Annotated in this window: 99 protein-coding genes, 1 tRNA gene and 1 pseudogene; 30 read left to right on the top strand and 71 right to left on the bottom strand. The window is 62.2% G+C overall.

The annotated features are described in order from the left end of the window. Window positions 1-147: 147 nt before the first annotated feature. The 11 genes from NKJ57_RS24595 to NKJ57_RS24545 form a co-directional block, all read right to left on the bottom strand. Complete coding sequence (locus NKJ57_RS24595) at window positions 148-1,740, bottom strand: peptide ABC transporter substrate-binding protein (protein WP_023715691.1); 1,593 nt, start codon at window positions 1,738-1,740, stop codon at window positions 148-150. A 449-nt stretch (window positions 1,741-2,189) separates the two neighbouring features. Beyond that, on the bottom strand, window positions 2,190-3,839 hold the full coding sequence (bglA, locus tag NKJ57_RS24590; RefSeq protein WP_352512839.1) for a beta-galactosidase BglA: 1,650 nt from the start codon (window positions 3,837-3,839) through the stop codon (window positions 2,190-2,192). Then, on the bottom strand, window positions 3,839-5,839 hold the full coding sequence (glgX, locus tag NKJ57_RS24585; protein WP_352512840.1) for a glycogen debranching protein GlgX: 2,001 nt from the start codon (window positions 5,837-5,839) through the stop codon (window positions 3,839-3,841). The genes bglA and glgX overlap by 1 nt, the downstream gene beginning before the upstream one ends. Window positions 5,840-5,996: 157 nt before the next feature. After that, window positions 5,997-7,625, bottom strand: coding sequence for an alpha-D-glucose phosphate-specific phosphoglucomutase (locus NKJ57_RS24580; protein WP_352512842.1), 1,629 nt, complete (start codon window positions 7,623-7,625; stop codon window positions 5,997-5,999). Between the two features lie 3 nt (window positions 7,626-7,628). Further along, window positions 7,629-9,074 carry a glycogen synthase GlgA gene (glgA, locus tag NKJ57_RS24575; RefSeq protein WP_023670730.1) on the bottom strand — a complete coding sequence of 482 codons (1,446 nt, stop codon included), beginning with the start codon at window positions 9,072-9,074 and terminating at the stop codon, window positions 7,629-7,631. 19 nt (window positions 9,075-9,093) lie between these two features. After that, window positions 9,094-10,359, bottom strand: a complete 1,266-nt coding sequence (gene glgC / locus NKJ57_RS24570; protein WP_023670729.1) for a glucose-1-phosphate adenylyltransferase — start codon at window positions 10,357-10,359, stop codon at window positions 9,094-9,096. Window positions 10,360-10,442: 83 nt separating this feature from the next. Further along, on the bottom strand, window positions 10,443-12,656 hold the full coding sequence (gene glgB / locus NKJ57_RS24565; protein WP_352512844.1) for a 1,4-alpha-glucan branching protein GlgB: 2,214 nt from the start codon (window positions 12,654-12,656) through the stop codon (window positions 10,443-10,445). 70 nt (window positions 12,657-12,726) lie between these two features. Further along, the gene (locus NKJ57_RS24560; RefSeq protein WP_023670727.1) at window positions 12,727-15,189 is read right to left on the bottom strand and encodes a glycogen/starch/alpha-glucan phosphorylase; all 2,463 of its coding nucleotides are present in this window, start codon (window positions 15,187-15,189) and stop codon (window positions 12,727-12,729) included. A gap of 140 nt (window positions 15,190-15,329) precedes the next feature. Then, a complete protein-coding gene (locus NKJ57_RS24555; RefSeq protein ID WP_023670726.1) occupies window positions 15,330-16,112 on the bottom strand; it encodes an ATP-binding cassette domain-containing protein in 783 nt (260 codons plus the stop codon). After that, window positions 16,109-17,170 carry an ABC transporter permease gene (locus tag NKJ57_RS24550; RefSeq protein ID WP_023670725.1) on the bottom strand — a complete coding sequence of 354 codons (1,062 nt, stop codon included), beginning with the start codon at window positions 17,168-17,170 and terminating at the stop codon, window positions 16,109-16,111. Before NKJ57_RS24550 ends, NKJ57_RS24555 begins: the two co-directional genes overlap by 4 nt. 150 nt (window positions 17,171-17,320) lie before the next feature. Then, entirely contained in the window at window positions 17,321-18,298 is a 978-nt protein-coding gene (locus tag NKJ57_RS24545; protein ID WP_081725578.1) for a sugar ABC transporter substrate-binding protein, read from the bottom strand. 264 nt (window positions 18,299-18,562) lie between these two features. On the opposite strand from NKJ57_RS24545, the gene NKJ57_RS24540 reads away from it, so the two are divergent. From NKJ57_RS24540 to NKJ57_RS24525, 4 genes are all read left to right on the top strand, one after another. Then, window positions 18,563-19,789, top strand: a complete 1,227-nt coding sequence (locus NKJ57_RS24540; protein ID WP_023702241.1) for an ROK family transcriptional regulator — start codon at window positions 18,563-18,565, stop codon at window positions 19,787-19,789. Next, a complete protein-coding gene (locus tag NKJ57_RS24535) occupies window positions 19,790-20,236 on the top strand; it encodes an RbsD/FucU family protein (protein ID WP_023684581.1) in 447 nt (148 codons plus the stop codon). Continuing rightward, window positions 20,233-21,156, top strand: a complete 924-nt coding sequence (locus NKJ57_RS24530) for a carbohydrate kinase family protein (RefSeq protein WP_023684582.1) — start codon at window positions 20,233-20,235, stop codon at window positions 21,154-21,156. Before NKJ57_RS24535 ends, NKJ57_RS24530 begins: the two co-directional genes overlap by 4 nt. A 296-nt stretch (window positions 21,157-21,452) precedes the next feature. After that, window positions 21,453-22,595, top strand: coding sequence for a DegT/DnrJ/EryC1/StrS family aminotransferase (locus tag NKJ57_RS24525; protein WP_352512846.1), 1,143 nt, complete (start codon window positions 21,453-21,455; stop codon window positions 22,593-22,595). A 1-nt stretch (window position 22,596) separates the two neighbouring features. On the opposite strand, the gene cysQ is transcribed toward NKJ57_RS24525, so the two are convergent. From cysQ to cysD, 3 genes are read right to left on the bottom strand one after another with little or no spacing between them, the layout of a single operon-like run. Continuing rightward, window positions 22,597-23,385: a 3'(2'),5'-bisphosphate nucleotidase CysQ gene (gene cysQ / locus NKJ57_RS24520; RefSeq protein WP_352459697.1), complete on the bottom strand. Its 789-nt coding sequence runs from the start codon at window positions 23,383-23,385 to the stop codon at window positions 22,597-22,599. Window positions 23,386-23,395: 10 nt separating this feature from the next. Continuing rightward, entirely contained in the window at window positions 23,396-25,333 is a 1,938-nt protein-coding gene (cysN, locus tag NKJ57_RS24515) for a sulfate adenylyltransferase subunit CysN (RefSeq protein WP_023670718.1), read from the bottom strand. Between the two features lie 2 nt (window positions 25,334-25,335). Then, window positions 25,336-26,241, bottom strand: coding sequence for a sulfate adenylyltransferase subunit CysD (cysD, locus tag NKJ57_RS24510; RefSeq protein ID WP_352512848.1), 906 nt, complete (start codon window positions 26,239-26,241; stop codon window positions 25,336-25,338). Window positions 26,242-26,655: 414 nt separating this feature from the next. On the opposite strand from cysD, the gene NKJ57_RS24505 reads away from it, so the two are divergent. After that, the gene (locus NKJ57_RS24505; RefSeq protein ID WP_352512850.1) at window positions 26,656-27,942 is read left to right on the top strand and encodes an O-antigen ligase family protein; all 1,287 of its coding nucleotides are present in this window, start codon (window positions 26,656-26,658) and stop codon (window positions 27,940-27,942) included. After that, the gene (locus tag NKJ57_RS24500) at window positions 27,939-28,874 is read left to right on the top strand and encodes an NAD-dependent epimerase/dehydratase family protein (protein WP_352512852.1); all 936 of its coding nucleotides are present in this window, start codon (window positions 27,939-27,941) and stop codon (window positions 28,872-28,874) included. Before NKJ57_RS24505 ends, NKJ57_RS24500 begins: the two co-directional genes overlap by 4 nt. Here the strand turns inward: NKJ57_RS24500 and NKJ57_RS24495 are convergent. From NKJ57_RS24495 to NKJ57_RS24485, 3 genes are all read right to left on the bottom strand, one after another. Beyond that, window positions 28,862-29,401: a sugar transferase gene (locus NKJ57_RS24495; RefSeq protein ID WP_352498444.1), complete on the bottom strand. Its 540-nt coding sequence runs from the start codon at window positions 29,399-29,401 to the stop codon at window positions 28,862-28,864. The two genes, NKJ57_RS24500 and NKJ57_RS24495, sit on opposite strands and share 13 nt — an antisense overlap. Window positions 29,402-29,418: 17 nt before the next feature. Beyond that, complete coding sequence (locus tag NKJ57_RS24490; RefSeq protein ID WP_352512854.1) at window positions 29,419-30,351, bottom strand: glycosyltransferase family 2 protein; 933 nt, start codon at window positions 30,349-30,351, stop codon at window positions 29,419-29,421. A 139-nt stretch (window positions 30,352-30,490) separates the two neighbouring features. Further along, entirely contained in the window at window positions 30,491-32,479 is a 1,989-nt protein-coding gene (locus NKJ57_RS24485; protein ID WP_352512856.1) for an SDR family NAD(P)-dependent oxidoreductase, read from the bottom strand. Window positions 32,480-32,995: 516 nt separating this feature from the next. On the opposite strand from NKJ57_RS24485, the gene NKJ57_RS24480 reads away from it, so the two are divergent. After that, complete coding sequence (locus NKJ57_RS24480; protein WP_352512858.1) at window positions 32,996-33,619, top strand: class I SAM-dependent methyltransferase; 624 nt, start codon at window positions 32,996-32,998, stop codon at window positions 33,617-33,619. Window positions 33,620-33,739: 120 nt separating this feature from the next. Here NKJ57_RS24480 and NKJ57_RS24475 read toward each other — a convergent pair whose 3' ends face one another. From NKJ57_RS24475 to NKJ57_RS24425, 11 genes are all read right to left on the bottom strand, one after another. After that, window positions 33,740-37,456, bottom strand: coding sequence for a glycosyltransferase (locus NKJ57_RS24475; RefSeq protein ID WP_352512859.1), 3,717 nt, complete (start codon window positions 37,454-37,456; stop codon window positions 33,740-33,742). An 89-nt stretch (window positions 37,457-37,545) separates the two neighbouring features. Beyond that, a complete protein-coding gene (locus tag NKJ57_RS24470; protein WP_352512861.1) occupies window positions 37,546-38,328 on the bottom strand; it encodes an ABC transporter ATP-binding protein in 783 nt (260 codons plus the stop codon). Next, window positions 38,283-39,098 (bottom strand): ABC transporter permease, encoded by an 816-nt coding sequence (locus tag NKJ57_RS24465; protein ID WP_352512863.1) that lies wholly within the window; start codon window positions 39,096-39,098, stop codon window positions 38,283-38,285. The genes NKJ57_RS24470 and NKJ57_RS24465 overlap by 46 nt, the downstream gene beginning before the upstream one ends. 202 nt (window positions 39,099-39,300) lie before the next feature. Continuing rightward, on the bottom strand, window positions 39,301-40,461 hold the full coding sequence (locus tag NKJ57_RS24460; RefSeq protein ID WP_084569974.1) for a glycosyltransferase family protein: 1,161 nt from the start codon (window positions 40,459-40,461) through the stop codon (window positions 39,301-39,303). A gap of 54 nt (window positions 40,462-40,515) precedes the next feature. Beyond that, window positions 40,516-41,019, bottom strand: coding sequence for a GNAT family N-acetyltransferase (locus tag NKJ57_RS24455; RefSeq protein WP_023731357.1), 504 nt, complete (start codon window positions 41,017-41,019; stop codon window positions 40,516-40,518). Continuing rightward, complete coding sequence (locus NKJ57_RS24450) at window positions 41,016-42,143, bottom strand: DegT/DnrJ/EryC1/StrS family aminotransferase (RefSeq protein WP_352512866.1); 1,128 nt, start codon at window positions 42,141-42,143, stop codon at window positions 41,016-41,018. Before NKJ57_RS24450 ends, NKJ57_RS24455 begins: the two co-directional genes overlap by 4 nt. 28 nt (window positions 42,144-42,171) lie before the next feature. Then, entirely contained in the window at window positions 42,172-43,080 is a 909-nt protein-coding gene (rfbD, locus tag NKJ57_RS24445; protein WP_023731359.1) for a dTDP-4-dehydrorhamnose reductase, read from the bottom strand. Continuing rightward, window positions 43,077-44,171 carry a dTDP-glucose 4,6-dehydratase gene (gene rfbB, locus NKJ57_RS24440; protein ID WP_023670704.1) on the bottom strand — a complete coding sequence of 365 codons (1,095 nt, stop codon included), beginning with the start codon at window positions 44,169-44,171 and terminating at the stop codon, window positions 43,077-43,079. Before rfbB ends, rfbD begins: the two co-directional genes overlap by 4 nt. 25 nt (window positions 44,172-44,196) lie before the next feature. Beyond that, a complete protein-coding gene (rfbC, locus tag NKJ57_RS24435) occupies window positions 44,197-44,751 on the bottom strand; it encodes a dTDP-4-dehydrorhamnose 3,5-epimerase (protein ID WP_352512870.1) in 555 nt (184 codons plus the stop codon). A 1-nt stretch (window position 44,752) separates the two neighbouring features. Further along, a complete protein-coding gene (gene rfbA, locus NKJ57_RS24430; protein ID WP_023731361.1) occupies window positions 44,753-45,634 on the bottom strand; it encodes a glucose-1-phosphate thymidylyltransferase RfbA in 882 nt (293 codons plus the stop codon). Between the two features lie 271 nt (window positions 45,635-45,905). Beyond that, entirely contained in the window at window positions 45,906-46,499 is a 594-nt protein-coding gene (locus NKJ57_RS24425; RefSeq protein ID WP_352512872.1) for a biotin transporter BioY, read from the bottom strand. A gap of 117 nt (window positions 46,500-46,616) precedes the next feature. Between NKJ57_RS24425 and NKJ57_RS24420 the strand changes: the two genes are divergently transcribed. After that, window positions 46,617-47,525 carry an MBL fold metallo-hydrolase gene (locus NKJ57_RS24420; RefSeq protein WP_352512874.1) on the top strand — a complete coding sequence of 303 codons (909 nt, stop codon included), beginning with the start codon at window positions 46,617-46,619 and terminating at the stop codon, window positions 47,523-47,525. A gap of 4 nt (window positions 47,526-47,529) precedes the next feature. On the opposite strand, the gene NKJ57_RS24415 is transcribed toward NKJ57_RS24420, so the two are convergent. Both NKJ57_RS24415 and NKJ57_RS24410 read right to left on the bottom strand, forming a co-directional pair. Beyond that, window positions 47,530-48,312, bottom strand: coding sequence for a DUF1499 domain-containing protein (locus NKJ57_RS24415; RefSeq protein WP_023684603.1), 783 nt, complete (start codon window positions 48,310-48,312; stop codon window positions 47,530-47,532). A 122-nt stretch (window positions 48,313-48,434) separates the two neighbouring features. Further along, a complete protein-coding gene (locus NKJ57_RS24410; RefSeq protein ID WP_023684604.1) occupies window positions 48,435-50,063 on the bottom strand; it encodes a fatty-acid--CoA ligase in 1,629 nt (542 codons plus the stop codon). Between the two features lie 291 nt (window positions 50,064-50,354). Between NKJ57_RS24410 and NKJ57_RS24405 the strand changes: the two genes are divergently transcribed. Together NKJ57_RS24405 and NKJ57_RS24400 are read left to right on the top strand one after the other, a co-directional pair. Beyond that, window positions 50,355-50,720, top strand: a complete 366-nt coding sequence (locus tag NKJ57_RS24405; protein WP_352512928.1) for a hypothetical protein — start codon at window positions 50,355-50,357, stop codon at window positions 50,718-50,720. A 160-nt stretch (window positions 50,721-50,880) separates the two neighbouring features. Next, window positions 50,881-51,270, top strand: a complete 390-nt coding sequence (locus tag NKJ57_RS24400; protein WP_023698131.1) for a DUF427 domain-containing protein — start codon at window positions 50,881-50,883, stop codon at window positions 51,268-51,270. Window positions 51,271-51,435: 165 nt separating this feature from the next. On the opposite strand, the gene NKJ57_RS24395 is transcribed toward NKJ57_RS24400, so the two are convergent. The 3 genes from NKJ57_RS24395 to ppdK all read right to left on the bottom strand — a co-directional run bounded on the left by NKJ57_RS24395 (window position 51,436) and on the right by ppdK (window position 56,275). Then, the gene (locus tag NKJ57_RS24395; protein ID WP_050588449.1) at window positions 51,436-52,206 is read right to left on the bottom strand and encodes a polysaccharide deacetylase family protein; all 771 of its coding nucleotides are present in this window, start codon (window positions 52,204-52,206) and stop codon (window positions 51,436-51,438) included. Window positions 52,207-52,295: 89 nt separating this feature from the next. After that, window positions 52,296-53,396, bottom strand: coding sequence for a glycosyltransferase family 9 protein (locus NKJ57_RS24390; protein ID WP_352512877.1), 1,101 nt, complete (start codon window positions 53,394-53,396; stop codon window positions 52,296-52,298). A gap of 173 nt (window positions 53,397-53,569) precedes the next feature. After that, a complete protein-coding gene (gene ppdK, locus NKJ57_RS24385; RefSeq protein ID WP_352512878.1) occupies window positions 53,570-56,275 on the bottom strand; it encodes a pyruvate, phosphate dikinase in 2,706 nt (901 codons plus the stop codon). Window positions 56,276-56,490: 215 nt separating this feature from the next. Between ppdK and NKJ57_RS24380 the strand changes: the two genes are divergently transcribed. The 3 genes from NKJ57_RS24380 to NKJ57_RS24370 all read left to right on the top strand — a co-directional run bounded on the left by NKJ57_RS24380 (window position 56,491) and on the right by NKJ57_RS24370 (window position 57,461). Next, window positions 56,491-56,835 (top strand): VOC family protein, encoded by a 345-nt coding sequence (locus NKJ57_RS24380; RefSeq protein WP_023670692.1) that lies wholly within the window; start codon window positions 56,491-56,493, stop codon window positions 56,833-56,835. A 110-nt stretch (window positions 56,836-56,945) separates the two neighbouring features. Continuing rightward, a tRNA-Gln gene (locus NKJ57_RS24375) sits at window positions 56,946-57,020 on the top strand. Between the two features lie 177 nt (window positions 57,021-57,197). After that, window positions 57,198-57,461 (top strand): hypothetical protein, encoded by a 264-nt coding sequence (locus tag NKJ57_RS24370; protein ID WP_352512880.1) that lies wholly within the window; start codon window positions 57,198-57,200, stop codon window positions 57,459-57,461. A 185-nt stretch (window positions 57,462-57,646) separates the two neighbouring features. On the opposite strand, the gene NKJ57_RS24365 is transcribed toward NKJ57_RS24370, so the two are convergent. The 4 genes from NKJ57_RS24365 to NKJ57_RS24350 form a co-directional block, all read right to left on the bottom strand. Next, on the bottom strand, window positions 57,647-57,955 hold the full coding sequence (locus NKJ57_RS24365) for a hypothetical protein (RefSeq protein WP_081740696.1): 309 nt from the start codon (window positions 57,953-57,955) through the stop codon (window positions 57,647-57,649). Between the two features lie 1,230 nt (window positions 57,956-59,185). After that, window positions 59,186-62,644 (bottom strand): chromosome segregation protein SMC, encoded by a 3,459-nt coding sequence (gene smc / locus NKJ57_RS24360; RefSeq protein ID WP_352573773.1) that lies wholly within the window; start codon window positions 62,642-62,644, stop codon window positions 59,186-59,188. A gap of 69 nt (window positions 62,645-62,713) precedes the next feature. Then, window positions 62,714-63,445: a DsbA family protein gene (locus NKJ57_RS24355; protein WP_023687169.1), complete on the bottom strand. Its 732-nt coding sequence runs from the start codon at window positions 63,443-63,445 to the stop codon at window positions 62,714-62,716. 167 nt (window positions 63,446-63,612) lie between these two features. After that, on the bottom strand, window positions 63,613-64,119 hold the full coding sequence (locus NKJ57_RS24350; protein WP_023687168.1) for a DUF721 domain-containing protein: 507 nt from the start codon (window positions 64,117-64,119) through the stop codon (window positions 63,613-63,615). 50 nt (window positions 64,120-64,169) lie between these two features. On the opposite strand from NKJ57_RS24350, the gene mutY reads away from it, so the two are divergent. Further along, complete coding sequence (mutY, locus tag NKJ57_RS24345; RefSeq protein WP_023752617.1) at window positions 64,170-65,291, top strand: A/G-specific adenine glycosylase; 1,122 nt, start codon at window positions 64,170-64,172, stop codon at window positions 65,289-65,291. Between the two features lie 22 nt (window positions 65,292-65,313). After that, on the top strand, window positions 65,314-65,925 hold the full coding sequence (locus NKJ57_RS24340; protein WP_352512884.1) for an HAD family hydrolase: 612 nt from the start codon (window positions 65,314-65,316) through the stop codon (window positions 65,923-65,925). Window positions 65,926-66,144: 219 nt separating this feature from the next. On the opposite strand, the gene NKJ57_RS24335 is transcribed toward NKJ57_RS24340, so the two are convergent. Then, entirely contained in the window at window positions 66,145-67,278 is a 1,134-nt protein-coding gene (locus tag NKJ57_RS24335) for a site-specific DNA-methyltransferase (RefSeq protein WP_352512885.1), read from the bottom strand. 188 nt (window positions 67,279-67,466) lie between these two features. On the opposite strand from NKJ57_RS24335, the gene NKJ57_RS24330 reads away from it, so the two are divergent. Further along, window positions 67,467-68,153, top strand: coding sequence for an HAD family hydrolase (locus tag NKJ57_RS24330; protein ID WP_023732087.1), 687 nt, complete (start codon window positions 67,467-67,469; stop codon window positions 68,151-68,153). A gap of 5 nt (window positions 68,154-68,158) precedes the next feature. Here NKJ57_RS24330 and NKJ57_RS24325 read toward each other — a convergent pair whose 3' ends face one another. The 7 genes from NKJ57_RS24325 to NKJ57_RS24295 all read right to left on the bottom strand — a co-directional run bounded on the left by NKJ57_RS24325 (window position 68,159) and on the right by NKJ57_RS24295 (window position 71,458). Continuing rightward, on the bottom strand, window positions 68,159-68,590 hold the full coding sequence (locus NKJ57_RS24325; RefSeq protein ID WP_023830052.1) for a DUF1801 domain-containing protein: 432 nt from the start codon (window positions 68,588-68,590) through the stop codon (window positions 68,159-68,161). A gap of 13 nt (window positions 68,591-68,603) precedes the next feature. Next, window positions 68,604-69,062: a DUF1801 domain-containing protein gene (locus NKJ57_RS24320; protein WP_023830051.1), complete on the bottom strand. Its 459-nt coding sequence runs from the start codon at window positions 69,060-69,062 to the stop codon at window positions 68,604-68,606. Window positions 69,063-69,065: 3 nt separating this feature from the next. Continuing rightward, entirely contained in the window at window positions 69,066-69,287 is a 222-nt protein-coding gene (locus NKJ57_RS24315; protein WP_023668396.1) for a hypothetical protein, read from the bottom strand. 26 nt (window positions 69,288-69,313) lie between these two features. Further along, window positions 69,314-69,706, bottom strand: a complete 393-nt coding sequence (locus tag NKJ57_RS24310; RefSeq protein ID WP_023687162.1) for a VOC family protein — start codon at window positions 69,704-69,706, stop codon at window positions 69,314-69,316. A gap of 69 nt (window positions 69,707-69,775) precedes the next feature. Continuing rightward, window positions 69,776-70,201, bottom strand: coding sequence for an SRPBCC family protein (locus NKJ57_RS24305; RefSeq protein ID WP_352512886.1), 426 nt, complete (start codon window positions 70,199-70,201; stop codon window positions 69,776-69,778). Beyond that, window positions 70,198-70,521: an ArsR/SmtB family transcription factor gene (locus NKJ57_RS24300; RefSeq protein WP_352512887.1), complete on the bottom strand. Its 324-nt coding sequence runs from the start codon at window positions 70,519-70,521 to the stop codon at window positions 70,198-70,200. Before NKJ57_RS24300 ends, NKJ57_RS24305 begins: the two co-directional genes overlap by 4 nt. A gap of 205 nt (window positions 70,522-70,726) precedes the next feature. Beyond that, window positions 70,727-71,458 (bottom strand): hypothetical protein, encoded by a 732-nt coding sequence (locus NKJ57_RS24295; RefSeq protein ID WP_352512888.1) that lies wholly within the window; start codon window positions 71,456-71,458, stop codon window positions 70,727-70,729. A gap of 128 nt (window positions 71,459-71,586) precedes the next feature. Here NKJ57_RS24295 and thrC point away from each other — a divergent pair, with 128 nt between their 5' ends. Genes thrC through NKJ57_RS24275 form a run of 4 tightly spaced genes read left to right on the top strand, consistent with a single transcriptional unit; the run spans window position 71,587 to window position 77,794 of the window. After that, entirely contained in the window at window positions 71,587-72,984 is a 1,398-nt protein-coding gene (gene thrC / locus NKJ57_RS24290) for a threonine synthase (RefSeq protein ID WP_352512889.1), read from the top strand. Between the two features lie 14 nt (window positions 72,985-72,998). Beyond that, the gene (locus tag NKJ57_RS24285; protein ID WP_023668402.1) at window positions 72,999-74,291 is read left to right on the top strand and encodes a M16 family metallopeptidase; all 1,293 of its coding nucleotides are present in this window, start codon (window positions 72,999-73,001) and stop codon (window positions 74,289-74,291) included. Between the two features lie 14 nt (window positions 74,292-74,305). Beyond that, window positions 74,306-74,902, top strand: a complete 597-nt coding sequence (locus tag NKJ57_RS24280) for a GNAT family N-acetyltransferase (RefSeq protein WP_023668403.1) — start codon at window positions 74,306-74,308, stop codon at window positions 74,900-74,902. Between the two features lie 3 nt (window positions 74,903-74,905). Then, window positions 74,906-77,794: an EAL domain-containing protein gene (locus NKJ57_RS24275; RefSeq protein WP_023706671.1), complete on the top strand. Its 2,889-nt coding sequence runs from the start codon at window positions 74,906-74,908 to the stop codon at window positions 77,792-77,794. 186 nt (window positions 77,795-77,980) lie between these two features. Here NKJ57_RS24275 and NKJ57_RS24270 read toward each other — a convergent pair whose 3' ends face one another. Beyond that, a complete protein-coding gene (locus NKJ57_RS24270; protein ID WP_023668405.1) occupies window positions 77,981-78,589 on the bottom strand; it encodes a YqgE/AlgH family protein in 609 nt (202 codons plus the stop codon). Window positions 78,590-78,804: 215 nt separating this feature from the next. On the opposite strand from NKJ57_RS24270, the gene NKJ57_RS24265 reads away from it, so the two are divergent. From NKJ57_RS24265 to NKJ57_RS24255, 3 genes are all read left to right on the top strand, one after another. Beyond that, the gene (locus NKJ57_RS24265) at window positions 78,805-79,611 is read left to right on the top strand and encodes a protein-disulfide reductase DsbD domain-containing protein (protein ID WP_352512890.1); all 807 of its coding nucleotides are present in this window, start codon (window positions 78,805-78,807) and stop codon (window positions 79,609-79,611) included. A gap of 110 nt (window positions 79,612-79,721) precedes the next feature. Beyond that, a complete protein-coding gene (locus NKJ57_RS24260; protein WP_352512891.1) occupies window positions 79,722-80,204 on the top strand; it encodes a peroxiredoxin in 483 nt (160 codons plus the stop codon). A gap of 87 nt (window positions 80,205-80,291) precedes the next feature. Continuing rightward, entirely contained in the window at window positions 80,292-80,771 is a 480-nt protein-coding gene (locus NKJ57_RS24255; RefSeq protein WP_023692068.1) for a DUF2938 domain-containing protein, read from the top strand. A 72-nt stretch (window positions 80,772-80,843) separates the two neighbouring features. On the opposite strand, the gene NKJ57_RS24250 is transcribed toward NKJ57_RS24255, so the two are convergent. From NKJ57_RS24250 to coxB, 12 genes are all read right to left on the bottom strand, one after another. After that, entirely contained in the window at window positions 80,844-81,428 is a 585-nt protein-coding gene (locus NKJ57_RS24250) for a histidine phosphatase family protein (RefSeq protein WP_023692069.1), read from the bottom strand. A 29-nt stretch (window positions 81,429-81,457) separates the two neighbouring features. Beyond that, window positions 81,458-81,994: a ribonuclease HI gene (gene rnhA / locus NKJ57_RS24245; RefSeq protein WP_352512892.1), complete on the bottom strand. Its 537-nt coding sequence runs from the start codon at window positions 81,992-81,994 to the stop codon at window positions 81,458-81,460. Next, a complete protein-coding gene (locus tag NKJ57_RS24240; protein ID WP_352512893.1) occupies window positions 81,991-82,953 on the bottom strand; it encodes a homoserine kinase in 963 nt (320 codons plus the stop codon). The genes rnhA and NKJ57_RS24240 overlap by 4 nt, the downstream gene beginning before the upstream one ends. Before the next feature lie 7 nt (window positions 82,954-82,960). Next, window positions 82,961-83,971 (bottom strand): 4-hydroxy-3-methylbut-2-enyl diphosphate reductase, encoded by a 1,011-nt coding sequence (ispH, locus tag NKJ57_RS24235; RefSeq protein ID WP_352512894.1) that lies wholly within the window; start codon window positions 83,969-83,971, stop codon window positions 82,961-82,963. Window positions 83,972-84,133: 162 nt separating this feature from the next. Further along, complete coding sequence (locus NKJ57_RS24230) at window positions 84,134-84,889, bottom strand: SURF1 family protein (protein ID WP_352512895.1); 756 nt, start codon at window positions 84,887-84,889, stop codon at window positions 84,134-84,136. Beyond that, the gene (locus NKJ57_RS24225) at window positions 84,886-85,272 is read right to left on the bottom strand and encodes a DUF983 domain-containing protein (RefSeq protein WP_023668414.1); all 387 of its coding nucleotides are present in this window, start codon (window positions 85,270-85,272) and stop codon (window positions 84,886-84,888) included. Before NKJ57_RS24225 ends, NKJ57_RS24230 begins: the two co-directional genes overlap by 4 nt. 229 nt (window positions 85,273-85,501) lie before the next feature. Next, entirely contained in the window at window positions 85,502-86,383 is an 882-nt protein-coding gene (locus NKJ57_RS24220; RefSeq protein WP_023668416.1) for a cytochrome c oxidase subunit 3, read from the bottom strand. Between the two features lies 1 nt (window position 86,384). Beyond that, window positions 86,385-87,011, bottom strand: coding sequence for a cytochrome c oxidase assembly protein (locus NKJ57_RS24215; RefSeq protein ID WP_352512896.1), 627 nt, complete (start codon window positions 87,009-87,011; stop codon window positions 86,385-86,387). An 8-nt stretch (window positions 87,012-87,019) separates the two neighbouring features. Then, window positions 87,020-87,175 carry a cytochrome c oxidase system small membrane protein gene (locus tag NKJ57_RS24210; RefSeq protein WP_023668418.1) on the bottom strand — a complete coding sequence of 52 codons (156 nt, stop codon included), beginning with the start codon at window positions 87,173-87,175 and terminating at the stop codon, window positions 87,020-87,022. After that, a complete protein-coding gene (locus tag NKJ57_RS24205) occupies window positions 87,172-88,116 on the bottom strand; it encodes a heme o synthase (RefSeq protein ID WP_352512897.1) in 945 nt (314 codons plus the stop codon). Before NKJ57_RS24205 ends, NKJ57_RS24210 begins: the two co-directional genes overlap by 4 nt. A 70-nt stretch (window positions 88,117-88,186) precedes the next feature. After that, a complete protein-coding gene (gene ctaD / locus NKJ57_RS24200) occupies window positions 88,187-89,839 on the bottom strand; it encodes a cytochrome c oxidase subunit I (protein ID WP_023668420.1) in 1,653 nt (550 codons plus the stop codon). A gap of 38 nt (window positions 89,840-89,877) precedes the next feature. Next, window positions 89,878-90,762, bottom strand: coding sequence for a cytochrome c oxidase subunit II (gene coxB / locus NKJ57_RS24195; RefSeq protein WP_352512898.1), 885 nt, complete (start codon window positions 90,760-90,762; stop codon window positions 89,878-89,880). A gap of 374 nt (window positions 90,763-91,136) precedes the next feature. On the opposite strand from coxB, the gene NKJ57_RS24190 reads away from it, so the two are divergent. The 5 genes from NKJ57_RS24190 to NKJ57_RS24170 all read left to right on the top strand — a co-directional run bounded on the left by NKJ57_RS24190 (window position 91,137) and on the right by NKJ57_RS24170 (window position 94,270). Beyond that, window positions 91,137-91,721 carry an invasion associated locus B family protein gene (locus NKJ57_RS24190; RefSeq protein ID WP_023668422.1) on the top strand — a complete coding sequence of 195 codons (585 nt, stop codon included), beginning with the start codon at window positions 91,137-91,139 and terminating at the stop codon, window positions 91,719-91,721. After that, a complete protein-coding gene (locus tag NKJ57_RS24185; RefSeq protein WP_352512899.1) occupies window positions 91,705-91,920 on the top strand; it encodes a YbjN domain-containing protein in 216 nt (71 codons plus the stop codon). The genes NKJ57_RS24190 and NKJ57_RS24185 overlap by 17 nt, the downstream gene beginning before the upstream one ends. A 208-nt stretch (window positions 91,921-92,128) precedes the next feature. Beyond that, a complete protein-coding gene (gene tldD / locus NKJ57_RS24180) occupies window positions 92,129-93,541 on the top strand; it encodes a metalloprotease TldD (protein ID WP_352512900.1) in 1,413 nt (470 codons plus the stop codon). A gap of 77 nt (window positions 93,542-93,618) precedes the next feature. Continuing rightward, the gene (locus NKJ57_RS24175) at window positions 93,619-93,894 is read left to right on the top strand and encodes an AbrB/MazE/SpoVT family DNA-binding domain-containing protein (RefSeq protein ID WP_352512901.1); all 276 of its coding nucleotides are present in this window, start codon (window positions 93,619-93,621) and stop codon (window positions 93,892-93,894) included. Continuing rightward, the gene (locus NKJ57_RS24170) at window positions 93,881-94,270 is read left to right on the top strand and encodes a type II toxin-antitoxin system VapC family toxin (RefSeq protein WP_352512930.1); all 390 of its coding nucleotides are present in this window, start codon (window positions 93,881-93,883) and stop codon (window positions 94,268-94,270) included. Before NKJ57_RS24175 ends, NKJ57_RS24170 begins: the two co-directional genes overlap by 14 nt. 66 nt (window positions 94,271-94,336) lie before the next feature. Here NKJ57_RS24170 and NKJ57_RS24165 read toward each other — a convergent pair whose 3' ends face one another. Continuing rightward, a complete protein-coding gene (locus NKJ57_RS24165) occupies window positions 94,337-95,572 on the bottom strand; it encodes a class I SAM-dependent RNA methyltransferase (protein ID WP_352512903.1) in 1,236 nt (411 codons plus the stop codon). After that, window positions 95,569-96,363, bottom strand: coding sequence for a TlyA family RNA methyltransferase (locus NKJ57_RS24160; protein ID WP_352512905.1), 795 nt, complete (start codon window positions 96,361-96,363; stop codon window positions 95,569-95,571). The genes NKJ57_RS24165 and NKJ57_RS24160 overlap by 4 nt, the downstream gene beginning before the upstream one ends. A 146-nt stretch (window positions 96,364-96,509) precedes the next feature. Between NKJ57_RS24160 and NKJ57_RS24155 the strand changes: the two are divergent. After that, window positions 96,510-96,912 (top strand): annotated as a pseudogene (locus NKJ57_RS24155) (GFA family protein). On the opposite strand, the gene NKJ57_RS24150 reads toward NKJ57_RS24155, so the two are convergent. The 8 genes from NKJ57_RS24150 to NKJ57_RS24115 form a co-directional block, all read right to left on the bottom strand. Further along, the gene (locus NKJ57_RS24150; RefSeq protein ID WP_023668429.1) at window positions 96,909-97,193 is read right to left on the bottom strand and encodes a hypothetical protein; all 285 of its coding nucleotides are present in this window, start codon (window positions 97,191-97,193) and stop codon (window positions 96,909-96,911) included. The pseudogene NKJ57_RS24155 and the gene NKJ57_RS24150 sit on opposite strands and share 4 nt — an antisense overlap. A gap of 143 nt (window positions 97,194-97,336) precedes the next feature. Beyond that, window positions 97,337-99,250, bottom strand: coding sequence for a 1-deoxy-D-xylulose-5-phosphate synthase (dxs, locus tag NKJ57_RS24145; RefSeq protein ID WP_023685414.1), 1,914 nt, complete (start codon window positions 99,248-99,250; stop codon window positions 97,337-97,339). 101 nt (window positions 99,251-99,351) lie between these two features. Further along, window positions 99,352-100,272 (bottom strand): pirin family protein, encoded by a 921-nt coding sequence (locus NKJ57_RS24140; RefSeq protein WP_023685413.1) that lies wholly within the window; start codon window positions 100,270-100,272, stop codon window positions 99,352-99,354. A 10-nt stretch (window positions 100,273-100,282) separates the two neighbouring features. Continuing rightward, window positions 100,283-100,549, bottom strand: a complete 267-nt coding sequence (locus tag NKJ57_RS24135) for a DUF2277 domain-containing protein (protein WP_023668432.1) — start codon at window positions 100,547-100,549, stop codon at window positions 100,283-100,285. Between the two features lie 38 nt (window positions 100,550-100,587). Beyond that, window positions 100,588-100,839, bottom strand: a complete 252-nt coding sequence (locus tag NKJ57_RS24130) for an exodeoxyribonuclease VII small subunit (RefSeq protein WP_023668433.1) — start codon at window positions 100,837-100,839, stop codon at window positions 100,588-100,590. A gap of 3 nt (window positions 100,840-100,842) precedes the next feature. After that, on the bottom strand, window positions 100,843-101,769 hold the full coding sequence (locus tag NKJ57_RS24125; protein ID WP_352512907.1) for a histone deacetylase family protein: 927 nt from the start codon (window positions 101,767-101,769) through the stop codon (window positions 100,843-100,845). A gap of 71 nt (window positions 101,770-101,840) precedes the next feature. Then, on the bottom strand, window positions 101,841-102,824 hold the full coding sequence (locus NKJ57_RS24120; RefSeq protein WP_023685411.1) for a hypothetical protein: 984 nt from the start codon (window positions 102,822-102,824) through the stop codon (window positions 101,841-101,843). Window positions 102,825-102,917: 93 nt separating this feature from the next. Next, window positions 102,918-103,526: a TetR/AcrR family transcriptional regulator gene (locus NKJ57_RS24115; RefSeq protein ID WP_023685410.1), complete on the bottom strand. Its 609-nt coding sequence runs from the start codon at window positions 103,524-103,526 to the stop codon at window positions 102,918-102,920. Between the two features lie 118 nt (window positions 103,527-103,644). Here NKJ57_RS24115 and NKJ57_RS24110 point away from each other — a divergent pair, with 118 nt between their 5' ends. Next, window positions 103,645-104,868 (top strand): MFS transporter, encoded by a 1,224-nt coding sequence (locus NKJ57_RS24110; protein WP_023716104.1) that lies wholly within the window; start codon window positions 103,645-103,647, stop codon window positions 104,866-104,868. 62 nt (window positions 104,869-104,930) lie between these two features. Here the strand turns inward: NKJ57_RS24110 and NKJ57_RS24105 are convergent, their stop codons facing one another. The 3 genes from NKJ57_RS24105 to aroC all read right to left on the bottom strand — a co-directional run bounded on the left by NKJ57_RS24105 (window position 104,931) and on the right by aroC (window position 107,662). Then, the gene (locus NKJ57_RS24105) at window positions 104,931-105,353 is read right to left on the bottom strand and encodes a hypothetical protein (protein ID WP_023685408.1); all 423 of its coding nucleotides are present in this window, start codon (window positions 105,351-105,353) and stop codon (window positions 104,931-104,933) included. Window positions 105,354-105,371: 18 nt separating this feature from the next. Beyond that, on the bottom strand, window positions 105,372-106,472 hold the full coding sequence (ribB, locus tag NKJ57_RS24100; RefSeq protein WP_023685407.1) for a 3,4-dihydroxy-2-butanone-4-phosphate synthase: 1,101 nt from the start codon (window positions 106,470-106,472) through the stop codon (window positions 105,372-105,374). A gap of 74 nt (window positions 106,473-106,546) precedes the next feature. Further along, window positions 106,547-107,662, bottom strand: a complete 1,116-nt coding sequence (gene aroC, locus NKJ57_RS24095; RefSeq protein ID WP_352512908.1) for a chorismate synthase — start codon at window positions 107,660-107,662, stop codon at window positions 106,547-106,549. Window positions 107,663-107,765: the final 103 nt, after the last annotated feature.

Genomic DNA, 107,765 nt, shown 5'->3' with positions numbered 1-107,765 from the left:
ACCGGCCTTGCGTCCGCTTGCCCCCGCCCCGGCGCAAATCTTGCCCCCGGGCCTGGCCTAAACTCCCCCCCTACTTCGGCACGGGTGGTATCCCCCCCCAGCCCCCCGCCCCCGTTGGGGGGGGGGCGGTCCAGTCAAGGATGATTATCAGTCCTTGGAGACGAAGCGGGACGGATGGATGTCCATCACATTGTCATCGAAGCCATGCAGCTTCGAGGAAACGATATCGTGGAAGCTGTAGTAGAGAAGCGGAATGTTGCCAACGTCATCGACAAGGATGCGCTCGGCCTCGGTGAGGTCCTTCATGCGCTCTTCCGGCTTGCCGCCGGCAGCCGCGGCCTTGTCCATGGCCGCCTCATATGCCGGGCTGACGTAGCTCGAATAGTTGTTGCCGCTGGCCTTGCGGGTGATGCCGAGGAAGGTCTCGGGATCCTTGTAGTCGGCGATCCAGGCGGCACGCGCCACGTCGTAGTTGCCCTTTTGCTCGAGGAAGGAATAGTGGGTCTTGGTATCGGTGTTGAGCAGCGTGATCTCGACGCCAAGCGGCTTCAACTGTTCCTGGATGGCAACCGCGGTGTTCTTGTGGTTTTCCGAGGTGTTGTAGCGGATCTCCATCTTCAGCGGATGCTCGGGCGTATAGCCGAGTTTCTCAAGGATCTTCTTGGCGGCGTCCTCGCGGTCGATCTGCGGCATGTCGGCGTATTTGGCCATTGCCGGCGTGTAGCCGGCGATGCCCGGAGGCACCATCGAATAGCCGGGCAGCATGGAATTCTGCCAGACCTTTTCGGCCAGGAAGTCGCGGTCGATCGCCATCGAGATGGCGTTGCGCAGCTCGACATTGTCCCAGGGCGCCTTGTCGGTCTTGATCGCGTAATAATAGGTGCCGAGATACGGTCCGACGCGGACCTGATCGCCGAACTTGGTCTTGAGGTCAGCGAGCTGTTCGGTCGGCAGGTCGCCGTAGCTGTCGAGTTCGCCTGCCTCGAAGCGCTTCATCGCCGAAGAGCGGTCTTCGGTCGGGATGTAGTTGACGACGTCCATCTTGACGGTCGCGGCATCCCAGAATTTCGGATTCTTGACCAGCTTCATGTGGTCGTTGGGAATCCACTCGGCCAATGTATAGGCGCCGTTCGAAACGAGATTGCCCGCCTTGATCCAGTCGGCGCCGAGCTTGTCGATCGACGCCTTGTTGACCGGATAGGTAGCTTGGTGCGTCAGCATCTCCAGGAAGTATGGCGTCGGCGCCTTCAGCGTCACTTCCAGGGTGTTGGCGTCGATCGCCTTGACGCCCATGTCCTCGGGCTTGCCTTTCTTGGTGTTGACTTCCTCGGCGTTCTTCACGGGATAGAGCATGGAAGCGTATTCAGCGGCGGTCGCCGGATCCTCCAGCCTACGGAAGGAATAGACGAAGTCGTCCGCCGTCACCGGGCTGCCATCCGACCACAAGCCGTCCTTGCGCAGCTTGAAGGTGTAGACGGTGCCGTCATCCGATACCGTCCAGCTTTCGGCGGCGCCCGGGATGAGGTTCGTCTTCTGATCGTGCATGACCAGTCCCTGGAACAGGTCGCGTATGATATCGGCTTCGTAGACGGTCGAGGTCTTGTGCGGATCGACCGTCTCCGCTTCGGCGGCGCTGCCTCTGTTATAGACGGTCTCGGCAAGGGCCGGCGTCAGGAACGTGCCTGCGGCAAAGGTCATGGTCGCGGCGACAAGCGTCGCCTTCAGCATATTTTTCAGCATGAAGTCTCTCCCTGTGGCGCTGCCCATCGGCTGCGCCTTACGAGTGTTGACGCCCCGGAACCGATTTCTGGCCCCTTCGAGCGCGCCGCCGGTTCCCGTTCCGGCAGCTGGTGGCAGGAGACTAGACAGACGGAAATATTATTTCAACCGAGTCTTGCTTGACGCTAAGTGAGCATCCTCACCTTAAACCAGCCATAGCTAATCTATATTACAAGATCCAGTTGGGTGCAGCTTGTGGTTGTCCTGTAACTTTGGGTTTTGCCCTCAGCAGTTGTCATTAGCGCAACCATCTGGAAACATTCCAGGAATGCAGTTCGTGGCCAAGCTCAACGAAAGTACCTAAGAAGCCCGAAAATGGAAAACGTGGCGCCGGTGACGTTGCGCGGATCACTCGGCACGGTTGCATGCGGACACGATCTTTTTTGAAGCCGGACGGCGTCCCTGAAAGATCAGCCTACCTTGCCGACAAACCAGCCCAGGGCCGGCAGCAACAGCCCCTCCTCCTGCAGGACGGCACCGCCACCCAGAGCGATCGCCTCGACAAGCTGGAGATCCGGCGGCAGCCGCCAGTCGGCCGGCTTGTCGGCGAAATTGAAGACGCAGAGCAATATCTCGTCCTCGCCCTGCCGGATGAAGGCAAGGACATCGCCGTCGGTATCGAGAAAGCGGATCGGGCCCTTGACCAGCGCCAGATGCGCCTTGCGCAAGGCGAGCATCGTCCGGTAGCCGGCGAGCACGGACTTGTCGTCGGCGTTCTGGATATCGGCCGCCCGAGCGCGGTGGCTTTCCGGCACCGGCAGCCAGGGTTTTCCCGAGGAAAAACCGGCATTGTCGGCGCCCGCCTCCCAGACCATCGGTGTGCGGCAGCCGTCCCTGCCTTTGACCCCCGGCCAGAAACGGATGCCGACGGGATCGCGCAGATCCTCGAAGGTCAGTTCCGCCTCCTCCAGCCCAAGCTCTTCGCCTTGGTAGAGACAGATCGAGCCCCGCAGGCAGGAGAGCAAAGCGATAGCGAATGTCGCCACCGCATCTGGATCGCCGCCCGGCCGCGTCCAGCGGCTGACATGGCGCACGACATCGTGGTTGGAGAACGCCCAGCAGACCCAGCCGTCGGCGACAGCTGCCTCGAAGGCCTCGACGCAGCCGCGCACATGGGCGGCTGAGAATTGCGGGCCGAGCAGGTCGAAAGTGTAGCACATGTTGAGCTTGTCGCCGCCGGATGTGTAGGCGGCCAGCGTCTGCAGCGAGCGGCCTTCGTCGCCGACCTCGCCGACACTGGCGCGGCCGTCATATTCGTCGAGCAAAGCGCGGAAGCGCCTGAGGAAATCGAGGTTTTCCGGTTGCGTCTTGTCGAACAGGTGCTCCTGGAAGAGATAGGTGTTGGTTTCGCCGTTGGTGCCGGCGACGCTCGACGCCAGCGGCGGGTTGCTGCGCAGCCAGCGGTCATGGACATAGTAGTTGACCGTATCCAGGCGGAAGCCGTCGACGCCGCGCTCGAGCCAGAACCGCACCGTCTGCAACAACGCGTCTTTAACCTCAGGATTGTGGAAGTTGAGGTCCGGCTGCGAGGCGAGGAAATTGTGCATGTAGTATTGCCGGCGGGTCGCGTCCCACTCCCAGGCCGGGCCGCCGAAGACCGACAGCCAGTTGTTGGGCGCGTTGCCGTCCGGCCTGGTGTCGGCCCAGACATACCAGTCAGCCTTGGGATTATCCTTGCTGGCACGGCTCTCTACAAACCATTCGTGCTTGTCGGAGGAGTGCGACAACACCTGATCGATGATCACCTTCAGGCCGAGCCTGTGCGCCTCGGCAACCAGCGCGTCAAAGTCGTCGAGCGTGCCGAACATCGGATCGACCGCCTGATAGTCGGAGACGTCGTAGCCCATATCGGCCATTGGCGATTTGAAGAAGGGCGACAGCCAGACGGCGTCGACGCCGAGCGAGGCGACGTGCGCCAGCCGTGAGGTGATGCCTGAGAGGTCGCCGCTGCCGTCGCCGGTGGTGTCCTGGAAGGAGCGAGGATAGATCTGGTAGATGACGCAGCCGCGCCACCAGTCGGCGCTCTGTTCGGGTCCCGGCTGGGCATTGTCGTCGGCCATCACGGACCCTTCCTGGCGCGGGCCTTTGCGGTCCGGCGCTCGATCATGAAACTGACACTGCGGCCGGGCAGCGGCCACGCGAGGTCGACCGCTTGCGCTTCAACAGCCGGCTGCCATTCAAACCCTTGCCGCGCGGGCAGCGTGAAGACGCATTGGCGGCGATCGCCATTGACGATCACAGCCAGGCGGCCTTCCCCGCCATCGCCGAGCAGCATGACGAGGCGATGGCGCGAGCCATCGTTCCAGTCGGCTTCGCCGAGCGGCGCGCCGGTCTCGGTCAGCCAGGCGACGTCGGGCACATCAGAACCGTCCGGCGGCTCTCCGGTCAGGAAGCGCGTATCGGAAAGCGCCGGCACCGCGCCGCGCAGAGCTGCGAGCGCGGACACATGGGCTTCCAGCCCGACGTCGCGCCCGGCCCAGTCGAGCCAGGTGATGGCGTTGTCCTGCGCATAGGCGTTGTTGTTGCCCCCTTGCGTGCGGCCGAATTCATCGCCCGCCGTCAGCATGATGGTGCCGCGCGAGGCAAACAGAGTGGCGAGCAGCGCGAAGCGATCATGGGAACGGGCCTCGGCAATCGCCTTGTCCGAGGTTTCGCCCTCGACGCCGTTGTTCCAGGACAGGTTCTCATTGTGGCCGTCGCGGTTCTTCTCGCCATTGGCCTGGTTGTGTTTGGCTTCATAGGCGACGATATCGGCCAGCGTCATGCCATCGTGTGCGGCGATGAAGTTGACCGTGCGGCTGGCGGATTGGCCCTCCCTGCCGAACACATCGGAGGAGCCGGCGAGCCTTGTCGCCAGCGCACCGACCGCGCCGGCATCGCCGCGCCAGAAGCGCCTGACGTCGTCGCGGTAGCGGTCGTTCCATTCGAGGTAAGGCGGCCGGAAATTGCCGAGCTGATAGCCATTCGGGCCGATGTCCCACGGCTCGGCGATCAGCACCCTATCGGCAAGCAGAGGATCGCCAGCGATGGTCTCGAGCAACGGGGCCGCCGGATCGAATACGCCAGCGACGCGGCCGAGGACCGGCGTCAGGTCGAAGCGGAAACCGTCGACGCCGGCATGGCGGACGAAATGGCGCAGCGTGTCGAGTACCATGTCGCGAACGACCGGATGGTCGCAGGCAATGGTATTGCCGGTGCCGGTATCGTTGGCCAACCTGCCGTCCGGCTCGCTGCGGTAGTAAGCTTGATTGTCGAGGCCGCGCAGCGACAGCGTCGGCCCGAGCCGGTCGCTTTCGCCGGTATGATTGAAGACGAGATCGAGGATGGTGCCAATGCCAACCCTGCGCAGCACCCCCACAGTATCGCGCAACTCGGCGAGGCCGCCGGGCGCCAGGCGCGGGTCGAGCGCCATGAAGGTGACTGGGTTGTAGCCCCAGGCATTGCTGAGGCCCAGCGGCGGCAAATGGCGCTCATCGACCCATGCCGTCACGGGCATCAGCTCAACGGCGGAGACGCCGATCTTCTTGAGATGTTCGACGATAGCCGGATGGGCAAGGGCTGCAATGGTGCCGCGCTGCGCTTCGGGCACGTCCGGATGCAGCCTGGTGAAGGAGCGGACGTTCAGTTCGTAGATCAGGCCGCCTGGCTGGAACAAAGGCGGCTTGGCCGGCAGCGGCTTCGGTTGAGCCCGCGCGATGGTCTTCGGCATCAGTGGCGCGGTGTCGGCGCCTTCGTTGCGCCGGGCGGCAAGCCGCCAATGATGCTGGTAGGGCCGGTCTATCTCGACGGCGTAGGGATCAGTGAGCAGCTTGTCGGGATCGAACCACAGCCCGCGCTCCGGCGCATATTCGCCGTCGGCGCGAAAGCCGTAGCGCGTACCCGCGGCAAGGCCGGCGACGAACAGCGCATGGACGCCCTCGCTTTCCGGCTGAAGTTCGAGCCGGTCGATTTCACGGGCGCCGGTGTCGTCGAAGATCGACACCCACAGGCGCCGCGCGGATGACGACCAGGCGGCGAAGCGGATGCCTTCGGGAGTGACGGTTGCGCCGAGCTGGGTCATCGGCGCATCCTCCACTCTCCCCCTTGTGGGGAGGGTCGCGAACGAAGTGAGCGGGGTGGGGGTCGGCGCGGGGAAAGCGCTTTACGAGCACCCCCAACCCGATCCGCTGCGCGGATCGACCCTCCCCACAAGGGGGAGGGTAAAGACGTCACCACCCTCAAGTAATCACGCTCGGCTTGTTGCGCCCGGTGTGGCTCTTGATCCCGGCGATATCATCGGCAGCCGCGATCAGGTCAGCGAGCGCCTCTTGCGTGTCGAGATCATGCCGCGCTCTGTCCGGCTCGTAGCGCTCGATGTAGACGCGCAGCGTAGCACCCGACGTGCCGGTGCCGGACAAACGAAACACGACACGCGAGCCGCCTTCGAACAGGATGCGGATGCCCTGGTTCTTGCTCACCGAACCGTCGACGGGATCGTGATAGGCGAAGTCGTCAGCATTGGCGATCTTCAGTCCGCGCACGCTGGTACCGGGCAGCGAAGCGAGCTTGGCGCGCAACTCGTCGACCAAGGCGTTGGCGCGCTCGGTTTCGACCTCCTCATAGTCATGACGTGAATAGTAATTGCGGCCGTAGGTCGCCCAATGTTCGGTCACGACGTCCTTGCAGCTTTCGCCGCGCACGGCCAGGATGTTCAGCCACAACAGCACCGCCCACAGCCCGTCCTTTTCACGGACATGGTTCGAGCCCGTGCCGGCGCTTTCCTCGCCGCAGATCGTTGCCATGCCGGCATCGAGCAGATTGCCGAAGAACTTCCAACCGGTCGGCGTTTCGTAGATGCCGATGCCGAGCTTTTCGGCGACGCGGTCGGCCGCGCCGCTGGTCGGCATCGAGCGGGCGATGCCTTTGAGGCCGTCCTTGTAGCCGGGCGCCAACTGCGCATTGGCGGCAAGCATGGCCACCGAATCCGACGGGGTGACGAAAATGCCCTTGCCGATGATGAGATTGCGGTCACCGTCGCCGTCGGAAGCCGCCCCGAAATCGGGCGCATCCGGTCCCATCATCTCGTCATAGAGATGCTTGGCGTGGACCAGGTTCGGATCCGGGTGATGGCCGCCAAAATCCGGCAGCGGCTTGTAGTTGCGGCAGGTGCCATTCTCCGCGCCGAGCCGGCGCTCGAGAATTTCCTTGGCATACGGGCCGGTGACCGCATGCATGGCGTCGAAGCGCATGCGGAAGCCGTATTTGAAATTGGCGCGGATGGCGTCGAAGTCGAACAGGCTCTCCATCAATTCGGCATAGTCGGTGACCGGGTCGATAATCTCGACCGCCATGCCGCCGGCGGTCACCGTGCCGATCTTGTCGATGTCGATCTGGTCGATGTCGGCGGTCTTGAAGCTCGAAATCGTCTTGGTCTTTTCGAAGATCGCGTCGGTCAGCTTTTCCGGCGCCGGGCCGCCATTGCCGGCATTGTACTTGATGCCGAAATCCTCGTGCGGGCCGCCCGGATTGTGACTGGCCGACAGGATGATGCCGCCGAAGGTCTTGTATTTGCGGATGACATGCGACGCCGCCGGCGTCGACAATATGCCGCCCTGCCCGACCATCACCTTGCCGAAGCCGTTGGCCGCCGCCATGGCGATGGCCTTCTGGATGACCTCGCGGTTGTAGAAGCGGCCGTCGCCGCCGATCACCAGCGTCTTGCCCTCAAAGCCCTCCAGCGCGTCGAAGATCGACTGGATGAAGTTCTCGGCATAGTGCTCCTGCTGAAAGACAGGCACCTTCTTGCGCAGGCCGGACGTGCCGGGTTTCTGGTCGAGATAGGGTTTGGTGGCGACGGTGCGGATCATGCTTCAGGCAACCCTTTTCGAAAGCAGCAGGCGGTAGAGTTCAACGTATTTGTCGGCGCTCTTGTCCCAGGAGACATCGGCCTTCATACCCTGGCGCTGGATCTGTTCCCAGACGGCCGGGCTCGAATGCGCATCGACCAGCCGGCGGATGGCGTGCAGCATGGCGCCGCCATTGTTGGGCGCGAACTGGAAGCCGGTGGCGACACCGGCCGAGATCGCTGCTTCATTGGCGTCGATGATGGTGTCGGCAAGGCCGCCGGTGCGGGCGACGACCGGCACGCAGCCATAGCGCAGGCCGTAAAGCTGGGTCAGCCCGCAAGGCTCGAAGCGCGACGGGATGACGATGGCGTCGCAGCCGCCCTGCATGGCGTGGGAAAGCCCCTCGTCATAGCCGACGACGACGCCGACACGGCCGCGATGGCGGGCGGTGGCAGCCAGCAGCGCGCCTTCCAGGCCGGCGTCGCCTGAGCCAAGGATCGCCAGCCGCGCGCCGGTGGCGACGACGCCATCGACCACAGCCGCCAGTATGTCCATGCCCTTCTGCCAGGTCAGCCGGCTGACGACGCAGACGATCGGACTGTCGTCGCGCTCGAGGCTGAAGCGGTCCTCGACAACCGCCCGGTTGGGAAGGCGAGCCTTCAGCGTCGCGGCGGAGTAGGCCGACACCAGATGCTTGTCGGTCTCCGGGTTCCAGATGTCGGTGTCGATGCCGTTGACGATGCCGTAGAGGTCGGAAGAGCGCATGTTGATGAGGCCGTCGAGGCCCATGCCGAATTCCGGCGAGCGGATTTCTTGGGCATAGGTGGGGCTCACCGTGGTGATCGCCCAGGCCGCCTGCAGGCCGGCCTTGAGGAAGCCGACGCCGCCATAATATTCGACGCCGTCAAGCGCCATCGCCGCGGCCGGCAAGCCGAGCTCGCCAAAAATGCCGGCGCCGAACTGACCCTGGAAGGCAAGGTTGTGAACGGTGATCAGCGACGGTACGCCGACCGCCTTGCCGTAGCGCATGTAAGCCAGCGTCATCGCCGACTGCCAGTCATGGGCGTGCACCAGGTCGGGCTGGTAGCCGGAGATGGCGCCGCCGGCGATATCGCCGCCGACCTGGCTCAACGCTGCGAAGCGCCGCCAATTGTCGGGCCAATCGGCGCCGGCCGCATTGCCGTAAGGGCCGCCGGGACGGTCGTAGAGATGCGGCGCGTCGAGCACGAACAGGTCGAGCCCGGCGATCTTGACGGCATGGACCGAAGCCTTGCCGCCCTGCAGCAGCGGGTATTGGTAGACAGCCTTCTTTTTCTTGAAGGCGTCCATCACCTGGGGAAAGCCGGGGATGAGCGTGCGCATGGTCACGCCCTTGGCGGCCAGCGCGATCGGCAATGCACCGGTCACATCGGCAAGTCCGCCGGTCTTGATCAGCGGGAATATCTCGGGCGTGACCGACAGAACCTGCATGCGTTTATGGTATCCCGTCTTACAGCTTCAGCTTGTCGATCATGTCCTGCGTGACCAGGCAGATGCCCTTTTCCGAGACCCGGAAACGCTTGGCGTCGAGAACAGGGTCTTCGCCAACCACCAGCCCCTCCGGTATCCTTACACCGTGGTCGATGACGACGCGCTTCAACTTTGCGTTCCGGCCGACATGAACGTCGGGCAGCATGACGACCTCTTCCAGCGTCGAATAGGAGTTGATGCGCGCCCCGGTGAAGATCAAGCTGCGCTTCAGCGAAGCACCCGAGACGATGCAGTCGCCTGAGACCAGCGAGGAGACGGCCGAACCGCGCCGGCCATCCTCGTCATGCACGAACTTTGCCGGCGGCTTCAATTCGGCATAGGTCCAGATCGGCCAGTCGCGGTCGTAGAGGTCGAGTTCGGGAGTGATGTCGGTCAGGTCGATATTGGCTTCCCAGTAGGCGTCGACCGTGCCGACATCGCGCCAATAGGCTTCGTTCTCGGCCGTCGAGCGCACGCAGGACTTGGCGAAGCGATGCGCGATCGCCTTACCGTGCTGGACGATGTAGGGGATGATGTCCTTGCCGAAGTCGCGGCTCGAACCCGGCTCGGCGGCATCGCGGCGCAGTTGTTCCATCAGGAACTTGGTCTTGAAGACATAAATGCCCATGGAGGCCAGCGCGAATTCCGGCTTGTCGGGAATGCCGGGCGGGTCGGCGGGCTTTTCGACGAACGCGATGATGTTGTCCTTGCCGTCGACATGCATGACACCGAAGCCGGTCGCTTCCATGCGCGGCACTTCGAGGCAACCGACGGTGACGTCGGCATTGGCGTCGACGTGCTGACGCAGCATCAGCTCGTAGTCCATCTTGTAGATGTGGTCGCCGGCGAGGATGACCATGTATTCGGGGCCATAGGCTTCGATAATATCGATGTTCTGGTAGACGGCGTCGGCGGTGCCTTCATACCACTGCGTTTCCGAGACACGCTGGCTGGCCGGCAGGATGTCGAAGCTTTCGTTTCGCTCCGGCCGCAGGAAGTTCCAGCCGCGCTGCAGGTGGCGGATCAGCGAATGCGCCTTGTACTGGGTGGCGACACCGAGGCGGCGGATGCCGGAATTCAGCGCATTGGACAGCGCGAAATCGATGATGCGCGTCTTGCCGCCGAAATAGACGGCCGGCTTGGCCCTGCGGTCGGTCAATTCCTTGAGCCGGCTGCCGCGGCCGCCGGCCAGCACATAGGCCATGGCATCGCGCGCCAGCGGCTGGGTTCTCTTCAAGTCTGCCATTTTTACCCTCCCAAATTACCAGTCTGGAGCATCGCCCGGTCCGCAACGAGTCGACGGACCTAATCCGAAACGAGTTGACGGACCTAGTCCGCAACGAGTTCAAGCATGATCGTCGACAGCGGCGGCAAAAGCATCGTTGCCGAAATGCCTCCTCCTTCCGCCCTGGCTTCGACCACACCGCCATTGCCCTTGCCCGAACCACCGTAGTCCGAAGCGTCGGTGTTGATGATTTCGCGCCATTTGCCGACCTTGGGCAATGGCACGCGATAATTGTCGCGCGGCACTGGCGTGAAGTTGGAAATGACGGCGATCGGGTTGCCGCCGGGCGCGCTGCGCAGCCAGGCGAAGACCGAGTTTTCCTTGTCGTCGACGATCAGCCAGGAGAAGCCGTCCGGCTCGCAGTCGCGTGCATGCAGCGCCGGGCGCGAGCGATAGAGATAGTTGAGGTCGCGCACCGTCTGCCAGACGCCGCGATGCGGGTGGAAGTCGAGCAGGTTCCAGTCGAGCGCGCGCGCCTCGCTCCACTCGCGGCGCTGGGCGAATTCCTGGCCCATGAACAACAGCTTCTTGCCGGGATACCCCCACATGAAGGCGTAAAAGGCGCGCAAAGTCGCGAACTTCTGCCAGTCGTCGCCGGCCATCTTGCCGAGCAGCGTGCCCTTGCCGTGCACGACCTCGTCATGGGACAGCGGCAGCACGAAATTCTCGGAAAAGGCGTAGGTCAGGCCGAAGGTCAGGTCGTTGTGGTGATGTTTGCGGAAGATCGGCTCCTTGGCGAAATACTCCAGCGTGTCATGCATAAAGCCCATGTTCCATTTGAAGCCGAAGCCCAGCCCGCCTTCATGCACCGGCGCCGAGACCTTCGGCCATGAGGTCGATTCCTCGGCGATGGTCATCACGCCGGGATGGTGGCCGTAGACCTCCTTGTTCATCTTCTGCAGGAAGGACACGGCTTCGAGGTTTTCGCGGCCGCCCTTCTCGTTGGGGATCCACTCGCCGGCCTTGCGCGAATAATCGAGGTAGAGCATCGAGGCCACCGCATCGACGCGCAAACCGTCGACATGGTATTTCTCGGCCCAGAACAGCGCATTGTTGACCAGGAACGACACCACCTCGCGGCGGCCGAAATTGTAGATCGCGGTGTTCCAGTCGGGATGAAAACCCTTGCGCGGGTCGGCATGCTCATAAAGTGCTGTGCCGTCGAAATTGGCCAGGCCATGCGCGTCGACCGGGAAATGCGCCGGCACCCAGTCGAGGATGACGCCGACGCCGGCGCGGTGCGCACCGTCGACGAAACGGGCGAAGCCGTCGGGGTCGCCGAAGCGCGCCGAGGGGGCATAAAGTCCGGTTGTCTGATAACCCCATGACGGGTCATAGGGATGTTCGGAGATCGGCAGGAACTCGATGTGGGTGAAGCCGGTCTCGACAGCATAGGGGATGAGCTGGTTGGCGAGTTCGTCCCATGACAGGAAGCTGCCATCATCGTGCTGCTGCCACGAACCGGCATGGACCTCGTAGATCGATATGGCTTCGCGCCGCGGATCGGCCTTTCGCCAGTAATTGCGATGCGCCTCGTCGCCCCATTCATGCGCCGGCGGCACCGCCGTCACGGATGCTGTGGCCGGGCGCAGTTCAGACTTGAAGGCGAACGGATCGGCCTTGAGCGGCAGGCGCACGCCGTCGGGGGCAATGATCTCGTATTTGTAGGGGTGGCCGGCGCCGATATCGGGAATGAACAGCTCCCAGATGCCGGTGTCGCGGCGGTCGCGCATCGTATGGCGGCGGCCGTCCCATTCGTTGAAGTCGCCGACCACGGAGACGCGCCTTGCATTGGGCGCCCAGACGGCGAAATGGACGCCCGACGCGCCTTCATGGTCGAGGAGATGGGCGCCGAGCTTGTCGAACAGCCTGAGGTGCGACCCTTGCGCGATATAGTAGTCGTCCATCGGGCCGAGCACCGGGCCGAAGGAATAGGGATCGGTCAGCCACCAGTCGCCGCCGGCATTTTTGGCGTGATAGCGCAGCGGCTGACGCTTCTTGATCGACAGTCTGCCTTCGAAGAAACCGGCGCCGTCGCGCCGCGTGAGTTCGCCGGCGTTCTTGCCGGCCAGCGTGTATGCGGTGACGAACTCGGCATTGGGGACGAAGCAGCGGGCAACCAGGCTCTTGCCGGCATCATGCACGCCCAGGATTGCAAAAGGATCGCCATGCGTGCCTGCAACAATTGCGGCGACATCGCCGGCTGACGCCAGCCCGTCCGACCCGCTCGTCGTCGAGGTCGCGCGCGGTTTCTTCATCAGGCGGCGTCCCTCCCTGGGAACCAGTTCTTGTGCACAAGACCCATTGTCGTGGCCTCATGCAATCATATCAGGCGGGCACGTTCCAGATTTCTTTCGCATATTGGCGGATCGTGCGATCGGAAGAGAACCAGCCGACCCGGGCAACGTTGCGGATAGCGCGCGCGTACCAATCGGGGCTGTTGCGCCAGACGGCGTCGACATCGCGCTGGGCGGCGGCATAGGCGTCGAAATCCGCCGCCACCATGAACCAGTCGCTGTTGTAGAGACCGTCGACCAGCTCGCGGTAGCGATCCGGCTGGTCGGGCGAGAACACGCCCGACGATACCGCGGCGACAGCCTGCGCCAATTCAGGGGAGCCCTCGATCACGGCGCGCGGGTTGTAGCCATTGCTGCGCCGCTCGGCGACTTCCGCCGTGCTCAGGCCGAAGATGAAGATGTTGTCGTCGCCAACGCATTCCTTGATCTCGACATTGGCGCCGTCGAGCGTACCGATGGTCAAGGCGCCGTTCAGCGCGAACTTCATGTTGCCGGTGCCCGACGCCTCCATGCCGGCAGTCGAAATCTGCTCGGACAGGTCGGCGGCCGGCATCATCACCTCGGCCAGGCTGACATTGTAGTTCGGCACGAACACCACTTTCAGCAGCCCGCGTACCGACGGGTCGCTGTTGATGACCTTGGCGACGTCGTTGGCCAGTTTGATGATCAGCTTGGCATTGTGGTAGCTGGGCGCCGCCTTGCCGCCGAAGAATTTGACGCGCGGCATCCAGTCCTGCTCGGGATGCGAGCGGATCTGATCGTAGAGCGCGATCGCTTCCAGGATGTTGAGCAGCTGGCGCTTGTATTCGTGGATGCGCTTGACCTGGATGTCGAACAGCGCCGACGGGTCGAGCTTGATGCCGAGCCGGTCGGCGACCAGATTGGCGAGCTTGATCTTGTTGGAGCGCTTGACGGCGGCGAACTTGTCGCGGAAGGCGGCGTCACCGGCAAAGGCTTCGAGCCCCTTGATGGCGTCGATGTCGTCGAGGAAACGGTCCCCGATCGCCGCGCGGGCGAGCGCGGTGAGGCCTGGATTGCACTGGATCAGCCAGCGCCGTGGCGTGATGCCGTTGGTCTTGTTGTTGATGCGATCGGGATAGAGCTTGTGGAGATCGGCAAACACCGTCTCCTTCATCAGTTCGGTGTGCAACGCCGACACGCCATTGATCGAGTGCGAGCCGACAAAGGCCAGGTTACCCATGCGCACGCGGCGGTCGCCATTTTCCTGGATCAGCGAGATGCGGCTGATCTGCTCATTGGAAAACTGGTTGGTGGCGCGGGCCTCAAGCAAAACCTGCGCATTGATGGCGTAGACGATCTGCATGTGGCGCGGCAAAAGCCGTTCGAACAGCGGCACCGGCCAGCTTTCCAGCGCTTCTGGCAGCAGCGTGTGGTTGGTGTAGCCGAAGGTGCGCTTGGTGATGTCCCAGGCCTGGTCGAAATCCATGCCATGGACGTCCATCAGCAGGCGCATCAGCTCTGGCACGGCGATCGCCGGATGGGTGTCATTGAGATGGATCGCCGCCTTGTCGGGCAGCGAGGCGAGATCGCCATACTGGCTGAGATGGCGCTGGACGATGTCCTGCAGCGATGCGGTGGAGAAGAAATATTCCTGCCGCAGCCGCAGTTCCTGGCCGGCCTTGTGGGAATCGGCGGGGTAAAGCACGCGCGACAAGGCATCGGCCTTGTTGCTTTCGGCCAGCGCGCCGATGTGGTCGCCGGCGTTGAACTTGTCGAGCAGGATCGGATCGACCGGCATGCCGGACCAAAGCCGCAGCGTGTTGACGCGGTTGGCCCGCCAGCCAACCACCGGGGTGTCGTAGGCGACGGCCTGGACATGCTCGGTCGGCTTCCAGACGTGACGTTCGAGCCGGCCATCCTTGGAGGTGATCGATTCCACCGAGCCGCCGAAGCCGACTTCGAAGGCGCGTTCGCGGCGCTCGAACTCCCAGGGGTTGCCGTGGTCGAGCCAGGTTTCGGGCAGTTCGACCTGCCAGCCGTCATGGATCTCCTGGCGGAACATGCCGTTGGCGTAGCGAATGCCGTAGCCATGCGCGGGAATGTCGACGGTCGCCATGCTTTCCATGAAGCAGGCGGCGAGCCGGCCGAGACCGCCATTGCCGAGCGCTGCATCCGGTTCGAGCCCGGCGATGAGGTCGAGGTCGACGCCCAGCGACTTGAGCGCTTCTCGCATATTGTCCATCAGGCCGAGATTGGAGAAGGCATCGCGCATCAGCCGGCCGATGAGGAATTCGAGCGACAGGTAATAGACGCGCTTTTCCTGCTGGGCGTAGGCCTCCTGCGTCGCCTGCATCCAGTGATCGACGATGCGGTCGCGCACGACCTTGATCGAGGCTGTCAGCCAATCATATTGCGTGGCAACGGAGGTGCCTTTGCCGACCCGGTATTTGAGAGCCAGCAAGACTTCGTCGGCCAGCGTCTTGGGATCGGGTATTTCGAGATCGGGGGCTTTGGCTGTCATTGTTCGCGTCATACTGCCTCTCGTGATCGTGCTGCGATCATACCGGCTTTCGCTCTCAGTCCCAGCCTATCCTAGTGCATCGCAACATACGTTCAATCGATTTAGACCAGCATGCCGCCAGTTCCCCTGCGGCAATTTATCCGTCGAGCGGATCAGGCAGCGAGTGCAGCCTCCGGCGGAACCTTCGCTCCCGTCATGAAGGCGACGGCGTCGGACATGGTATATTGCTTGGGATCGATGACGCAGAGGCGGCGACCCAGCCGATGGATATGGATGCGGTCGGCAACCTCGAAGACATGCGGCATATTGTGCGAGATCAGCACGATCGGCAGGCCTCGTTTCTTGACGTCGAGGATCAGTTCCAGCACGCGGCGGCTCTCCTTGACGCCGAGTGCGGCGGTCGGCTCGTCCATGATCACCACGCGGCTGCCGAAAGCAGCGGCGCGCGCCACCGCCACGCCCTGGCGCTGGCCGCCCGACAGCGTTTCCACCGCCTGGCTGATGTTCTGGATGGTCATCAGCCCAAGCTCGGTGAGCTTGTCGCGGGCGCGCTTTTCCATTGCGGGCCGGTCGAGCATACGAAGCCAGTCGCCGAGGAAGCCGGGTTTGCGGATCTCGCGGCCCAGGAACATGTTGTCGGCGATCGACAGGGCCGGCGACAAAGCCAGGTTTTGGTAGACCGTCTCGATGCCCGCCTCGCGCGCCTCCATGGGCGATTTGAAAGCGACAGCCTTGCCTTCAAGACGGATCTCGCCTTCGTCGGGCACGGCGGCGCCGGAAATCGCCTTGATCAGCGATGATTTGCCGGCGCCATTGTCTCCGATGACGGCCAGGATTTCGCCGGGGTAGAGGTCGAAGTCGGCATTGTCGAGGGCGGTGACACGGCCATAGCGCTTGATCAGGCCGCGCGCGGTGAGGATGGGTTCCACGGTCATGCCGAAACCTTTCTGATCCATTGGTCGATCGCCACGGCGCCGATGATCAGCACACCGGTGAGCAGCACCTTCCATTGCGGATCGGCGCCCAGCATGTTGAGGCCCATCGAGACGACGCCGACGATCATCGCGCCGAAAAGCGTGCCCAGAATTGAGCCGCGCCCGCCGAACAGTGAAATGCCGCCGATCACCGTCGCGGTTATCGCCTGCAGGTTGTAGTCGGTGACGGCGGCTGACGGCGAGATCGAGCCGTTGCGGCCGATGGACACCCAGGCAGCGAAAGCGGCGATCAACCCGGCAAGGGTGTAGACCGTCATCAACACCTTCTTGGTCTGGATGCCAGACAGCTTCGCCGCCTCCTGATCATCGCCAACGGCGTAGACATGGCGGCCCCAGGCGGTGTGATTGAGCACGTACCAGAGGATCAAAACGAGCACGACCGTGGCGATGACGCCCAGTGTCAGCACCGCCGTGCCGATCTTGAAACTCAGGGCAAAGAGATGCAGCAGCGGCGCCTGGGCGTCGACGTCGGTATCGCGGATCGTCTCATTGGCCGAATAGATGAAGTTCGTCGCCATGACGATGTTCCAGGTGCCGAGCGTGACGATGAACGGCGGCAGCTTCATGTAGGCGACCAGCAAGCCGTTGAGCAGGCCGCAGGCTGCGCCGGCGGCAAGCCCGATGGGCACTGCGAGCACGGCCGGCATGCCGTAGCTGACCGCGCAATTGCCCATGATCACGGCCGAAATCACCATGATCACGCCGATCGACAGGTCGATGCCGGCGGTCAGGATGACCAGTGTCTGCGCGGCACCGAGGATGCCGACGATGGCGATCTGCTGCAGGATCAGCGTCAGCGTATAGGATGAGAAGAAACGCCCGCCAATGGCGATGCCGAAAATGACGATCGACAAGACCAGCACAATCAGCGGCACCGCCGCCGGCGTGGAGTGCAGGAAATGCTGGATCCGCTTGACGGCCGATTTGTGCTCGTCAAAGGCGGCAACGCTTGTGTCGCTGCTCGAGAGAACCTTCTCGAATTCCTGTGCTTGAGCCATGTTTCCTCCCCTGGGCTTCAGCTCCATGCCGATACCCGCTCGCGCCTGTCCGGTCTGCTGCCGGGATTATTCGCGTGACGCATCGTCCACCCGAAGCGGCCGGGGATCAAGCCCCCGGCCGTCAGCTTGCCGCTGGCTGTCAGGCAGCCATCAGCCCCAGCACTTGGCGAGGCCTTCCTTGGTGTCGATCGACTTCACGCCATTGGCCGGCTTGTCGGTGACGAGGTTGACGCCGGTGTCGAAGAAGTTCTTGCCTTCGGTCGGCTTCGGCTTGGCGCCGTCCTTGGCGAAGGCGGCGATCGCCTCGATGCCGAGTGCCGCCATCTGCAGCGGGTATTGCTGCGAGGTGGCGCCAATGACGCCTTCGGTCACCGACTTCACGCCGGGGCAGCCGCCATCGACCGAGACGATCAGCACCTGGCTTTCGAGACCGACCGCCTTGAGCGCCTGGTAGGCGCCGACAGCGGCGGGCTCGTTGATGGTGTGGATGACGGTGATGGAGTTGTCCTTCTGCAGAAGGTTTTCCATCGCCTTGCGGCCGCCTTCTTCATTGCCGTTGGTGACGTCGTGGCCGACGATGCGGGCATCGTCCTCATCGCCGATCTTGTTGGGATCCTTCACGTCGATGCCGAAGCCCATCATGAAGCCCTGGTCGCGCAGCACATCCACGGTCGGCTGTGAGGGGGTCAGGTCGAGGAAACCGATCTTGGCGTCCTTGGCCTTGTCGCCGAGGGTCGCGGCTGCCCAGGCGCCGATCAGCTTGCCGGCTTCCAGATTGTCCGTCGCGAAGGTCGCGTCGGCGGCATCGATCGGGTCCAGCGGGGTATCGAGCGCGATCACCAGCAGGCCGGCGTCACGCGCCTTCTTCACCGTCGGCACGATGCCCTTGGTGTCGGACGCGGTGATCAGGATGCCCTTGGCGCCGTCGGCGATGCAGCTTTCGATCGCCGCCACCTGGCTCTCGCTGTCGCCGTCGATCTTGCCGGCATAGGTCTTGAGGTCGACGCCAAGTTCCTTGGCCTTGGCGGTCGCGCCCTCCTTCATCTTGACGAAGAAGGGGTTGGTGTCGGTCTTGGTGATCAGGCAGGCGCCGACGCCGGCGGCCGATGCTGTCGAAGCAAACGCCATCAGGCCGAGGCCCGCCGCGGCGAACACGGTGGACTTCAATAAAGCTTTGGTCACGATCTTCCTCCCATGGAACCATGCGGATGCCGCCAACCGGCATCTTGAGCGCATCCACTGAAGTTCTCCCAGTGTGGACGCGCCCTCAAATGACACCAGCGGGAGCCGCCTGTCAATAATTAAATCACTCTTATTTATTATTGACAGCTTTGCGCGGTTCACTCATTCTGCCGCAAAAGCAGTAAGAATAAACCAAGGGAAGGAACAAGGGTGGAGACCGGCATTGCGAGGCACGGTTCGCCCGAGGCGGCCGCCAGCCGTCTCCACCGTGGCACCAACCAGAGCGGCATGCGCGACCACAATGAGCGGCTGGTGCTGTCGTTGGTTCGCCAGCACGGCAGCTTGGCCAAATCAGACATTGCGCGCATGACCGGGCTTTCAGCGCAGACCGTCTCGGTCATCATGCGCGAACTGGAGGAAGACAGCCTGCTGCTGCGCCAGGCGCCGTTGCGCGGCAAGATCGGCCAGCCCTCCATCCCGATGGCGCTGAACCCCGAAGGCGCCTTCTTCATCGGCCTCAAGATCGGCCGCCGCAGCGCCGAACTGGTGCTGATCGATTTCCTCGGAACTGTGCGTTCCATGCTGCAGCACTCCTACCGCTATCCGGCGCCGCGCGAGACGGTTGAGTTCGTCACCGAAGGCATGAAGACGATGCGCGCCGAACTGACACCTGCGCAGGACAAGCGCATTGCCGGGCTCGGCATCGCCATGCCGTTCGAACTGTGGAACTGGGCCGACACCGCCGGCGCGCCGCGCGACATCATGGACGAATGGCGCCATCGCGACATCCGTGCCGACATCCAGGCGCAGTGCGAATTCCCGGTCTATCTGCAGAATGACGCCACCTCCGCCTGCGGCGCCGAACTGGTGTTCGGCCAGACCGGCGGGGCGCGCGACTTCGTCTATTTCTATATCGGCGCCTTTGCCGGCGGCGGCATCGTGCTCAACGGCCGGCTGTTCGGCGGGCCAACCGGAAATGCCGGGGCGCTGGGTTCGATGCCGGTGCCGGGGCCGGACGGCAAGCCGACGCAGCTCATCGACGTCGCCTCGATCGCCATGCTGGAAAAGGCGCTTAACGCACGCGGCGTCGAGGCTTCGCATCTGTGGACGTCGCCTGAGGATTGGGGCGAGATCGGTCACGAGCTCGACGACTGGATCGCCAATGCCGCTCAGGCGCTGGCCTATGCCATCGTATCGGCGTCCTCGGTGATCGATTTCGAGGCCGCGGTGATCGACGGCTGGATGCCGCTCGCTGTCCGGCGCCGGCTCGTCGATGCGATCAGGCAGGCGATCGGTACGATCGATGGCGAAGGGCTGAAGCTTCCGGTGGTGCGCGAAGGCACCGTCGGCATCCATGCCCGCGCGCTGGGCGGCGCCAGCCTGCCGCTGTCCGAACGCTTCCTCATCGGTTCGACCACGATTTCCAGGAGCATCTGAATGCTGATCGGTATTCCGTCGCTGCTCGGTCCGGAGCTTCTGGCGACATTGCGCGCCATGGGCCATGGCGACGAGATCGCGCTCGTCGACGGCAACTATCCGGCGGAAGAACAGGCAAACCGGCTGATCCGCGCCGACGGTCTTCACCTCATACCGGTGCTTGACGCCATTTTGAGCGTGCTGCCGGTGGACGACTTCGTGCCGGAAGCGCTGTTTCGTGCCTCGGTAAAAGGCGATCCCTCGGTCGCCGATCCGGTCCACCATGAAATCGAAACGATCTGCACCAGGCGCGCGCCGGGCCGCAAGGTGGTTGCGCTGGCGGGCGCCGACTTCTATGCACGCGTCCGGTCGGCATATGCGATCGTCGGGACCAGCGAACCCCGGCTCTACGCCAACATCATCATCCGCAAGGGCGTGATCTATCCGCCGGAGAACAAGAAATCATGATCCTCTGCTGCGGCGAAGCCCTGATCGACATGCTGCCGCGCACCACGACACAGGGCGAGCCGGCCTTTGCGCCCTATGTCGGCGGCGCGGTGTTCAACACGGCGATCGCGCTTGGCCGCCTCGGCGCGCCCGCCGGCTTCTTTTCCGGCCTGTCGTCGGATCTGTTCGGCGGCCAGTTCCGCGAGGCGCTCGGCGCAAGCAAGGTCAGCTCCACCTATGCGCACACCTCCCCTCGCCCGACCACGCTCGCCTTCGTGCGGCTCACCAACGGCCAGGCGACCTACACTTTCTACGACGAAAACACCGCCGGGCGCATGCTGACGACAGAGGATCTGCCGAAACTGGGCGCCGAGATCGAAGCCATGCTGTTTGGCGCCATCAGCCTGATTTCGGACCCGGCGGGTGCTGCCTACGAAGAATTCATGAAACGCGAGCACGAACGCCGCGTAATGATGCTCGACCCCAACATCCGGCCGAACTTCATCCCCGACAAAGCCAAGCACCTCCGGCGCATCCGCTCGATGATGGCGATGGCCGACATCGTGAAGCTATCGGATGAGGATCTGCACTGGTTCGGCGAGGCCGGCTCGCATGAGGACGTCATCCGCAACTGGCTGGATCGCGGCCCGAAGCTGATCGTCGTTACCCACGGCAGCGAAGGTGCCGTCGGCTACAGCAGGGAACACAAGGTCACGGTGATGCCGCATAAGGTGGAGGTGGTCGACACGGTCGGCGCCGGCGACACTTTCAATGCCGGCATTCTGGCCTCGCTGCACGAGCAAGGCCTGCTCACCAAGGCCGGGATCGGCGGCCTTTCGGAGGACGCCATCCGTCAGGCGCTGGCGCTCGGCGCCAAAGCGGCGGCGGTGACCGTGTCGCGGGCCGGCGCCAACCCGCCCTGGCGGCACGAAATCGCCTGATCCACGCTTAGTCCGCCGCCAGCCGCTGCAAGCAGCCGATCACTTTATGTTTCCGCGAGCCGGAAAGACGGACTGATCAGCCGGATTAATAGGCGGCGAAGCCCGGATTTCCGGCATCTTGCGGCAATGCAGGGAAAGCCTGAAGTAACAGGCTGCGACACCTAGACAACCCGTCCCGCGGCCGGTCCGGCTTTCTAGACCGGCCCAACTCTGGTACCAGCGGCCCGGTTAAGTTGTTGTTTCTGTGCGTGTCATTGTCCCCGGGGCAGCCCGCACCACACCGTTTTGAGGCCGACATGCAGTTCATCGATCTTGGCGCGCAGCGCGAACGTATCCGCGACCGGCTGAAGGCCGCGATCGACAATGTCGTCGAGGAAGGCCGCTATATCCTCGGACCGCAAGTCACCGAATTCGAAAACAAGCTCGCAGCCTATATCGGCACCAAGCATGTCGTGGCCTGCGCCAACGGCACCGACGCGCTGCTGTTGCCGCTGTTTGCCGCCGGTATCGGCCCCGGCGACGCGGTGTTCGTGCCGAGCTTCACCTTTGCCGCGACGGCGGAAGTGGTGGCGCTTGCCAAGGCCGAACCAGTGTTCGTCGATGTCGAGGCCGAGACCTATAACATCGACATAGCCAGCCTCGAGGCGGCGATCGCCATGATCAAGAAGGAAGGCCGGCTGAAGCCGAAGGCGATCATTCCCGTCGACTTATTTGGGCTTGCCGCCAACTACGAGGCGATCATGGCGATTGCCAGGCGCGAAGGGCTGCTGGTGATCGAGGATGCGGCGCAGTCGATCGGCGGTTCGGCCGACGGCACAATGTGCGGCGCCTTCGGCCATGTCGGCTCGACCAGCTTTTATCCGGCCAAGCCGCTGGGCTGCTACGGCGATGGCGGCGCGATGTTCACCAATGACGACGCGCTGGCCGACCAGCTGCGCTCGTTTGCGTTCCACGGTAAGGGCGAGACGCAGTATGACAATGTCCGCGTCGGCATCAATTCACGCCTCGACACGATCCAGGCGGCGATCCTGATCGAGAAACTCGCCATCCTCGAAGACGAGATGGTCGCCCGCCAGGTGGTGGCCAAGCGCTACGCCGAAGGTCTCGGCGACATCGTCAAGGCGTCACGCAATCTGGGCGGTGGCCGCTCGGCCTGGGCGCAATACGCCATCGAGACGCCGAAGCGCGAAGGGTTGAGGGCGCATCTCGGCGAAAAGGGCATCCCTTCGGTGATCTATTATGTGAAGCCGCTGCACGAGCAGGTCGCCTATCGCGACTATCCGCGCACGCCGACCGGGCTTGCGGTTTCGGAGGAACTGCCGAAGCGCATCCTGTGCCTGCCGATGCATCCCTATCTCAGCGAAGCCGACCAGGACCGCATCATCGAGACGATCCGCAACTACATTGGCTCGAACTCGGCGCATGTAGCGGCGGCGTAAGTTACGCCGCGTCCGCCGCCTTCCCGCTCGCAATAAAATGCGGGTTGGCGAAATCCTCGTCGTCGCTCTGTTTGCGCTTGCCATAGGTGAGCGGCTCGCCGTCCAGCGTGCGCGTCATGCCGCCGGCGGCGCGCAGTACGGCGTCGCCGGCCGCCGTGTCCCATTCCATGGTGCGGCCGAAGCGCGGATAGATGTCGGCTTCGGCTGCGGCGAGCAGGCAGAATTTCAGCGATGAGCCGACCGAGACGATCTCGGCGGCGCCGAGATCCTTGATGAAGGCTTCGGTCTCCGGGGTGTTGTGCGAGCGGCTGGCAACGACCGCCAGCGGCGTGACCGCCCTCCTGACCGAAATCCGCCGGCGGCCGACGATACGGAAGTCGCCATCGACCTCGATTGCTTCGGCCCAGCCCGGCCGTCCAGAGAAGAACCGCCCGCTGCACGGTGCGAAGACGACGCCGATCTCCGGCACGCCGTGCCGGACAAGCGCGATGTTGACGGTGAAATCGGTCCGGCGGTTGACGAATTCCTTCGTTCCATCGAGCGGATCGATCAGGAAGAAGGCGCCATCCAGATCGGGCGGCACAATGCCTTCGGCGACCTCTTCCTCGGCCACGCAGGGAACATCGGGATAGGCCGCACGCAGGCCGGCGAGGATGATCGTCTCGCTCTCGCGGTCGGCTTCCGTGACCGGCGAGGAGTCCGACTTGCTGTCGACCGCGCAGCCGGCCTTGAAGACCCGCATCACCTCGCGTCCGGCTTCGAGCGCCAGGCGCTCGAACACGTCGAGCATCACTTCGTCGTCAGATGCCGCCGCCGCTGTCATATTGGTCTTCGGCAATGTCGCGCTCATTCAGCCAGTGTTCCAGAGCCTCTACCATCTCCTCGGCCGTCTTGCCGAGTGTCTTGAGATGGATTTCGGGATTTTCGGGAGCTTCATACGGGGAATCGACGCCGGTGAAGTTCTTGATCTCGCCATTCAGCGCCCGTGCGTAAAGGCCTTTCGGGTCGCGTCGGGCGCATTCCTCGAACGGCGTATCGACGAACACTTCGACGAACTCGCCGTCGGCCATCAACTCCCTGGCCATGCGCCGCTCGGCGCTGAAGGGGGAAATGAAGGAGACGATGACGATCAGCCCGGCATCGGCCATCAGCTTTGCCACTTCGGCGACACGGCGGATGTTTTCGACCCGATCGGCGTCGGTGAAGCCGAGATCGCGGTTGAGGCCGTGGCGGACATTGTCGCCGTCGAGAATGTAGGTGTGACGCCCCGAAGCGAACAGCTTCTTCTCAAGCAGATTGGCGATGGTCGACTTGCCCGAGCCGGAAAGACCGGTGAACCAGAATACGGCGGGGCGCTGGCTCTTGAGGTCGGAGCGGCCGCGCTTGCCGACATCGAGCGACTGCCAATGGATGTTTTCGGCGCGGCGCAAGGAATGCAGGATCATGCCGGCGCCGACCGTGGCATTGGTGATGCGGTCGATCAGGATGAAGGCGCCGGTATCGCGGTTGTCGGCGAAGGTGTCGAAGGCGATCGGCGCCCGGGTCGAGATATTGCAGATGCCGACTTCGTTCATCTCGAGCGACTTCGCCGCCTCGCGAGCGAAGTCGTTGACGTTGACGCGGTATTTCAGGTCGGTGACGGTGGCGCTGGTCTGGTCGGTCTCGGTGCGCAGTATATAGGAGCGTCCCGGCAGCAGCGCTGCCTCGTCGAACCAGACGATGTTGGCGGCGAACTGGTCGGCGACCTGCGGCCGTGCCGCCGGCGACACCAGCATGTTGCCTCTGGAGACCTCGACCTCGTCATCGAGCACAAGGGTGATGGCCTGGCCGGCCACCGCCTGGGCAAGATCGCCGCCTTGCGCGACGATGCGCTTGACCCGCGAGGCCTTGCCGGATTTGGCGACCACCACCTCGTCGCCCTGCGCGACGGAGCCGGACGCGATGGTGCCGGCAAAGCCGCGGAAGTCGAGATTGGGCCGGTTGACATACTGCACCGGAAACCGGAACGGCAGTTCGACCGCGGCCTCGTCGACCGATATGGTTTCGAGATGCTCGATCAGCGACGGGCCGGAATACCACGCCGTCTTGCCGGAGCGGCTGGTGACATTGTCCCCATAGCGGGCCGACATCGGGATCGGCACGATCGTCTGGAAGCCGAGCTCGTGCGAGAACTGCCGGTAATCCTCGACGATACGGTCGAACACCGCCTGGTCGAAATCGACGAGGTCGATCTTGTTGACGGCAAGCACGATATGGCGGATGCCGAGCAGCGAAGCGATGATCGAGTGGCGCCGGGTCTGGCGCAGCACACCCTGGCGCGCATCGATCAGCACGATGGCGAGATCGGCAGTCGATGCGCCGGTCGCCATGTTGCGGGTGTACTGTTCATGGCCGGGGGTGTCGGCGACGATGAACTTGCGCTTGGGCGTGGCGAAGAAGCGGTAGGCGACGTCGATGGTGATGCCTTGCTCGCGCTCGGCCTCGAGGCCGTCGACCAGAAGCGCGAAGTCGATGTCGTCGCCAGTGGTGCCGTGCTTGCGGGAATCGCGCTCGAGTGCGGCGAGCTGGTCCTCGAAGATCTGCTTTGTGTCGGACAGAAGACGGCCGATCAGCGTCGACTTGCCGTCGTCGACCGAGCCGCAGGTGAGGAAGCGCAGCAGCGACTTCTTCTCCTGCGCCGCCATGTATTCGCGCACGCCGTCGGTGGGAGCGAGGCTCTTGGCCAGGATATGGCGCATGCTCAGAAATATCCCTCGCGCTTCTTCTTTTCCATCGAGCCGGCTTCATCGCGGTCGATGAGGCGGCCCTGGCGCTCGGAGGTGCGCGCCGTCAGCATCTCGCCGACGATGGCTTCGAGCGTGTCGGCGTCGGATTCGATGGCGCCGGTCAGCGGATAACAGCCGAGCGTGCGGAAACGCACCAGACGGTTCTCCATCGTCTCACCGGGGCGCAATTGCATGCGACCGTCATCCTTCATGATCAGCATGCCGTCGCGTTCGACCACCGGCCGCTCCTTGGCGAAATAGAGCGGCACGATCGGGATGTTTTCCTGCAGAATGTACTGCCAGATATCGAGCTCGGTCCAGTTCGACAGCGGAAACACGCGGATCGATTCGCCCGGCGCGATGCGGGTGTTGAAGATCTTCCACATCTCCGGCCGCTGGTTCTTCGGGTCCCAGACATGCTGGGCGTTGCGGAAGGAAAAGATGCGCTCCTTGGCGCGCGACTTCTCCTCGTCGCGCCGAGCCCCGCCGAAGGCAGCGTCAAAGCCGTATTTGTCGAGCGCCTGGCGCAACGCCACCGTCTTCATGACATGGGTGTGGGTGTTCGAGCCATGGTCAAAGGGGTTGATACCGTCGCGCACGCCGTCTTCATTGACGTGGACCAGCAGGTCGAAGCCGAGCTTCTGCGCCATCTGGTCGCGAAAGGCGATCATCTCGCGGAACTTCCAGGTGGTGTCGACATGCAGGAAGGGGAAAGGCGGCTTGGCCGGATAGAAGGCCTTCATTGCCAGATGCATCAGCACGGAGGAATCCTTGCCGACGGAATAGAGCATCACCGGCTTGGAGAAGGAGGCGGCAACCTCACGGAAGATGTGGATGGACTCGGCCTCGAGCCGCTGCAGGTGCGTAAGCGCGATGTTCATGGACTGTGAGCGTTCTCTCGTGCAATCCAGACCTTGCATCAGATGGATCGGGCGTCCTTTTCAGCCGCCCGGTTCAAGCTTCACTGCTGGACACTATCGGTTCGTGCCGGCGTTCTAGCAGATCGCCACCTGATATAACAACGCTGGAAAGGCCGGCGGCCACACCGATCGGCAACGAATTTTCCATGAAAAGCCTAGAATCCGAAAATTCCTGCCCGACGGAGCGATAGCATTCAAAGGCCGGGAAAAATCTTGCCTGGACCGAAAGAAACGCCGGCCCGACCTCGTCGCACTTTCGAAAACCGCACCCAGCCGCTATACCGGCTCCTGAACCTGCGCCGGGCGGCATGCCGCAAATGCCGCCGCCAAACATTGTCCGTCGCCACGCGACCCAGCGCATTGTGAACCAGAGCATTGACCCCGATCTCCGCCATCAAGCAGCACGTTTCGCCGTCACGGATCAACGTCACCTTCTCCATTTTGTGCTTCTTTTTCCCGCCGGTACTGGGATCGGCGGTCAGCTTTTTGTTCAATGGCGGCGGCCTGTGGTCGGTGCTTCTGCTTGCGCTGAAAAGACGGCGTTTCAACATCGACCGGCCGATGACCGCGATGACGGTGGCCATCTATGCCTATTGCGCAGCCAGCGTGCTCGCCTCCATCGTCAACAATTCGATCGCCAGGGATGCGCCGCATCTGGCAGGGCTGATCACCTTCCTGTTTTTCCCGGTCTCATACGCGACCTGGAGCATCACCGAGAAAACCACGCTGACGCGCATCGTCGTGCTGGCGAGCGCCGCCGCCTGTTTTGGCGCCCTGCTGCTGGCCGTCGTGCAATATCACGGGCTGGGCATACGGGCCGAAGGCGGCGCCGGCAATCCGATCGTGTTCGCGACCGTCGCCTGCCTCAGCATGATGATGTGCCTGGCAGGCGCCTTATCGGGTGTCGAAAAGAACAGGGCGTTGCTGGCCTGCGCGACACTGGCCGGCGCGGTCGACATTGTCTATTCGGGGTCGCGGATCATCTGGCTGGCGATGCTGGTGGCCGGCATCGCGGTCCTGCTGATCAACCGTCGCAAGCTCAACAACAGAAACGCCATTCGGCTTTTGCTGATTGCGGGCGCGATCGGCATCGTCATCGCGGTCATTGGTCTCCCCATCATTTCCGAGCGCGCGGCCTTCCTGTTCAGCGACTGGGATGCGCTCGCCACGAAGGGCGACCACACGACCGCGCTCGGCTTGCGCGCAGCACTTTGGCAGATTGGGCTGAGCGCCTTCCACGACATGCCGATTTTCGGTCACGGCATTGCTGCAAGCCGTGAGCTGATAAAGGATGGATTCCACAATCAGTTCCACATGCCGTCCACGGGCTTCAGCCATTTTCACAATGGCTTCCTGACTGCATTGGTGGAGGCCGGGCTGCTTGGAGCCGTAACGCTCGCGGCTGTGTTCTTCGTTGCCGCGAGAAACGCGGCCATCGTGCTGCGCACCAGCACGGACGCGATCGAGCGGTTCGGCGCCACGATGATTGTCGTCACTGCGATCACCTACCTCATCGGCGGCCTGACCGGCATCCTGGTCGGCCACGACATCCTCGATGCCACACTGATGGTGTTTCTGGTGTCCGGGACATATCTTGCATCGGGCCGGCAACAAATGCTGCCGGAACAACAGGCCCCGGCGCCCCAGGCAAGCCGGCCGTGAAAGTGCTGGTCACAGGCGCGACGGGTTTCATCGGCAGGCAGGTCGTCAACCAGCTGCGCGAAGCCGGGTTCGGGGTGCGCATGGCATCGCGCCACCCGGAACGGCTCGATCCCGTGAGCGATGCGGTTTTGTTGCCGGACTTCGACGCACCGGCTCAGGCATACCAGGCGCTGATGCGAGATATCACCCATGTCGTCCACTGTGCGGCGCTCAACAATGACCGCAAGGCGAGCGAAGCCGACTTCATGGCAGCCAACGCGACACTGACCGCGCAGCTGGCGCGCGCGGCCGCCTCGCGGACAAGCGGGCGCTTCATCTATCTGTCGTCGATCCGGGCAGTAGCCGGTCCCGGTTTCAGCGGAACGATCAGCGAGGCGACGCTCCCTGCCCCGCAATGCGCCTACGGGCGCTCGAAACGCGAAGGCGAGATCAAGACACTGGAAGCCTATGCGTCCAGGCCCTCCGATGCCACGGCGCTGCGCCTGCCGCCGGTCTATGGCGAAGGCATGAAGGGAAACCTGCGTGGAATGATGCGGGCTGCCGCCATTGCCTTACCATTGCCCTTAGGCGCTTTCACCGCAGTTCGTTCGCTGATATCGCGCGACGCGGTGGCTGGCGCCGTGGCGCATCTTTTGACTCATCCCACGCCACCGCGCCCGACCTATGTCCTGGGCGATGCTTCCCCCGTTGCGATGTTCGAAATCTTGACTGCATTCAGGCACGGATACGACGTTCCGACCCGGCTCGTTCCTGTGCCGGCCTGGCCATTCAGGCTGTTCGCCACACTGCTTGGCGGAAAAGCAGCGTACGACGCTTCCATGGCGACACAGATTTGCGACCCGTCACTGCTGATCTCGGAAGGCTGGATGCCGGAAACCGACACGCTCGGCCGGATTGAGGAACTTGCACGACAGGCCCGTCAGGTCCGGTAGATTGTGCCAAGCAGGATTTTGACGTCGAGTCCGATCGAGGCCCCCCTGAGATATTCGGCATCCGTTTCGGCGCAGAGTTTCGGATCCGACATGTCGATGCCTTTCATCTGTGCCAGCCCGGTAATGCCCGGAAGTGCGGCAAGCACACCCAATTGCCTGCGGCGTTCGATCAATTCCGTTTGCGTGGGCAAGCACGGCCGCGGTCCGACCAGGCTCATCTCGCCCTTGAGCACGTTCCAGAGCTGCGGCAGCTCGTCGATCTTGAATTTTCGCAGCACCTTACCGGCGGCGGTGACGGAGTTTGCCGGCGCCTGATGCGAGGGCAGAGACGGCGTTCCCACAACCATCGTCCTCAACTTGTGGCAGCGAAACAGCACCCCGTGCTGGCCGACGCGAGTTTGGGAGAGGAGTGCCGGTCCGGGCGACGACAGCCTGATTGCCAGTATGGCAAGCAGGGTGACGGGCGAGGTTAGCGGCAACAGAACCGCCGCCGCGACGAGATCGAAAGCTCGCTTGGGTCCCCTCATGGCCATCTCAGCATGCTCTAGATCCGCCGCCAGATGAAGGCCAGATAGAGCCCAAGTGTACCAGCCAGCGTCTGCCGGTAGACGCCGCTTTTCCGGAGAAGGCGCAGGCGTCGCAAGATACCGCCCTTTCGCGCCCTGATGAACAGGCCGAGACAGGCGGCGGCATCCCTCGTGAGGATGTCGCGATTGACCGCCAGGCCGCTCAGATTGTGATCGGTCCAGACGGCGAACTCGCCCCTGAAGAGGCGCCCCAGCCGCGACAGCCTCGCCTTCCACGACACGTTGGCGCCGACCAGGTTTGCCTCATGCTGGCGGTAGCGCACCAGCGGTCGCGGGTCATAGCGAACAATGCCGCCGGCAGCCGTGACGATCAGATAGGTCCACCAGTCATGGCTGACGAACTCGGTCCTTGCCGATGCCTTTGCCAGCAACTTTCGCGCGGCGCGGTTGATCATCATCGTGTTGCCGCCGGCAATGCTTTGCACAAGCGCATTGCGAAATGCGGGTGGATGCTGGAACAGCGGCGAATACCCTTGCGCTGCTCCGGCTTCGGACATGGTCGCGGTCCTGGAGCAAAACAGCAGCGGCGTTCCGGCATCGTGCCCTTGCATCCAGGCAATGGCGCTCTCCAACCTGTCCGGCTCCCAGATGTCGTCCTGGTCGCAGAAGGCGTAGTAGTCGGCCTCGATGCGCGGATCGATGATCATCCCGCGGAAATTGGCGGCAAAGCCTTGGCGAGGACCATTCGACAGGGTCAACCGGCCCTTGGACCAGCGGCTCTGCCAGGCGCCGATAATGGCCGAAGTGCCGTCTGTCGAACCGTCGTCGGAAACCCATAGGTCGACAACAGGATGCGATTGCGCAGCCAGCGACGCGAGCTGCTCGTCAAGGAAAGCCGCGCCATCTTTCGTGCCCAGCAGCACGGCCACGCGCTGATCTTGTCTGCTCACTGGTTCAAAATCATCTGCAAACGCCTGGGAACGGCCATCGGATCGGTTTCAATAGCCAATCCCGGTCGATCAGGACAGGCTCTTTGTTTTGACGCAATCCCGGACGGGAAAACCGCTCCACACTTTTCCTGGAATTGCTCTAACCAGCTTGCCCGACTGTTTTCGCAACGGTTTCCCGGCGTGCGTCACTTGGAGGCTCTTCCGCCTGATAGAGGGCGGCCATGACGGCGAGCGCCGAGGCCTTGTCCTGATCGCGCATGGCCGCCTGCAGCGATGTCAGCGCCGCCTGGACCTTGGGCCATCCCACGACATCGGTCCTGAGGCCGAAGATCTTGGGGATATCCAGCGCGACGATCTCCTCATTGCCGCCATGCAGCACCTCGTGAAGCTTCTCGCCCGGCCTGATCCCGGTGAAACGGATCGGAATGTCGGTGTAGGGGCTTTTGCCGGCCATGCGGATCATGGTTTCAGCGACTTCGAGGATCGGCACCGGCTTGCCCATGTCGAGCATGTAGATGGCGTAGTCGTCCTTGCCCTGGCGCCGCTCGGCGTCGGCCGCCGACATGATGACGAGGTCGACGGCTTCGGCCACCGTCATGAAGTAGCGGGTCATGCGGCGATCGGTGATGGTGACCGGACCGCCGGCCTCGATCTGCGCCTGGAAGATGGTGGCGACCGAGCCATTGGAGCCGAAGACATTGCCGAACCGCACGGCGATGAACTTGGTGCCGGAGCGACGGCCGCTAGGCCCGGTGGCGTGCGTTTCGTGCAGCGAAGAGACGATCTGCTCGGCGGCGCGTTTCGTCATGCCGAGCACCGAGGTCGGATCGACCGCCTTGTCGCTGGAAATCAGCAGGAACTGCGGCACCCCGCATTTGGCGGCAACCTCGGCGCAGACGAGGGTGCCCAAAATGTTGGTCTGGATCGCCGATTCCCAATTTTCCTCGAGCAGCGGCACATGTTTGAGCGCGGCGGCATGGAAGATGATGTCGGGCTTGAAATCGCTGACGACGCGGGTGATCTGGCGCCGGTCTGTGACATCGACGATGCGGCTCTTGAGCCGGACATGGTCCTTTTCGTCAACCTGCTGGTCGAGCTGGAAAATACCGAACTCCGAGATATCGGCGACCAGAACCGCCTCGGCGCCAAGTTCCAGCGACCGCTTGACCAGGATGCGACCGATTGAACCGGCGCCGCCGGTGACCAGGACGCGCTTGCCACCGATAAAGCCGCCGATCCGCTCCATATCGGAAGCAACTGTGGAGCGGCGCAGGATGGTTTCCATCTCGACAGCGTCGAGTACCAGCTTTCCGCCCTGGCCGAGCTCCGAAACGCCGGAGAACTGGACGACGGCGATGCCGCTGTGACGGGCGACACGGACCAGTTCCGAATATTCCTCGATCTCGCGTTCAGTGCCATTGCCGAAAATCAGCATGTCGAGGCTTTTGGTGCCTCTTGCATATTCTTCGAGGACCTCGACCAGGCGGGGCCGCACGGCCACCACCGGAACGCCCTGAATCTGCGTGCCCAACGGCGCGCCGTTCTCGATGGCCATGATGCCGGCGATGGAATATTCGGCCGGCTCGGCCGTGCGGGTGAAGCGGATGATGACGTCTGCTTCGCCAAGCCTGCCGACGAACAGCGCTTGTTTGATCGCCGCATTGTTTGCGTTGCGGCTCAGGATTCGCCAGCTCGCCCCGTCGCGCAGGAACCGGTAATAGAGCCGAGGCGCCGATATGATGGTGAAGGAGACGAGAAAAAAGACGATGAACTGGCGCTCGTTGAGGCCGGTCACCGGCTGAAACGATCGAACCGCCAGCGAGACGACATAGAGCGTGACGGTCAGGATGGCGCAGCTCTTCAGGATGTTGAAGAAGTCCGGCGTGGAGGCGAAACGCCACACGGTGTTGTAGAGGCCGCAATAGCGAAACAGCATGTGGCTGAGAAAAACAATACTTGCCCAGCACGCCAGGCCGGCCGTGGAGAGCGCGTCGAATGAAAGTCTCGACTGCGAAAGCCCCAGACTCAGCGCCACCGCGACCAGGACCATGACCAGGTCCTGGATCATTATAATGGCGCGCCGCATCTTCGGCCGAAGTCCGGACACGACCTCTACATAGGATGTCATTGGGTAGTACTGAACTCCAGGCGCAAGGACATGGACACTAACGTTGGTGCAAAAGCGACGGAAACCCGCCATCCACCACTTGATTAGAGTGCCAATCCCCAGCCCCCGCTGCCCAATATCGCATAGCGCGGAGTTGCGGTTACCGCCAGATATTTTTTGGATGGCACGTCCGGTTGATGAATCGGGCGCTCAAACAGCCACCCTTTTGAGGAGTGATCTCAAGCCAGCCCGTGGATACGTCAGCCCTCGATCGCTATAATACCGGCGATGGAACGGTCGAGATTTCGAGATGTCATGCCCAACCCGCCTGTGGCGCATATCGCGCGACAGGAGGCGCAACCAAAGGCTGGAGGCGAGCCAACAGCCAGATACTATATGCCAAGCCGGCCGGAGACAATCCGCATTCCATGCGACCGGCGTCCATGTGGGAAGCCGTGCCCTGATAAATCCTAGATTACTGGCTAGCGGAGGCTGCTGGTATCGTCGACCAGACACTCAAATCAGAGGAAGTGACCCATGGTTCGAGCTTGGGACAATTGGGATGTTGATGGAATTGCAGATGAAATTCAGTCGATCTGGCAGAATTGCCCAACCGAAGATGCTCATCGCGAAGAGCTAGTCCACATAGTATCGCATCATGTTGATTCCCATGCACCTTCCATTCTCGAAGTTGGCTGCGGGACCGGCCTCATTTACGAAAAACTCACCAATAGTATACTTAGCGATTCCAGATATATTGGTATCGACTCATCTATAAAAATGCTGGAGAAAGCGATAGGCAATTTCCCAGAAGGCGAATTTATTTTAGGTGATGGTTATGATCTTGCTTTCGGAAAGGAGGAATTCGATGTGGTTCTGTGTTTTGAGGTGCTCGGCCACATTCCTGAGATAGACCAGTTCGTAGCTGAATTGCTTCGTGTCACGCGGAAGACCTGCATCTTCACAACTTGGCCAAGCGACGAACAGGAAATAGAGGAAAATTACGAGACGATTGGCGGCGTTCAGTTTTTACACCGACGATATTCAGATGCTTTTATTCGGAAAATTATCCGTGCCATAGGGCCAAGGGACCTAGGCGAAATTGAGACCGTTAGCCTTCGCTCCGGGGGCCAAGCATACATTGTCACGCGCCATTCTTGACAATTGCTAAGCGCGAATTGGCTAATGCGCTCCACTGGTCACGGATTGTATGCACATCACGCTGCGCGCTCATCCAAATCGTGCAACCTCCGTCACTCGCTTTAGACGCAGCGACCGTAGCTACTCGAATCTAGCGAAGGGAAAACGCTTTAGTGCGCCGTAGATCACCGGTGGCCGCACCACCTCATAGATGGTGACCGGTACGTCCGCTTCGCGCACGAAAACTCTGAGCCGCCACCCCGCCTGAAGATCACGAACAGGCGTGTCAAACGAAAATCTTGCGGGGAGGCCCTCTTCAATATCGGCGAGTGAGCGGGTCACGGAACCCATAATCTTATCATTGCTGGACACGATCTCTATGCCTATGAGCCCTGCCTGCGTCCGAATAAGTGGCACGATGCCAAGATGGACAACCGATAGGGAGGTAAGCGCGAAACGAACGGTATATTCTCTATAAGATATGCTCGAGAGATCCTCGCTCAGACGCAGTTCATCACGTCGCATGCGGCCGAAGTGCTGGCGGCTGAAAAGGTCAAGCGGAGCGAAAACGGAAGAAACCATGTCCCACATTTCGCTCGTCCGCCAGTTAACGGCTCTCGCAAGCCTGAGTGGACGTGAGAAATGTTGAGCTTCAACCTCCGAATGGAGCCTGGCAATTGTGGAAACCACAGCGGGCTCAAATCTCTCTGGGAGCACGTCCGGTCGAGCCATCGAGACATCAGCGACCGCCTCGATCGACTTCTCGGACGCCGCCTTGCTGAAGGCTGCCCCATAGAGATCCATCAATTCGGCACGGACATAGCTTGAACGTCCCAGGACGCTTATCGTCCGATAAGCACTTCTTAACATCTCAGATCGCCGCACAACTGGATATCCAAGAAACTCCATAACAGCATTCGCCAGTTCCTCGGGGGACGTATCCTTGGCAATCAACCCGTTGTAACGATGCTTGATCAATTCGGATACGCCGCCAACACTGGGCGAGATAACAGCGACACCAGACGCCATAGCCTGAAGCATCGTCTGCGGCATAGATTCGTCCAGGGCGGAAATGAGCAACACGTCGCAGCCTGCGTAGAAGCGTTCCGGATCGGAAACGAACCCATGAAAGATGACGTGGTTTTCCAGACCTTGTTCCGCCACATAATCGCGGCACTCCTTGGCGTACTCAACATGAAGGTCATCGTAACCGATCACGTGGACAGTAACGTTGTGCCCAGCCTTTCGCAGAAGCACGGCCGCGTTGATGGCGGCGAGTTGATTCTTGCGAGGCTGCAACGTTCCCGAAACCACTATCTGCAGCGGATCTCGTATGGAAAAGTTCCGAACCTCCTGTGCTTGGAATAGCGAGAGATAGATATCTTCGACGGGGCAGACGATACGGCGCACGGCGACCCCAGACTCTTTCTTCCACCGCTCCCCATGTGTCGCCGAGGAGCAATGAATTGCATGGGCGAAGCCCGTCGTATTGGCGCCCTCATAGTATTGATGAACGCTAGCGACAACTGGAACCCCAAGTTCGAATCCAAGCGCCGTCATAGCTGGCTGCCAGGTTGCGAAGTGAAGAAGTCCTATATTAAGCCCAGCTAATCTTTCGCCAATGCGTTGGGCACCCTCCCGATCTCTCTCATGAAGCGACCGGATTTTCGACGCATCGACACCATTCATTCCGTTCTGCCAGTTCTCCTCCAACAGCGGAGCATCCTTCGTTGCCGCGCACCAAAGACGAGCAAATTCTGGTCCAAACCTCTCGTCCTGCGGAACCAAACCCACAACGTCGAAACCGAAAGAAGATACCAGCGCCGCATGCCGCAGCAAATGAAGGGTTGCTCCTCCCAGCGCGGCCTCATGAAAGCCATAGAGAATTGCCTTATCCTTCAAACGCGAATGAAGTGCTGTCGCGGCGAGCGCACCATAAAAATCGTAGTATTGATTTTCCGTGGTATAATGGGTTTCTACATATCTACGAACCTTCTCCAATATTTTGTCGCGTTGCTCGGCCTTCATCTTGATCAGACCTTCAATCGCGTTTGCCCAGTCATCAGGTCGATTGCTCACCTTGACACAAACCGAATCGGGCAAGCGGCTATACGGCGCCACATTACTCATTACGCTAATCGCACCTGCCGTGACCGATTCTAACAATTTGACAGGGCTCTTACTCCGTTCAGCACGTGTCTCACCCTCAAGAGGCGTGAGCGAAATATCGAAATAAGTGCTGCTTAGTTCAGCAAGATAGCTGTCATATGAATGGGTGAACGGCTTGAAATAGACATCGCACTCCAGAGCAGGGAAATCACGCGGATCGATTCCCCAGAAGTGAAATTCGACGTCATCCTTATAATCTGACGCCACACGTTGTAGCCCAGCCCAGATTTTTGCGATAATAACACCTCGAAATTTATTGCTAAAAATCGCTATTCGAAATTTTCCAGACCTCCCGTATTCTCGTTTTTCAATATAACGACGACGTATATTGGATTGAAGTCTAATCCTATGGCGATTATACTCTCCAAAATCGTCAATAATTTCATCGCTGTACCCGATAACAGCATCGGCTGCGGATATCTGCGTCACTATGCTTCGGTATCCAGGCGTACCAGGCGCGATAGAGGAATGTTCTGCCCCCACTTCATGGAAGCGAAGCATGTTGTCGTCCATCAAATAGGCACACGGAATGCCCCTTCGCCCCTTACCAGCCAACAGTTGCTCTGCGGGACCCACAGTACGGTATAGGATGGCCATGTCCGTGTCCGACGTGTCGAAGTGCCGTACATCTCGCTCCCTTACGAAGGTACTGCTAAAGCCTCTTTGATTTTCAAGGTTCTCAAAATTACGAACGGCCACATCCACAGACGTGCTGTAATCAGGCTTCGTCACCAGTATACGCTTGTGCTGCATAGCCCCGGATGCGGCAACGGCCAGCTCTGAGGGGCTACAGTAGTCATTATATCTCGAAACAAACGGCAGAGCCTCTTCTCTATAGTACCTCTGTATCTCGGACTTCGAGAATCTGTTCCTCCAATGTTCGGCGCCAATCAGATCATAGCCAGCAATATTGTCAGGCTTCAGCTGATTGTCTCGCGCAAGCTGCAGGTATTTCAAGGTGCGGGTAAAATCTGACCGCACATCCCGGCCAAGCGAGTTCTCCATGTCGGCGCGAACGATCGAACACGTCGCATCCACCCATTGAAAGGGAGCACTTCTTCCGAAACGAAGCCAGAGATCGTAGTCCGAGTATCGCCTGGCCGCCACGTGAGGGTCGTACATGCCATGCCTTTCAAAAAGAGCAGCATGGTGAATTACTGAGTTGTTTGCGATATAGTTGCCATGCAGCAGGAGTCCATAATTGAACTCCTGCCCAAGCACCCGCAGAAAGACATCGCCTTTGTCCGTCGCACGATAGGCGTCGCAGCTACCATAGGCGACGCTTGGAACAGCTTGACGCCCAAGCCAAGCCATACGCACCTTTAAGCTGTCCTCCGTCCAAAGATCATCATCAAACTGATAGGCAATGTACTTGCCGCGACCGTGAAGCGCGGCCTGATTGACGCGCAAGGCTGGAAGACCACTGTTGTGCTTGTACGAATGTATGATGACCCGTGGATCGGCAAGCTGGTACTCACTCAGCACATCGGCAGTTCCATCGCGCGAACCGTCATCCACAATGATCAGCTCGAAATCGCCATAGCTTTGCGAAAGCACGCTCTCAATTGAAAGCCGCAAGGACCCGTTAGCACGCGCAAAAGTAGGAAGGATCGCCGTCACTTCTGGTACCGACCGCCTTCTGTCGATGTGGCTAATGGAAAGATCGTGGCCACAATCACCGAATCTCATATTTCCTCCGAATTCAAATATCTATTGAGCTCCGCGTACAAGCCGACGTGACGTCGATCTCCGCTCTACTCCGCCGCAAGGCAGACAGTTTATCGCTGCGAGGCCTCGTATCCAGATATCACCTCTGATGTGTCGCCATCCATAACAATTATTCCCTTATCTATCCAGATAGTTCTTGCGCAAAAACTCTTCAACAAATCAAAGTTATGAGATGAGAAAACAAGAATCTTACCCTGTTCCATAAATTCAAACATACGACGTTTTGCCTTCTTCGCAAAACGAATATCTCCAGCGCCCATCACCTCATCTATAAGCAATATTTCCGGGTTTATGCTCGTTGAAACAGCAAATGCGAGGCGAATGAACATACCCGCGGAATATGTCCGAACGGGATATCCCAGGAACTCGCCAAGCTCCGTAAACTCCTCAATCTCCGGCAGCTTCGCCTCGATCTCATCGGGCGTCATGCCAAGCAGCAAGCCGCGGATGCGGATGTTGTCCCGGCCGGTTTGATTCATCTCGAAACCGGTTGCGAACTCGAACATCGGGCAAACATGCCCTTCGGTTTCGACGACTCCGCTGGTCGGCGCGTAGATGCCGGCCATCACCTTCAACAGCGTGCTCTTCCCCGCCCCATTCAGGCCGATAAGCCCCACCCTCTCGCCCTGCTCGATAGCAACAGTGACATTCTTGAGGGCCTCAACCGCATAGGCGCCGGGAGCCGCTCCCGCGCTGCGTCTCCTGGTCAACCAGCCTATCAGCCCATCGGTATTCATATCGCCGGTGAAAATTACGCCGGCGTTATGCAGTCGTATGAAGTTCTGCGTCAAAGGAGGAACACCACTTTTTTGTCCAACCGCGAAGCCACGCACCAAGCAATCCCGTACAAGATCAGAATATAGGCAGCCACAAATTCGTATGAAAAAAGCGGAGCGAAGCTTGTATACAGAATTGGATGGCGCACGATATCGATCAAATGGTAGATGGGGTTAATCATATAGACGAGCTCCAGGCCGTGATCCTTCAGAACACTGGCAGGAACCACGATCGGCGTCAGATAGAACAGGACCTGCAAAACACCAGATAAGGCATGCGGAAGATCTCGAAAAGCAACACCTAGGTAGGAGAATATCGTGATATGACCAATCAGGGCAATATATAACATAAATAGACCAGGAACAGCCGTAAGCCATCCGGTAACTTCAAAAATACCAAGCGCAATCTGCAATATTCCGATAGCGAACAGGCCAATTACAAAATTCATACTGCTACTTACTAAAGTCCTCATAATGTATATTTGCTTTGGGTATGAGAACTGCTTGATATAGCCCTCCGCATTTATGAAAACCATGCCAGCATCGATGATGGAGGCGGAAATCAACCCCCAGATAACGAAACCCAGCATCAGGTAAGGAAGAAAGGCCCCCAGATCCTGCCCGAACATGACGCCGTAAACGAAACCTATAGCCCCCACATAGAGTCCAAGGTTGAGCAGAATCCACAGCGGACCGATGAACGAACGGTGATAGCGACGCTTGATGTCTTGCACGCCGATAAAAAACCAGACGCGATGAAGCAGAAGCGAGCGCAAGACGTCACGGAGCAGCCTGTTCTTGTCCGCACTTGAATAGCTGTGTTTCATGAGCAGTACCGAGTTTGCCGTTTCGCTTGAGTCGCGCCGCCATGGAGGGTGATTTCAGCATCGCGTTGCAGTGCTCCCCGACCGTGACCGGCGAGATGCTGCAGATGGAGACGGCAAGCCCATGGGCGCGTTGCCAATTCGCAAAAGATCATGTGGCCGGATAACCTGTCAAATGAGCGCCCCATGCGATTGACATAAAGCACTAGGCACGAACCAGTATTTTTCGAATTATTTTCTGGGTGATAAGAAAACACCCTCCATCTCGATAGTTCACCATAAAGTGTACTCTATACCTTTCGAATCTCCCCCATAATTTCCCCCACCTAACTTTTCTCAAATTAAGCTTTTTTACATTTTTCGGACGACGGCCATCCATTTGAATGAATACGTCAGCCCAATTCTGGGAGACCGTACTTAAATTATATCGTTTCTTAGCGTCATCAAATGCGACACCAATCAATTCATTTCGTTTTTCCGGCAACTTAACCAGCATTGATATCGCATCCAGCCACGCTTTCTCGGTATTGTCAACGAGAAGTCCTGTTTGTGCATCCCTTACGACGTCTTTGTATGGAGTAATGTTTGAGTATATCCCGGCTATACGAAGGGCGCCATACTCACGATACTTGTTATCTGTCTTGCTGCGGTTTGCTTCATGGTCGATCAGAGGTGCCAAGCCAATCGCCCAATTTCTCGAAGTCTGGAATTTGATGTAGGCGCCGTAGTCGCCAGTGTGCGGAAAAAACCGAACTCGTGCGCCGGCCTTGACTCCCCATGGAAGGACACCGGCGAACTCGAATACCGTTTTTGGAAATCTCTCCAGGATCGGCTGAATAAGCGGCGATATCAAACTCAAATCAGCAACCCGCGAAGGGCTTCCCGCAAAGCCGATTCGGATTTCGTCAGTAGAAACCGAAGACGGGCCGTCAATGAGTGAAAAATCGAAAAACGACGGCAGAACCGTCACGCGGGCATTAAAACTTGATACGAACCTAGCCAGTTCGGGGGAGTTTACGATAACGGTCTCAGCATGAGAAACCATAAACTCCAACGATTTCCTGACAGTTGGATGCCGATAATACAATGCGAGAGGATTGTCTCCAACAATTCTCCAAAAATTATCATCGATATAGTACACATATGGCCTGCCCGCATCAGAGAGTAGTTTTGCCCATGCCGAAGCCTGTGAGTCGGCGCACCTTACAAACATTGGAATTGTATTTGGTGAAAAGTCACCTACCTGAAGTTCGGTCATGAATTTTACTTCGTGATCGACGCCATGAGCCCGACAGGCCTCCATGATTTGCTCAAGCAAATATGTAGTGGCAATTTTTGCCTCTATGATCATTAGGATCCTGGCCATGTCGAGCTCACATAGCCCGGCGCGGAGGCGTTAGCATGAAATTGCGCCTCGCGGTCATGGAGTTCTACCTCGACCCAAGCCCATGCGGATCAAGCCATCGGAACGGCCTTCCTCAATAAACCCCTCGCGTATGTAAAGGCGAATGGCTTTTGTATTTTGCTCCATAACCTCAAGGAAGAGATAGGAGAGGTTCAGGAATTGCGTGCCGAAGCGGACGATTTCCGCGCATGAGCGGCCGATATAGCCTTTGCCAGCCATTTCTGGCGCGACTAGAAATCGGCCAACTTCCGCGCTCCGGGTATTCTCATCGATATCGTAAATGGCGCACTGGCCGACCGGGTGGCCATTCGCTTCCACCAGAAAGAAAAAATCATTTTTCTTTTTGAGGTAGCTTTTGTACCAGGCGATATGCGCGGCAAGGTTGATCCTGTCGGATGTGTTGAACCAGACGCGTGCGTCGTCACGATTGCGCCAGGCAAGGATTGTCTCGAGATCCCGCTCCTCCACGAGCCTCAAGATAACCGTGCCGTCTCCGAAAGGGGCGATTTGCGGTTTCATTGGGCGTATTTGAGAACCAGTTCGGAAACCAAGTCCACATCCGTCTTGCTCATGCGAAGATGCAGCGGCAACGATATGATTTCCTTGCTTGCCGCCGAAGCATTTGGACAGGTACCTGCCGCGAAGGCGTACATCCGGTAGTCGGTGTTGTCACGATAGTGAACGCCGGGATAGACACCGTGCTCGTTAAGGGCAAGCATCAGATTATCGCGGTTCTGAACGCGTATCTGGAGAAGATGCTGGGCAGACTCACAACTATCCACGGTCGGCACTACATTGACGTGGTTGTGACCCTCAAGATGGTGACGGTACCAAAATGCCAGCTGACGCCGGAACGCGTTGTCGACATCAAGATATTTCAGCTGCACGATAGCAATCGCGGCCATGATGGAGTTGCCGTGATACTTGTAGCCAAGCTCCTCGACGTCATACATCCATTTGTAGGCGCCCTGAGCGGCCGTGCGAGCATATGTATCCTTGTTGATCCCCAACCAAGTCAGCTTACGAACTCGCTCGTCATCCTCTGCCTCCTTGAAGCAGATCATTCCAGAATCGGCTGTGGGAAGATTTTTGACGGCCTGAAAACTGAATATCGTCGCATCGGCATCACCGCCAATGTGCGTTCCGTTGACCCGTGTGCCTGACATATGAGCCGCATCGAGCACCAGCTTGATGTCATGCGCGCGACAAATCTCCAGTATCTCCTGATAGCGGCCCGTATTGCCTCCCATGCCGACAAAGATCAGCGCTTTTGTCTTGTCCGTGATCCGCTTGAGCACGCTTTCGGGGTCGAGGCAGAGGTATTCATCAACGTCTGCGAACACCGGCTTGAGGCCTGTCTGAAGGATGGCGTGATTGGTCGAAACGAAAGTCAGCGGCGTCGTGATAACCTCGTCGTCGTCGCTCCATCCGTGCTTGGATTTGAAAAGCTCAAAAGCCAGGTGAAGTCCAACCGTGTTGGAATTCAGGAAGTGGGCATGCGGAATGCCGGTATAGTTCTTCCACGCCGTTTCAAACTCCGCAGTCTTGAAGCCAAGACCTGTCCATCCTTTTTCAAGGCACTCACGGATTTCCGACAGGCATTCTTCAATACGGAAATTCGGTACAAATAGCTGAACTGACATCAAATGTGCTCCGGTAGCGCCTGCTGGTTCATAGGGTTGGCGTGCATTTCGTCTCCGCGATCAAAAGACGGGATACGACGTCTACGGTGGAACCGTGCCAATCCGGTGCCGTCCAGTTGAATGTGCCTTCGAACTCCGCCGTCGATAACCGAGAATTTCGCGGGCGCAGCGCCTTGGTCGGGTAGTCACGCGTGGATATCTCCTTCACCGCAGCGTAGGGCCCGTCAAGCGCTCGACTCGTAGCCAGGATATGATGCGCGAAGCCACTCCGGTTAGTGTCACCGGTTCCCACGAGATGATACACGCCAAAGCGAGCAAAACTTCTGTCGCCATGCAGGACCGCCGACGAAACCAGGATCGCGTCAGCTAAATCAAAAGCGGAGGTCGGATTTCCCCATTGGTCGGCAACCACCGCGATCTCGTCGCGGTTGGCGGCGAGCCCAAGGATGATCCTGACGAAATTCTTGCCGAACGGGCTATAAGCCCAGGCCGTGCGCAGGATCAGATGGCGCGGATTGACGGCGGCCACGGCCAGCTCGCCGGCAAGCTTGGAGGCGCCGTAGACGCCGAGCGGTGCGGTGGCGTCGGTCTCGACATAGGCGCCGTCCTTGGTGCCATCGAAGACGTAGTCGGTCGACAGATGGATTACGGGCACGCCGAGCTTCGCGGCCGCCTCGGCGACCTTGCCGGCGCCGACGGCGTTCACAGCGAAGGCAAGATCGGGCTCGTCCTCGGCCTGGTCGACCGCGGTGTAGGCGGCAGCCGACACCACAATATCCGGCCGCGCTGCCGCGAGTGCGTCGAACACCGTATCGGGCCGCGCCAGATCGAGCACTGGGCGGCCGAGGGTGACGACCTCGATGCCATCGCGCCTCTGCCCGGCCTCCAGCAGGCTGGCAGCGACCTGACCCTCGCGTCCGGTGACAACCAGCCTCACGCCGCGCCCTTCCTGCCTTCAACCTGGCCGCGCGACCGGACTTGCCCCAGCCGCTCGCCGGCGTAGCGCTGCTCGCGGATCGGTCCCCACCACCATTTGTTGTCGAGGAACCAGTCGACGGTCCTTGCAAGGCCGCTGTCGAAACTCTCCGCCGGCGCCCAACCGAGATCCCGGCCGATCTTGGAGGCATCGATTGCATAGCGGCGGTCGTGGCCGGGCCGATCGGTGACGAAGCTGATCAAATCGCGGTAGCTCCTGCCGCCGCTGCGCGGACGCCTGATGTCGAGCAGGCCGCAGATCGTCTCGACGACGCCAAGGTTGGTACGCTCGGAATTGCCGCCGACATTGTAACTTTCGCCGGGCTGGCCCTTTGTGGCGACCAGTTCCAGAGCACGGGCGTGATCCTCGACGAACAGCCAGTCGCGCACATTGGCGCCAGCGCCGTAGACCGGCAGCGGCTTTTCGTCGAGCGCGTTGAGGATGACCAGCGGGATCAGCTTTTCGGGGAAGTGATAAGGCCCGTAATTGTTCGAACAGTTGGAGAGCACGACCGGCAGGCCGTACGTCTCGTGCCAGGCCCGCACCAGATGGTCGGATGCGGCCTTGGAGGCGGAATAGGGCGAGGATGGCGCGTAAGGCGTCTCCTCCACGAACATGCCGCCATCGAAGGGCAGATCGCCGAACACCTCGTCGGTCGAGACATGGTGGAAGCGGAAGCGCGCCTTTCTGTCCTCGTCAAGGCCGCGCCAATATTCGAGCGCCGAATTCAGCACCCGGTAGGTACCGACGATGTTGGTCTCGATGAAGGCGCCGGGTCCGTCGATCGAGCGGTCGACATGGCTTTCGGCGGCGAGGTTCATGACGACGTCGATCTCGTCGCGGTGGAGGATGTCGAGAACCGCCCGCTCGTCACAGATGTCGGCCTGCGCAAATTTGTAGTTGTGTGCATTCTCGATGGTGCGCAGCGAGGCCAGATTGCCGGCATAGGTGAGCTTGTCGAGATTGGTCACATGGTAGGCCGGATTGGCGCACAAATGCCGGCACACGGCCGAGCCGATGAAGCCGGCACCGCCTGTCACCAGAAAATTCATGGCGCTCTCCTCACATCGTCGCGCGTCATGCGAACACCTCGGCCTCAGCAAGCGCCGACGCCTTGAGGTCCTTGGCCGAGAGCTCGAAGGCGCCGACCGGCGACGGCCAATCGATGCCGATATCAGGATCGTCGAAACGGATCGATCGATCATGCGCCGGCGAATAGGTGTCGGTGACCTTATACAGAACCTCGGTGTCCGGCACGAGCGTGACGAAACCGTGCGCGAAACCCTTCGGCACGAGGATCTGGTTGCCTCTCTCGGCCGATATTTCGAGCGCGACCCATTTTCCGAAGGTTTTCGAGCTGCGGCGGATGTCGACCGCCACGTCGAGAATGCGGCCTCTGATTACACGCAGCAGCTTGTCCTGCGCGCGTGGAGGCAGTTGATAGTGAAGCCCCCGCACGACACCTGCGGCAGCCGAATAGGAATGATTGTCCTGGACGAAACGCAGATCGATGCCGGCCTCGGCAAAGGCCTCGGCATTCCAGGTTTCGATGAAATAACCGCGCGCATCGCCGTGCCGCTTCGGCACGATTTCCAGCACGCCGTCCAAACCGAGCTGCCTGACTTCCAGCACCCTATGTCTCCGTCAGCTCGGTGACACGCCGGCGCAGATAGGCGGCGTATTCGTTCTTGCCCAGTCGCGTGGCGCGCTCAAGCACCTTGTCGGCGGTCAGCCAGCCCTGCTCGAAAGCGATTTCTTCAGGACAGGCGACCTTGATCCCCTGGCGGTGCTCGATCGTGCGCACGAAGGAAGAGGCTTCATGCAGGCTGTCATGCGTGCCGGTGTCGAGCCAGGCATAGCCGCGGCCGAGCTGATGCACGTGCAATTTCCCGCGCTCGAGATAGACGTTGTTGACCGCCGTGATCTCGAGTTCGCCACGCGCCGAGGGCTTGATCGTCGACGCGATGTCGACGACCTCATTGTCGTAGAAATAGAGGCCGGTGACCGCCCAGTTGGACTTCGGCTCCGGCGGCTTCTCCTCGATCGTCAAAGCCGTGCCGCTGAGCTTGTCGAACGACACCACGCCGTAGCGCTGCGGGTCCTCGACATGGTAGGCGAACACCGACGCGCCGCTTTGGCGCTGCGCAGCAGTGCGGCAGAGCTGCGACAGGCCCTCGCCGAAATAGATGTTGTCGCCGAGAATCATCGACACATTATCCTTGCCGATGAAGTCGCGGCCGATGATGAAGGCCTCGGCAAGCCCGTTGGGCTGCGCCTGCTCGGCATAGGAGAATTCGACCCCGAATTCCGAACCGTCGCCCAGCAACTCCCGAAACACCGGCAAGTCGCGAGGTGTCGAAATGATCAAAATCTGGCGGATACCGGCGAGCATCAAGACGCTCAGCGGATAAAAAATCATCGGCTTGTCGTATATCGGCAGGACTTGCTTAGAGATCGCTAATGTTAGGGGATAAAGACGCGTCCCGCTGCCTCCCGCAAGGATTATTCCTTTCACAAGCTCTCCTTGAATTGCCGGCCCCCGCCCTGAAATCAAGTTGCTCGTGCTTAGGTTTCGCGCAATGGCTTGTCAATTCAATCTCGGCCGTGGATCGGCGCCAGAATTGCTCTGCATCTGCCGTCTCGCGGCAATTTGATCTACCAGCCACAAGCTGACGATGCAAATGGGCGTGGCGATTTGGCAACCGGCTTGCGCCATCGGCTGGCGGACGCGCGACAACAAAAAGCCGGCGGGCCTTGGACCCGCCGGCTCATTCATTTGTCCGGTTTCAGGGCTGCTTGGGCAGCAGCGACCATACCGCCGGCACCAGGCTGGCGGCGAGCGCAACCTTGATCAGGTCGCCGAGGACGAACGGCAAAACGCCGAACTGCCACGCCTTTTCCGCGCCGATGAGGGTGGCCAGCCAGGCAAAGCCCATGGCCATCATGACGATTTCGGCGACCAGCATGGCGTTGAACAACTTGACCGGGTGGCGGTCCCAGCCGCGGTCGGCGGCCCAGCCGACAATGGCCGCCATGACGACGAAGCCGGCGAGATAACCGCCGGTGCCGCCGATCATGTAGGCGATGCCGATGCCCTTTTCAGGCGTGCTCTGGAAGACCGGGAAGCCCATGGCGCCTTCGGCCATGTAGAGAAGCAGGGTAGCGACGCCAAGCCGCAGGCCAAATGCGGTGGCGATCAGCAGGACGGCCAGCGTCTGCATCGAGATGTCGACCGGCCCGAGCACGACTTTCGTCTTGGCCGACAGGGTCAAAAGCAGCGTTCCGGCGATCGCCAGCAAAAGCTGGGTTGCCAGGCGCTGCGCGCCCTCCTGGGGCAAAGCGAGAGAAACAAGCGGACGCATCGTCGTTGCAAGTGCCATGGTCTTCCCCAATCCGGATTGCCGCAGATCGCGGCCTTGCGTTTTTCTATATTGGCTTCCGTGTTATGCGGCAATCAGTTTTGCCGTCTTCCTGAACAGAGATTCAACGACACCGCCATGGCGCTCAAATTCGACACCAGCTTCGATCCGGCCTATGGCGAGGGCGTCACCGTTGCGCCGGACGTCTTGCGCGTCACCGCCAAAAACCCCAGCCCGTTCACCTTTCACGGCACCAACAGCTACATCGTCGGGCGCGATACGCTGGCGGTGATCGATCCCGGCCCCGATGACGAGGCGCATTTCCAGACGCTGCTCAAGGTGATCGCAAACCGGCCGGTCAGCCATATCTTCGTCAGCCACACGCATCGCGACCATTCTCCGCTGGCCGCCCGGCTGAAAGCGCACACCGGCGCTATTGTACTGGCCGAAGGCCCGCACCGCCCGGCAAGGCCGCTGCGGATCGGCGAGATCAACCCGCTCGACGCCAGCGCCGACACGGTTTTCGTCCCGGAGATCGCGCTGCCCGACAATGCGCTGGTCGAGGGCGATGACTGGACGATCCGGACGGTGCTGACGCCGGGCCACACCGCCAATCACGCGGCATTTGCGCTCGAAGGCACCGGCATCCTGTTTTCAGCCGACCATGTGATGGCGTGGGCGACATCGATCGTGGCGCCGCCGGACGGAGCGATGGCCGACTACATGGCCTCGCTCGACAGGCTGATCGCGCGCGACGACCGCCTGCTGCTGCCCGGCCACGGCGGCCCGGTGACCGCGCCGCTCAGCTTCATGCGCGGGCTCAAGACCCATCGCAAGATGCGCGAACGGGCGATCCTCGAGCGGATCCGCGACGGCGACCGGACGATCCCGGACATGGTCAAGGCGATCTACCGGGACACCGACCCACGCCTGCATGGCGCTGCCGGTCTGTCGGTGCTTGCCCATCTCGAAGACCTGGTGGCGCGCGGCCTGATTGCCACCCAGGGTGACCCGGCCATCGACGGCGTCTTTGTGCCGGTGGGGTAGAGAACTACTCGGCCGGAGCCGCACCCACCTGGCCCGCAACCTCCTGGTCGAGTTCGGCGAGGAACCCGACGATGCGCGCGGCATTGTCGCCGAGATCGTAGCGGCCGTAGCGGGAGGCCGAGCGCATGTCGACGACGATGGTGTCGCCATCATTGCTGACCCGGATGGCGACGTCGGCGGGCAGGCCGACGACGAAGCTCCGGGCCACGGCCGATATCGTCACCTCGTCTTGACCGTCCGTCACCGGGTATGGCGCGGTAAGTTGCCAATCGCGGCGGTCGAGCACGGTTTCAACGGCGTCGACGACGGTTTCGAAAGGCAGATTGTAGCTATGCCCGGTGACCAGCGGATAGGCGTCGGCCTGCAGGCGCGCTTCGCCCGGCGTTGGCAGCGCGAGCACGTTCATGTCCTTGGTGCGGTCGCTGGTGTCGAGCACTGGCGGATTGTCGAGGTCCGTCGTGATGTCCCTCAGGGGCGGCGTGGTCGCCGCCAAATAGGTGGCAAAGCCGTAGGGCGTCAGCACCAGCAGCGCCAGCAGGGCGCCGACCGAGAGGTCGCGGCCGCCACGGTCACCGAAATGCCACAGCCTGGACAGAGCGAGACCGGCAAACAGCAAAGCGAATGCGGCAAGCAGGGCGACGATCGCCAGCACCCACAGGAAGGCCGGCGTTTCCACCAGTTCGAAATGATGGCCGGCCAGCACGGTGAGCAGCAGGACCAGGGCAAAAGCGCCCGTGCGCCGCGACCAGCCGGCCGCCTTCGATGTCTGCCGCTCGTCAATTTCCATTGTCTTCAGCACCGCCCCAACCCGCACAGACGCTTAGAGCAAAGGATGCTCAAATTGAACATCCCCTGCCCTAACGTTTTTGCCGCCGGTAGCTTGAAGGTCAAGGAAACGCACGGTCCCGGTCAATCCGTCGGCAGGCGGTAGTCGCTGAACTGCTTGCGCAAGGTGATCTTCTGGATCTTGCCGGTGGCGGTGTGCGGGATTTCGCTGATGAAAGCGACGTCGTCGGGCATCCACCATTTCGCCACCTTGCCGTCCATGAACGCCAGTATGTCCGCCTTGCTCGGCTCCTTGCCGGGTTTGGCGACCACGACCAGCAAGGGCCGTTCGCCCCATTTCGAATGATGGACGCCGATCGCCGCGGCCTCGGCGACATCGGGATGGCCGACGGCGAGGTTCTCCAGGTCGATGGTCGATATCCACTCGCCGCCCGACTTGATGACGTCCTTGGCGCGATCGGTGATCTGCATGTAGCCGCCGGAATCGATATGGGCGACATCGCCAGTGTCGAACCAGCCGTCCTTGTCGAACTGCTCGGCTCCGACGCCGCCATAATAGGCGCTGGCGACGGCTGGACCGCGCACCTTCAGCCGGCCGAAGGTCTTGCCGTCCCAAGGCAGTTCCTTGTCGTCGTCATCCGTCACCTTCATCTCGACCCCGAAGGGCGGGTAGCCCTGCTTGCCCTGGATATCGAGCCGGTCCTCGCCCTCGAGCGCTTGATACTGCGGCTTCATGGTGCACAGCGTGCCGAGCGGCGACATTTCGGTCATGCCCCAGGCATGGATGACTTCGACACCGTAATTGTCCTGGAATTTCCTGATGATGGCGCGCGGGCAGGACGAGCCGCCGATGACGACTTTGCTGAGATAGGGAAGCTTCTTGCCGGTCTCTTCCAGATGCTGCAGCAGCATCATCCAGACGGTCGGCACGGCGGCGCTGAAGGTCACCTTCTCGGTGTCGAGCAGCTCGTAGATCGAGGCGCCGTCCATCTTGCAACCGGGCATGACCAGCTTGGCGCCGATCATCGGCGCGCTCTGGCCAAGGCCCCAGGCATTGGCATGAAACATCGGCACGACGGGGAGGATCGTGTCCCGCGCGGAGAGGCCCATGGCGTCGGGCATGGCGGCGATCATGGCATGCAGCACATTCGAGCGGTGGCTGTAGAGCACGCCTTTGGGATCGCCCGTCGTGCCGGAGGTGTAGCACATGCCGGCTGCGGTGTTTTCGCCGAAAACCTTCCAGGCGAAGTCGCCATCGGCCTCGTTCAACCAGTCCTCATAGGCAACCACATTCGGCAGCGTCGTTTCAGGCAGATGCGCCTTGTCGGTCAGGACGATCACCTTTTTCAGCGATTTGACCGCGCCGGCGATCTTTTCCAGCAGCGGCATGAAGGTCAGGTCGACGAAGATCCCTCTATCCTGCGCATTGTTCATGATCCAGACGATCTGCTCGGGGAACAAACGCGGGTTGAGCGTATGGTAGATGGCGCCGATGCCCATGATGCCGTACCAGGCCTCTATGTGGCGCGCCGTGTTCCAGGCCAGGGTCGCGATGCGGTCGCCGAGCACAAAGCCATCGCGCTCCAACCGTTGAGCGACCTTGAGCGCGCGGCGATGAACTTCAGCATAGGTGGTGCGAACGACAGGACCTTCGATCGAGCGCGAGACGATCTCGCGCGTCCCGTGCTGCCGCTCGGCATTGTCGATCAGCTTGTGGCAGAGCAGCGGCCATTCCTGCATCAGTCCGAGCATCTGGTTCCTCCCATTGCTTCCTCGTTTTTCCCGTCTTTTGTTCCATTGTGGGACGAACGGACGGATTGTCCAGCCATGACGTCTCCAACCGTTAACGGCTGAAGCAAGCAGTGATCGAAAGGCGGGGAAAACCGCCACAATCCGGCCATCGTCGACGTTAAGGTTCGTTAACGGGGTAGGGGTGCGGATTGGCGACTGAAAGAGGTTCGCATGGACACGCAGCTCGACGGCAAGCAGATCGACGACAGGCAGATCGACGACAGGCAGCTGGATGACAGCGGGGCCGAAGACGTGCAGTGGGACGATATTCAACTCGACGACAAAGAGCTTGAAGACACGCTTGCCGCAAGTCTGGCCGATCTCGTGCCGGAGGCCAAAAAGGTTTCCGAAGACGAATTTGTCGAGGTGGTCGGCGGCGCCCTTGAGGCGGTCGGCGGCACGCTGCTGTTCAAAATGTGCGTCCAGAACGAAGGCGAAGGCCAGCATGTCGCCGCCGCATCGATCGGCGACGGCGGCAATCGCCAGTTTCTACTGCTCACCTTGCCGACAGGCGGCGGCCCACTGAAGGTCGAGACGACGTCAAGAAGCACCAACCCGGTAGCCGGTATTGCCGCGGCCTATGCCGGCCTCATGGACGTGTTCAAGACCGCAGCCTGAGCATTCCACGCGGGATCGTTTTTAGTGATCGGAAGGCCAGCTCTGGCCTACTGGCGAAGGCTTGCGCAACGAGTTCTCCAGACACATTTTAGGGACATGGGAAGCAACCCCGCACTCTCTCAATCGGACTGTGCTCCCAATCGAACAAGGAGAACCCCGCATGGACCAGATCGCCAACCCCGCCCCCGGCTTTCAGAGCAATCCCGGCAAGGTCATCACCGTCGAACCCTATCGCGGTACCGTGGTCGTGCGTGCCGGCGATACGGTGATCGCCTCATCGACGCGAGCGAAGCTTCTGTCCGAACCGCCCTACCCCCAGGCATTCTACATCCCCTTCGAAGACATCGACTTCACCCAGCTCGGCAAAACCACCCTGTCGACCCACTGCCCCTACAAGGGCGACGCCAGCTACTGGAGCGTGCTGCCGGCCGGCGAGACCGGCAAGGACGCAATGTGGGGCTATGAGCAGCCCTTCGACGAAATGGCTGAGATTCGCGACCACGGCGCCTTCTATCCCAACAGGGTGACGATCGAAGCAGCACCGGCCTGAGCAACCGAATCAAGCCGCCGTTGCTCGCTTCATCATCCCAGGGTCTTCGCGACGGAGCTTCGCTCCTGTTTCATCCTGGGATGACGAAGTTTAGAGGCCTCGGCTAATCTCAAACGTCGGCGACGTCAGTCCAAAGGGGATGAAACTGCCTGCCGCCGCCTAAGCCTAATCAGTCGTCCCGTCGTTGCCGACGCCGTCGGCGTCATCCAGCCGCACGAACGTCAGCCCCTTGGCCTTCAGCGCGAGCAGACCTTGCACGACGCCCTCGCCGGCGGCGTGGGTCGGCTGGTTGATGTGGGCGATGATGACATCGCCATCCTTGGCGGCGGCGATGCGCCGGGCAGTTTCTGTTGCGCCGAGCAACGAGCCGCCATCGCCGTTGATCGAAAAGCCGGCGACCTTGAAGCCAAGCTTGCGGATCATGGCGATAGCCGACGGGCTGTATTCGGCGGTCGCGCCGCGAAACCATTTCGGCGCCGGCTCGCCGGTGCCAGCGAGAGCGGCAGCGCCCGATTCGACTTCGGCCTGCACCGCTTCCGGGCTGCCGGCGCTGCGGATGCCGTAGATCTTGCGCGGCGTGTCAACGGCCGGGATGTGATGGCCGCCATGGTTTTCCAGTTCGAACAGGTCCGGATGCGCGCGCATGATCTCGACGGCGGCGGCATTTCGCTTCAGCCAGATACCGGTGACGAAGATCGTCGCCGGAATCCGGTTCTCCACCAGGGCCGAGAGTATCCTCGTATCGGTCTGCCCGCCGCAGGCGTCGAGCGTGAGCGCGACGCGGCCGACACTGCTACCGTCCTCAGCCTTCAGATGCAGCGCCGGCTCGACAAGCGGCGCGGCCTGGGCCGAGGACACGGCCAAGATAGATAGCGCCAAGGCGCAAAACAGCTTTTGCAAGGGATGCCTGTCTTGTCTGAGAATCGGCGCTGTCATAGCCGCATCCCAGGACCCGCAACAAGGCGGAAATCGGGATAGTGGCCGTGAGAAAGCTGATATCCCGACAATGTGACCGCCGCGCACCGTCAGACGGCGTGTTCCAGTTCCACATGCGTGCGTGACAGGACTTCGCGCACGGCCGCGACGACCGGTTCGACCTCGAGGCGCCAGACGCAGCAGGCCTTGCTGGGATCGAGCGGATTGCACAGGCTGCCCGCCACGCAATTGCACGGCATGGATGGCTGCAAGGCGAGGCTGGGCACGCCGACCGGTCCCCAGACGGCCGGGCTGGTCAGGCCGAAAAGGCCGACAACCGGCGTTCCGGCCGCTGCTGCCATGTGCATGGGGCCGCTCTCATTGCCGACAAACAGCCGCGCCTGCTGCAACACCGCCAGCAGCGTTTCCAGCGACAGCGCGCCGACGAGGTTGACGATTGACGCGGCACTGGCGAGGATCTGCTCGGCCGGCTTGCGCTCGTCAGGGCCTCCGACGAGTACGAAATCCAGTCCGGTTTCGCGCGAAATCGTGTCGATCACGGCGGCAAAGCGTTCATGCTGCCAGCGCCGGCCGTGAAAACTGGCGCCGGCATGCACCGCGACAAAGCCGTTTGGCCGCAAATGGTGTTTGTCCAGCAATGCCTGGGCCCTCGCCGTCTCCATCGGCAATGGCCGAATCGACGGCACCCGCACGCGCAGGCCGACGCCGAGCGGCTCGAGCGGCGAAAGGTAGCGGTAGAGATAGTGACGTTCGCCAAAACCGAACGGCTCGGCAAAGACATTGGCGGGCTGGCGCTCATGCCAGCGCAGCGGCCTTTCCGGAGGATTGTAGCCGATGCGGGTGCTGGCGTTGAGGAACCTGACGATGAGCCGCGATGTCTTTGAATCGGTGAGGTCGATGGTCAGGTCGAAACGGAATTGGCGCAGCTTGCTGATCATAGAATAGAGCTCGCGCCCACGCTCCAGCGGGGTGCCGCGCATGGCGGCGCGGCGGAAGGTCACGACTTCCGAGGCGATGCCGTGGGCGGTCACAAAACTGGCGAGGCGCGCCTCGCAGAGAAAGACGATCCTGACACCGGGATATTCGAGCTGCAGGTTCTTGGCGAGCGTGGAGGACAGAACAATATCGCCGATGAACTTGGTCTGGATAATCAGGATCGAGCGGAAGGGTCTGGGCGAAATCTGCAACATCTTTTTCTCGGCACCGGGCGGGTTGGGGGCCGTGAAATTGGGCGGAAACGATGTCGGGATTGCGTGTTCAGCCGCGCACATCAGCGTGAATTTGCTTACAAAATCGTAAGCTTAGCGCCAAACGACCACCCAGGGGTGGCCGTTTCATCGATACCGAAAGGACTATGTCGAAATCAGGATGCCGCGGCGCTCTTTTTGGGGCGCGGCACTGCTGTTTTGGGAATCTGCACCGCGGCTTGCGCTGCGGCCAATCTTGCGATCGGCACCCGGTAGGGCGAGCACGACACATAGTCGAGGCCGACCTCTTCGCAGAAGCGGATCGAGGCCGGATCGCCGCCATGTTCGCCGCATATGCCGAGCTTGATGTCGGGCCGCGTCGCCCTGCCCTTCTCGGCAGCCATGCGCACCAGTTCGCCGACGCCCTCGATGTCGAGCGAGACGAACGGGTCCTGCTCGATGATACCTTTCTGCCGATAGGTCTTGAGGAAGGATGCTGCGTCGTCGCGCGAGATGCCGAAAGTGGTCTGGGTGAGATCGTTGGTGCCGAAGGAGAAGAACTCGGCCGTAGCGGCGATGACGTGGGCGCGGATCGCCGCGCGCGGAAGCTCGATCATCGTGCCGGTGAGATAGTCGATCTTGATGCCGGTCTCGTCCATGACAGCCTTGGCGACCGCATCAATGCGCGCCTTGACGTAGTCGAGCTCCTTCACCAGGCCGACCAGCGGCACCATGATCTCGGGAACGACCAGCGCGCCGGCTTTCTTGCCGGCCTCGACGGCTGCCTCGAAGATGGCACGCGCCTGCATCTCGGCAATCTCGGGATAGGAGACGGCGAGACGGCAGCCGCGATGGCCGAGCATCGGGTTGAACTCGTGCAGGGCTTCTGTGCGCTGCCTGAGCTTGTCGGGCGAGACGTTCATGGCGGCGGCGACCTCCGCCACCTCCGCTTCCGTCTTGGGCAGGAATTCGTGCAGCGGCGGATCGAGCAGCCGGATCGTCACCGGCAGGCCGGCCATAATCTCGAACAGTTCGAGGAAATCCGAGCGCTGCATCGGCAACAGCTTGGCAAGTGCGGTGCGGCGGTCCTTCTCGGTATCGGCCAGGATCATCTCGCGCATAGCGACGATACGCTCGCCGTCGAAGAACATGTGCTCGGTGCGGCAGAGGCCGATGCCTTCGGCGCCGAAGGAGCGCGCCATGCGCGCATCGAGCGGCGTCTCGGCATTGGTGCGCACCTTCATGCGGCGCACCGCATCGGCCCATTCCATGATGGCGGCGAAATCGCCCGACAGTTCCGGCTGCAGCATCGACACGGCGCCCTTCAGCACCTGGCCGTTGCTGCCATCGATGGTGATGATGTCGCCCTTGCGGAAGGTCTGGCCCATCGACATCAGCGTGCCGGCCTTGTAGTCGACACGCAGCGAGCCGGCGCCCGAAACGCAAGGCTTGCCCATGCCGCGCGCGACCACGGCGGCGTGGCTGGTCATGCCGCCGCGCGTGGTCAGGATGCCTTCCGAAGCATGCATGCCGTGAATGTCTTCGGGGCTGGTTTCGATGCGCACCAGGATTGCGTTGCGACCTTGCGTCTTCAGATCCTCGGCATCGCCCGAGGAGAAAACAATCTCGCCGGTCGCCGCGCCCGGAGAAGCCGGCAGGCCGACGCCGATGACATCGCGCGCGGCCTTGGGGTCGATGGTCGGATGCAACAGCTGATCGAGCGAGGCCGGATCGATGCGGGCGACCGCCTCCTCCGTCGTGATCAGCTTGTCGCGCGCCATTTCGACGGCGATCTTCAGCGCCGCCTTGGCGGTGCGTTTGCCGGAACGCGTCTGCAGCATCCACAATTTGCCGCGCTCGATGGTGAATTCGAGGTCCTGCATATCGCGGTAGTGCTGTTCCAGGCGGTCGGAGATGTCGACGAAGGAGCGAAACGCGTCCGGCATCAGTTTCTGCAGCGACGGCTTGTCGGAGCCAGCGGCAATGCGCGCCGCCTCGGTGATGTTCTGCGGCGTGCGGATGCCGGCCACGACATCCTCGCCCTGCGCGTTCACCAGGAACTCGCCGTAGAGCATCTTTTCGCCGGTCGAGGGGTTGCGCGTGAAGGCGACGCCAGTGGCTGACGTCTCGCCCATATTGCCGAACACCATGGCCTGGACATTGACCGCCGTGCCCCAGCTTTCCGGGATGTCGTGCAGGCGCCGGTAGGTGATGGCGCGGTTGTTCATCCAGCTGGAAAACACCGCGCCGATCGCCCCCCACAGCTGCTCGTGCGGGTCCTGTGGAAACGGCCTGTCGAGCTCCTCCTCGACCTTGGCCTTGTAGAGGGCAATGACGCTCTGCCATTCCTGCGCTGTCAGTTCGGTGTCGAGCTCGTGGCCGAGGCTCGCCTTCTGGTCCTCGAGGATTTCCTCGAACACTTCGTGGTCAAGACCCATGACGACATCGGAATACATCTGGATGAAGCGGCGGTAGCTGTCATAGGCAAAGCGGGCATCGCCGGAATCGGCTGCCAGCGCCTCGACCGTCTCGTCATTGAGGCCGAGATTGAGCACGGTGTCCATCATGCCCGGCATCGAGGCCCTGGCCCCGGAGCGGACCGAGACCAGAAGCAGCTTCGACGGATCGCCGAAACGGCGCCCCGTCAGCTGCCCGATATGGTCCAGCGCCTTGACGACATCGGCCTGCAACGCGGCCGGATAGCTGTTGCCGTTGGCGTAATAGGCGTTGCAAACTTCGGTGGTGAGGGTGAAGCCCGGCGGCACGGGCAGGCCAAGACTGCACATCTCGGCCAGATTGGCGCCTTTGCCGCCGAGAAGGTTGCGGTCGCCCGCACGTCCCTCCGCGGCGCCATCGCCGAAGGTGTAGACCCATTTGGTCATGCTCGCCCTCCAAGTCCTCGGAAGATAGAACACCGGGGCCAAGACCCGGTTCCCCCGCGTTCCGACCCGAGCGTTATTATGCTGCAGTGCGAAAGGCAAGGTGTGGCAGCGAAGCCCGGCGACTACAATCGATTAAGCAAAAGCTGCGTCGAAAAGACTTGCCGGATCGCTGCCCAGGATATAGAACATATAGGGAACAAGTTGGGAGCAGCGTGATGAAACTCAACGGAAAACTCGACTATCTCGAACTGCCCGCGACCGGCGCAACGCTGGACAGCGTCAAGGCTTTCTACAGCGCCGCCTTCTCGTGGTCGTTCACCGATTACGGGCCGACCTATTCGGCCTTCGGCGAAGGGCTCGATGGCGGCTTCCAGGCCGATGCAGCGGAGGCGCCGGCGAAACCATTGCCGGTGCTCTATTCGCAGGATCTGGAAGCAACGCTCGACGTTGTCGAAAGCGCCGGCGGCACGATCGTCAAGCCGATATTCTCGTTCCCGGGCGGCAGGCGGTTCCATTTCACCGATCCCGCTGGCAACGAGTTGGCGGTCTGGGGCGAATAGCGCGTCCCCGCGCCAAGCGGTGGATCAGTTTTGCACAGTGGCCAACTCGGCATTGAGCTTTCGTGCCGCTCGTCCTATAAGGCCGCGCGCAGCGGGCAAAGCTCGTTTGCTGGGGCGTCGCCAAGTGGTAAGGCATCGGTTTTTGGTACCGACATTCCCAGGTTCGAATCCTGGCGCCCCAGCCATCCCTGTTCGTCGGTGTTCAAGCACTTAGAAATTACGAATTCTAAGTGTTACACCCAAGCGGATAATCGACATGGCATCCGGCCTGTGGGAATCGTTCTACCCGCGCCGTGTATGGGTTGCGGTTGGCCGACATTTGGGGAAACTTTAAAAGCATCAAAGTTAAGAGGAAAAGACGAATGCGCGCTGTTGCGGTTGTGCCGTTTCTGGCCGTAGTGACTTCCTTGGTGGGCTGCACAACAGACCAGGGCAATGCCGGTCAACAGTCAGAAAACAAGCGCCAATGTGCCGGGTTTGGTTTTCAGGAAGGCACCGATGCGCTTAGCATGCGCCGCCAGGGTGACGATCGTTATCCGGTATGTAGCGCCGCCGACATGGGAAATGAACTCGACACCTCGATGAACAAATGGGTCGGCCCGAACTGCCAGATTGCGCCAGACTAGCAGACTTAACCTGCAACTTGATGAGCGGGCGCAATTCGGCTGGATGAAATTTCGAAAAGCTCCAGGAGCCCTAGCCAATTTACATGAAATAGAATTTACCGACGCCATGGATGGCTGCCGTCATGAGTATCTAGATCCCACGCGACCCCGACTCCGTCGACAGAGCCGGGGCCGTGCGGAGAGGATCAGTAATCGTTGTCGTCCTGGATGACGACGGGATGATGCCGATGATGTCGATAATAGCGATGATGGCTACGCTCGATCGAGCCGGTCACGATAACAGTATCCCGGCGATGATGTCTGCGGCCGTGGTCGTAGAAGGCAACCGTACCGTGTCTGCGGTGATGAAGGCGTTGACCTTGGTCATTGATGATTCTGACGTTCCTGTGATGATGACGATGGTGGGTCGTGATGACCACGTCAGCTTCAGCTGCCGGAGCTACCGTCGGCATGGCAAGGAACAGCGCCAAGGCGCTCACGATCATTGTTTTCATTGCAATATCTCCATCTGCTAATTATCCCTTCGCGGGGATAACCGCGTCCCATCCCTTTGGTTCCGAGTAGTGTCGTCGGTCCACGGGCGCGATCAGTGACGGCTGCTCCCGCGCAACACGGCGTGTGAAGGAAGGAATTGCGACAACAGCTCTTGTAGGCAAATTCTGGTGAGCACGCCCTTTCAAGCCGGCCACCAAGGTTACGCAACTCGACAAAGCAGCGCTGCGCACGACCATTCTATGTCGTCGCGTTCGATCTCCTTTATGTGACGGGAAACACTTGTCTTGCGAGGAGGACTGTCGGCACAACTTTTCAGATGAGAATACGACCAATCAGGCCATCTTAGATCGCCTAAGTCGGGCCGTCTCAGATCCCGTAAGAAAGTGCAAGGTAAACCACCGGCGCCAAGATCAGCAGAACCGCGATTCCGATAACCACTGCGATTGCCAGGCGCTCTGTTCGCCTGACAAGCTCAGCGACCTTGTCGTCGTCAGCCGATGGTATGAGGTCAAGAACGGAAGAAACTTCCGCAGGACTGTCGTTGTCGTTTGCGGGTCGGGTTGCGCCGTCACGCACTGATCTCTGGACAAAGGTCACTGTTAGCCTCGCTGTTGAAACGCACGCCGTTGGCGGTGTCACGACAATCGGGTGCCCGCTAACCTCTCAGGAATGGCGGGCACCCGATTGACCACCGATGAAGGGACTCATGCTCGGCAGCCCGGTTCCAATGTATCGGGAGGGCATAGGTTGCCCGCCTTCAGGCCTATGGCTCCGACGTCAGGACTTCAGTCATACCCTGTTCGGACCTTGGTCTGGCAATCGACGAAGCGATGGCCGCCATTTGTTTCGACGCAGAAAATGCGGGAACATTAGTAGGCTCTTACGAGTTCACTCCCAGCAACTAATTCGGGAGAGATACGGTGAACAACATAATCTGGCTCATCGGAGCAGTCGTTATCGTGATTGCGATACTGAGCTTCCTGGGCTTCCGATAAACGTGGCAGCTGAATTGCGGTCGGAGCCTATTGCCATCTGCGCCTTATAGGCATCGCTTTCGCGTTGGCCGGGCGCTTTGCATGTGGGCTTTGGCGTTCGCTCTCAGGTGGCGCTTAAATTCCTTCTCTTCGAACCTTACAGAATGCGCGTCGCAAGCAGGTCGCAAGGGCGACGGTCCTGTTGCAACAGTCGGATCGAGGCCATCGCCGACGAAATCAACAAAGCATGCTGCGTCAGCTCGCCTCGCGCATCGCCTCGGCGGCCTGCAGATCGACCGAGACCAGTTGGCTGACGCCCTGCTCGGCCATGGTCACGCCGAACAGGCGGTTCATGCGCGCCATCGTGATCGGGTTGTGGGTGATGATGACGAAGCGCGTCTCGGTGGTCGCGGCCATTTCGTCCATCAAATTGCAGAAGCGCTCGACATTGTGATCGTCGAGCGGCGCGTCGACTTCGTCGAGCACGCAGATCGGCGCCGGATTGGTCAGGAACACCGCAAAGATAAGCGACATCGCCGTCAGCGCCTGCTCGCCGCCGGACAGCAGCGTCATGGTCTGCGGCTTCTTGCCGGGCGGACGTGCCAGGATTTCGAGCCCGGCTTCCAGCGGGTCGTCGGATTCGATCAGCTGCAATTCGGCCGTGCCGCCACCGAACAGATGCGAGAACAGCCGCTGGAAATGGCCGTTGACCACCTCGAAAGCGGCAAGCAGCCGTTCGCGGCCTTCGCGGTTCAGGCTCTGGATCGCTTGCCTCAGTTTGCGGATTGCCTCGATGATGTCCTCGCGCTCGGAAACGATGGCCTCCAGCCGGTCCGACAATTCCTTCTGCTCTTCCTCGGCGCGCAGATTGACGGCGCCGAGCCGCTCGCGCTCAACCTTCAGCCGGTCGAGCTGGCGCTCGATCTCGGCCATTTCCGGCATCGGGCTGTCGGCTTCCAGGCCAGTATGGCGAATGACCAGATGCGGCGGCGTGTTCAGCGTTTCCTGGATGCGCGCCTCGACCTCGAGCCGGCGCTCATCGGCGGCGGTCAATCGCTCTTCGGCGCGGACGCGGGTTTCGCGGGAATCGGCCAGCGACTGGATGGCCGCGGTGGCGGCCTTGTCCAGCTCGGCCTGCTTGTTCTCGGCCTCCTGCAAACGGTCGGCGGCCGCCTTGCGCAAGGTCTCGGCCTCGGTCAGCTGCGACAGCAGCGCGCGCCGCCTGGCGTCGATCTCGTCGGGGGCGTCGGCCAGCGTTTCGCGCTCGGCCTCGGCCTCGGCCCAGCGCACGACCCGCGGGGGCCGCGGCGGGGGGGGGGTTTGGGGCCGCTGCCACCCGGTGAGGCGCTCGGCGCCGATGGCGTCGAGCCGGCGCGTGCGCGCCTCGGCTTCGCGGCGCAGGCCTTCATGGACGGCGCGCGCGTCGGCCAAGGTTGCGCGATCGCGGCTGACATTGGCGGCGGATTGTTCAAGCTGCAATTGCAGGTCGCCGAGATCGGGGGCGTCCTGCAGCAGCATTTCGGCCTCGGCGAAGGCGGCGGCCGTTTCTTCATGGCTGTCGACGATTCGCGCGCGCGCCTCGTCCAGGGCGGCGCGGCGGCTTGCCAGCTCGCCACCGGCCTTTTCGGCCTCGGCCAGCGCGCTGCGGGCGGCGTCCAGGCCGTGCTGGGCATCGCGCCCGGCCTGGCGGGCGTTGCGTTCGGCCTCGCTCGCCTCACGCAGCGCCTGTTCGGCCTGGGCAAGGGCAGCCTCTGCCTCACGCATCATCTGCGTCGCCTGCACCGCCTCGGCATCGAGCTCGGCCAGCCGGTTCTTCTGCGCCAGCCTCTGCGCGGCCGCGGTCGGTGCATCGGCGCTGGCGGTCAAGCCATCCCAACGCCACAGCGCGCCGTCACGGCTGACCAGCCGCTGGCCGGGGGCAAGCAGCGTCTGCAGGCGTTTGCCGTCCGCCGCATCGACGATGCCGATCTGCGCCAACCGGCGGGCAAGCTGCCAAGGCGCGCGCACCACGCTGGCGAGGCTCTTGAGGCCTTCCGGCAAAGCCGCATCGCCTGGTTCAACCTGGCTTTCGCCCCAATGCACCGGCGCGCTGCGGTCGAGCGGCACGTCGAGATCCTCGCCAAGCGCAGCACCGAGGGCCGTCTCATAGCCGCGTTCGACGCTGAGTTGCTCCAGTACCGACGGGAAAAGATCGCCGCTGGCGGCATTGAGGATCTTGGCCAGCGTGCGGGCTTCGGTCTCGATGCCGGCGAGTTCGGCCCTGGCATCCTGCAGCGGCGGACGGGCGGCACTCTCGGTGGCGCGCGCCTCGGCGACCGCCTGTTCGGCAGCAATGGCGCCGGCCTCGGCTTCCTCCAACCGGGCGAGCGCGTCCTCGACCAAAGCGCGCTTCTCGGCGGGATCGGGCAGGCCGGCGACTTTCGAGACGATCTCCGATAGCTCGCGGTCGACATCGGCCAGCTGGCGGGCAAAGCGATCGCGGCGTTCGGCGGTTTCGCGCAGCGTGCGCTCGATCTGGTTGCGCGAGGCGGCGGCCTCTGCTCGTTCGGCGGTCAGCGCCGCGAGCTTTGCTTCGCTTGTTATAAGCGTTGCGCCGGCCTGCTCGAAAGCGGCCCGCGTCGTGGCTTCGCGCTCGGCGGCGCCGGCATTGTCTGAGTTGAGCGTGGCTTCTTCCTCGCGCAGGCGCTCAAGAATATCCGCATTGTCGCGGACCATGCGCTCCTCGCGGGCGATGTCGCCGTCGAGCTGCTGCAGCCGGCGCTCGAGTTCGGCCTGGCGGGCGCGGATGCGGCCTGCCTCCTCCTCGATCTGCGCCTTGGCGATCGACAGGCGCTGGAAGGCGGCAGCCGCGGCGGCCTCGGCATCGCGCAGATCGGGCAGCCGGTGGGCACCGATGCCTTGCTCACGGGCGGCAGCCATCTGGGCGGCGGCGCGGTCGCCGACCAGAGCTGTGGCAACCGCCAATGCCGACCGCGCATCGCCCTCCTGGGTTTTGGCCAAGGTCCAGCGCAGATGCAAGAGCGTGGCTTCCGCCTTGCGGATATCGGCCGACAGGTTCTTGAAGCGCGATGCCTGGCGCGCCTGGCGCTTCAGGCTTTCGATCTGGCTTTCCAGTTCGCCGACGACGTCGTCCAGCCGTTCCAGATTCTGTTCGGCCGCCTTCAGCCGAAGCTCGGCCTCGTGACGGCGGGTGTGCAGGCCGGAAATGCCGGCGGCTTCTTCGAGCAGCGCGCGGCGCGCCTGCGGCTTGGCCTGGATCAGTTCGCCGATGCGGCCCTGTCCGACCATGGATGGCGAGCGCGCGCCGGTCGACTGGTCGGCGAACAGAAGCTGCACGTCCTTGGCGCGGGCTTCCTTGCCGTTGATGCGGTAGAGCGAGCCGGCTTCGCGCTCGATTCGGCGCGACACTTGCAATTCATCGGCGTCGTTGAAGGCGGCGGGCGCGGTCCGGTCGCTATTGTCGAGGAACAGCGTGACTTCGGCGGTGTTGCGGGCCGGGCGCGTTCCCGAGCCGGAAAAGATCACGTCGTCCATGCCGGACGCGCGCATGTTCTTGTATGAGCTTTCGCCCATCACCCAGCGCATCGCCTCGACAAGGTTCGACTTGCCGCAGCCATTCGGCCCGACAATGCCGGTCAGGCCGCGTTCGATGACGAACTCGCCGGGTTCGACGAAGGACTTGAAGCCGAGGAGGCGAAGGCGCGAAAACTTCATTCGCGCCTGCCTGGAAGGCACAAAGGTGCGCTGACGCCAAAGCGCAGTCGCTCCGGCGCCGCCTGGACGTCAGAGCAGAGGGTCGATGATGGCCGATATTTCCTCAATCGACATCGCACCTTTGTAGGTTTTCCCGTTGATGAAGAAGGTCGGTGTCGAGTCGACCTTGAATTCATCGGCGCCGCGCTTCTGGACCGATCTCACATCGTCCAGAAGTTTCTGGTCCGTCAAGCAGGCCTCGAAGGACTCCTGTGTAAAACCGGCGAGCTTGGAGATCTGCAGCAGCGCATCCTTGGTATTGTTGACGCCGACCCAGTTGGCCTGCTGCTTGAACAGCACGTCGACCATCGGGAAATAATTGTCCTTCGAACAGCGCGCCAGCATGAAACCGGCCTCGGCGCTCGGATCGAACGGGAATTCGCGCAGGATGTAACGCGCCTTGCCGGTGTCGATGTATTTGGTCTTCAACTCAGGGAAGGTGGTCGCCGCGAAATGCGCACAATGCGGGCAGGTCATCGAAGCATATTCGACGATGGTGACCTTGGCGTCATCCTTGCCGAGCTGCTTGTCGGGCAAAGCGCCGGGCTTCAGCAGTTCGGCCATGTCGACATTGCCGGAAGACTCCGGGACCTTGACGGCGGCCGGAGTGGCAGGCGTCGAAGCAGGCACCGCGGGAGCCGCAGGCTTCACATCCGCTGCTTTGGCATCCTCGCCTGAATCGCTGCATGCGGCGAGCATAGCCACTGCCGGAATGACGGCCAGCGAAGACAGGAGGTTTCTGCGGGACAAGCTACGGTTCATGCGAATCACCTGACTGTGGTTTGATTTTGCAACGCAAAGGCTAGAAAAGGCGAGAGTTGGCGGGAATTAAGGCATCGCCGTCCCCATTCCAATCGCCAAACTCTACATGCAGGATCACGAATGCGCGAGATAGATGACGCGTTCATGACCGACTGATTACCGGTTGATTACCTTGGCCGCTTCCTTTGGCCAAGAATTGTGGCGCCAAGACGCTCCAGCGAGGCGCGCAAGCCTTCATCCTCGATCTTGCCGACGGTATCGGACAATTTGGCCTTTTCGACAGAAGTCAGTGCTCTCGGCGTCGGTTTCGGCCGGGCTTTGTCCCTCAGCACCGGCTTTTGCACGATCCGGATCCTGCCGATCGCGTTGAAGCCGAGAAAGGCATTGACGCGGTTGATGATCTCGCCGGTCTCGTGCTGTAGGTGCAGCGCGGCCATGCCCTCGCAGGCGATGACCAGCACCGCCGGCTCGAACGGATCGTCCTCATGCATGCGGCGCGGCCACTGGATTTTTTCGGGGCGCGAATGGCCGGCGAGCCTGGGGCCGGCGATCTCTTCCCATGACTGCACCAGCCCGATCGAAATGCCGGCCCGCTTGCGCAGCACGGGGTCGAGGATCGCGGTCGCGAGATCGCTCACCGGAACGGGATTGCCGTAAGGCGTTCTCCCTGCCATGTACGTTCTCCAGCCACGCTCCTCACCAGCCTAGAGCCAGCCCGCGATCAATGGCACTGCACGAACAGACCCGCAAGGCCGCATCCGGACCAACTCTATCGGGAGAGATCGCCGCGCGTCTGCTTGCCTGGTACGACGCGCACCATCGCGAACTGCCGTGGCGGATCACGCCGCACGCCGCGGCCGGCGGTGCACGGCCGGACCCCTATCGCATCTGGCTTTCGGAAGTGATGCTGCAGCAGACCACGGTCGAAGCGGTAAAATCCTATTTTCGCGCCTTTGTCGAGAAATGGCCTGATGTGAAGGCGCTGGCGGCTGCGCCGGCCGAGGATGTGATGAAGGCCTGGGCCGGGCTCGGCTATTATTCACGGGCGCGCAACCTCAAGGCCTGCGCCGATCTGGTTGCGAGCCAGGGCGGCCGTTTTCCCGACAACGAAACGGGATTGAGGGAATTGCCGGGGATCGGCGCCTATACGGCGGCGGCGATCGCGGCGATCGCCTTCGACCGTCCGGCGGCGGTCGTCGACGGCAATGTCGAACGTGTCATCTCGCGGCTCTATTCGATCGCAACGCCGCTCAGCGAGGCAAAGCCTGAAATCCGCGCGCTCGTCGAAAGACTGGTTCCGCAGACAAGGCCGGGCGATTTCGCCCAGGCGATGATGGACCTCGGCGCTACGATCTGCGCGCCAAGACGGCCGCGCTGCATGCTATGCCCGGTGCGCGAGGATTGCAGCGCCATCCTGTCCGGCGACCCCGAGCGCTTCCCGGTCCGCCTGCCCAAGGTCGACAAACCACTCAGGCGGGGTGCCGCCTTCGTCGCCGAGCGCGGCGACGGCGCCATCCTGTTGCGCAAGCGGCCTGACAAGGGCCTGCTCGGCGGCATGACCGAGGTGCCGACCACAGGTTGGACAGCGCGGATCGACGGTGCAACCACTTCGGAGGCAGCGCCCTTCCCTGCGGACTGGCGGCGCGCCGGAGAGATCGCGCATGTCTTCACCCATTTCGCGCTCGAGCTCGAAGTTTTTCACGCTCAAGTGAAAAGTGATGCGCCGGAAGGGCATTTCTGGTCGCTGGCCCATGACATTTCCGGAGAAGCGCTGCCGACCGTCATGAAAAAGGTCATCGAAGCAGCGATACCGGGCGCAACCAAAAAGCACCGCCCGATTGACTAGCATTCGCTTTGAAAGGCCAGAAATGACTGAAATCCGCCATATCGTGTTCGACATCGGTCGCGTCTTGCTCCACTACGATCCGAACATTCCGTTCAGCCGCCTCATTCCCGATGCCGAAGAGCGCAAGTGGTTCTTCGACAATGTCTGCACGCATGACTGGAACATCGAGCAGGATCGTGGCCGGACGTGGGAAGAGGCGGAAGCGCTGCTGATCGCGGATTACCCGGATCATGCTGAAAACATTCGCAATTTCCGGCGCTATTGGAACGACATGGTGCCGCATGCCTATGAGGACAGCGTCGCCATCATGCTCGGCCTGATCGAGAGCGGCCGCGACGTGACCATGCTGACGAACTTCGCCGCCGACACGCTTGCCGAGGCAAGACTGCGCTTCGATTTCCTTAGCCGCCCGCGCGGCGTGACCGTGTCGGCCGATATCCGTGAGATCAAGCCCGACCGCGCCATCTACGACCATCACGTCGCCGCGTTCGGTCTCGAACCGTCAGCCACGCTGTTCATCGACGACAGCCCCAGAAATGTCGATGGCGCCAGGGCCGCCGGCTGGCAGTCGGTGCTGTTCACGGATGCAAAAACGCTCAAGGCGGACCTTGAGCGGTATGGCATCGCGACCTGAGCTACGCAGAGGGGTCGAGGTAGCGCTTTATGGCGCCCCCCTCTGCCCTGCCGGGCATCTCCCCCACGAGGGGGGAGATTGGCAGCCTCGCCGACGGCTCTTTCTTACAACGTTGAAGGTTGGCGAAAACAATGAAGCGCGCGATCTCCCCCCTCGTGGGGGAGATGGCCGGCAGGCCAGAGGGGGGCGCCGTAGGGCGCCGACCTTTATGTGGTAGCGTCAGGCCCCTGCCCGTTCCATGCCGAGCCTGGCGATGCGGCGCAGTTCGTCGATCGGGGTCAGGCCGCCCGAGCGCTCATAGTGCCAGAAGGTCCAGCCATTGCAGGCGTCCAGGCCCTGCACTTCGGCGCCGATCTTGTGGATCGAGCCGGCGCTGTCGCCGATCGCCACCGTGCCGTCGGCGCGTACCTTGGCCGACCAGCGCTTCTTGGCATCGTAAAGCGTGGCGCCGGGCTGCATAAGCCCGGTATCGATGAGGCTGACAAAGGCGACGCGCGGCTCGGCGCGCTTGCCGGTGAGCACGGTGAGATCGGCGCTTTCCAGCGGCCGCACGGCATCGATGCGCTCGTTGGCGGCCTCGATATAGACCTGTTCGCGCTCGATGCCGACGAAGTGACGGCCGAGCCGCTTGGCCACGGCGCCGGTGGTGCCGGAGCCGAAGAACGGGTCGAGCACGATGTCGCCCGGCTTGGTCGAAGCCATCATGATGCGGGCAAGCAGCGCTTCCGGCTTCTGCGTCGGATGCAGCTTGTCGCCATTGTCGTTCTTCAGCCGCTCGCCGCCGGTGCAGATCGGGAACAGCCAGTCGGAGCGCATCTGGATGTCGTCGTTCGATGCCTTCATGGCTTCGTAATTGAAGGTGTAGCCCTTGCCCTTCTGATCGCGCGAGGCCCAGATCATGGTCTCATGCGCGTTCTGGAAGCGGCGACCGCGGAAATTCGGCATTGGGTTGGTCTTGCGCCAGACGACATCGTTGAGAATCCAGAAGCCGAGATCCTGCATCTTGGCGCCGACGCGGAAGATGTTGTGATAGGAGCCGATGACCCAGATGGTGCCATTGGGCTTCAGCACGCGGCGCGCCGCCAGGAGCCAGGCGCGGGTGAAGGCGTCATAGGCCTCGAAGCTCTCGAACTGGTCCCAGTCGTCGTCGACGGCGTCGACCTTGGACTGGTCGGGCCGGTGCAAATCGCCGTCGAGCTGCAGATTGTAAGGCGGATCGGCGAAGATGACGTCGATGGATTTTTCCGGCAGCCGGTCGAGCACGGCGACGCAATCGCCCTTGAGGATCGTGTCCAGCCACTCGGATTGCTGGGGGGCGTGGGAGAGGTCGGCGAGAAGACGCACGGCAGACATTTTTACACCCAAGGCACGCGTTACTGTTTACTCCCCGTTATGGTTACCGATCAGCGTAAATATTCGGTGAAGGACGCAACAGGCCAGGCAGCCCTGAGGTCGTCAGTTTGCGCAGCCCGGCCCGTTGGTGTATGTCGCGCCGCTTGAGCCTTGCCGGGCCTCCATCACCCTCCCTCGTTCGGATTGCCATGCCCCAGCCAGACCTTGTCATCTTCGATTGCGACGGCGTGCTCGTCGATTCCGAAATCATCGCAGCCCGCGTCGAGGCCGAATTGCTGACCTTGGCCGGATATGAAATCTCGGCCGAGGAATACGCCGAAACCTATGCCGGACTGACCTTCAAGGACATCATGATGCGGGTCGAGGCAAAATCCGCGATCCCGTTCCAGGCCTCGATGATCGACCGGGCCGAAGAGCTCGTCGACCGCAAACTGCGCAGCGACGTGCGCGCCATCGACGGCGTGCGCGAGGCGGTCGCGGCGGTGACCGCGCCGCGCTGCGTCTGCTCGAACTCACGCTTGGAGCGGATCGAGTTCATGCTGGAGAAAGTGGGCCTGCTGCCGTTCTTCGCCGGCCGGATTTTTTCAGCGCTGGAAATACCAAGCAAGAAAACCAAGCCCGCGCCGGATGTGTTCCTGATTGCGGCGGAGCAACTCAACGCCGATCCGGCAAACACCTTCGTCATCGAGGATTCGGTGCACGGCGTCACCGGCGCCAGGGCCGCTGGCATGCGCGTGATCGGCTTCACCGGCGCCGCGCACAGCTATCCCGGCCATGCCGATGTGCTGACCGAAGCCGGCGCCGAAACCGTCATCCGCCGCTGGGCCGAACTGAAAAGTGTGATTGCCGCTCTGTCGGAGTGGTCGGACGCCTGAACCGATCAGTCCTTGGCTTTGGCCGACTTAGCCGGTTTCTTCTTAGCCCTGTTGTAGGCAATCGCGGCGCGGACGAGCGCTTTCAGCGCATCCGCATCGATCTCGTCGCCCTCCGACACATCGATGGCGCGCCACACCTTGCCGTTGAGCCCGTTGTTGAACAGCCTGTCGGGATCCGGCAGGTTGGCGCCGTGGGAAAAGGTCAGCTTCACCTTGTCCTTGTGGGCGTTGCCGACGGCGATCATGCCGTCGCGCGACCATACCGGGCTGCCCATCCACTTCCACTCCTCGATGATTTCCGGATCGGCATCGAGGATGGTCTTGCGCAGGCTGGCCAACGTCTTGCCCCGCCAATCGTCCAGCTCCCGGATTCGGGCATCTATCCGCTCGGAGGCAGAGGCGCCTCCCTCGTCCTTGCTCGACATACTGGTCTTCATGGTCTGCCTCCGTTCACATCTTCTCGCCGGGCAATCGGCTGGCCTGCTTCACCCAGGAGGCGAAGCGGGCTTCGTCGATCTCTTCGCCTTCATGGATGTCGAGATAGCGCACTTCCTTTTGCCTTGAACCGCCGGGAGGCACAGGATCGAGCGACGTGCCGCGAAAGTAGGCGACTTTGACGTATCTGGTGAAGCAATGCAGGCTGAGGAACCAACCCTCGCCCTCGATGCCATAGAACGGTGAGTTCCACTTCACCGCCTTGCAGACGCCGGGGACGGCGCTGACGATAAGTGCGTCGATCCGGCGCCCGACATCGCTTTTCCAGCCCGGCATGGCAGCAATATATGCCTGCACCGGAGCGTCCCCATAGGCCTTCGGGATCTGCGGGTTGCCGCCCGAAAGCAGGACCGGCTTTTCCGGCTTGTCTGGGGCCGGTTTTGCGACCTTCGATTTTCCCGGCGCCTTGGCCATGTCCTACCCTTGCGCGCCCTGCTCGCCACGCGATCTCGCGACGTAAGGCAGCACGAACATATAGAGGCCACTGAACAGCAGCAGGAAGAGCGGCAGCAGCGGCGAATAGACCACCCAGGCCGGAGGTTGCCCGAATGCCATGGTGATGAAATTGGCTGCCACGGTCAGCGTGAAGATGATCGACAGCCAACGATGGGTTTGACGTATCCATTTGCTCAAGTTCATCGCAACCCTCCTCTTGAAACCAGCGCCTACCAACGCGCCAGTTGGGTGATCTGGATGAGATTGCCGCAGCTGTCGTTGAGCTGGGCGATGGTCGAGCCGGTCACTTCTGTCGGCGCCATGGCGAACGCACCGCCGCGTCCCTTGATGCGCTCGTAATCACCCTTGACGTCGTCGGTGAACAGCATGAGCGCGGGCTGCCCCTGCTTGAAGATGGCCTGCTGGTAGGCCTTGGCGGCCGGGTTGTCGTTGAGCGCCAGCTGTAGCTCGGCTCCCTCGGGCTCATCGGGTGAGATGACGGTCAGCCAACGAAAAGCCCCATTGCTGAAATCGGCCTTCACAGCAAAGCCCAGCACGTCGGTGTAGAAGCGCAGTGCGTTGTCCTGATTGTCCACATAGACGCTGGTCAGCTTGATCTTCATCGATTTTCTCCTTTTTGCATTCGGTGCCCCGCGGTCAGGGCATGGCGCTGAAATTTGTGCCGGCAGGCCTCAATCCGGCTTCGCCAGAAGCTGCTCCAGCTTGGTGAGGAATTGCTGCCACCCGGCCCTGGCGCCGCCATAGGCCTGCTTCTGGCTCGGATGGAAGCCCGACTGCTCGACGCGCAGATGGGTCCCCGTGCTGGTGGGCGTGAGCGTGAACGTCACCACGCTCTTCAGATTGTAGGCGGCATCCTCATGGGCAAAATCCCAGCTGTAGGACAGCGTCCTGTTTTGCTCGATGGCCAGCACCTCGCAATCGAGCACGCCGCCCCAGTCGCCGCGAAGATTGAAACTGTGGCCGACGGCAAGCTTGAAATCGTTCTTCATGAGCCACTCCTCCATCAGATGCGGCTGCGTCAACGCGCGCCAGATCTTCTCCGCCGGCCACGATATGTCCCGCTCGACAACGACGGTGCGCAGTTCGGGATTGCTCACTGATCCATCCTTTTCAGCAGGTTCTCGAGATCATCGAAGCGGCTTTCCCAAAACCCGGTCATTTCACTCGTCCAGTCGGTCAGCGGACCAAGTGCCGCGGGCTGGGCGCTATAATGGGTCTGGCGTCCGGCGTGGCGGTCGCGCACCAGGCCGGCCAGCTTCAGGACGCCGAGATGCTTCGACACCGCCGGCTGCGAGACCCCGGACTGCGCCGTCAGCGCCCCCACTGTCTGCTCACCCTGGCGGCAAAGGCGTTCGAAGATGGCCCGCCGGGTCGGGTCGGCAAGCGTTCTGAACAGAGTATCGTGGGCGTCCGGCATCGGGATCAATAACCTGCGAGCTATTGATCGACGTATAACCGCCGAGATATGAATGAGTCAAGTGCGCTGGCGGAATGGGTCGAGATTTAAAGCGCAGACGCCACCTGCCCGCAGGCGCACACCTGCAGGGTTATGATCGGATCGTTTGGATCTTTCAAAGAGTTGACCCGCCACCGTCGCAGCAGCGACGGCGCGCAGGCAGCGCTTAGTTCGTCGCGGGAGCGCGCTTCTTTTTCTTGCCGGACTTCTTGTCCGCCGCCGCCGGCGCGGTGTCGTCATAGCCGGCATAGACAGTGTAATCCCGGGCGGAGGGTTCGGGCACGACGACGTTGGGATCGGTGAACACGAACTGGGTGGCGGTCGAGGGATCGCTGACCTGGATCTGATAGGGGTGGATCTGCGAGTAAAGCACGTCGGGGCCGTGCATCACGGCAATGCGGATCGGCATGGTGATGCTGCCGGGGGCGAACAGCGGTCCCGGCACGATCTTGCCGGCAACGCCAACCTTCATCGTCAACTGGCCGTTGGCACGGCTGCAATCGCGGCTCACATCGCTGATCGAGGCCTGGTAGATGATCTTGGCCGGATCCTTGTTCGGATCTACGATGGAGCCGTCAGGCGCCGTCTGCGCGGCGGCAGCGGCCTCGGCATCCTGTGTTGCATCAGCCTTTTTCTTTTTCGGCTGCGGCGCGCCCTTGGCGTAGGTATTGAAGTATGCGGTGCCGTCACGCACCGTCACTTTCGGGCAGTAGGCCTGCAACTGGCTGGCGAGAACCTTGGGATCCTGAGGCGGTATTGGCGCATTCGGGTCGGTCTTCTTGCCGAAACCGAGATTGAGGATGCCATTGTCGCTCGATTGGCAACCGGCGGCGGCAAGCATAAAGCCGGTGAGCGCCAGACCCGCGACAAAGCGACGGTTGAATTTATGAAACGCCATGAAACTGCACTTCCCTCTCGCAAAGTTGGTGACGTATAGCAACGCCACGGCAAAAATGCGACTGAGCCGGCTCGGAAAATTAACCAATTGCCGTGGATGAAACCGGCGGCAGCAATGGACCTTTGACGATGCGCTATGTGAGTACCCGCGGGGATGCGCCCGTGCTTGGATTTGCCGATGCGGTGCTGGCGGGGCTGGCCCGCGACGGCGGGCTTTATGTGCCGCAGACATGGCCGCAGTTTTCGGCAGCCGAGATCCGCGCCATGCGCGGCCTGCCCTATGCGGACCTCGCCATCCGCGTGCTGACGCCCTTCCTCGGCGGCGAGATCGCCGCACCCGTCTTCGAGCGCCTGGTGCGAGAAGCCTATGCCACCTTCCGCCACCGGGCCGTCTGCCCGCTGGTGCAGACCGGCGCCAACACGTTCATCCTCGAGCTCTTCCACGGTCCGACGCTGGCCTTCAAGGACGTTGCCATGCAGCTGCTTGCCCGGCTGATGGACCATGTACTGGCCGAGCGCGGCCAGCGCGCCACCATCGTCGGCGCGACCTCGGGTGACACTGGTGGCGCCGCCATCGATGCCTTCGCCGGCCGCGACCGAACTGACATTTTCGTGATGTTCCCGCATGGCCGCGTCTCGCCGGTGCAGCAGCGGCAGATGACGACATCGACGGCCGCCAACGTCCAGGCCCTGGCCATCGAAGGCAATTTCGACGATTGCCAGGGCCTGCTGAAGGATATGTTCAACGATCATGGTTTTCGTGATCGCGTGTCGCTATCGGGCGTTAATTCGATCAACTGGGCCCGCATCATGGCCCAGATCGTCTATTATTTTTCCTCGGCGCTTTCGCTCGGCGCGCCGGACAGGCCGGTCTCCTTTACCGTGCCGACCGGCAATTTCGGCGATGTTTTCGCCGGTTACGCCGCCAAGAAGATGGGCTTGCCGATCGAGCGGCTGATCGTCGCCACCAACGACAACGACATATTGGCGCGCACTTTCGCGACCGGTGAATACCGCACCAAGGGTGTGTTTGCGACGACGTCGCCATCGATGGACATCCAGGTATCGTCGAACTTCGAGCGACTGCTGTTCGAGGCCTGCGACCGTAACGCAGAGACGGTGCGGCGTTACATGGCCGGCCTCAAGCAATCCGGCGCCTTCACCATCGAAACCGCGGAAATCGACCGGATGCGGTCCGAATTCGACGCCGGACGCGCTGATATGGACGAGGTTGCCGCCACCATCCGTTCAACGCTCGAATCCAGCAATTATCTGCTCGATCCGCACACGGCCGCGGCCGTGCGTGTCGCCGCCGGCAAGGCTGACGGTGCAGTGCCGATGGTGGTGCTGGGCACGGCGCACCCGGCCAAGTTCCCGGCCGCGGTCGAAGCCGCCTGCGGCGTGTCGCCGGCCCTGCCCGCATGGCTGGGGTCCTTGATGTCAGCCGACGAAAAGTACACGGTACTTCCATCCGACCTGAAAATGGTGGAAGATTACGTGAGCCGCCACTCAAGGGCAGCGCGTTAGGGAGTACTTGCCATATGGGTGTTGAGGTAAGCCGTCTGTCGAACGGCCTGACAGTCGCCACCGAAACCCTTCCAAGCCTCGAATCCGTTGCCCTTGGCGCCTGGGTCAAGTCCGGCGCCCGCAATGAGCGTGACGACGAGCACGGAATGGCCCATCTGCTCGAGCATATGGCCTTCAAGGGTACGAAAAGGCGGACGGCCTTCGAGATCGCCTCGGAAATCGAGGATGTCGGCGGCGAGATCAATGCCGCCACATCAGTCGAGACGACGTCCTATTACGCCAGGGTGCTGTCCGACGATGTGCCGCTGGCGGTGGATATCCTTGCCGATATCCTGCAGGAGTCCGAATTCGACCCAGAGGAACTGGAGCGCGAGCAGCATGTGATCCTGCAGGAGATCGGCGCCGCGCACGACACGCCCGACGACATCGTCTTCGACCGTTTCACCGAGACCGCCTTCCGCCACCAGACGATCGGCCGCTCGATCCTCGGCACGCCGGAAACCGTCAAATCCTTCACCTCCAAACAGCTGCATGATTTCATAGAGCGCCAGTATGGCGCCGAGAAGATGGTGATCGTGGCGGCAGGCGACATTAAGCACGACAATTTCGTGCGCGAGGTCGAAAAGCAGCTCGGCGGTTTCCGCAGCAAGTCCGACAGCACGATGCCGCAATATGCGCAGTATGTCGGCGGCGATTTCCGCGAGGATCGCGACCTGATGGACGCGCAGATCGTGCTCGGCTTCGAAGGCCGAGCCTATCATGTGCGCGATTTCTACGCTTCGCAGGTGCTGTCGATGATCCTCGGCGGCGGCATGTCGTCCCGGCTGTTCCAGGAGGTCCGCGAAAAGCGTGGCCTGTGCTATTCGGTCTATGCCTTCCACTGGGGTTTTTCCGATACCGGCATCTTCGGCGTTCATGCCGCGACCGGGCAGAGCGACATTGCCGAACTGGTGCCGGTCATTATCGACGAGCTGCAGAAGGCCGGCGAGAATATCCTTCAGGAAGAGCTCGACCGCGCCCGCGCGCAATATCGCGCCGGCCTGATCATGTCGGCTGAAAGCCCGGCCAGCCGCGCCTCGCAGATCGCCAGGCAGCTGCTTCTGTTCGGTCGGCCGATCGCCAAGGAGGAATTGATGGAACGGCTGTCGGCGCTGACCGTCGAGCGGCTGACCGACCTTTCGTCCCGGCTGTTTTCGACCAAGCCGACGCTGACCGCGGTTGGACCGGTGGGTACGCTCGCGCCCTATGAGGCGATTCTCGATTCGCTTGCGGGCACGCACACCACGGCCCGCAAGCTCGCCGTCTAAGCCTTCAAGCGCCGGTGTTCGCGCTCCCTTTCTTTCGCCGTGACCTGCCGGCACTGAAAGGCGACCGGGTCATGCTGCGCGTGCCCTACACCAACGACTATCGCGAATGGTCAGCGGTGCGCGGCGAAAGCCGTGCCTTCCTCGAACCGTGGGAGCCGCGCTGGACGCCCGATGAACTCGACCGCACCGCCTGGCGGCTGCGCATCGGCCGCTACCGCGAAGACTATGCGCAGGGGACAGCCATCGCCTTCTTCATCTTCGAGAAGGCGAGCGGCAAGCTTGCCGGCGGCATTACGCTCGGCAATATCCGCCACGGCGTCTCGCAAAGCGGCCATGTCGGGTACTGGATCGGGGAGCGGTTTGGCGGCCGCGGCCTGATGACCGACGCGGTCAAGGTGGTCTGCCGCTTCGCCTTCGATACGCTGAGGTTGCACCGGATCGAAGCTGCCTGTATTCCCGACAATGTCCGGTCGATCCGCGTGCTTGAAAAAGCCGGATTCCGGCGCGAAGGACTTCTGCGATCCTACCTCAGGATCAACGGCATCTGGCAGGACCACTACCTCTACGCCCGGATCGCGGACGATCCGCCGGGCGCTGGAACGAAGGACTGATTTTTGACGAATTTCCTGCGAAACGGGTCGCTGTTGGCCTTTGTTCTGGCGGTTGTCGTCACGCTTTGCGCGGCGCTCCCGGCCTTCGCCGTCGAACCGATCAAGATTGCCCGCGACGATGTCGCGCTCGACCTGTCGCGCGCCGTCCAGATCTACGTCAATCAGGGCGAAAACTTCCAGGTGTCGACCGCGCCCGGTCCCGACGGCATCGTGCGGCGCATCGAGGTCGAGGCCAATGACGCGCGCTCGAGCGGCGACTGGGCGGTATTCGCGCTCGCCAACACCACCGACCAGCAGCTCGACCGGCTGATCGTGGCGCCGCATTTCCGGCTGGTGAATTCCGGCATCTTCTGGCCCGATCTCGGCGCCACCCGCATCGCCGCGATCACCCCCAGCGAGGGCTTCGCGCTCGACCGGCAGTCAAGCTCCGACGCCGACGTGTTCCGGGTGACGCTGAACCCGGGAACGGTGATCACCTTCATCGCCGAACTCGCCTCGCCGAAGCTGCCGCAGGTCTATCTATGGGAGCCGGAAGCCTACAAGGACTCGGTCAATTCCTATACGCTGTTCCGCGGCATCGTCATCGGCATCGCCGGGCTGCTGGCGCTCTTCCTGACCATCCTTTTCGTCGTCAAGGGAACCTCGATGTTTCCGGCGACAGCCGCACTTGCGTGGGCGGTACTTGCCTATATCTGCGTCGATTTCGGCTTTCTAAACAAGATCATAGAGATATCGCCCGGGAACGAGCAGATGTGGCGGGCGGGAACGGAGGTGGCGCTTGCGGCGACCTTCGTGGTGTTCCTGTTCGCCTATCTCAACCTCAACCGGTGGCACGGCCATTTCAGCTATGGCGCGCTGGTCTGGATCCTCGGCCTGGTGCTGATTGCGGGTGTGGCCATCATCGATCCGGCCGTCGCCGCCGGTATTGCCCGGCTGTCCTTCGCCGCCACCGCGCTGACCGGGCTTGGCCTCATCATCCTGCTCGGTCTTCGTGGTTATGACCGTGCGATCATGCTGGTGCCCAGTTGGGTGATGGTGCTGCTATGGCTATGCGGGTCGTGGATGGCGATCACCGGCATGCTCGACAACGACATCGCCCAGCCGGCATTGGGCGGCGGGCTGATCCTGATCATCCTTTTGATCGGCTTCACCGTCATGCAGCATGCCTTTGCCGGCGGCGCGCTGCATCAGGGCCTGTTCTCCGACCTCGAACGGCAGGCGCTGGCCGTAGCCGGCTCCGGCGACACGGTGTGGGACTGGGACGTGCTGCGCGACCGCGTCGTCACCAAGCCCGACGTCAGCATCCAGCTTGGCCTCGCTCCCAACAGCCTGGGGGGTGCGGCCCGCAACTGGCTGCCGGTGCTGCATGCCGACGACCGCGACACGTTCCGCACCACGCTCGACGTGGTGCTCGAACATCGGCGCGGCCGGGTCTCGCAGAATTTCCGCCTGCGCGGCGCCGACGGGCACTACCACTGGTTCTTGCTTCGGGCGCGGCCGGTGATCGGCTCGGATGGCGAAGTGATTCGCTGCGTCGGCACCATGGTCGACGTTACCGAGCAGAAAAAGTCCGAGGAAAGGCTGCTGCACGATGCCGTTCACGACAATCTGACCGGCCTGCCCAACCGCGAACTTCTGATGAACCGGCTGGAAGCCATCATCTCGATCGCGCGCACCGAAGAGAAGGTGCGCCCCACCGTCTTCGTCATCGACATCGACCGTTTCAAGCAGGTCAATGACGGGCTTGGCATCTCGGCCGGCGACACCATCCTGCTCACCATTGCGCGCCGCTTGCACCGGCTGTTGAAACCGAAGGATTCGCTGTCGCGCTTTGCCGGTGACCAGTTCGCCCTGATGCTGCTCTCCGAACAGGAACCCTCCCGCATCGCGGCGGTGGCAGACGCCATCAAGCACGCGATCAACAACCCGATCACCTTCGCCAAGCGCGAGATCGTGCTGACTGCCTCGATCGGCCTGATCACCTGGACCTCGGCGCAGACTTCGGCAGAAGACATGGTCAAGGACGCCGAGCTTGCCATGCACCAGGCCAAGCGCTTCGGCGGTGACAGGATCGAGCCGTTCCGGCCGGCCTTCCGCACCGTCGGCACCGACCGGCTGCAATTCGAATCCGATCTGCGCCGCGCCATCGAGCGGCGTGAGTTCACCCTTGCCTACCAGCCGATCGTACGGCTGGAGGACGGCAGCATTGCCGGCTTCGAGGCGCTGCTGAGGTGGGACCATCCGCGCCGCGGCATGATCCCGCCGGGCGATTTCATCCCGGTCGCCGAAAGCTGTGGCCTGATCGTGCAGCTTGGGCTGTTTGCCATGCAGCAGGCGGCCGAAGACCTCGCCGGTTGGCAAAAGCAGATCGGCGACACGCCGCTGTCGGTGTCGGTCAATCTGTCCAGTCGCCAGCTGATCCGCCGCGACCTGGTCAGCGATGTCCGCTCGGTCATCGCGCGCGCCAATCTGAAGCCGCGCTGCTTCCGGCTCGAACTTACCGAATCGCTGGTGATGGACAATCCAGAGCAAACCTCGCATGTGCTGACCAAGCTCAAGCAGCTCGGCATCGGCCTGTCGCTGGACGATTTCGGCACCGGCTATTCCTCGCTCGCCTATCTGACCCGCTTCCCCTTCGACACCATCAAGATCGACAAGAGCTTCGTCGACGACGCGACGCCGAAGCGGGCGGTGCTGCTCAAATCCATGGTCAACATGGCGCATGAACTCGGCCTGTCGGTGGTGGCCGAGGGCATTTCCGACGAAAGCGATGCGCTGGAACTGCGCCAGATGGGCTGCGAATATGTGCAAAGCTTCATGTTCGGCGCGCCGATGCCAGGCGACCAGGTGCTGAAGGCGTTGAAAGAGCAGTACCCGATGACGCAGGCGTGACGGGTGAGGCATGCGTCGTGCAGGCGCGTGGTTACATTGGAATGAACCCCTGAAGCGACCGCGCCTTCGTCATCCTAGGGCGAAGCAAGGAGCGCAGCGACGCGGCGCAGACCCTAGGATGGCGAAAGTGGCGGGCGGCTTCGGCTAGTCGCGAAGGTTCGGCGGAACGTCGGCGAAGGCGAGGCCTCAGGCGTGCCCCGCGGCCAGGCTCAAATGCGCCAGATCAATCCCGATCGATGCCAGGATGCGGTCGTACTTCCGCTCGATGTCGGCGTCGAACAGCAGCTCCGGCGTGGCCGGACAGGTCAGCCAGCCATTCTCGGCGATCTCGGTTTCCAGCTGGCCGGCGCCCCAGCCGGAATAGCCGAGCGCCATCAATGCGCGCCGCGGGCCGCGGCCGGACGAGATGGCGCGCAATATGTCGACCGTCGCGGTCAGGCAGATATCGTCGGAGACGGTGAGCGAGGATTCCACCCGGTAGTCGCCCGAGTGCAGGACGAAGCCGCGGCTGCGGTCGACGGGGCCGCCATTGCGCACGACGAAGTCGCGAGCCTGCGCCGGCAGCCTGATCGCCTCCTGCTCGTTCATGATGCCGAGCTGCACCAGAAGATCGGGAAACAGCATCTGCTGCGTCTGGTTGATGATCAGGCCCATGGCGCCTTCATCGCTGTGCGCACAGATGTAGATGACCGAGCGCGTGAAGCGATCGTCCTTCATGCCGGGCATGGCAATCAGAAACTGGTCGTCAAGAAAGCCGCGTCCACCGGCCGTCTTTTTGTGGCGCAACAAGTCCATGGACGGGAGCGTAACGCGTTTCCGGGACGCCGAAAAGATGCGCCGCGTGCGATTCGGCCAAAGCCCAACGGTTGGAACAACGGAATCTTGACTGCGAACTTTGCTCGGCCGATTGCTTGAATCCAACTGTTCCTTGCCCGAAGGTCACGCAAATATGATACGCAGAGCGCCATGAAAACATTGCGCGGCCATGAACTGACGATCAAATCAACGCCATGCAAAGCTTGAAAATCCTGCTGCTCGGCGCCGCCATCGGATGCGGAGCAGCTATTCCCGCCGCCGCCTCGTCTTCCGACTGGTACAACAGCGAAGGGGGCAAGGTGCGGCTGGTGACATCAGGCAAGGCCGACGAGGCAGGCCGCATCCATGGCGTGCTCGACATCGCGCTCAAGCCCGGCTGGAAGACCTATTGGCGTGATCCGGGCGACGCCGGCGTGCCGCCGCAGATCGACGTTTCGGCCAGCACCAACATCACCGATGCGGCGTTTTCCTTCCCGCCGCCGCAACGCCATGACGACGGCTACGGCAAATGGGCCGGCTACAACCATCCGGTCTCGCTGCCGGTGACATTCACTTTGTCGTCGCCTGGGGATGCGGCCGTCATCGATGCCGACATCTTTCTCGGCATCTGCGAGACGATCTGTGTTCCGGTGCAGACGCGACTGAGCGTCGATCCCGCCGCCGATCCCGACAATGCCGAGGATGCGGCGCTGGTGAAGGCGGCACTCGCCACCTTGCCCGCGCCTGCCAAGCCCGATTTCGGGATCAAGGTGCTGCCGGGCGACCATGAGACGCTGATCGTCGAGGCGACTTTTCCCGGCGATCCGGAGGCGGCGGATTTATTCGTCGCCGGGGGTCGCGACTATATGTTCGGGGCGCCTGCGCGCAACGAGAAGGACGGCCGGCTTGTGTTTACCATTCCGATCCTCGACCGGCCGTCGACGACACCGACCGATGGCGGGTTGTATTACACCCTGACAAGTGCCGAAGGCGCGGTCGAGGGCGTTCTGCCGTTTCCCTGATACCGACCCGATCCAGGCTTTCCCTTGATCCAGGCCTTGTCGGCGGTTGCGGGAGATGGCCGATTTCGCTATCGCAAGAAACCTTCCCTGCTTTTCACACGAGGACCATCATGACGATTGCCGTTGGCGACAAACTGCCCGATGCGACCTTCAAGGAAATGACCGCCGACGGCGCCAAGGTGATCACCTCGGCCGAGATTTTCGCGGGCAAGAAGGTCGTGCTGTTCGGTGTTCCAGGCGCCTTCACGCCGACCTGCAGCAACAATCATCTGCCGGGCTATCTCGAGAACCACGATGCCATCATGGCCCGCGGCGTCGACACCATCGCCGTCGTGTCCGTCAACGATGTCCATGTCATGGGCGCCTGGGCCAATTTCACCGGCGGTCAAGGCAAGATCCTCTATCTCGCCGACGGCAATGGCGACTTCGCCAAGTCGATCGGCCTCGACTCCGACTATTCCAGCGGCGGCATGGGATTGCGCTCGAAGCGCTTCTCGATGATCGTCGACAACGGCAAGGTCACGGCGCTCAATGTCGAGACCAAGCCAGGAGTCGACACATCGGGTGCCGCTCACATTCTGAGCCAGCTCTAAACCGCGGCGGCCGCCTCGGCTCATGAGCGCCATGGCCTGACGACCATGCGCTTCCAGCCGGATTGCCTGCTTTGGGGGACATCGACGATGTTTGACATCATCTGGCGCAGCATTGCGATTGGCATCGGCGCCACGGTGCTGATGGATCTTTGGGCGCTGTTCCTGCATCTGGCGCTCAGCCAGCCGCGGCCGAACTGGGGGCCGCCCGGCCGCTGGGTCTGGCACCTTAGGGAAGGCAAGGTTTTCCACGACGATATCGCCCAAGCCGCACCCTATGCGCATGAGCAGGCGCTGGGCTGGGCTTTCCACTATGTCACCGGCATCGTCTACGGCTTCATCCTGGTGGCGCTGGTGGGCAGGGCATGGCTGGACGCGCCGACCTTCCTGCCGGCCTTCATCCTCGGCATGGTCACCATCGGCGCCGGCTGGTTCCTGCTGGCGCCCGGCATGGGCGCCGGCTGGGCCGCCTCAAAGCGCCCCAACGCGATACAGATCCGCGCCTTCAACGTGATCTCGCACACGGTGTTCGCGCTCGGCCTCTACGGCACGGCCCTGCTGATCCGCTGAGGACGGGTTCTATCCGCTGGTCGCGCGCGGCTTCATCGCGGCTACGGTATCGATGATCTCCTGACATCCGCTTTAGCGCGGCGCCAGACTGTCTATCGGCCGCCATCCGTGGACGACGCGGCGCGTGCCGACATCATAGGCGAAGTAATTACCACCGCCGGCCGGCTGGTCCGCCGCGCGGCTGATTGCGCGGCCGCTGAGCGAGAGCAGCAGCAATGTTCCGACGCCGCCATGGCCGACGAAGGCAATGTCGCCGCCATCGGCAGCACCCAGCACCGTTTCGACCTCGCTGACAATGCGTTGCTGGGCATCGATGGCCCGCTCCCAGCCGCGGATGCTTTTGTGCGGGTCGGCGAAGAACTGGTCGGCGACCGCCTCGAACTCCGGCGGCGGCAGGAAGCCGGTTGCCGACCGATCGTTCTCATGCATGCGCTCCCTCACCTCGACCGCGAGGCCGAGGTGTTTGCCAAGAATCTCGGCGGTTTCGATCGCCTTGCGCTCGGCCGACGAGACGACACGGCGGATCGATCCGACCCATGGCTGATCGAGCATGGCTGATGCTCGCGCTCGTCCGATCTCGGATAGCCCCCAGTGCGGCACGGGAACGTTGGCATCGATCTGAACCTGGGGATGGGTGATGTAGTATACGATCGGCATGAGTGAGATCCCCTGCCGATAGCTTGAGCTCAATAGCTTTGGGTCGAGCGCCGTGCCCGTGGCGCCGGCTGCTTCTCGGATGCCGCCGGCTTCAGCGCCACTTTCGGCGCCGCAGGTTTGGCTGAGCCCCTCTTGAACGGCGCCATACCTTCCCTTGCGAGTTCGTCGGCGCGTTCGTTCTCGGTGTGGCCGGCATGGCCCTTGACCCAGTTCCAGGTCACCTTGTGGCGCCGATTGGCCTCATCCAGCGCCTGCCACAGTTCACCGTTCTTGACCGGCTTCCTGTCAGCGGTCTTCCAGCCGTTTTTCTTCCAGCCGTGGATCCATTTGGAGATACCGTCCATGACATATTTGCTGTCGGTGTGAAGCTCGACGGCGCACGGCTCCTTCAGCGCATTCAGCGCCGAGATGGCGGCCAGCAGCTCCATACGGTTATTGGTCGTCTCGGCCTCGCCGCCCGACAATTCCCTGGTCTTGCCGTTGAAGCGCAGGATGGCGCCCCAGCCGCCGGGACCGGGATTGCCCGAGCAGGCACCGTCGGTGAAGATTTCAACCTGCTTGGTCATGTCAGTCCGTATTCCGAAGGCGACTTGATCGCGCGGTGGAAGCGCATGCGGCGGATATATTCGGTCGGATCGCGCTTCATGACCAGCCCGCCGTCGGGAACGGTCAGCCAGTCATAGAGCCGGGTCAGCATAAAGCGCAGCGCCGAGCCGCGCGAAAGCATCGGCAGCGCTGCTTTCTCGCCCTCGCTCAAAGGCCGCACGCTCCGATAGCCGGCCAGCAGCGCCGTGCCTTTGGTCAGGTTGAAGGAGAAATCCTTCTCGAAACACCAGGCGTTGAGACAGGTGGCGACGTCATAGGCGTAGAGGTCGTGGCAGGCGAAATAGAAGTCGATGAGGCCGGACAGTTTCTCGCCGAGGAAGAAGACATTGTCGGGAAACAGATCGGCATGGATGATGCCGGCAGGAAGGCCCTGCGGCCAATGGCGTTCGAAATCCGCGAAATCGGCGTCGACCTCGGCCGCCAGTCCCGGCTCGACCTCGTCGGCTCGGTCGCGCGAGGCATCCCAGAGTTTGCGCCAGCCCTCGATGGCCAGTGCGTTGTTACGCGTCATCGCAAAATCCTGCCCGGCCAAATGCAGTGCGGCGAGGGACTTGCCGACCTCCGCGCAATGCGCCGCTGTCGGCCGCCGCAGCGACAGGCCTTCGAGGAAGGTGATGATGACCGCGGGACGGCCGGCCAGCGTGCCGATGACGGTGCCGTCATGCGCCGTCACCGGCAGCGGACAGGAAATGCCTTTGCGGGCGAGATGGCCCATCAGGCCGAGGAAGAACGGCAGGTCGGCCTTGTCGACGCGCTTCTCGTAGAGCGTCAGTATGTAAGAGCCGCTTGAGGTGTGCAGCAGGAAATTCGAATTCTCCGTGCCTTCGGCGATCCCCTTGTAGGACAAGAGTTCGCCGACCGGATATGCCCTCAGGAACGCGCCGAGTTCGCCCTCATTGACGTCGGTGTAGACCGCCATGGGCTGTTCACGCGGCTCCGTTGACGAAGGCCATGTCGGCCCGCGTCAGTTCGACATCGCGCAGAACCCGCATGACTGGAAAATCCTCCGTTTCGGTGGCGGTGATCGCCAGGTCGATGGTCACCTCGAAGCGCTGGCGGAAGGCATCGATGATCTCGTCGACGATGATCTCCGGCGCCGACGCGCCGGCAGACAGGCCGAGCGTCGAGATGTTTGTGACGTCATTCCACGGAATTTCGGCAGCGCGCTGTACGAGAAGCGACATGGTGGCGCCGGCGCGCTCCGCCACTTCCACAAGACGGCGCGAATTGGAGGAATTGGGCGCACCGACGATCAGGTAGAGATCGGCGCCGGCGGCGGTTTCCTTGACCGCTTCCTGGCGGTTGGTGGTGGCGTAGCAGATCGATTCGGCGGCCGGTGCATGCAGCTGCGGGAAGCGCTCCTGCAGCACCCGCAATATGCCGGCAGTGTCTTCGACCGACAACGTTGTCTGGCTGACGAAGCCGAGGGCTTCCGGGTCGGCGGGGACAAAGGTCGCAGCGTCGGCTTCGGTCTCGATCAGCGTGACGGCGCCTTCCGTCAACTGGCCCATGGTGCCGATCACTTCGGGATGGCCAGCATGGCCGATCAAAAGCACATGGCGGCCGAGCCGCTGATGGCGCATCGCCTGCTTGTGCACCTTGGAGACCAGCGGGCAGGTGGCGTCGAGATAGAAGAGCTCGCGTGCCTTGGCGTCGGCCGGCACCGATTTCGGCACGCCGTGGGCCGAGAAGACAACCGGCGACTTGCGGTGCTCGGCCGGGATTTCCGAGAGTTCCTCGATGAAAACCGCGCCAAGGCTTTGCAGGCCCTCGACGACATAGCGGTTGTGCACGATCTCGTGGCGGACATAGACCGGCGCGCCGTATTTCTTCAACGCCAGCACGACGATCTGGATCGCGCGGTCGACACCGGCGCAAAAGCCGCGCGGCTGGCAGAGCCGGATCGTCAGCGGTGGTTTTGTGGCGGTCTGCAGCATGATTCCAGATCGGTTGATCGTATCGTGACGCGAAATGAGGTGTGCACCCCTGCCCTGTCAAGGGCAGTTGGATCAGGTTGAATGGTCAACCTGATCTAACTCTTTGTTGGAGCATGATCTTGTCGGAAAACCGGGTCCCACTTTTCGGGATCATGCTCTGGATCATTCAGTCTTTGCCGGACGGCGCAGCCTGATGATCAGAACCGCGGCAAGAGCCGCCGCCAGGCCATACCAGGTGAAGGCATATTGCAGATGAGAATTCGGCAGGTCGATGATGGTGACGCCGCCGACCGGCAGCCCGCCCGGGTTCGGCGTCTTGTCGGCGTCGATGAAGATCGGCACCAGCACGGCGCCGGCCGGGAGGCCGGCACTCGCCGCCATCACGTCACGATCCTTCCAGTAGAAGATGTTCTTGGCCGCGTCATTGTCGGGCAGCATCATCGACGGCTTGGCCGGCAGCGGGTTGCGCGCCAGGCCGGAGACCGTGACCTTGCCGGTCACCTGCCCTTGCGGGCGCTTGGCGGCATCCTTGAGATCATAGGGAACGAAGCCGCGGTTGATCAGGATATAGCGGCCATCGTCGAGGGCCAGCGGGGTATAGACGTTGAAGCCGGCGTCGCCGTCCCAGGTGGCGTAGAAATGCCGCTCGCCGGAGTGCAGGAACGTCCCGCTGACAGTGACCGGCGTGTAGTCGACATCACCGGTGGCGGCGAATTCCTTCTCGACGTCTGCCAGCGGCCGCGGCGCTGAATGGGTGCGCTGGTCGATGGTCTGCAGAAGGGCTTCCTTCCAGTACAGGCGCTGCACCTGCCATGTGCCAAGCCCGAGCAGGATGACGAACACCACCAGGCCGAGGCCGAGCAGCAATGCCGTCTTCGGCCGCGAGCGGTCGGCGGGCTTGGTCAGCGCCTCGTTCATTGCCCCTGGTCCAGGCGGCCTTCGGCCGCCTTGTTGGCGTATTGAAGCGTCAGCAGCACACCCTTGATCAGCCTCAGCGCCGTCAGGCACAGCGCCACGGCCAGCGGTATCCAGATGATGAAATGCAGCCACAGCGGCGGGCTCAGCGTCACCTCCACCCACAGCGCCAGCCCGACGACGATGAAGCCGATGATCAGGATGACGAACACCGCCGGGCCGTCGCCGGCATCGGCGTAGGAATAGTCGAGGCCGCAATTGTTGCAGCGCTTGCCGACGGTGAGGAAGCCGGAAAACAGCCGTCCTTCGCCGCAGCGCGGGCAGCGTCCGTGCAGGCCGGCCGAGATCGGCTCGATGGGTGGCCAGATCGCCCTATCTTCACTCATGGATAGTCATGCTTTACGGCTCGATTTCGATCAGCGTTCCATCCGGCACCTAGTCCAGATTTGGTCCATGTCGCAGTCGGTAACCCCAATGCAGCCATCGGTCCAGTCGACCAATTGAAGCAGCCAGCCCGACCAGCCGAATCCGTTGGCCATTGATCGGCGCCGAAAAGACGAAAGGCGACCGCGTTGCCGCGACCGCCCTTCTGATTTGTCGGTTCGGTGAAAGCCGTCAGTGGCCTTCGATCACCGCCCCGACCGATCCCCAGACGTAGATCGATGCGAACAGGAACAGCCAGACCACGTCGACGAAGTGCCAGTACCAGGCAGCCGCCTCGAAGCCGAAATGCTGCTTGGGCGTGAAGTCGCCTTTCCAGGCGCGGATCAGGCAGACCAGGAGGAAGATGGTGCCGATGATGACGTGGAAGCCATGGAAGCCGGTCGCCATGAAGAAGGTGGCGCCGTAGATGGAATCCTTGAAGCCGAACGGAGCGTGCATGTACTCGTAGGCCTGCACCATGGTGAACAGCATGCCGAGGCCGACGGTCAGCACCAGGCCGTTGATCAGGCCCTTGCGGTCGCCATGGATGAGCGAATGGTGCGCCCATGTCACCGTGGTGCCCGACAGAAGCAGGATGATGGTGTTGTAGAGCGGCAGATGGAAGGGATCGAGGACTTCGAGACCCTTCGGCGGCCAGACGCCGCCAGTGAAAGCGGTGCGGGCGTAATTCTGCACTTCGCTCGGAAACAGGCTGGCATCGAAATAGGCCCAGAACCAGGCAACGAAGAACATCACTTCCGAAGCGATGAACATGATCATGCCGTAGCGCAGATGCAGCGACACGACGCGCGTGTGGTGGCCCTCATGCGCTTCCTTGATGGTGTCCGACCACCAGGCAAACATCGTGTAGAGGACGATGACCAGGCCGATGAAGAACAGCCATGGATTGGCGATGTTGTGGCCGAAAATCGGAAAATCGCCGTTCTTGAGATACTGCATCAGGGCGACGCCGCCGACTGCAGTCACCAGCGCGCCGATCGACCCCAGGAAGGGCCACGGGCTCGGGTTGACGAGATGGTAGTCGTGTTGTGGTTTTGCGTGCGCGTCTGCCATATCAACCCCCGAGATTTGCTTCGGTATCTGAAACTTTGCTGCTGCTGTTCGGCGTCGATGACGCCACCGGCTTGTTCTTTTGGACCGGGAACATGGTGTAGGACAGGGTGATCGTCTTCAAGTCCTTCAGTTCCGGCACGTTGACGATACCGGGATCCACATAGAACACGACCGGCATGTCCAGCGTCTCGCCGGGCTTCAGCGTCGTGTCGGTGAAGCAGAAACACTCGACCTTGTTGAAGTAGGGGCCCGCCAGTTCCGGCTGCACGTTGAAGGTGGCGCGGCCGGTAACGGCGCGGTCGAACTTATTGGTGGCGCTGTAATGCGCCTGCGTGGTCTCGCCGATCTTGATGGTGACCGAACGGGCGACCGGCTGAAACTGCCACGGAATGCCGTTGGTGTTGGCGTCGAAGCGCACGGTGATGTCACGGTCGAGGATGCGGCCGGCATATTGCTTTTCGGCGCGCTGCGTGGTGCCGCCATAGCCGGTGGCCTGGCAGAACATCTTGTAGAGCGGCACCGCGGCGTAGGCCATGCCGATCATGCCGCCGAAGAAGGCGACGCAGACGGCGGCGACGACGCGGTTGGTGTTCTTCTTCCTGGGATCGGTCACGGTCTGGCGGGTCATCATCGGCCTCATCCGGTATGGCCGAATTTCACGATGGTCGCGACGTAGAAGATGACGACCAGAATCGCCAGCGCGACGCCGATCGCCGCCGAACGGTTGCGCCGCGCCTTCTTCTGGCTTTCGGTCAGCGTGACCAGTTCAAGCTTCTTGTCGATCATGGTCATGCTCCACCGATGGCCAAAGCGCGACCGACGACACAGTCGGCAAGATAGATGGCGAAGATGGCGAAGAGGTAGAGCAGCGAATAGGCGAACAGAGCCTTGGCCGGCTTCATGACGCGGTCGCTATCGGTCATGCACAGCACTTTCCAGGCATACCAGACGAAGCCGGCGCCGAGAGCCACTGATGCGACGCCATAGAAGGCGGTAGTGAAACCGAGCACCCAGGGCAGCACACCGATCGGCGCCAGGATCAGGGCGTAGGCAAAGATCTGGCGGCGGGTCGAGGCCTGGCCGGCAACGTTCGGCATCATCGGGATGCCGGCCTTGGCGTAGTCGTCGGACTTGAACAGCGCCAGCGCCCAGAAGTGCGGCGGCGTCCACAGGAAGATGATCAGGAACAGGACGAGGCTTTCCAAGCTCACCGTTCCGGTCACCGCGGCCCAGCCGATGACCGGCGGGATGGCGCCGGCGGCACCGCCGATGACGATGTTCTGCGGCGTCGAGCGCTTCAGCCACATCGTGTAGACGACGGCGTAGAAGAAGATGGTGAAGGCAAGCAGCGCCGCCGACAGCCAGTTGACCAGTACGCCCAGCGTCATCACCGATAGCACCGAAAGCACAAGGCCGAAGCTCAGGGCTTCGCCGGGCAGGATGCGGCCGGAGGGTACCGGGCGGCAGGCGGTCCGGCTCATTACTGCGTCGATGTCGGCGTCGTACCACATGTTGAGCGCACCAGAGGCGCCGGCGCCGATGGCAATGGCCAGGATGGCGATCACCGCCAGCAGCGGGTTGATGGTCACGGGCGCAGCGACCATGCCGACAAAGGCCGTGAACACCACCAGCGACATGACGCGCGGCTTCAGCAGGGCGAAGAAATCGCCCGACGTGGCTTCCGACATGCGAAAGCCCGCTTCGTCAATCATTGGGTCGTCGACAAGGGCCATGCGTACATAAGTCCAATCATTCCGTTGGCCGAAACCGCCGGCGGGCCGGCGGTTTCGTATTCGGGCTGCCTTACTTGATCTTCGGCAGCTGTTCCCACTGGTGGAAGGGCGGCGGCGAAGGCAGCTGCCATTCGAGCGTCGTTGCACCCTCGCCCCACGGATTGGCGCCGGCGACGCGCTTCTTCTGGAAGGCCTCGAACACGCCATAGAGGAAGATCACCACGCCGACGGCCGATATATAGGAGCCGTAGGACGACACCATGTTCCAGCCGGCGAACGCGTCGGGATAGTCGATGGTGCGGCGCGGCATGCCGGCCAGGCCGAGGAAATGCTGCGGGAAGAAGATCAAATTGACGCCGACGAAGGTGACCCAGAAGTGGGTGTTGGCGATCACCGGCGAGTACATGTAGCCGGTCATCTTGGGGAACCAGTAGTACCAGCCGGCGAAGATGGCGAAGACCGCACCCAGCGACAGCACATAGTGGAAGTGGGCAATGACGAAATAGGTGTCATGCAGCGAGCGGTCGAGGCCGGCGTTGGCGAGCTGGACGCCGGTGACGCCGCCGACCGTGAACAGGAAGATGAAGCCCAGCGCCCACAGCATCGGCGTCTTGAACGAGATCGAGCCGCCCCACATCGTCGCGATCCAGGAGAAGATCTTCACGCCTGTCGGCACGGCGATGACCATGGTGGCAAAGACGAAGTAGCGCTGCGTGTCGAGCGACAGGCCGGTCGTGTACATGTGGTGCGCCCAGACGATGAAGCCGACGGCGCCGATCGCGACCATGGCGTAGGCCATGCCGAGATAGCCGAACACCGGCTTCTTCGAGAAGGTCGAGACGATGTGGCTGATGATGCCGAAGCCCGGCAGGATCAGGATGTACACTTCGGGGTGACCGAAGAACCAGAACAGATGCTGGAACAGGATCGGATCGCCGCCGCCATCCGGGGCGAAGAAGGTGGTGCCGAAATTGCGGTCGGTAAGCAGCATGGTGATGCCACCGGCCAGAACCGGAAGCGACAAGAGCAGCAGGAAGGCGGTGATCAGAACCGACCAGGCAAATAGCGGCATCTTGTGCAGCGTCATGCCCGGCGCGCGCATGTTGAAAATGGTGGTGATGAAGTTGATGGCGCCGAGGATCGAGGACGCGCCGGCAATGTGGATCGACAGGATCGCCAGATCCATGGCCGGCCCGGGCTGGCCGGAGGTCGACAGCGGCGGATAGAGAGTCCAGCCGCCGCCAACGCCATAGGCGCCGGGCGCGCTCGGCATGAAAGCCGAAGCGATGAGCAGCAGGAAGGCCGGCGGCAGCAGCCAGAACGAGATGTTGTTCATGCGCGGGAAGGCCATGTCAGGCGCGCCGATCATGATCGGCACCATCCAGTTGGCGAAGCCGCCGATCAGCGCCGGCATGACCATGAAGAAGATCATGATCAGCGCGTGCGCGGTGCCGAAGGCGTTGTACATGCTCTTGCCGCCGTCGATGGCGGCATCGCCGTTCATGCCATAGACCATCTGCGCCAGACCGGTGAAGATCTGGATGCCCGGCTCCTGCAGCTCCATGCGGATGACGACCGAAAGCGCGCCGCCGACGATGCCCGCGAAAATCGCGAAGATCAGGTAGAGCGTGCCGATGTCCTTGTGGTTGGTGGAGTACACCCACCGGACCCAGCCATGATAGGGCTTGTGGTCGTGGTCGTCGTGAGCTGCAGCTTCTGCCATGGTCGGCTCCGTTCCCTAATTCTTGCTAACCCGCGGCATCAATTGCCGGCGGCCGCTACCTTGTTGGTACCGTCGACCTCGGCCATCAGCGCCTTGTTGGCGCCGGGGAGGTCGGTCTTGGCTGCTGCCAGCCAGGTCTTGTACTGCGCATCGGACACGACGCGGACGGCGATCGGCATGAAGGCATGGTCCTTGCCGCAGAGCTGCGAGCACTGGCCGTAATAGATGCCTTCCTTTTCCGCCTTGAACCACGTCTCGTTGGTGCGGCCGGGAACCGCGTCCATCTTGATGCCGAAGGCCGGAACGGCAAAGGAATGGATCACGTCGGCTGCGGTAACCAGGACGCGCGTCATGGTGTTGACCGGCACGACCAGCTCGTTGTCGACCGCCAGCAGGCGCGGATAGACCTTGCGGTCTTCCTTGCCGATCGCGGCGCGGTCGGCATCCTGCAGGATGGCCGAGTTGAAGGAGAGCGTGTTCTCGGTCTGGTACTCATAGTCCCAGTTCCACTGATTGCCCGTCACCTTGACGGTCAGCTTGGCCTCTTCCGGCGGCGTGTACTGCGCCGTCAGCAGCTGGAACGAGGGAATGGCGATGAACAGCAGGACGACGACCGGCCCGACTGTCCAGATGATCTCGATCAGCGTGTTGTGGCTGGTCTTGGACGGAACCGGGTTTTTGCTGGCGCGGAACCTGAAGATGCACCAGGCGAGAAGCGCCAGAACCAAAGCGGTGATCGGGACGACGAACCACATCGTGTAATTCCCGAACCACTCGATCTGCCGCATCATGTCTGTCGCCGGCGGCTGAAAAGTCATCTCCCACGGCTGCGGCTGGGCCGCATGGGCGGAGGCACCGGCGAAAAATGCGGCGGCGGCGGCTGCCGTTGCCATCAATTTGGCGCTTGCTGGGAATTTTCTCATCGCCCTCTTCATCTCCCGGTTCCTCGCGATCGCGACGCAAGAATATCGAACAATGCCGGGATGGGAATCCCGGACAGTCCCAAGGGTGGTTCAAACCATACTCTATTTCCCTCCGCAAGAAAGGAGCGGGCGAAACCGTGCGGCATTTTTGCGCGCAAGTGCTGCCGCGCTGTTTCGACGGCCTCGTGCCCGCGCGGGTCGTCGACAGACAGGCTATGCGGGCTTGTGTCCGGAATGCGCCTGACGGTCGCAATTCGGGCGAATTTGCTAGGGAAAAGCGCATTATTGCGCCTGCCGGGGCTGACCGGCGGTCGCCCTATCCTTTACTTGGCCTTGGCGCGGCTTAAAGTGCCGTGATTCGCAATGGAGCCGTCATGACCTCTTGGCTTTCGAGAAACGCCTGGCATTCGAAGAGCGCCTGGCATTCGAAAAGCGCTTGGCTTTCGAGAAGCGGGGCGAAGGTCGTTTTTCTCGCCGCCCTGATCGGTATCGGCTCGTCCGCAACCGGCGTCGCCAATGCAGCGCAGCCCAGCGGCACGGTCAAGTCGACGCATGGCGCGTGGTCGATCATCTGCGACACGCCGGCCGGCGCCACCTCGGAACAATGCGTGATGATGCAGAACGTCGTTGCCGAGGATCGCCCGGAAATGGGACTGTCCGTCGTCGTCCTGCGCACCGCCGACAACAAGGCCGAGATCCTGCGCGTGCTGGCCCCGCTCGGCGTTTTGCTGCCCAATGGCCTGGGCCTCAATGTCGACGGCAAGGATATCGGCCGCGCCTATTTCGTGCGCTGCTTCCAGGATGGCTGCTATGCCGAGGTCATTCTCGAAAAGCCGCTGCTCGATACGCTGAAGACCGGGACGTCGGCCACCTTCATCGTCTTCCAGACGCCGGAAGAAGGCATCGGCATCCCTGTCGACCTCAAGGGCTTCGCCGACGGTTTTGCCGCCCTGCCCTGAGCTTGAACCCTTCACGGCCGACCAGGCCAATGAATGGAACAAGAAATACCGCTGGGTGAAGGCCTTTTCGGGTGACGGGTCGAACTTCAAGATGGATGTCATGTTCAGGGGCGGGGTTACCCGCTCCTACCTCGAAGAGCAGTTCTCGAACTGGGATTCCATGACCAGCGACATCAAAGCGTTCGTGGACGAGAAGTAGGGCCCTAAAGCGCGTCGCGCTGAAACGGATTCGTACGACGCGCTTTAGGTCTTTTTGATGCATGTCGTTGTCCCAGAACCGCGGCACACTTCTGGGCGACATGCATTAGCGCTCGACTGTCCGGCTGCGGATCGTCATTGCGGATTGTGCAGGCGCGTCTTCGCGCCTACATCGTGGCAACACCATTCCTCTTGTGAGCGGACCTGCCATGAACAGCCTGACCGGCCAATTCGACATTTCAGACGATCGCATCAAGCGGATCGTCGCCGACACACTGAACGGCGCCGATGATGGCGAACTGTTCCTCGAATACAGCGAGAGCGAAGCGCTGATGTTCGACAATGGCAGGCTGAAGACCGCCAATTTCAACACCGACCAGGGTTTTGGCCTGCGCGCCGTGGCCGGCGAGGCCAGCGGCTACGCCCATTCCAGCGATCTTTCCGAGGCGTCGCTGCTGCGCGCCGCAGACGCGGTCTCGACCGTCAAGGGCGGCTATTCCGGCACGCTTGCCGCGGCGCCCGCGCGCACCAACCGCCATCTCTATGGCGAGGAGAACCCGATCCCCTCGCCTTCCTTCGAGGTCAAGGCCAAGCTGTTGCAGGAAATCGACGCATGGCTGCGCGCCGAGGACCCGCGCGTGCGCCAGGTGACGGCCTCGCTCGCGGCGTCCTGGCAGCATGTCGAGATCGTGCGCGCCGACGGCCAGATGGTGCGCGACATCCGCCCGTTGGTCCGCATCAACGTTTCCGTCGTCGTCGGCGACGGCGACCGCCAGGAAAGCGGCTCCTATGGCATGGGCGGGCGCAAGGCATTCGGCGAGTTCCTGGTCGAGGACGCCTGGAAGCATGCTGCCAGGGAGGCGCTCAGGCAGGCGCTGGTCAATCTCGAAGCCATTCCCGCGCCGGCCGGAACGTTCGACATCGTTTTGTCCAGCGGCTGGCCGGGCGTGATGCTGCACGAAGCCGTCGGCCACGGGCTGGAGGGCGACTTCAACCGCAAGAAGACCTCCGCCTTTGCCGGCCTGCTCGGCCAGCAGGTCGCCGCCAAGGGCGTTACCGTGGTCGATGACGGCACCATGCCGGAGCGGCGAGGTTCGCTGACTGTCGACGATGAAGGCACGCCTTCGGCCCGCAATGTGCTGATCGAGGACGGCAAGCTTGTCGGCTACATGCAGGACCGCCAGAACGCCCGGCTGATGGGCATGAAAGCCACCGGAAACGGCCGGCGCGAAGGCTATGCGCACCAGCCGATGCCGCGCATGACCAACACCTATATGACGGCAGGCGACATGGAGCCGGACGAGATCATCGCCTCGGTCAAGAACGGCATCTATGCCGTATCCTTCGGCGGCGGCCAGGTCGACATCACCTCGGGCAAGTTCGTGTTCGGCTGCACCGAGGCCTACATGATCGAAAATGGCAAGGTGACGCAGCCGATCAAGGGCGCCATGCTGATCGGCAACGGACCGGACGCCATGCACCGTGTGTCGATGATCGGCAACGACATGAAGCTCGACACCGGCATCGGCATGTGCGGCAAGGCCGGACAAGGCGTGCCGGTCGGCGTCGGCCAGCCGCATCTCAGGATGAACCAGATGACGGTCGGCGGCACCAGGGTTTGAGGATACGAATCCGGTCGGCTTGAATACCTTCCGCGATAGGGCTATCTTACGTTCGTCTTACGCAAAGGTCCTTCGCGATGGCTGCGACCGAAAAACTTATAACGACCGTCTCGACCAAGGGACAGGTAATCCTGCCCAGCGCTATCCGCAAACGGAGGCACTGGGGCGCGGGCACGCGCCTGCAGGTCGAAGACACACCGGACGGTGTACTTTTGAGACCGGCGCCTGCCTTTGCCCCGACACGACCAGAAGATGTCTTTGGTGTCCTGCCGCACAGTGGCAGACCGAAGACCTTGGAGGAGATGGACGCGGCCGTCCTTGCTGAAGCACGGCGGCGCCATGCTCGCGATTGATACCAACGTTGTCGTCAGGTATCTGACGAACGACGATCCCGAGCAGTCCCCGCGAGCCCGGCGGCTGATCGACGGTCAGCCCGTTTTCGTCGCCGTCACGGTGATCCTGGAGGCTGAGTGGGTGCTGCGCAGCGGCTATGGTTATGATCAGGCCTCGATCGTCAATGCACTGCGGGTGTTCGGCGGGCTTCCCACTGTCGAGATGGAGGATGCTGCGATCGTCTCTTCCGCGGTCGATCTAGCCGAGACAGGAATGGATTTCGCCGATGCGCTCCATCTGGGCAAGTCCTCGCAATGCTCAGCATTTGTGTCCTTCGACCGTAAGTTCATCAAGGCCGCACAAGCGGCCGGGTACGAAAGCGTTCGCGAAGGCTAGTTTGCCAGCCGGCTACGTCTTGCGGGGGGCGGCAAACTCAAGCACGGCCTTGTGAAAATCGGCGGATTAACGTCGCCGTTTCGGCTTCTCCAGCAGCGCCACGGCCTCGACATGCGGCGACCACAGGAACTGGTCGATGGGCGTGACGCTCTTCAAGATGTAGCCGCCGTCGATCAGGATGCGCAGGTCGCGTGCCAGCGTCACCGGATTGCAGGAGACGGCGGCGACGAACGGCACATCCGAGCGGGCGATCTGCTTCGACTGGTCCTCGGCGCCGGCGCGCGGCGGGTCGAAGACGACGCCATCGAAAGCATTCAGCTCCTTGAATGTCAGCGGCCGCCGGAACAGGTCGCGGCGTTCGCAGGTTACCCGCTTCAGGCCGGTGGCGAAGCGCGATCCGCGGTCGAGCGCCGAAAGAGCTGCCGCGTCGCCTTCGACCGCGTGGACTTCGGATTTGGCCGCCAGCCGAAGCGCAAAGCTGCCGCAGCCGGCGAAAAGATCCGCGACTTTCCTGGCCCGTTTCAGGTGTCCGCCAACGATATCGGCCATCGTCTGCTCGGCGGCTTGCGTTGCCTGCAGGAAGGCGCCAGGCGGTATAGCGACAGCGACTGTGCCGAACATGACCACCGGCTTTTTCGGCTCGATGACAATCTCGTCGTCGATCGAAAGCCGGGCAAAGCCATTGGCCATGATGAAGTTGGAGGCGACCCGGCGCTGGTTCTCGCCCAGCTTGCCCGAGTCATAGACAGCGACGTCAAGCCCCGAGCCCGTCACAGTGACCGCCATCCGGAACGATTTGGTGGTGGCGCAAACCAGGTCGGCGACCGACCTCAAACGATCGAGCGCGGCAACGATCTCCGGCAGCGAGATCGGACATTCCTCGATGGGGATGATTTCCGGCGACAGATGGCGATGGAAGCCAAGCAGCATGCCTGTGTTGGCGCGCCTGGCGGCAAGCACGACGCGGCGGCGTGTGTGTGGCGCACACGGCACCAGGGCGCCGATGTCGCCGGCAATGCCTTTCAAGGCGTGCACGACCTTGTCGCGTTTCCATTGCTGGTAAGCGTCGGCTTGCAGATGCTGGACGGCGCAGCCGCCACATTCGGTGAAATGCCGGCAGGCCGGATCGATACGCAGCGGCGACGTCTCCAATACCGCCATCAGCATGGCGCGATCCCTCTCGCGCGCGGCGGTGACGGTCTCGCCGGGCAGGGTGAAGGGAATGAACAGCTCGCCGGTTTCCGTCTCGGCGACGCCGTCGCCCTGCGAACCCAGTCTCTTGATGGTGAAGCCCGTGCTCATCGGTCCTTGGTCCCGGCATCCTTGATCCCGGCATCCTTGATCCCGGCAAGCAGGAATTCGCGGTTGCCGTCGCCGCCTTCGATCGGCGACATGTGCAGACCCAATGTACGCCAGCCAGGGACGCCTTCGAGCCATTCCTGCAGCAAGCCGGCCACACGGGCGGCGTCATAAGGGTCTTTCAACAGACCGCCCTTGCCGATCGCCTCGCGGCCGGCCTCGAATTGCGGCTTGACCAGAAACACCGCACGAGCGCCGTCCCGTGCCAATGCCAACGCCGGTGGCATCGCCAGTTTCAACGAGATGAAGCTGACGTCGGAGACGATGAAATCCGGGATGCGGCCGCCGAGATCGGCAGCCGTGAGCTCGCGAGCGTTGAGGCCCTCGATAACCGTCACGCGCGGGTCGCCCGCAATGTCGGGATGCATCTGGCCGTGGCCGACATCGATGGCCGTGACATGGGCCGCGCCGCGTTCGAGCAGCACCTGGGTGAAGCCGCCCGTCGAGGCGCCGATATCGAGGGCTTCACTGCCCGCGGGATCGAGACCGAAATGGTCGAGCCCGGCAATCAGCTTCAGCGCCGCGCGTGAGACATAACCCTGCGCCGGGTCGTCGATGACGATGAGACAGTGCGGCAGAACCGTCTGGCCGGGCTTGCGGGCGACCACGCCGTCGACCGTCACGGTGCCGCGCTCGACCGCGTCGCGGGCGCGCGAGCGGCTCGCAAACAGGCCGCGCTGGACGAGCAATTCGTCGAGCCGCTGGCGTGTGCTGGCTGGCAGAGGGGAGTTCATCGGCCTTCATGGCGAAAGCCGGCCGCGAAGGCAAGGACATTGGCATAGGAGGACGTCGAGACCCGGGCCGCAAGCCAGTCCGCCCGGTTGAATAGCGCAGCCAGTCCGGCAAGATGTAGAGGCTCAGGCAATGCGGAGGAAGACGAATGCTGACGGGAACCTGCCATTGCGGCGCCGCCCACTGGACCCTGGAAGGCGATCCCGGCCCGATCACGGCCTGCAATTGCACGCTTTGCCGCCGCTATGGCACACTCTGGGCCTATGACTTTGTCGACGAGCGTATCCGGCTTGTGGGGCCTGTGCAGTCCTACACCCGCGCTGGCAAGGAGACGCCGTCGCTGGAAATACTGTTTTGCCCGACATGTGCCTGGTGTGCTTGCCTGGCGCGGTTTGCGCCGCAGCGACAGCGGCCGCACGCGGATCGCCGTCAATGTCAGGCTGGCACCGCCGGAGGCGGTCGCCGACCTGCCGATCGACCATTTCGACGGGCTGGACACTTATGACGACCTGCCGCGCGATGGGCGCTGCGTGCGCGATATGTGGTTTTAGAAGATCGTCCGTGAGACCTGCCGTTCAACGGCCGGCATCAGGCCGTCGCTTCCGTCATCTGAAGCCTGCTTGCGCGGGCGCTCGACAGCAACGACTGGTGCGTCCGGCACGACGACAAGCTGCGGCACCTGCTTGTAGGAAAAAGCGCCCCTGATATCGCCCATCTTGCGGGCGACGATGCCTGCCACCGCCTGTTCGAGCTTGCGGTCATAGCGCGTCTCGGCCATGGCCGGCGCGGCGATGACGGCCAAAAGGGCCGCGCCGCACAGAAGCGTTCGCATTGTTTTTAACTCCCTGCCTGGAGAGTTCTAGCAGGGCGGCGTTGAAAAACGGCCAAAAGAGACGGTAAGCGAAACGCCAAAGAGAAGCGTTAACAAAGTGTCAGGCTTGCTCAGGCAACTGCTTCAGCTGCGTGAGGTTTGATTCAGGCGCGCTGCGCGCGCGCGGAATGGCCGAGCGCGACGAACACGGTGCGCACGATGCCGGCCGCGTCGAGCCCGGCATCGGCATACATTTTTTCCGGCTTGGCGTGGTCGGTGAACTCGTCCGGCAGCACCAGCGGCCGAACTTTCAGACCGCTTTCCAGCAAGCCTTCATGGGCGAGGAACTGCAGCACGTGGCTGGCGAAACCGCCGACAGCCCCCTCTTCCACCGTCACCAGCACTTCGTGCGAGCGGGCGAGACGGCGGATCAAATCCTCGTCCAGCGGCTTGGCGAAACGGGCGTCCGCAACCGTCGTCGAAAGCCCTGCCGCGCCGAGTTCCTCGGCCGCCAGCAGACAGTCCTGCAGTCTTGTGCCAAAGGACAGAAGCGCCACCTTGGTGCCTTCCCTGACGATGCGGCCCTTGCCAATTTCGAGCACCGAGCCGCGCTCCGGCATGTCGACGCCGACGCCATTGCCGCGCGGATAGCGGAAGGCGATCGGGCCTTCGTCATAATAGGCGGCGGTGCGCACCATGTGGCGAAGCTCCGCCTCGTCGGCGGCCGCCATCACCACGAAGCCCGGCAGCGTCGCCAGGAAGGTGGTGTCGAAGGCGCCGCAATGAGTGGCGCCGTCGGCGCCGACGAAACCGGCGCGGTCGATCGGGAAACGCACCGGCAGTTTCTGGATCGCCACATCATGGACGACCTGATCGTAGGCGCGCTGCAGGAAGGTCGAATAGATGGCGGCGAAGGGCTTGTAGCCCTCGCTGGCGAGGCCGGCGGCGAAGGTCACGGCATGTTGCTCGGCAATGCCGACATCGAAGGTCCGGGTCGGAAACGCTTCGCCGAACAAATCGAGGCCGGTGCCGTTCGGCATGGCGGCGGTGACGGCGACGATACGTTCGTCCAGGCGGGCTTCCTGGACCAGGCTTTCGGCAAACACCTTGGTGTAGGCCGGCGCATTGGCCGGGGCCTTGGTCTGCGCGCCGGTGATGACGTCGAACTTGTTCACGCCATGATATTTGTCGGCCGCAGCCTCGGCCGGCGCGTAGCCCTTGCCCTTCTGGGTCACGACATGGATCAGCACCGGACCGTCGGCATGGTCGCGGACGTTCTTCAGCACCGGGATCAGATGCTCGAGATTGTGGCCGTCGATCGGGCCGATATGGTAGAAGCCAAGCTCCTCGAACAGCGTGCCGCCGGTGACGTAGCCGCGCGCATGCTCGACCGCCCGCTTGATGGCGCGGTCGGCGCGCTTGCCGAGATAGGAGGTCAGCTTCTTGCCGAAATCGCGCAGGCCAAGATAGGTCTTGCCCGACGCGAGCCGCGCCAGATAGGCGCTCATGGCGCCGGTCGGCGGCGCGATAGACATGTCGTTGTCGTTGAGGATGACGATCAGCCGGGCATCAAGCGCGCCGGCATTGTTCATGGCTTCATAGGCCATGCCGGCGGACATGGCGCCGTCGCCAATGACGGCAATGACATTGTTGTGGCCGCCGGAGAGGTCGCGCGCCATGGCCATGCCGAGGCCAGCGGAAATGGAGGTCGAGGAGTGCGCGGCGCCGAACGGGTCGTATTCGCTCTCGGCGCGACGGGTGAAGCCGGACAGGCCGCCCTCCTGGCGCAGCGTGCGGATGCGGTCGCGGCGGCCGGTCAGGATCTTGTGCGGATAGGCCTGGTGGCCGACATCCCAGATCACGCGGTCTTCCGGCGTGTTGAAGACATAGTGCAGCGCCACCGTCAGTTCGACGACACCGAGGCCGGCGCCGAGATGCCCGCCCGTATGCGAGACGGCATCGATCAGCTCGGCGCGCAGCTCCGAGGCCAGCTGCGGCAGCTCGCTTTCGTCAAGCTTCTTCAGGTCGGCTGGAATGCGGACCTTGTCGAGAAGCGGCGTATGCAGCGTTGCGTTCACTGTTAAAGGGCCTGCTCAGCTATGATGCGCGTCGATCATGGCGAAATATGCCTGCGTCGCCGGAATGTAAATGCGTGTCAGTGACGCGGGTGATGCTGACGTTAATTGTCCGGTAACGGAATGAACTCTTCCTCGTCTCCGGGAACGATATCGAAGCGGCCCGTCTTCCATTCCTGCTTGGCCTGTTCGATGCGTTCCTTCGACGACGAGACGAAGTTCCACCAGATGTGGCGCGGGGAGCCGAGCGAAGCGCCGCCGAAGAGCATGAAATGGGCGCCGCGCTCGGACGACACGACGATCTCGTCGCCAGGCCGGAACACCAGCAGCCGTTCGGCCGGAAAGCGGTCGCCCGAGATCGAGACATCGCCGTCCAGCGTGTAGATGGCGCGTTCCTCGGCGTCGGCGGGAATTTTGACGCTGGCGCCGGGCGCCAGCCTCAGATCGGCGTAGAGCGTCTCGGTGTCGGCTCTTACCGGCGAGCGCAGTCCCTGGAAATCGCCGATCACCACGCGGCCGGAAACACCTTCGGCGTCGATCTCGGGCAGAAGGAGCGCGGCCGTGTTCTCGAACACCGGCGCCACTTCCTCCTTGCCGTCGGGCAAAGCCAGCCATGTCTGCAGGCCGGAGACCGACATCGGCGCGCCGCGCAGTTCTTCGGGCGTGCGCTCGGAATGGACAATGCCGCGGCCGGCGGTCATCAAATTCACGTCGCCGGGCTGGATGACCATCTCGGTGCCGAGCGAATCGCGGTGCCTGATATTGCCGTCGAACAGATAGGTGACGGTGGAAAGCCCGATATGCGGGTGCGGGCGCACATCCATCGCCTGGCCGGCGCGCAAGATCGCCGGCCCCATGCGGTCGAAGAAGATGAAGGGACCGACCAGCCGCCGCTTTGCCGTCGGCAGAGCGCGACGAACCTGGAAGCCGCCAATGTCCTTGGCGTTTGGAATGACCATGAGCTCGATCTGGTCGCTGGCGAAGGCATCGCCAGGCTCAGGGTCCTTGCCGGGGAAGAAACTCATCTGGATGTCCTCAGGCGAAGCGGAGCGCCGATTTGGCTTTTGCCTTGGCCGCCACCTCCTCACGATTGCGCGGATGATGCGTGGTTTCCAGCGAATGCAGCAATTCATGCGCCGATTCGGCGATCGCCTCGACGGCACGGTCGAAGGCTGCCTGGTTGCGCTGCGAGGGGCGCGTCGTTCCGCTCAGTTTGCGCACGAATTGAAGGGCGGCGTCGCGGATCTCGTCATGGGTCGCCGGCGGCTCGAAATTGAACAGGGTCTTGATGTTTCTGCACATGCTTGAACTCCTATCTGCTTTATGCCCGCCCCATTCCACTACTCCGCGTCGAGCGGCTCCGTTCCCACCGGTTTGCCATCACGCGACAGCCTGATCTTCTCGACCTTGTCTTCGGCCGCCTTCAGCAGCCGGTCGCAATGGGCCTTCAGCGCCTCGCCGCGCTCATAGATCTTGATCGATTGGTCGAGCGGCACGTCGCCGCGTTCCAGATCATCGACGATCTTTTCCAGCGCGTCGAGTGCCTGCTCGAAGCTCATCGCCTTCACGTCTTCATTTGCTTCGCCAGCCATACTTTACCCCTTCATCAGCCGCCCGACATGGGCGGCGACCGAAAATGCCAGTCCCTGCAGATCGTAGCCGCCCTCAAGCAGGCTGACGAGCCGGTTGCCGCTGTGGCGCCCGGCGCGTTCCAGCAACTGGCCTGTCGCCCAGTCGAAATCGTCCTCGCTGAGGTTGATCTCGGCCAGCGGGTCGCGATGGTGAGCGTCGAAGCCTGCGGAAATGATGATCAGATCGGGCGCGAAATTGTCGAGTGCCGGAAGGACGCGCGACAGCAAGGCATCGCGAAACATGTCCGAGCCGGTCTGCGGCGCCAGCGGCGCGTTGACGATGTTGCCGGCGCCGGTTTCGTTTTTAGCCCCGGTGCCGGGATAGAGCGGCATCTGGTGCGTCGAACAATAGAGCACCGAGGGATCGTCCCAGAAAATGTCCTGCGTGCCATTGCCGTGATGCACGTCCCAGTCGACGATGGCGACACGCTCGGCGCCGTGTTTCTTCTGCGCGTAGCGGGCCGCGATCGCCGCGGTGTTGAACAGGCAAAAGCCCATGGCCGTGGTCTTTTCGGCATGATGGCCGGGCGGACGCGCGGCGACGAAGGCATTGGCAACGCTGCCCTCGAAAACATCGTCGACGGCAGCGTTGGCCGCACCGATGGCAGTGAGCACCGCCTGCCAGCTTTTCGGGCTGGCGCTCGTGTCGGCGTCGATCGAGGCAATGCCGCTTTCAGGGATCGCGGCGCGGACGCGGGCGACGAAATCCTCGGGGTGGGCGTAGAGGATTGTGGCCTCGTCGCCTTGCGGCGCCGTTACCCGATCGAGTGCGGTGAAGGCCTCGTCGTCGAGCACGCGCTCGATAGCGCGCAAGCGGTCCGGCCGCTCCGGATGACCGGGGGGCGTCAGATGTTCGAGGAAGATCGGATGGGTGTAGAGCCTGGTGACCATGACCCGATATAGGCGCGCCCGGCCGCTTTGACCATGGTTTGACGCCGCACCGCCCCGACGTTCAACAGGGATTACACCCCGGGCGCCGGCTGCGTCCAGCGCGAGCCGCCGAAGGAGGCCAGCGCCTTATCCCTGAGTTCCCTGAACTTGGACGACCCCTCGGCCAGCCGCTGGTCCCATTCGGCGTTCGGCACCTGGCCTTCGATGGTCTTGAAATAGACCTGCATCAGGCAGGCTATGGCGAAGGGTTCGATGAAGGCCGCCTTGAAGGCCCAGGCAAGGAGGATGGCGAGCACGAAGGCCCAGCCGCCGAGCTGCCCCGGAATGAACCACATGATGGCGGCGGCCGGCGCCAGCATCAAAAGGAAGATGACGAAGGACACACCCCACATGATGACCGCCAGCCAGATGGCGTTCTTGACCATGGTCTTGCCGTTCTGGGCGTAGAGCACGACGCCTTGCCGGGCTGTCTCGAAGGGCGATGATGAATTGATGCGGATGTTGTAGCCGAGGATGATCTCGTCGACATAGGTCAGCGACAGGCGGATGACCGTATTGATGAAAGCGATCAGGCCGCCGAGACCCGGAATGGGCAGGAAGGCGGCGATGCCGCCGATCAGGCCGGTGATGGCGCGGATGGCGCCCTTGACCAGCTGGTCGACCACGAAAAGGATGTTGGCCTCGGCGAAACGCTCCTTCACCACGTCCTTGGCGTAGGCGATCTGGTCCTGCCCATTGGGAACGTCCCGGCCATCGATCAAATGGACCATGACGGCGATATGGCCGGCCTTGACGACATAGAGGATGTATTCGCGGATCCAGTACAGCGCGATCGAAACGACGCCGATGCCGACGATGCCGCCCCAGAGCGCAAAAGACAGCGGCCCGTCGGGATCGGTGGAGATGTGGCCGACGCCATAGCCGACCGAGGCGCCGCTGCCGGTCGCCACGATGTAGGCGAGCGTAATGCCGAAATAGACGATCATGCGAAAGACGATGAATGGCCATGTCCTGATCATGATGGACACCGACCTGCCGATTTCGAAATCCCACATGCGCCCGAATCTCCCCTCAGAGATGGACGGCGAGGATGAACCCGGGCCGGGAATTGTCAATCTCGGCAATGCCGGGGATCGGCTGGCGAGATTTCAGACCGGCTGCGAGTCCTGCTTTTTAAGCAAGCCTTCAAGCAACTGCTGGAAGGCCGCCACCACGGTCTTCGACGTGGCTTCGGGGTCGTTCGAATTGGCGATGCGCTGTGCCGCCTGGCTGCTGGCGCCGTTGATCAGCCGGGCGGCGGTTTCGGGGTCGACGCCGGGGACGACCACCCCCTCCTGCTGCAGAGCCGTCAGATGATCGGTCATTGAACCGACGCAGGCATTGGCATTCGGCCATTGCGCCGGATCGCCGAGCACAGCCGGACCGTCGCGAAACATGATGCGCTGGATTTCCGGCTCCAGCGCCATCTCGATATAGGTCGTGCATTCGTCGACGAAACGCTGCCAGCGGCTTGGCGCCCGCGACGCAATCTCATGGATGCGGACGGCCATCTCGCCATCGATTTCGGCGATGACAGCCTGCAGCAGGCCCTTCTTGTCGCCGAAATGATGGTAGAGCGCGCCGCGGGTCAGCCCGGCCGAGGCGGTGAAGTCGTCCATCGACGCCTCGGCATAGCCGATTGTGCCGAAAGCGTGGCGGGCCGCCGTGATCAGCTTGGCGCGCGTTTCGGCAATCATCTCCTTGCGGGGTCTGTGCATGGTTCTGGCCTTATTCACATACGCTTCGTATGCCAATTGACATACGCGGCGTATCGACTACCTATATTCATACGGACCGTATGTAATTGTCGAATTGGCCTTTGTCGAGGAACCAGCCATGCAAAACCCATACTCGGAAATCTTTGGTGCCCCTGGAGCCAAGGGGTTTGCCGCCGCGGGCTTCCTCGCGCGGCTGCCGATCGCCATGGCGCCGATCGGCATCGTGGCCATGCTCTCGCAGACGCGTGGCGAATACTGGCTGGCGGGAGCTGTCTCGGCGACGTTCGCGCTGAGCAACGCTTTCGTGGCGCCGCAGATATCACGGCTGGTCGATCGCCTCGGCCAGACGCGGATCGTGATTCCGACCACCATCCTCACCGTGCTCGCCTTCGCGGTGCTGATTGCCGCAGCCAATCAGGACTGGCCGGTGTGGACGCTGTTTGTGTCGGCACTGGCGGCCGCCGCCATGCCCAGCATGCCGGCGATGGTGCGCGCGCGCTGGACCGAGATTTTTCGCGGCCGGCCGCAGATGAACACCGCATTCGCCTTCGAATCGGCGGCGGACGAACTCGTCTACATTGCAGGCGCATCGCTGTCGGTGGGCTTGAGTGCCGCTCTGTTCCCGGAAGCCGGTGTCCTGGTCAGCACGCTATTCCTCGCCCTTGGCTCGGCAGCCTTCATCCTGCAGCGTTCGACCGAACCACAAGTGCGGCCGGTGAATCATGTCTCGAGCGGCTCGGCAATCCGGCTCAGGTCGGTGCAGATCATCACCTTCGCCCTGATCTTCGTCGGCGCCACCTTCGCGACCACGGAAGTGAGCACGGTGGCGATCACCAAGGAACTCGGCCAGCCGGGCGCCGCCAGCCTCGTCATCGGCGTCTATGCGCTGGGATCGTTCGTGCTCGGCCTTATCGTCGGCGCGCTCAACCTGAAAGCGCCGCTGCAGCGCCAGTTGGCCCTCGCGGTCGCCCTCGTTGCGCTCGGCACGCTGCTGCCGCTCACCGCCGACACGGTGCCGCTGCTGGCGCTGACCGTTTTCATCAGCGGCGTGGCGATCTCGCCAACCTTCATCACCGCCTTCGGCCTGATCGAACGCCACGTGCCGGAAGCGATGCTGACCGAAGGCATCACCTGGGTGATGACAGGCATCGGCATCGGCATGGCGCTCGGTTCGTTTGCCGCCGGTGCGGTGGTGGATGAATTCGGCGCCCGCAACGGGTTCTGGGTCTCGGTGGCGGCCGGCGTCATCGCATTGGTGACGGTGTTGCTGGGCCAGCGCAGCCTGGCCACCCGCGCCTGCGAGCTGGACGGCTGCGGTGCAGCCGCCGTTCCCGCGGAATAAACGCACAAGCGTCCGGTCGGGAACGCGGATCGGACGCAGCTTCTCCAAAGGAGCGCGGCTCCCTACGACTGTTCAAGCCTCTTGCGGATCTCGTTTCCATCGAGAACGACAACAGGACTTCCCAGTGTCTCAACCATATCCGGGTTCAGATGGGGTATGGTTTCAGCGCGCCCGACCATCGGCGGACATTCTCCGGCGCAATACACGACCGAGCTGGTGACACGCAGGATTTTCCACAGCGCTTCGTAGAGGCGCGGATCGTCGGGCGGCCGCGCGACGGTGAAGCCTGAACATCGCGAGGCATCGCCGGGGTCGAAATTGAGATAGAGGTCGGCCGACGACGCATCGTCATAGGCGACGACCCAGCAGGTGAATTCAGGTTCACGCCTGGTGACGAACGGCGCGAAGGCATCCTCGACGATCGATGTGGGGAAGTAGCTCTCTTCGCCATCTTCAAAGCAATTGAGATAGGCCTCGAAGCTCATCCGACCGCCCCCTGTCCCCTAGAAAATCTCGGTCTTGGCGATATGAATGCCAAAGCCCTCAAGCCCGACATAGTGGCGTTCGCGCGAGGCGATCAAATTGATCGAGGAGATGCCGAGATCCTTGAGAATCTGCGCGCCGAGGCCGATTTCTCGCCACTCGTTCTCACGGCGGCGGGCCTCTTCGTGGTCCTCACGGTCGGCACTCATCGGCCGGTTGCGCTCCTGATGGGCGACGCCGACCGAACCCTCTCGGAGGTAAACGATGACGCCGCGCTTGCGTTCGCCCATCGCCTTCATAATGGCGTCGAGCCGGTGGCTGGTGCCGAACACGTCGGTCACCACATCCTCCGAATGCAGCCGCACCGGCACGTCCTCGCCGTCACGGATGTCGCCGAAAACGACCGCGACATGGTGCATGGAATCCCAGGGCAGCGTGTAGGTGAAGACCTGTGCCTTGCCGCCGAGTGTGTCGATTTCGGAGCAGGCGACGCGTTCGACCAGCGTTTCCTTGCGCTGCCGGTAGGCGATGAGGTCGGCGACCGAGACCTGCTTGAGGCCGTGTTCCTCGGCAAAGCTCGCCACCTGCGGGCCGCGCTTGACGGTGCCGTCGTCATTGACCAACTCCGAGATCACGCCAACCGGCGGCAGGCCGGCAAGCTTGCAGAGATCGACCGCGGCTTCGGTATGGCCCGAACGCATCAGCACGCCGCCTTCCCTAGCGATCAGCGGGAAGATGTGGCCGGGGCGAACGAAATCCGAACCGCCGACATTGCCGTTGGCCAGGTTGCGCACGGTCAGCGTGCGGTCCTCGGCCGAAATGCCGGTGGTGGTGCCATGCTTGAAATCGACGCTGACGGTAAAGGCCGTGGTGTGGGCGGAATCATTGTCGGCGACCATCGGCTGCAGATTGAGCCGCTTGGCCTCCTCGCGCGGCATCGGCGTGCAGACGATGCCGGAGGTGTGACGGATGATGAAGGCCATTTTCTCCGGGCTGCAATGCACGGCGGCAACGATCAGGTCGCCCTCGTTCTCACGCCCGTCATCGTCCATGACGACGACGATCTCGCCGCGCTCGAAGGCGCGGATGGCTTCGACGATTTTCTTCTGATCGTATGGCATTGGCTCGCTTCGCTCGCAGGGAATAGGGGTTGGGCAGTAGGAGTTAGGGAAGGAAGTACGGGCTGGCTTATTGCCTAATCCCTACTGCCTAATCCCCGGCCTGTCTGTCCCCGGTGCCGCAGATAATGGTCGGCGATGGCGCAGGCAACCATGGCTTCGCCGATCGGCACGGCGCGGATGCCGACGCAGGGGTCGTGGCGGCCCTTGGTCATGACGTCGACGTCGTTGCCGTCCTTGTCGATGGATTTGCGCGGCGTCAGGATCGACGAGGTCGGCTTGACGGCGAAGCGGGCGACGATCGCCTGGCCGGTCGAGATGCCGCCCAGAATGCCGCCGGCATTGTTGGACAAGAAGACCGGCTTGCCGTCATTGCCGATGCGCATCTCGTCGGCATTCTGTTCGCCGGTGATGCGGGCGGCTTCGAAACCGTTGCCGATCTCGACGCCCTTGACGGCGTTGATCGACATCAGGCCGGACGCGATGTCCTGGTCGAGCTTGGCGTATATCGGCGCGCCAAGGCCGGCCGGCACGCCGTCGGCGACGATCTCGATAACCGCGCCGACCGAGGAGCCGGATTTGCGGATGCCGTCGAGATAGCTGGTGAAGACCGGAACGGAGGCCGGATCGGGGGTGAAGAACGGGTTTTCGGCGTCACCGATGAAATTCCAGTTCCAGTTGGCGCGGTCGATCGATTTCTCGCCCATAGACACCAGCGCGCCGCGCACCACCATGCCGGGCACCACCTTACGGGCGAGCGCGCCGGCGGCCACGCGCGCGGCCGTCTCGCGGGCCGAGGAGCGGCCGCCGCCGCGATGGTCGCGCAGGCCGTATTTGACGTCATAGGTGTAGTCGGCGTGGCCGGGCCGGTACTGGCGGGTGATCTCGCCATAGTCCTTGGAGCGCTGGTCGACATTCTCGATCAGCATCGAGACGGGCGTGCCGGTGGTGATCATCGTCTCGCCGTCCTCGTCGAGGATGAAGCCGGATAGCACGTTCACCTCGTCCGGCTCGCGGCGCTGGGTCACAAAACGCGACTGGCCGGGACGGCGCTTGTCGAGTTCGGCCTGGATTTCGGCCCGTGTGAAGCGGATGCCGGGCGGGCAGCCGTCGACGACACAGCCGAGCGACGGGCCATGGCTTTCGCCCCAGGTGGTGACGCGGAAGAGATGGCCGAACGTGTTGTGAGACATGAATTTTAGCCCTGCCCGGCAGCGGAGCCGGATCAAGGGTGCGTTCTATTGGCGTTTTCCACAGCGGTCAAACTGTGATCCGGCGGTTTTAGTTTTGACACAT

Origin of the sequence: Mesorhizobium sp. M0077 (assembly GCF_040322955.1) — a bacterium.
GTDB lineage: Bacteria > Pseudomonadota > Alphaproteobacteria > Rhizobiales > Rhizobiaceae > Mesorhizobium.
Note: the sequence above shows the minus strand (reverse complement) of the source record. Positions and strands in the feature narration are given on the sequence as shown.

Excerpts from the sequence above, each read along its gene's own strand:
- NKJ57_RS24595 (WP_023715691.1), bottom strand. The coding sequence starts at position 1,740 with ATGCTGAAAAATATGCTGAAGGCGACGCTTGTCGCCGCGACCATGACC.
- bglA (WP_352512839.1), bottom strand. The coding sequence starts at position 3,839 with ATGGCCGACGACAATGCCCAGCCGGGACCCGAACAGAGCGCCGACTGG.
- glgX (WP_352512840.1), bottom strand. The coding sequence starts at position 5,839 with ATGACCCAGCTCGGCGCAACCGTCACTCCCGAAGGCATCCGCTTCGCC.
- NKJ57_RS24580 (WP_352512842.1), bottom strand. The coding sequence starts at position 7,625 with ATGATCCGCACCGTCGCCACCAAACCCTATCTCGACCAGAAACCCGGC.
- glgA (WP_023670730.1), bottom strand. The coding sequence starts at position 9,074 with ATGCAGGTTCTGTCGGTCACGCCCGAGATATTCCCGCTGATCAAGACC.
- glgC (WP_023670729.1), bottom strand. The coding sequence starts at position 10,359 with ATGGCAGACTTGAAGAGAACCCAGCCGCTGGCGCGCGATGCCATGGCC.
- glgB (WP_352512844.1), bottom strand. The coding sequence starts at position 12,656 with ATGAAGAAACCGCGCGCGACCTCGACGACGAGCGGGTCGGACGGGCTG.
- NKJ57_RS24560 (WP_023670727.1), bottom strand. The coding sequence starts at position 15,189 with ATGACGCGAACAATGACAGCCAAAGCCCCCGATCTCGAAATACCCGAT.
- NKJ57_RS24555 (WP_023670726.1), bottom strand. The coding sequence starts at position 16,112 with ATGACCGTGGAACCCATCCTCACCGCGCGCGGCCTGATCAAGCGCTAT.
- NKJ57_RS24550 (WP_023670725.1), bottom strand. The coding sequence starts at position 17,170 with ATGGCTCAAGCACAGGAATTCGAGAAGGTTCTCTCGAGCAGCGACACA.
- NKJ57_RS24545 (WP_081725578.1), bottom strand. The coding sequence starts at position 18,298 with ATGGCGTTTGCTTCGACAGCATCGGCCGCCGGCGTCGGCGCCTGCCTG.
- NKJ57_RS24535 (WP_023684581.1), top strand. The coding sequence starts at position 19,790 with ATGCTGATCGGTATTCCGTCGCTGCTCGGTCCGGAGCTTCTGGCGACA.
- NKJ57_RS24530 (WP_023684582.1), top strand. The coding sequence starts at position 20,233 with ATGATCCTCTGCTGCGGCGAAGCCCTGATCGACATGCTGCCGCGCACC.
- NKJ57_RS24525 (WP_352512846.1), top strand. The coding sequence starts at position 21,453 with ATGCAGTTCATCGATCTTGGCGCGCAGCGCGAACGTATCCGCGACCGG.
- cysQ (WP_352459697.1), bottom strand. The coding sequence starts at position 23,385 with ATGCTCGACGTGTTCGAGCGCCTGGCGCTCGAAGCCGGACGCGAGGTG.
- cysN (WP_023670718.1), bottom strand. The coding sequence starts at position 25,333 with ATGCGCCATATCCTGGCCAAGAGCCTCGCTCCCACCGACGGCGTGCGC.
- cysD (WP_352512848.1), bottom strand. The coding sequence starts at position 26,241 with ATGAACATCGCGCTTACGCACCTGCAGCGGCTCGAGGCCGAGTCCATC.
- NKJ57_RS24495 (WP_352498444.1), bottom strand. The coding sequence starts at position 29,401 with ATGAGGGGACCCAAGCGAGCTTTCGATCTCGTCGCGGCGGCGGTTCTG.
- NKJ57_RS24485 (WP_352512856.1), bottom strand. The coding sequence starts at position 32,479 with ATGACATCCTATGTAGAGGTCGTGTCCGGACTTCGGCCGAAGATGCGG.
- NKJ57_RS24480 (WP_352512858.1), top strand. The coding sequence starts at position 32,996 with ATGGTTCGAGCTTGGGACAATTGGGATGTTGATGGAATTGCAGATGAA.
- NKJ57_RS24475 (WP_352512859.1), bottom strand. The coding sequence starts at position 37,456 with ATGAGATTCGGTGATTGTGGCCACGATCTTTCCATTAGCCACATCGAC.
- NKJ57_RS24465 (WP_352512863.1), bottom strand. The coding sequence starts at position 39,098 with ATGAAACACAGCTATTCAAGTGCGGACAAGAACAGGCTGCTCCGTGAC.
- NKJ57_RS24460 (WP_084569974.1), bottom strand. The coding sequence starts at position 40,461 with ATGGCCAGGATCCTAATGATCATAGAGGCAAAAATTGCCACTACATAT.
- NKJ57_RS24455 (WP_023731357.1), bottom strand. The coding sequence starts at position 41,019 with ATGAAACCGCAAATCGCCCCTTTCGGAGACGGCACGGTTATCTTGAGG.
- NKJ57_RS24450 (WP_352512866.1), bottom strand. The coding sequence starts at position 42,143 with ATGTCAGTTCAGCTATTTGTACCGAATTTCCGTATTGAAGAATGCCTG.
- rfbB (WP_023670704.1), bottom strand. The coding sequence starts at position 44,171 with ATGAATTTTCTGGTGACAGGCGGTGCCGGCTTCATCGGCTCGGCCGTG.
- NKJ57_RS24425 (WP_352512872.1), bottom strand. The coding sequence starts at position 46,499 with ATGGCACTTGCAACGACGATGCGTCCGCTTGTTTCTCTCGCTTTGCCC.
- NKJ57_RS24420 (WP_352512874.1), top strand. The coding sequence starts at position 46,617 with ATGGCGCTCAAATTCGACACCAGCTTCGATCCGGCCTATGGCGAGGGC.
- NKJ57_RS24415 (WP_023684603.1), bottom strand. The coding sequence starts at position 48,312 with ATGGAAATTGACGAGCGGCAGACATCGAAGGCGGCCGGCTGGTCGCGG.
- NKJ57_RS24410 (WP_023684604.1), bottom strand. The coding sequence starts at position 50,063 with ATGCTCGGACTGATGCAGGAATGGCCGCTGCTCTGCCACAAGCTGATC.
- NKJ57_RS24400 (WP_023698131.1), top strand. The coding sequence starts at position 50,881 with ATGGACCAGATCGCCAACCCCGCCCCCGGCTTTCAGAGCAATCCCGGC.
- NKJ57_RS24395 (WP_050588449.1), bottom strand. The coding sequence starts at position 52,206 with ATGACAGCGCCGATTCTCAGACAAGACAGGCATCCCTTGCAAAAGCTG.
- NKJ57_RS24390 (WP_352512877.1), bottom strand. The coding sequence starts at position 53,396 with ATGTTGCAGATTTCGCCCAGACCCTTCCGCTCGATCCTGATTATCCAG.
- ppdK (WP_352512878.1), bottom strand. The coding sequence starts at position 56,275 with ATGACCAAATGGGTCTACACCTTCGGCGATGGCGCCGCGGAGGGACGT.
- NKJ57_RS24380 (WP_023670692.1), top strand. The coding sequence starts at position 56,491 with ATGAAACTCAACGGAAAACTCGACTATCTCGAACTGCCCGCGACCGGC.
- NKJ57_RS24370 (WP_352512880.1), top strand. The coding sequence starts at position 57,198 with ATGCGCGCTGTTGCGGTTGTGCCGTTTCTGGCCGTAGTGACTTCCTTG.
- NKJ57_RS24365 (WP_081740696.1), bottom strand. The coding sequence starts at position 57,955 with ATGAAAACAATGATCGTGAGCGCCTTGGCGCTGTTCCTTGCCATGCCG.
- smc (WP_352573773.1), bottom strand. The coding sequence starts at position 62,644 with ATGAAGTTTTCGCGCCTTCGCCTCCTCGGCTTCAAGTCCTTCGTCGAA.
- NKJ57_RS24355 (WP_023687169.1), bottom strand. The coding sequence starts at position 63,445 with ATGAACCGTAGCTTGTCCCGCAGAAACCTCCTGTCTTCGCTGGCCGTC.
- NKJ57_RS24350 (WP_023687168.1), bottom strand. The coding sequence starts at position 64,119 with ATGGCAGGGAGAACGCCTTACGGCAATCCCGTTCCGGTGAGCGATCTC.
- mutY (WP_023752617.1), top strand. The coding sequence starts at position 64,170 with ATGGCACTGCACGAACAGACCCGCAAGGCCGCATCCGGACCAACTCTA.
- NKJ57_RS24340 (WP_352512884.1), top strand. The coding sequence starts at position 65,314 with ATGACTGAAATCCGCCATATCGTGTTCGACATCGGTCGCGTCTTGCTC.
- NKJ57_RS24335 (WP_352512885.1), bottom strand. The coding sequence starts at position 67,278 with ATGTCTGCCGTGCGTCTTCTCGCCGACCTCTCCCACGCCCCCCAGCAA.
- NKJ57_RS24330 (WP_023732087.1), top strand. The coding sequence starts at position 67,467 with ATGCCCCAGCCAGACCTTGTCATCTTCGATTGCGACGGCGTGCTCGTC.
- NKJ57_RS24325 (WP_023830052.1), bottom strand. The coding sequence starts at position 68,590 with ATGAAGACCAGTATGTCGAGCAAGGACGAGGGAGGCGCCTCTGCCTCC.
- NKJ57_RS24320 (WP_023830051.1), bottom strand. The coding sequence starts at position 69,062 with ATGGCCAAGGCGCCGGGAAAATCGAAGGTCGCAAAACCGGCCCCAGAC.
- NKJ57_RS24315 (WP_023668396.1), bottom strand. The coding sequence starts at position 69,287 with ATGAACTTGAGCAAATGGATACGTCAAACCCATCGTTGGCTGTCGATC.
- NKJ57_RS24310 (WP_023687162.1), bottom strand. The coding sequence starts at position 69,706 with ATGAAGATCAAGCTGACCAGCGTCTATGTGGACAATCAGGACAACGCA.
- NKJ57_RS24300 (WP_352512887.1), bottom strand. The coding sequence starts at position 70,521 with ATGCCGGACGCCCACGATACTCTGTTCAGAACGCTTGCCGACCCGACC.
- NKJ57_RS24295 (WP_352512888.1), bottom strand. The coding sequence starts at position 71,458 with ATGGCGTTTCATAAATTCAACCGTCGCTTTGTCGCGGGTCTGGCGCTC.
- thrC (WP_352512889.1), top strand. The coding sequence starts at position 71,587 with ATGCGCTATGTGAGTACCCGCGGGGATGCGCCCGTGCTTGGATTTGCC.
- NKJ57_RS24285 (WP_023668402.1), top strand. The coding sequence starts at position 72,999 with ATGGGTGTTGAGGTAAGCCGTCTGTCGAACGGCCTGACAGTCGCCACC.
- NKJ57_RS24270 (WP_023668405.1), bottom strand. The coding sequence starts at position 78,589 with ATGGACTTGTTGCGCCACAAAAAGACGGCCGGTGGACGCGGCTTTCTT.
- NKJ57_RS24265 (WP_352512890.1), top strand. The coding sequence starts at position 78,805 with ATGCAAAGCTTGAAAATCCTGCTGCTCGGCGCCGCCATCGGATGCGGA.
- NKJ57_RS24260 (WP_352512891.1), top strand. The coding sequence starts at position 79,722 with ATGACGATTGCCGTTGGCGACAAACTGCCCGATGCGACCTTCAAGGAA.
- NKJ57_RS24255 (WP_023692068.1), top strand. The coding sequence starts at position 80,292 with ATGTTTGACATCATCTGGCGCAGCATTGCGATTGGCATCGGCGCCACG.
- NKJ57_RS24250 (WP_023692069.1), bottom strand. The coding sequence starts at position 81,428 with ATGCCGATCGTATACTACATCACCCATCCCCAGGTTCAGATCGATGCC.
- rnhA (WP_352512892.1), bottom strand. The coding sequence starts at position 81,994 with ATGACCAAGCAGGTTGAAATCTTCACCGACGGTGCCTGCTCGGGCAAT.
- NKJ57_RS24240 (WP_352512893.1), bottom strand. The coding sequence starts at position 82,953 with ATGGCGGTCTACACCGACGTCAATGAGGGCGAACTCGGCGCGTTCCTG.
- ispH (WP_352512894.1), bottom strand. The coding sequence starts at position 83,971 with ATGCTGCAGACCGCCACAAAACCACCGCTGACGATCCGGCTCTGCCAG.
- NKJ57_RS24230 (WP_352512895.1), bottom strand. The coding sequence starts at position 84,889 with ATGAACGAGGCGCTGACCAAGCCCGCCGACCGCTCGCGGCCGAAGACG.
- NKJ57_RS24225 (WP_023668414.1), bottom strand. The coding sequence starts at position 85,272 with ATGAGTGAAGATAGGGCGATCTGGCCACCCATCGAGCCGATCTCGGCC.
- NKJ57_RS24220 (WP_023668416.1), bottom strand. The coding sequence starts at position 86,383 with ATGGCAGACGCGCACGCAAAACCACAACACGACTACCATCTCGTCAAC.
- NKJ57_RS24215 (WP_352512896.1), bottom strand. The coding sequence starts at position 87,011 with ATGACCCGCCAGACCGTGACCGATCCCAGGAAGAAGAACACCAACCGC.
- NKJ57_RS24210 (WP_023668418.1), bottom strand. The coding sequence starts at position 87,175 with ATGACCATGATCGACAAGAAGCTTGAACTGGTCACGCTGACCGAAAGC.
- NKJ57_RS24205 (WP_352512897.1), bottom strand. The coding sequence starts at position 88,116 with ATGGCCCTTGTCGACGACCCAATGATTGACGAAGCGGGCTTTCGCATG.
- ctaD (WP_023668420.1), bottom strand. The coding sequence starts at position 89,839 with ATGGCAGAAGCTGCAGCTCACGACGACCACGACCACAAGCCCTATCAT.
- coxB (WP_352512898.1), bottom strand. The coding sequence starts at position 90,762 with ATGAGAAAATTCCCAGCAAGCGCCAAATTGATGGCAACGGCAGCCGCC.
- NKJ57_RS24190 (WP_023668422.1), top strand. The coding sequence starts at position 91,137 with ATGACCTCTTGGCTTTCGAGAAACGCCTGGCATTCGAAGAGCGCCTGG.
- tldD (WP_352512900.1), top strand. The coding sequence starts at position 92,129 with ATGAACAGCCTGACCGGCCAATTCGACATTTCAGACGATCGCATCAAG.
- NKJ57_RS24175 (WP_352512901.1), top strand. The coding sequence starts at position 93,619 with ATGGCTGCGACCGAAAAACTTATAACGACCGTCTCGACCAAGGGACAG.
- NKJ57_RS24170 (WP_352512930.1), top strand. The coding sequence starts at position 93,881 with ATGCTCGCGATTGATACCAACGTTGTCGTCAGGTATCTGACGAACGAC.
- NKJ57_RS24165 (WP_352512903.1), bottom strand. The coding sequence starts at position 95,572 with ATGAGCACGGGCTTCACCATCAAGAGACTGGGTTCGCAGGGCGACGGC.
- NKJ57_RS24160 (WP_352512905.1), bottom strand. The coding sequence starts at position 96,363 with ATGAACTCCCCTCTGCCAGCCAGCACACGCCAGCGGCTCGACGAATTG.
- NKJ57_RS24150 (WP_023668429.1), bottom strand. The coding sequence starts at position 97,193 with ATGCGAACGCTTCTGTGCGGCGCGGCCCTTTTGGCCGTCATCGCCGCG.
- NKJ57_RS24140 (WP_023685413.1), bottom strand. The coding sequence starts at position 100,272 with ATGAGTTTCTTCCCCGGCAAGGACCCTGAGCCTGGCGATGCCTTCGCC.
- NKJ57_RS24135 (WP_023668432.1), bottom strand. The coding sequence starts at position 100,549 with ATGTGCAGAAACATCAAGACCCTGTTCAATTTCGAGCCGCCGGCGACC.
- NKJ57_RS24130 (WP_023668433.1), bottom strand. The coding sequence starts at position 100,839 with ATGGCTGGCGAAGCAAATGAAGACGTGAAGGCGATGAGCTTCGAGCAG.
- NKJ57_RS24125 (WP_352512907.1), bottom strand. The coding sequence starts at position 101,769 with ATGGTCACCAGGCTCTACACCCATCCGATCTTCCTCGAACATCTGACG.
- NKJ57_RS24120 (WP_023685411.1), bottom strand. The coding sequence starts at position 102,824 with ATGTGGGATTTCGAAATCGGCAGGTCGGTGTCCATCATGATCAGGACA.
- NKJ57_RS24115 (WP_023685410.1), bottom strand. The coding sequence starts at position 103,526 with ATGCACAGACCCCGCAAGGAGATGATTGCCGAAACGCGCGCCAAGCTG.
- NKJ57_RS24110 (WP_023716104.1), top strand. The coding sequence starts at position 103,645 with ATGCAAAACCCATACTCGGAAATCTTTGGTGCCCCTGGAGCCAAGGGG.
- NKJ57_RS24105 (WP_023685408.1), bottom strand. The coding sequence starts at position 105,353 with ATGAGCTTCGAGGCCTATCTCAATTGCTTTGAAGATGGCGAAGAGAGC.
- ribB (WP_023685407.1), bottom strand. The coding sequence starts at position 106,472 with ATGCCATACGATCAGAAGAAAATCGTCGAAGCCATCCGCGCCTTCGAG.
- aroC (WP_352512908.1), bottom strand. The coding sequence starts at position 107,662 with ATGTCTCACAACACGTTCGGCCATCTCTTCCGCGTCACCACCTGGGGC.